This window comes from Streptomyces sp. Root1304, from assembly GCF_001426405.1.
Classification (GTDB): Bacteria; Actinomycetota; Actinomycetes; order Streptomycetales; family Streptomycetaceae; genus Streptomyces.
In genome coordinates this window covers 56382-168862 of sequence record NZ_LMEP01000022.1, presented here as the reverse complement: position 1 = coordinate 168862, position 112481 = coordinate 56382, and the positions used below count along the sequence as shown (strand labels likewise).

Annotated in this window: 108 protein-coding genes and 6 pseudogenes (2 of these 114 cut by a window edge); 67 read left to right on the top strand and 47 right to left on the bottom strand. The window is 72.2% G+C overall.

Features of this window, described 5'->3' with window-relative positions; translation table 11 throughout:
• On the top strand, positions 1-479 hold the 3' end of the coding sequence (gene xylB / locus ASD33_RS20260; protein WP_056562114.1) for a xylulokinase. It extends 1003 nt beyond the left edge of the window; only the last 479 of its 1482 coding nucleotides appear in the window; its start codon lies off the left edge, out of view; it ends in the stop codon at positions 477-479.
• Positions 480-606: 127 nt separating this feature from the next.
• Positions 607-1230 carry a hypothetical protein gene (locus ASD33_RS20255; RefSeq protein ID WP_056562111.1) on the top strand — a complete coding sequence of 208 codons (624 nt, stop codon included), beginning with the start codon at positions 607-609 and terminating at the stop codon, positions 1228-1230.
• A gap of 407 nt (positions 1231-1637) precedes the next feature.
• Here ASD33_RS20255 and ASD33_RS20250 read toward each other — a convergent pair whose 3' ends face one another.
• On the bottom strand, positions 1638-2438 hold the full coding sequence (locus ASD33_RS20250; protein WP_056562109.1) for a hypothetical protein: 801 nt from the start codon (positions 2436-2438) through the stop codon (positions 1638-1640).
• Between the two features lie 140 nt (positions 2439-2578).
• Here ASD33_RS20250 and ASD33_RS20245 point away from each other — a divergent pair, with 140 nt between their 5' ends.
• Positions 2579-3031 (top strand): DUF5959 family protein, encoded by a 453-nt coding sequence (locus ASD33_RS20245; RefSeq protein ID WP_056563091.1) that lies wholly within the window; start codon positions 2579-2581, stop codon positions 3029-3031.
• Positions 3032-3066: 35 nt separating this feature from the next.
• Here ASD33_RS20245 and ASD33_RS34355 read toward each other — a convergent pair.
• Positions 3067-3457 (bottom strand): annotated as a pseudogene (locus tag ASD33_RS34355) (transposase); the annotation flags it as partial.
• A gap of 358 nt (positions 3458-3815) precedes the next feature.
• Between ASD33_RS34355 and ASD33_RS20240 the strand changes: the two are divergent.
• Both ASD33_RS20240 and ASD33_RS20235 read left to right on the top strand, forming a co-directional pair.
• The gene (locus ASD33_RS20240) at positions 3816-4046 is read left to right on the top strand and encodes a hypothetical protein (RefSeq protein WP_056562106.1); all 231 of its coding nucleotides are present in this window, start codon (positions 3816-3818) and stop codon (positions 4044-4046) included.
• A 125-nt stretch (positions 4047-4171) separates the two neighbouring features.
• Complete coding sequence (locus ASD33_RS20235) at positions 4172-4759, top strand: GNAT family N-acetyltransferase (RefSeq protein ID WP_056562103.1); 588 nt, start codon at positions 4172-4174, stop codon at positions 4757-4759.
• A 60-nt stretch (positions 4760-4819) separates the two neighbouring features.
• Here ASD33_RS20235 and ASD33_RS20230 read toward each other — a convergent pair whose 3' ends face one another.
• Positions 4820-5077 (bottom strand): MarR family winged helix-turn-helix transcriptional regulator, encoded by a 258-nt coding sequence (locus ASD33_RS20230; RefSeq protein WP_242427134.1) that lies wholly within the window; start codon positions 5075-5077, stop codon positions 4820-4822.
• Positions 5078-5310: 233 nt separating this feature from the next.
• Here ASD33_RS20230 and ASD33_RS20225 point away from each other — a divergent pair, with 233 nt between their 5' ends.
• Together ASD33_RS20225 and ASD33_RS20220 are read left to right on the top strand one after the other, a co-directional pair.
• Positions 5311-5670 (top strand): hypothetical protein, encoded by a 360-nt coding sequence (locus ASD33_RS20225; RefSeq protein ID WP_056562098.1) that lies wholly within the window; start codon positions 5311-5313, stop codon positions 5668-5670.
• A 118-nt stretch (positions 5671-5788) separates the two neighbouring features.
• The gene (locus tag ASD33_RS20220) at positions 5789-6817 is read left to right on the top strand and encodes a hypothetical protein (protein ID WP_056562095.1); all 1029 of its coding nucleotides are present in this window, start codon (positions 5789-5791) and stop codon (positions 6815-6817) included.
• 107 nt (positions 6818-6924) lie between these two features.
• Here the strand turns inward: ASD33_RS20220 and ASD33_RS20215 are convergent, their stop codons facing one another.
• Together ASD33_RS20215 and ASD33_RS20210 are read right to left on the bottom strand one after the other, a co-directional pair.
• Positions 6925-7902, bottom strand: a complete 978-nt coding sequence (locus ASD33_RS20215; RefSeq protein WP_056562092.1) for a ketopantoate reductase family protein — start codon at positions 7900-7902, stop codon at positions 6925-6927.
• A complete protein-coding gene (locus tag ASD33_RS20210; RefSeq protein WP_056562089.1) occupies positions 7899-8471 on the bottom strand; it encodes a helix-turn-helix domain-containing protein in 573 nt (190 codons plus the stop codon). Before ASD33_RS20210 ends, ASD33_RS20215 begins: the two co-directional genes overlap by 4 nt.
• 257 nt (positions 8472-8728) lie before the next feature.
• Between ASD33_RS20210 and ASD33_RS20205 the strand changes: the two genes are divergently transcribed.
• Positions 8729-9940 carry an ROK family transcriptional regulator gene (locus ASD33_RS20205; protein ID WP_056562086.1) on the top strand — a complete coding sequence of 404 codons (1212 nt, stop codon included), beginning with the start codon at positions 8729-8731 and terminating at the stop codon, positions 9938-9940.
• Positions 9941-10038: 98 nt separating this feature from the next.
• Here the strand turns inward: ASD33_RS20205 and ASD33_RS20200 are convergent, their stop codons facing one another.
• The gene (locus ASD33_RS20200) at positions 10039-10515 is read right to left on the bottom strand and encodes a hypothetical protein (protein ID WP_056562083.1); all 477 of its coding nucleotides are present in this window, start codon (positions 10513-10515) and stop codon (positions 10039-10041) included.
• Between the two features lie 117 nt (positions 10516-10632).
• On the opposite strand from ASD33_RS20200, the gene ASD33_RS20195 reads away from it, so the two are divergent.
• Positions 10633-11400, top strand: coding sequence for a hypothetical protein (locus ASD33_RS20195; protein ID WP_056562080.1), 768 nt, complete (start codon positions 10633-10635; stop codon positions 11398-11400).
• A 292-nt stretch (positions 11401-11692) separates the two neighbouring features.
• On the opposite strand, the gene ASD33_RS36945 is transcribed toward ASD33_RS20195, so the two are convergent.
• Positions 11693-12613 carry a M23 family metallopeptidase gene (locus tag ASD33_RS36945; RefSeq protein ID WP_347232293.1) on the bottom strand — a complete coding sequence of 307 codons (921 nt, stop codon included), beginning with the start codon at positions 12611-12613 and terminating at the stop codon, positions 11693-11695.
• A gap of 8 nt (positions 12614-12621) precedes the next feature.
• The gene (locus tag ASD33_RS20185; protein WP_242427133.1) at positions 12622-13815 is read right to left on the bottom strand and encodes an SPFH domain-containing protein; all 1194 of its coding nucleotides are present in this window, start codon (positions 13813-13815) and stop codon (positions 12622-12624) included.
• 176 nt (positions 13816-13991) lie between these two features.
• Between ASD33_RS20185 and ASD33_RS20180 the strand changes: the two genes are divergently transcribed.
• Positions 13992-15428, top strand: coding sequence for a WGR domain-containing protein (locus tag ASD33_RS20180; RefSeq protein WP_056562070.1), 1437 nt, complete (start codon positions 13992-13994; stop codon positions 15426-15428).
• Positions 15425-15904 carry a hypothetical protein gene (locus ASD33_RS20175; protein ID WP_056562067.1) on the top strand — a complete coding sequence of 160 codons (480 nt, stop codon included), beginning with the start codon at positions 15425-15427 and terminating at the stop codon, positions 15902-15904. The genes ASD33_RS20180 and ASD33_RS20175 overlap by 4 nt, the downstream gene beginning before the upstream one ends.
• 62 nt (positions 15905-15966) lie before the next feature.
• Here the strand turns inward: ASD33_RS20175 and ASD33_RS20170 are convergent, their stop codons facing one another.
• The 3 genes from ASD33_RS20170 to ASD33_RS20160 all read right to left on the bottom strand — a co-directional run bounded on the left by ASD33_RS20170 (position 15967) and on the right by ASD33_RS20160 (position 18607).
• The gene (locus ASD33_RS20170) at positions 15967-16389 is read right to left on the bottom strand and encodes a DUF350 domain-containing protein (protein WP_056562064.1); all 423 of its coding nucleotides are present in this window, start codon (positions 16387-16389) and stop codon (positions 15967-15969) included.
• Positions 16390-16532: 143 nt separating this feature from the next.
• Positions 16533-17135, bottom strand: coding sequence for an HdeD family acid-resistance protein (locus ASD33_RS20165; protein WP_056562061.1), 603 nt, complete (start codon positions 17133-17135; stop codon positions 16533-16535).
• 95 nt (positions 17136-17230) lie between these two features.
• Entirely contained in the window at positions 17231-18607 is a 1377-nt protein-coding gene (locus ASD33_RS20160; RefSeq protein WP_056562057.1) for a dipeptidase, read from the bottom strand.
• 212 nt (positions 18608-18819) lie between these two features.
• On the opposite strand from ASD33_RS20160, the gene ASD33_RS20155 reads away from it, so the two are divergent.
• Both ASD33_RS20155 and opcA read left to right on the top strand, forming a co-directional pair.
• Positions 18820-19371, top strand: a complete 552-nt coding sequence (locus ASD33_RS20155) for a DoxX family membrane protein (protein WP_056563088.1) — start codon at positions 18820-18822, stop codon at positions 19369-19371.
• Between the two features lie 109 nt (positions 19372-19480).
• The gene (gene opcA, locus ASD33_RS20150; RefSeq protein WP_056562055.1) at positions 19481-20392 is read left to right on the top strand and encodes a glucose-6-phosphate dehydrogenase assembly protein OpcA; all 912 of its coding nucleotides are present in this window, start codon (positions 19481-19483) and stop codon (positions 20390-20392) included.
• Between the two features lie 299 nt (positions 20393-20691).
• Here opcA and ASD33_RS20145 read toward each other — a convergent pair whose 3' ends face one another.
• Together ASD33_RS20145 and ASD33_RS20140 are read right to left on the bottom strand one after the other, a co-directional pair.
• Positions 20692-21462, bottom strand: coding sequence for a class I SAM-dependent methyltransferase (locus tag ASD33_RS20145; protein WP_056562051.1), 771 nt, complete (start codon positions 21460-21462; stop codon positions 20692-20694).
• A gap of 32 nt (positions 21463-21494) precedes the next feature.
• The gene (locus ASD33_RS20140) at positions 21495-22634 is read right to left on the bottom strand and encodes a cytochrome P450 (protein WP_056562048.1); all 1140 of its coding nucleotides are present in this window, start codon (positions 22632-22634) and stop codon (positions 21495-21497) included.
• A 397-nt stretch (positions 22635-23031) separates the two neighbouring features.
• Between ASD33_RS20140 and ASD33_RS20135 the strand changes: the two genes are divergently transcribed.
• The 4 genes and pseudogenes from ASD33_RS20135 to ASD33_RS20125 all read left to right on the top strand — a co-directional run bounded on the left by ASD33_RS20135 (position 23032) and on the right by ASD33_RS20125 (position 26403).
• Positions 23032-24204 carry a cytochrome P450 gene (locus ASD33_RS20135; RefSeq protein WP_056562044.1) on the top strand — a complete coding sequence of 391 codons (1173 nt, stop codon included), beginning with the start codon at positions 23032-23034 and terminating at the stop codon, positions 24202-24204.
• Positions 24205-24486: 282 nt separating this feature from the next.
• Entirely contained in the window at positions 24487-24768 is a 282-nt protein-coding gene (locus ASD33_RS20130; RefSeq protein WP_056562041.1) for a hypothetical protein, read from the top strand.
• Positions 24769-24959: 191 nt separating this feature from the next.
• Positions 24960-25256 (top strand): annotated as a pseudogene (locus tag ASD33_RS36940) (SulP family inorganic anion transporter); the annotation flags it as partial.
• Positions 25257-25317: 61 nt separating this feature from the next.
• Complete coding sequence (locus ASD33_RS20125; protein ID WP_242427132.1) at positions 25318-26403, top strand: SulP family inorganic anion transporter; 1086 nt, start codon at positions 25318-25320, stop codon at positions 26401-26403.
• 1 nt (position 26404) lies between these two features.
• Here ASD33_RS20125 and ASD33_RS20120 read toward each other — a convergent pair whose 3' ends face one another.
• Positions 26405-28495, bottom strand: a complete 2091-nt coding sequence (locus ASD33_RS20120; protein ID WP_056562038.1) for a serine/threonine-protein kinase — start codon at positions 28493-28495, stop codon at positions 26405-26407.
• Positions 28496-28897: 402 nt separating this feature from the next.
• Here ASD33_RS20120 and ASD33_RS20115 point away from each other — a divergent pair, with 402 nt between their 5' ends.
• Positions 28898-30148: an MFS transporter gene (locus ASD33_RS20115; protein WP_079044890.1), complete on the top strand. Its 1251-nt coding sequence runs from the start codon at positions 28898-28900 to the stop codon at positions 30146-30148.
• Between the two features lie 730 nt (positions 30149-30878).
• Here ASD33_RS20115 and ASD33_RS20110 read toward each other — a convergent pair.
• Positions 30879-31190 carry a hypothetical protein gene (locus tag ASD33_RS20110; protein ID WP_056562033.1) on the bottom strand — a complete coding sequence of 104 codons (312 nt, stop codon included), beginning with the start codon at positions 31188-31190 and terminating at the stop codon, positions 30879-30881.
• Positions 31191-31451: 261 nt separating this feature from the next.
• Here ASD33_RS20110 and ASD33_RS20105 point away from each other — a divergent pair, with 261 nt between their 5' ends.
• Positions 31452-32939, top strand: a complete 1488-nt coding sequence (locus ASD33_RS20105; protein WP_056562032.1) for a serine/threonine-protein kinase — start codon at positions 31452-31454, stop codon at positions 32937-32939.
• Positions 32940-33210: 271 nt separating this feature from the next.
• The gene (gene gcvH / locus ASD33_RS20100) at positions 33211-33594 is read left to right on the top strand and encodes a glycine cleavage system protein GcvH (RefSeq protein WP_056562031.1); all 384 of its coding nucleotides are present in this window, start codon (positions 33211-33213) and stop codon (positions 33592-33594) included.
• Positions 33595-33954: 360 nt separating this feature from the next.
• Here the strand turns inward: gcvH and ASD33_RS20095 are convergent, their stop codons facing one another.
• A complete protein-coding gene (locus ASD33_RS20095; protein WP_056562027.1) occupies positions 33955-34662 on the bottom strand; it encodes a sigma-70 family RNA polymerase sigma factor in 708 nt (235 codons plus the stop codon).
• A gap of 146 nt (positions 34663-34808) precedes the next feature.
• On the bottom strand, positions 34809-35471 hold the full coding sequence (locus ASD33_RS20090; protein WP_056562023.1) for a hypothetical protein: 663 nt from the start codon (positions 35469-35471) through the stop codon (positions 34809-34811).
• Positions 35472-36296: 825 nt separating this feature from the next.
• On the opposite strand from ASD33_RS20090, the gene ASD33_RS20080 reads away from it, so the two are divergent.
• A complete protein-coding gene (locus ASD33_RS20080; protein ID WP_056562018.1) occupies positions 36297-37022 on the top strand; it encodes a DJ-1/PfpI family protein in 726 nt (241 codons plus the stop codon).
• 26 nt (positions 37023-37048) lie between these two features.
• Here the strand turns inward: ASD33_RS20080 and ASD33_RS20075 are convergent, their stop codons facing one another.
• The 3 genes and pseudogenes from ASD33_RS20075 to ASD33_RS20070 all read right to left on the bottom strand — a co-directional run bounded on the left by ASD33_RS20075 (position 37049) and on the right by ASD33_RS20070 (position 39523).
• Positions 37049-37861 (bottom strand): ABC transporter ATP-binding protein, encoded by an 813-nt coding sequence (locus ASD33_RS20075; RefSeq protein WP_056562015.1) that lies wholly within the window; start codon positions 37859-37861, stop codon positions 37049-37051.
• Positions 37858-37971, bottom strand: a pseudogene (locus ASD33_RS35090) (iron chelate uptake ABC transporter family permease subunit); the annotation flags it as partial. The gene ASD33_RS20075 and the pseudogene ASD33_RS35090, both read right to left, overlap by 4 nt.
• A 199-nt stretch (positions 37972-38170) precedes the next feature.
• Positions 38171-39523 carry a M64 family metallopeptidase gene (locus ASD33_RS20070; RefSeq protein WP_056562013.1) on the bottom strand — a complete coding sequence of 451 codons (1353 nt, stop codon included), beginning with the start codon at positions 39521-39523 and terminating at the stop codon, positions 38171-38173.
• Positions 39524-39660: 137 nt separating this feature from the next.
• On the opposite strand from ASD33_RS20070, the gene ASD33_RS20065 reads away from it, so the two are divergent.
• The 3 genes from ASD33_RS20065 (at position 39661) to ASD33_RS20055 (ending at position 43589) form a co-directional block, all read left to right on the top strand.
• Complete coding sequence (locus ASD33_RS20065) at positions 39661-41001, top strand: helix-turn-helix transcriptional regulator (RefSeq protein ID WP_056562010.1); 1341 nt, start codon at positions 39661-39663, stop codon at positions 40999-41001.
• 276 nt (positions 41002-41277) lie between these two features.
• Positions 41278-42429 (top strand): tetratricopeptide repeat protein, encoded by a 1152-nt coding sequence (locus tag ASD33_RS20060; protein WP_056562008.1) that lies wholly within the window; start codon positions 41278-41280, stop codon positions 42427-42429.
• Positions 42430-42578: 149 nt separating this feature from the next.
• A complete protein-coding gene (locus ASD33_RS20055) occupies positions 42579-43589 on the top strand; it encodes a polyprenyl synthetase family protein (protein WP_056563085.1) in 1011 nt (336 codons plus the stop codon).
• A gap of 161 nt (positions 43590-43750) precedes the next feature.
• On the opposite strand, the gene ASD33_RS20050 is transcribed toward ASD33_RS20055, so the two are convergent.
• The 3 genes from ASD33_RS20050 to ASD33_RS20040 all read right to left on the bottom strand — a co-directional run bounded on the left by ASD33_RS20050 (position 43751) and on the right by ASD33_RS20040 (position 46905).
• Complete coding sequence (locus ASD33_RS20050; protein ID WP_242427130.1) at positions 43751-44716, bottom strand: MASE1 domain-containing protein; 966 nt, start codon at positions 44714-44716, stop codon at positions 43751-43753.
• Positions 44717-45036: 320 nt separating this feature from the next.
• Positions 45037-45879: a PP2C family protein-serine/threonine phosphatase gene (locus ASD33_RS20045; protein ID WP_056562003.1), complete on the bottom strand. Its 843-nt coding sequence runs from the start codon at positions 45877-45879 to the stop codon at positions 45037-45039.
• 183 nt (positions 45880-46062) lie between these two features.
• Positions 46063-46905: a hypothetical protein gene (locus ASD33_RS20040; RefSeq protein ID WP_056562001.1), complete on the bottom strand. Its 843-nt coding sequence runs from the start codon at positions 46903-46905 to the stop codon at positions 46063-46065.
• A gap of 266 nt (positions 46906-47171) precedes the next feature.
• Here ASD33_RS20040 and ASD33_RS20035 point away from each other — a divergent pair, with 266 nt between their 5' ends.
• On the top strand, positions 47172-47417 hold the full coding sequence (locus tag ASD33_RS20035; RefSeq protein WP_056561999.1) for a tyrosine-type recombinase/integrase: 246 nt from the start codon (positions 47172-47174) through the stop codon (positions 47415-47417).
• 208 nt (positions 47418-47625) lie between these two features.
• Here the strand turns inward: ASD33_RS20035 and ASD33_RS20030 are convergent, their stop codons facing one another.
• From ASD33_RS20030 to ASD33_RS20020, 3 genes are read right to left on the bottom strand one after another with little or no spacing between them, the layout of a single operon-like run.
• Positions 47626-48360, bottom strand: a complete 735-nt coding sequence (locus tag ASD33_RS20030; RefSeq protein ID WP_056561996.1) for an ATP-binding cassette domain-containing protein — start codon at positions 48358-48360, stop codon at positions 47626-47628.
• Complete coding sequence (gene pstC, locus ASD33_RS20025; RefSeq protein ID WP_079044887.1) at positions 48348-50180, bottom strand: phosphate ABC transporter permease subunit PstC; 1833 nt, start codon at positions 50178-50180, stop codon at positions 48348-48350. Before pstC ends, ASD33_RS20030 begins: the two co-directional genes overlap by 13 nt.
• A gap of 2 nt (positions 50181-50182) precedes the next feature.
• Positions 50183-51094, bottom strand: a complete 912-nt coding sequence (locus ASD33_RS20020; RefSeq protein ID WP_056561995.1) for a phosphate ABC transporter substrate-binding protein — start codon at positions 51092-51094, stop codon at positions 50183-50185.
• 853 nt (positions 51095-51947) lie between these two features.
• On the opposite strand from ASD33_RS20020, the gene ASD33_RS20015 reads away from it, so the two are divergent.
• The 5 genes from ASD33_RS20015 to ASD33_RS19995 all read left to right on the top strand — a co-directional run bounded on the left by ASD33_RS20015 (position 51948) and on the right by ASD33_RS19995 (position 56957).
• Positions 51948-53198, top strand: coding sequence for an RCCLKC-tail radical SAM protein (locus ASD33_RS20015; protein WP_056561993.1), 1251 nt, complete (start codon positions 51948-51950; stop codon positions 53196-53198).
• Between the two features lie 30 nt (positions 53199-53228).
• Entirely contained in the window at positions 53229-54488 is a 1260-nt protein-coding gene (locus ASD33_RS20010) for a GNAT family N-acetyltransferase (RefSeq protein ID WP_056561990.1), read from the top strand.
• A 36-nt stretch (positions 54489-54524) separates the two neighbouring features.
• Positions 54525-55631 (top strand): GTP-binding protein, encoded by a 1107-nt coding sequence (locus ASD33_RS20005; RefSeq protein ID WP_056561988.1) that lies wholly within the window; start codon positions 54525-54527, stop codon positions 55629-55631.
• A 19-nt stretch (positions 55632-55650) separates the two neighbouring features.
• Positions 55651-56439, top strand: a complete 789-nt coding sequence (locus ASD33_RS20000) for a methyltransferase domain-containing protein (RefSeq protein WP_056561985.1) — start codon at positions 55651-55653, stop codon at positions 56437-56439.
• Positions 56440-56621: 182 nt separating this feature from the next.
• Positions 56622-56957 (top strand): metalloregulator ArsR/SmtB family transcription factor, encoded by a 336-nt coding sequence (locus ASD33_RS19995; protein WP_056561983.1) that lies wholly within the window; start codon positions 56622-56624, stop codon positions 56955-56957.
• Between the two features lie 259 nt (positions 56958-57216).
• Here the strand turns inward: ASD33_RS19995 and ASD33_RS19990 are convergent, their stop codons facing one another.
• Positions 57217-57705 (bottom strand): FAD-dependent oxidoreductase, encoded by a 489-nt coding sequence (locus tag ASD33_RS19990; RefSeq protein ID WP_079044932.1) that lies wholly within the window; start codon positions 57703-57705, stop codon positions 57217-57219.
• A 29-nt stretch (positions 57706-57734) separates the two neighbouring features.
• Complete coding sequence (locus ASD33_RS19985; RefSeq protein ID WP_056561980.1) at positions 57735-58154, bottom strand: arsenate reductase ArsC; 420 nt, start codon at positions 58152-58154, stop codon at positions 57735-57737.
• Positions 58155-58225: 71 nt separating this feature from the next.
• On the opposite strand from ASD33_RS19985, the gene ASD33_RS19980 reads away from it, so the two are divergent.
• The 4 genes from ASD33_RS19980 to ASD33_RS19965 all read left to right on the top strand — a co-directional run bounded on the left by ASD33_RS19980 (position 58226) and on the right by ASD33_RS19965 (position 61219).
• On the top strand, positions 58226-58534 hold the full coding sequence (locus ASD33_RS19980) for a metalloregulator ArsR/SmtB family transcription factor (RefSeq protein ID WP_030076694.1): 309 nt from the start codon (positions 58226-58228) through the stop codon (positions 58532-58534).
• Positions 58531-59616, top strand: coding sequence for an ACR3 family arsenite efflux transporter (gene arsB / locus ASD33_RS19975; protein ID WP_056561979.1), 1086 nt, complete (start codon positions 58531-58533; stop codon positions 59614-59616). Before ASD33_RS19980 ends, arsB begins: the two co-directional genes overlap by 4 nt.
• A 75-nt stretch (positions 59617-59691) precedes the next feature.
• Positions 59692-60783: an ArsO family NAD(P)H-dependent flavin-containing monooxygenase gene (locus ASD33_RS19970; RefSeq protein ID WP_056561977.1), complete on the top strand. Its 1092-nt coding sequence runs from the start codon at positions 59692-59694 to the stop codon at positions 60781-60783.
• Positions 60784-60838: 55 nt separating this feature from the next.
• Positions 60839-61219, top strand: a complete 381-nt coding sequence (locus tag ASD33_RS19965) for a metalloregulator ArsR/SmtB family transcription factor (protein WP_063991977.1) — start codon at positions 60839-60841, stop codon at positions 61217-61219.
• A gap of 10 nt (positions 61220-61229) precedes the next feature.
• Here the strand turns inward: ASD33_RS19965 and ASD33_RS19960 are convergent, their stop codons facing one another.
• A complete protein-coding gene (locus ASD33_RS19960; protein WP_107103762.1) occupies positions 61230-61643 on the bottom strand; it encodes an arsenate reductase ArsC in 414 nt (137 codons plus the stop codon).
• A gap of 88 nt (positions 61644-61731) precedes the next feature.
• On the opposite strand from ASD33_RS19960, the gene ASD33_RS19955 reads away from it, so the two are divergent.
• The 7 genes and pseudogenes from ASD33_RS19955 to ASD33_RS19925 all read left to right on the top strand — a co-directional run bounded on the left by ASD33_RS19955 (position 61732) and on the right by ASD33_RS19925 (position 67758).
• Positions 61732-62040: a metalloregulator ArsR/SmtB family transcription factor gene (locus ASD33_RS19955; RefSeq protein ID WP_056561973.1), complete on the top strand. Its 309-nt coding sequence runs from the start codon at positions 61732-61734 to the stop codon at positions 62038-62040.
• 534 nt (positions 62041-62574) lie between these two features.
• Positions 62575-63837: an ATP-grasp domain-containing protein gene (locus ASD33_RS19950; protein WP_056561971.1), complete on the top strand. Its 1263-nt coding sequence runs from the start codon at positions 62575-62577 to the stop codon at positions 63835-63837.
• Between the two features lie 43 nt (positions 63838-63880).
• The gene (gene mtnA / locus ASD33_RS36390) at positions 63881-64900 is read left to right on the top strand and encodes an S-methyl-5-thioribose-1-phosphate isomerase (RefSeq protein ID WP_056561969.1); all 1020 of its coding nucleotides are present in this window, start codon (positions 63881-63883) and stop codon (positions 64898-64900) included.
• Positions 64897-65559: a methylthioribulose 1-phosphate dehydratase gene (gene mtnB, locus ASD33_RS36385; RefSeq protein ID WP_056561967.1), complete on the top strand. Its 663-nt coding sequence runs from the start codon at positions 64897-64899 to the stop codon at positions 65557-65559. The genes mtnA and mtnB overlap by 4 nt, the downstream gene beginning before the upstream one ends.
• 24 nt (positions 65560-65583) lie before the next feature.
• On the top strand, positions 65584-66159 hold the full coding sequence (locus ASD33_RS19935; protein ID WP_056561966.1) for a cupin: 576 nt from the start codon (positions 65584-65586) through the stop codon (positions 66157-66159).
• Positions 66159-66944, top strand: a complete 786-nt coding sequence (gene mtnC / locus ASD33_RS19930; RefSeq protein ID WP_056561964.1) for an acireductone synthase — start codon at positions 66159-66161, stop codon at positions 66942-66944. The genes ASD33_RS19935 and mtnC overlap by 1 nt, the downstream gene beginning before the upstream one ends.
• Positions 66937-67758, top strand: a pseudogene (locus ASD33_RS19925) (S-methyl-5'-thioadenosine phosphorylase). Before mtnC ends, ASD33_RS19925 begins: the two are co-directional and overlap by 8 nt.
• A gap of 80 nt (positions 67759-67838) precedes the next feature.
• On the opposite strand, the gene ASD33_RS19920 reads toward ASD33_RS19925, so the two are convergent.
• Both ASD33_RS19920 and ASD33_RS19915 read right to left on the bottom strand, forming a co-directional pair.
• Positions 67839-68351 (bottom strand): GNAT family N-acetyltransferase, encoded by a 513-nt coding sequence (locus ASD33_RS19920; protein ID WP_056561962.1) that lies wholly within the window; start codon positions 68349-68351, stop codon positions 67839-67841.
• A 130-nt stretch (positions 68352-68481) separates the two neighbouring features.
• Complete coding sequence (locus ASD33_RS19915) at positions 68482-69603, bottom strand: permease (protein WP_056561960.1); 1122 nt, start codon at positions 69601-69603, stop codon at positions 68482-68484.
• Positions 69604-70001: 398 nt separating this feature from the next.
• On the opposite strand from ASD33_RS19915, the gene ASD33_RS19910 reads away from it, so the two are divergent.
• Both ASD33_RS19910 and ASD33_RS19905 read left to right on the top strand, forming a co-directional pair.
• Positions 70002-70331 (top strand): metalloregulator ArsR/SmtB family transcription factor, encoded by a 330-nt coding sequence (locus ASD33_RS19910; RefSeq protein WP_229832930.1) that lies wholly within the window; start codon positions 70002-70004, stop codon positions 70329-70331.
• Positions 70332-70342: 11 nt separating this feature from the next.
• A complete protein-coding gene (locus ASD33_RS19905; protein WP_056563076.1) occupies positions 70343-70738 on the top strand; it encodes a metalloregulator ArsR/SmtB family transcription factor in 396 nt (131 codons plus the stop codon).
• Between the two features lie 100 nt (positions 70739-70838).
• Here the strand turns inward: ASD33_RS19905 and ASD33_RS19900 are convergent, their stop codons facing one another.
• Positions 70839-71201, bottom strand: coding sequence for a metalloregulator ArsR/SmtB family transcription factor (locus tag ASD33_RS19900; RefSeq protein ID WP_056561958.1), 363 nt, complete (start codon positions 71199-71201; stop codon positions 70839-70841).
• Between the two features lie 67 nt (positions 71202-71268).
• Complete coding sequence (locus ASD33_RS19895; protein ID WP_157870058.1) at positions 71269-71670, bottom strand: hypothetical protein; 402 nt, start codon at positions 71668-71670, stop codon at positions 71269-71271.
• A 258-nt stretch (positions 71671-71928) separates the two neighbouring features.
• Here ASD33_RS19895 and ASD33_RS19890 point away from each other — a divergent pair, with 258 nt between their 5' ends.
• From ASD33_RS19890 to ASD33_RS19860, 7 genes and pseudogenes are all read left to right on the top strand, one after another.
• The gene (locus ASD33_RS19890; RefSeq protein ID WP_242427111.1) at positions 71929-73296 is read left to right on the top strand and encodes an NAD(P)-binding domain-containing protein; all 1368 of its coding nucleotides are present in this window, start codon (positions 71929-71931) and stop codon (positions 73294-73296) included.
• Between the two features lie 46 nt (positions 73297-73342).
• Positions 73343-73807, top strand: coding sequence for an ArsI/CadI family heavy metal resistance metalloenzyme (locus tag ASD33_RS19885; protein WP_056561954.1), 465 nt, complete (start codon positions 73343-73345; stop codon positions 73805-73807).
• Between the two features lie 7 nt (positions 73808-73814).
• Positions 73815-74483, top strand: a pseudogene (locus ASD33_RS19880) (MFS transporter); the annotation flags it as partial.
• A 401-nt stretch (positions 74484-74884) separates the two neighbouring features.
• Positions 74885-75349: an aspartate 1-decarboxylase gene (panD, locus tag ASD33_RS19875; RefSeq protein ID WP_056561952.1), complete on the top strand. Its 465-nt coding sequence runs from the start codon at positions 74885-74887 to the stop codon at positions 75347-75349.
• 36 nt (positions 75350-75385) lie between these two features.
• Positions 75386-75745: pseudogene (locus ASD33_RS19870) on the top strand (GNAT family N-acetyltransferase); the annotation flags it as partial.
• Complete coding sequence (locus ASD33_RS19865) at positions 75739-76425, top strand: arylsulfatase (protein ID WP_242427109.1); 687 nt, start codon at positions 75739-75741, stop codon at positions 76423-76425. The pseudogene ASD33_RS19870 and the gene ASD33_RS19865, both read left to right, overlap by 7 nt.
• Positions 76426-76891: 466 nt before the next feature.
• Positions 76892-78451 (top strand): transglycosylase family protein, encoded by a 1560-nt coding sequence (locus ASD33_RS19860; protein WP_056561947.1) that lies wholly within the window; start codon positions 76892-76894, stop codon positions 78449-78451.
• Here the strand turns inward: ASD33_RS19860 and ASD33_RS35085 are convergent.
• A complete protein-coding gene (locus ASD33_RS35085; protein WP_277922094.1) occupies positions 78332-79387 on the bottom strand; it encodes a DMT family transporter in 1056 nt (351 codons plus the stop codon). The two genes, ASD33_RS19860 and ASD33_RS35085, sit on opposite strands and share 120 nt — an antisense overlap.
• Positions 79388-79622: 235 nt before the next feature.
• Here ASD33_RS35085 and ASD33_RS19855 point away from each other — a divergent pair, with 235 nt between their 5' ends.
• The 3 genes from ASD33_RS19855 (at position 79623) to ASD33_RS35835 (ending at position 82445) form a co-directional block, all read left to right on the top strand.
• A complete protein-coding gene (locus tag ASD33_RS19855; RefSeq protein WP_056561945.1) occupies positions 79623-80402 on the top strand; it encodes a (2Fe-2S)-binding protein in 780 nt (259 codons plus the stop codon).
• Positions 80403-80477: 75 nt separating this feature from the next.
• On the top strand, positions 80478-81962 hold the full coding sequence (locus tag ASD33_RS19850; protein WP_056561944.1) for an SDR family NAD(P)-dependent oxidoreductase: 1485 nt from the start codon (positions 80478-80480) through the stop codon (positions 81960-81962).
• A gap of 312 nt (positions 81963-82274) precedes the next feature.
• Positions 82275-82445 (top strand): hypothetical protein, encoded by a 171-nt coding sequence (locus tag ASD33_RS35835; RefSeq protein ID WP_199863557.1) that lies wholly within the window; start codon positions 82275-82277, stop codon positions 82443-82445.
• Between the two features lie 58 nt (positions 82446-82503).
• On the opposite strand, the gene ASD33_RS19845 is transcribed toward ASD33_RS35835, so the two are convergent.
• Genes ASD33_RS19845 through ASD33_RS19835 form a run of 3 tightly spaced genes read right to left on the bottom strand, consistent with a single transcriptional unit; the run spans position 82504 to position 85392 of the window.
• A complete protein-coding gene (locus ASD33_RS19845) occupies positions 82504-83931 on the bottom strand; it encodes a lipase maturation factor family protein (RefSeq protein ID WP_056561943.1) in 1428 nt (475 codons plus the stop codon).
• Positions 83932-83953: 22 nt separating this feature from the next.
• Positions 83954-84505 carry a DUF1990 domain-containing protein gene (locus ASD33_RS19840; RefSeq protein WP_056561940.1) on the bottom strand — a complete coding sequence of 184 codons (552 nt, stop codon included), beginning with the start codon at positions 84503-84505 and terminating at the stop codon, positions 83954-83956.
• Positions 84502-85392 (bottom strand): YndJ family protein, encoded by an 891-nt coding sequence (locus ASD33_RS19835; protein WP_056563071.1) that lies wholly within the window; start codon positions 85390-85392, stop codon positions 84502-84504. Before ASD33_RS19835 ends, ASD33_RS19840 begins: the two co-directional genes overlap by 4 nt.
• 330 nt (positions 85393-85722) lie before the next feature.
• Here ASD33_RS19835 and ASD33_RS19830 point away from each other — a divergent pair, with 330 nt between their 5' ends.
• The 4 genes from ASD33_RS19830 (at position 85723) to ASD33_RS19815 (ending at position 91494) form a co-directional block, all read left to right on the top strand.
• Entirely contained in the window at positions 85723-86952 is a 1230-nt protein-coding gene (locus tag ASD33_RS19830) for a DUF6777 domain-containing protein (protein ID WP_056563068.1), read from the top strand.
• 175 nt (positions 86953-87127) lie between these two features.
• Positions 87128-89107, top strand: a complete 1980-nt coding sequence (locus ASD33_RS19825; protein WP_242427158.1) for a SpoIIE family protein phosphatase — start codon at positions 87128-87130, stop codon at positions 89105-89107.
• Positions 89108-89216: 109 nt separating this feature from the next.
• The gene (locus ASD33_RS19820) at positions 89217-90569 is read left to right on the top strand and encodes a wax ester/triacylglycerol synthase family O-acyltransferase (RefSeq protein ID WP_056561937.1); all 1353 of its coding nucleotides are present in this window, start codon (positions 89217-89219) and stop codon (positions 90567-90569) included.
• A gap of 52 nt (positions 90570-90621) precedes the next feature.
• The gene (locus ASD33_RS19815; RefSeq protein ID WP_056561935.1) at positions 90622-91494 is read left to right on the top strand and encodes a DNA-formamidopyrimidine glycosylase family protein; all 873 of its coding nucleotides are present in this window, start codon (positions 90622-90624) and stop codon (positions 91492-91494) included.
• Here ASD33_RS19815 and ASD33_RS19810 read toward each other — a convergent pair.
• Positions 91487-91984: a MarR family winged helix-turn-helix transcriptional regulator gene (locus tag ASD33_RS19810; protein WP_056561932.1), complete on the bottom strand. Its 498-nt coding sequence runs from the start codon at positions 91982-91984 to the stop codon at positions 91487-91489. The two genes, ASD33_RS19815 and ASD33_RS19810, sit on opposite strands and share 8 nt — an antisense overlap.
• A gap of 80 nt (positions 91985-92064) precedes the next feature.
• Between ASD33_RS19810 and ASD33_RS19805 the strand changes: the two genes are divergently transcribed.
• From ASD33_RS19805 to ASD33_RS19785, 5 genes are all read left to right on the top strand, one after another.
• Positions 92065-94203: an efflux RND transporter permease subunit gene (locus tag ASD33_RS19805; protein ID WP_056561930.1), complete on the top strand. Its 2139-nt coding sequence runs from the start codon at positions 92065-92067 to the stop codon at positions 94201-94203.
• Between the two features lie 56 nt (positions 94204-94259).
• A complete protein-coding gene (locus ASD33_RS19800; protein WP_056561929.1) occupies positions 94260-95012 on the top strand; it encodes a LytTR family DNA-binding domain-containing protein in 753 nt (250 codons plus the stop codon).
• Positions 95013-95143: 131 nt separating this feature from the next.
• Positions 95144-95551 carry a hypothetical protein gene (locus ASD33_RS35830; protein ID WP_056561927.1) on the top strand — a complete coding sequence of 136 codons (408 nt, stop codon included), beginning with the start codon at positions 95144-95146 and terminating at the stop codon, positions 95549-95551.
• Between the two features lie 10 nt (positions 95552-95561).
• Positions 95562-97349: a cation acetate symporter gene (locus ASD33_RS19790; protein ID WP_056561926.1), complete on the top strand. Its 1788-nt coding sequence runs from the start codon at positions 95562-95564 to the stop codon at positions 97347-97349.
• Positions 97346-98554 (top strand): histidine kinase, encoded by a 1209-nt coding sequence (locus ASD33_RS19785; protein ID WP_056561925.1) that lies wholly within the window; start codon positions 97346-97348, stop codon positions 98552-98554. The genes ASD33_RS19790 and ASD33_RS19785 overlap by 4 nt, the downstream gene beginning before the upstream one ends.
• A 28-nt stretch (positions 98555-98582) precedes the next feature.
• Here the strand turns inward: ASD33_RS19785 and ASD33_RS19780 are convergent, their stop codons facing one another.
• The 4 genes from ASD33_RS19780 to ASD33_RS19765 all read right to left on the bottom strand — a co-directional run bounded on the left by ASD33_RS19780 (position 98583) and on the right by ASD33_RS19765 (position 102444).
• Complete coding sequence (locus ASD33_RS19780; protein WP_056561923.1) at positions 98583-99080, bottom strand: hypothetical protein; 498 nt, start codon at positions 99078-99080, stop codon at positions 98583-98585.
• Between the two features lie 208 nt (positions 99081-99288).
• Complete coding sequence (locus ASD33_RS19775) at positions 99289-101367, bottom strand: hypothetical protein (protein WP_056561922.1); 2079 nt, start codon at positions 101365-101367, stop codon at positions 99289-99291.
• A 101-nt stretch (positions 101368-101468) separates the two neighbouring features.
• Positions 101469-101882 (bottom strand): PaaI family thioesterase, encoded by a 414-nt coding sequence (locus ASD33_RS19770; protein WP_056561919.1) that lies wholly within the window; start codon positions 101880-101882, stop codon positions 101469-101471.
• Positions 101883-101886: 4 nt separating this feature from the next.
• On the bottom strand, positions 101887-102444 hold the full coding sequence (locus ASD33_RS19765; protein WP_056561918.1) for a sigma-70 family RNA polymerase sigma factor: 558 nt from the start codon (positions 102442-102444) through the stop codon (positions 101887-101889).
• Positions 102445-102703: 259 nt separating this feature from the next.
• Here ASD33_RS19765 and ASD33_RS19760 point away from each other — a divergent pair, with 259 nt between their 5' ends.
• Complete coding sequence (locus ASD33_RS19760; RefSeq protein WP_056561917.1) at positions 102704-103906, top strand: CapA family protein; 1203 nt, start codon at positions 102704-102706, stop codon at positions 103904-103906.
• Between the two features lie 30 nt (positions 103907-103936).
• Here ASD33_RS19760 and ASD33_RS19755 read toward each other — a convergent pair whose 3' ends face one another.
• The gene (locus tag ASD33_RS19755) at positions 103937-104398 is read right to left on the bottom strand and encodes a universal stress protein (RefSeq protein WP_056561916.1); all 462 of its coding nucleotides are present in this window, start codon (positions 104396-104398) and stop codon (positions 103937-103939) included.
• Between the two features lie 105 nt (positions 104399-104503).
• Here ASD33_RS19755 and ASD33_RS19750 point away from each other — a divergent pair, with 105 nt between their 5' ends.
• Positions 104504-105361 carry a polysaccharide deacetylase family protein gene (locus tag ASD33_RS19750; protein WP_242427108.1) on the top strand — a complete coding sequence of 286 codons (858 nt, stop codon included), beginning with the start codon at positions 104504-104506 and terminating at the stop codon, positions 105359-105361.
• A gap of 144 nt (positions 105362-105505) precedes the next feature.
• Here ASD33_RS19750 and ASD33_RS19745 read toward each other — a convergent pair whose 3' ends face one another.
• On the bottom strand, positions 105506-106168 hold the full coding sequence (locus ASD33_RS19745) for a class F sortase (RefSeq protein WP_056561914.1): 663 nt from the start codon (positions 106166-106168) through the stop codon (positions 105506-105508).
• Positions 106169-106603: 435 nt separating this feature from the next.
• Between ASD33_RS19745 and ASD33_RS19740 the strand changes: the two genes are divergently transcribed.
• Positions 106604-107086, top strand: a complete 483-nt coding sequence (locus tag ASD33_RS19740; protein WP_056561913.1) for a hypothetical protein — start codon at positions 106604-106606, stop codon at positions 107084-107086.
• A 137-nt stretch (positions 107087-107223) separates the two neighbouring features.
• Here ASD33_RS19740 and ASD33_RS19735 read toward each other — a convergent pair whose 3' ends face one another.
• From ASD33_RS19735 to ASD33_RS35825, 3 genes are all read right to left on the bottom strand, one after another.
• Positions 107224-107784: a hypothetical protein gene (locus tag ASD33_RS19735; RefSeq protein ID WP_056561911.1), complete on the bottom strand. Its 561-nt coding sequence runs from the start codon at positions 107782-107784 to the stop codon at positions 107224-107226.
• A gap of 168 nt (positions 107785-107952) precedes the next feature.
• The gene (locus ASD33_RS19730; RefSeq protein ID WP_056561910.1) at positions 107953-108717 is read right to left on the bottom strand and encodes a DUF4239 domain-containing protein; all 765 of its coding nucleotides are present in this window, start codon (positions 108715-108717) and stop codon (positions 107953-107955) included.
• A 172-nt stretch (positions 108718-108889) separates the two neighbouring features.
• A complete protein-coding gene (locus ASD33_RS35825; protein WP_199863575.1) occupies positions 108890-109633 on the bottom strand; it encodes a hypothetical protein in 744 nt (247 codons plus the stop codon).
• Between the two features lie 541 nt (positions 109634-110174).
• On the opposite strand from ASD33_RS35825, the gene ASD33_RS19715 reads away from it, so the two are divergent.
• Positions 110175-110987 carry an SAM-dependent methyltransferase gene (locus ASD33_RS19715; protein WP_056561907.1) on the top strand — a complete coding sequence of 271 codons (813 nt, stop codon included), beginning with the start codon at positions 110175-110177 and terminating at the stop codon, positions 110985-110987.
• Positions 110984-112481, top strand: the 5' portion of a protein-coding gene (locus tag ASD33_RS19710; RefSeq protein WP_056561906.1) for an EAL domain-containing protein. Its footprint extends 668 nt past the window's final position; 1498 of the gene's 2166 nt are visible here — the first part of the coding sequence; it begins with the start codon at positions 110984-110986; the stop codon falls past the right edge of the window. The genes ASD33_RS19715 and ASD33_RS19710 overlap by 4 nt, the downstream gene beginning before the upstream one ends.

The window sequence follows — 112481 nt, the reverse complement described above, 5'->3', positions numbered from 1 at the left end:
CGTACCTCGATGGGGAACGCACCCCCGACCTCCCCCATGCCGCCGGGCTGGTCACCGGCCTCCGGCACGGCACGGACCCCCGGGCCGTCCTCGGCGCCGCCTACGAGGGAGCCGCCTTCACGGTGTTGCGGGCCCTCGACCAACTCCTCGCCGCCTGTGGACTCGACCCCGCCGAACCCTCCGTACGGGACCGGCCGCTGCGCCTGATCGGCGGCGGCGCGCGGGGCCGGACATGGACCGAGACCGTCCGGCGCCTGTCCGGCCGACCGCTGGTCGTCCCGGCCGCGGACGAACTGGTCGCCCTCGGCGCGGCGGCCCTCGCGGCCGGGGCGGCGACGGGCGCCGACCCGGTGGCGCTGGCGACGTCCTGGGGTACGGGAACGGGCCGGGACCTGCCCCCGGTCACCCGCGACTCCGCGACCTGGGACCGGATCGAGGCCGTCCTGTCGGCCGCCGCGCCGACGCTGCTGGGCGGGTGAGGTGCGTCAGTCGGGTCGGGGGCAGGCGGGGCAGCCGGGGCAGGTGGGTCAGGCAGGTCAGGCGGGTCAGGCGGGGCGTAGGGGCGTTCCCGGGCTGTCTGTCGGTGGCTGGTGACAGGATCGTGGGGTGCTGATCAAGGGATATGACGTCGGCCCGTTGGTGGCAGGCGAGTCACTGCTGGTCCAGCCGGGCTTCTGGTCGAACTACCTTCTGGCGATGTGCAGCGACGGGGGGTGTGCTGAGCGGCCGGTTCCGGAGTGGTTCGGTGAGGACGGCGCCGATGTCGATGCCCTGTCCGAGGTCCTCTTCGATCCCGAACGCTGGCCGGTGTTCAGAGTGCCGACGGGAGACGGCCCCGGAGCCGTGCTGGTCTACCGCAACCTGGATGGCGACTACGGCACCGACTACCTCCTCAGCCCTCCAGGCGGAAGCCGCGTCGAGCAGATCGCCTGCTGGGACGGAGACTTCTCCGGCACCGGGCTGACATGGCGCGAACTGATCCGGATGGCCGACAACCCGTCCTTTGCGGCCGAAGGAGTCCAGGACCCGACCATCCGCTTCCTGCTGCTGCTTCCCCTCCTCACCGACCCGGAGGTACCGGAATCAGCATCGGCACGGCTCATGGCGGCCCTGGCCGCAGTAGGTGCGCCGCAGGACACCGCCTCCCTCACGGCGGAGCACCTGCTGGCCCACCTCACGCGGAGATCCCGACACGACCCGACGTGGGCGTCGCCGCTGAGCGGCAGCTGAGAGGCGGGACGGTCGCAGGCCACCCCGTGGAACGATCTCGGTGTGGCTGGTGTGGCTGGTTCGGCATTGCCCGGATGCACAACCTCGCCCTCGCCGAAACCATGCTCGACCGGTGCACGTCCGACGGGGTGAGGACTCGGTTGGCGCAGCCAGCCGCGATCGACAAGTCTGACCAGCTTGGTGCGCAGTCGGTTCCAGCTTGGCCTTCACGCTGACGTCTACCCCGACCGTCTCGCCGACCTCACGGGGCCATGACCGGCCCGGGGGCCTGCCGCACGGCGGCAATGATGTGTGCTGGTAGTCCCACGGCAGCGCGCCCGCTCCACGCCCGGCTCGCGGTGCGGGATCAACATCACTGCCCGGCCACCGGCCTTCCCCGGCATCGGCCGGGCCGAGGCGGCTCGTGGTCAGTGTGCCCAGGGCAGGCGAACCGCCTCGATCTCAGAGTCGGCCAGCAAGGCGTTGATGAGGGCCGGGGAACCGACGATCTTGGTGGCCCACAGGTCGTAGTCGGTGCACAGGACCCAGGAGCGGTCATCGGCCCAGAGGTTGGACGGGCTGAAGTCGGCTTCGGACTGGTCGTAGAGGAGTTCGGCGGCGCCGAGTCGACCCGCACGCACGTGGAGGTTGTCGAAGTCGGTGGCTCCGAGCATCAGAGGGTTGTAGTAGGCCAGGCAGCGGGTGTTCAGGCCTGCGGGGCTGTACTGGATGAGGAGGCTGATGAGCCGGTTCCAGGTATCACGGTCCAGGCTCCCCTCGGTCGGCGGGATCATGCCCAGCGGCCAGCTGCCCTCCTTCTTCGCTGAGGGAAAGCAACGGTAGGAAGGCATCAGCCCGTCGGGCACGGCCGGGTCGCCGGTCCTCCGGGCGAGTTCGGCCCAGCGCAGCCGTCGCCAGCCGGGGCCTGGGTGCTGGGCGCGGCCCAGTCCTCCTCCTGTGGCGACGCCGACGGCGTCAAGGTCGATGCCCGCGACGATGTGGGGCAGGGTGCTCCCGTCGGCAAGACGTGCCTGGTGGTACTCGTGGTACGACACATCGGCCGATCCTTGATCGTGCTCGTACATGGCGTTGAGCACCCACACCGCGTCAGGCATCGCCGGAGGCATGAACCCGGTCAGGCCGTCACCGCACAGCTCCAGCAGCCAGTCGGTGGCCTCGGACGACGCGAGCGGCCACAGACTGGACATCGGGTCTGGTTCCTCGGACATGCGTCCATGGTCCCAGGCGCGAATCCGCCCTGTAGGAACTCCTGACGGAATGAGGCGGGGACAACCTGCTTGTGCCCGTTGATCTGGTTCGGAGACCCTGAGCTCTGACAGATGTGAGCGGGCAGGGCAGAGGGTGCAGGGTGGAACTGATCAGCCTCTCGGATGGCGACAACAGCTTTCGGGTGCGTGTGCTGGGGCGTAGGTCGCCGGGCGTGCTGCATCTTCACGACCAGCTCGACGCAGAGGTCATGGTGACCAGCAGCTTCGTCGATGGTCGGCTGGCCATGTCCCTGTTCCCTTCGGACCTGGAGGAGTGGTCCCGTGCTCTGGACCTGCTTGATGCCGGTCAGGACATCTGTTGGAGGGATGACGACCGCAGCCCCGAGATCAAGATCCAGCCGCACAACGAGGAGCATGGGACTGTCGCTGTCCGTGTAGAAGATCTGGGCAGTTCGTGCGTCTCCGTGTTCCTTCCCATGAGTCTTGAAGAGGGCTGGATAGACGAGCAGCGGAAGCTACTCAGGAAGGTGCTGCAGGAGTGGCCGAGCGAAGTGCTGGAGTCTTCACCGGGTGCCTATGAGTGGCGGCGCTGAACTGCGGCCAGGCGCCGCCGGCAGATGACTGCGAGACGACGGTACTTGTCGTGGTCGTAGCCGCGGTCACCGAGCACGACGTCGGGGAGGCGCCGGGGGCCGGCCACGCTTGCCCCGAACGGACGGCACTGCCTGAAGCAGTGGGATCAGCTGGGTGACGTCGTTGCGGTTGCCGCCGGTCAGGGTGACGGCGAGCGGGATGCCGGTGGCGTCGGTGATCAGGTGGTGCTTGCTGCCCGTCCTGCCCAGGTCGACAGGACTTCGTCCCGTCTTGGATCCCCCTTCAGCGCCCGGATGCGAGAGCCGTCGACCGCCGCCCGGGAGAAATCCAGAGCGTTTGCGCCGCAGAGCTCGGCGAGGAGAGCCTCGTGCAGTCGCGGCCATACCTCGGCCTCGGCCCACTCGGCGCCAGCAGGTCGTGCCCGAACCGAAGCCGTCCCGGAGCGATCCAACCATCTCGAAGATCATTTCGTTAGGAGTCCTGAGGGGCCGTCACGACGCCGCCCCGAACCCCGCCGCCCAAGCCCGCTTCCAGGTACCTGGCTGGGATGACGAGACGTACCGCAAGAACCGACAAGCCGAGCGCTGACTGACGATCTGCACCCCAGGCCATCGCCCACGACCAGCGTGAGCAACCCGAGATCGGGTCGCACCTGCCCTTTGACCTGCGAGTTCAAGTTGGCGGAGGTTCGCGGCGGCCCACTCTCGCGGCGGCTCGGAGAGCATCCACGGGACATCCCTCAGGGGACCGTCTACCCTGAGGGAAACGAGGGGGGAGTCCCAAATGGTCTCTGTAATGGTCCTGTTCGGGATCTTCGGTGCCTTGGGGGTGCTCATGATCGTCACGCTGCTGCGAAGGAACGGCGCGCGCACGGAATCGGCCGAGGGCCTCCTCCTGGAGCAGCAGGCCGCCCGCCAGGCCCAGCAGGACCGCGTGTCCTTCGGCGCCGCCGCCGTCCACAACTCGATGCCCACGGCGAGTGACACGTACAGCCGGAGGGAGACCCGGCCCTGAAGCCGTGACCGCATGGGTTCGCCGGGTCGGTGGCGGGGCGTCGCGGCCGGTGCGAGGCCACGAGCTCCGCGAGCGGCGGCCGTGGCCACGGCTTCGCGAGGCCGAAGCCGTGGCAGGATGCCGAGATGATCTCCAGCTCAGGCATACCAGCAGTTGTTCCTGCGGGCCGGATGGCCGCGATGGCTCAGCCGATTCTCGGCCTTCCGGGCGGTCTGGAACTGCGTCCCTGGCGTATCGCCGACGCTGACGTCCTGGTGACGGCCGGTCAGGATCCCGGGATTCGCCAGTGGAACCGCCTGTTCGTGGAGACACGGGACGACGCGCGGCGGAGGATCGAGCGCATGCATGAGCGTTGGCGGGCCGAGCTGAGCGCGATCTGGGCCATCGCGCGACCGGGCGGGGAGGCCGTGGGACTGATCGGGTGGGGCGACATCGACCTCGGCGCCGGCAGCGCCGAGGTCGTCTACTGGATCCTTCCCTCGGCTCGCGGCGGTGGCGTGGTGGCCGAGGCCACGCAACGCGTCAGCGGGTGGGCTCTGAACGACCTCGGCCTCCACCGCCTGCGCCTGTGTCACTCGGTGGCCAACCCGGCGTCCTGCCGTGTGGCGGAGAAGGCCGGATACTCCCTCGAAGGAACCATGCGCAGCGCGCTGCTGCACGCGGACGGATGGCACGACGAGCACCTGCACGCCCTCGTCCAGGGCGACATCTGACCCTGGGGCAGACGATCGGGGGTCCGGCGAGGCGGTTCCGCGGACACGGGAGGGATGGCGTTACGGGGTCTCACCCGCGCCGCCGCAGGGTTCCTTCGGGTGAGCGATGCGCGTGAGCAGGTCGATGAGCTGGTCACGCTCCAGGGGCGTGAGCGCCGCAGTCAGTTCGTCGTTGGCCTCATCGCCCAGGCGTTCTGTGCGTCGCAGACGCTCCTTGCCGCTCGCCGAGACGGTGATGGCGTTCTTGCGCCGGTCCGCGGGGTCGGGCGTACGGCTGACCAAGCCGCCGCTCTGGAGGTCATTGACGATCGCGACCATGTCCTCGGACGGTCCCGCGGCGTACTGACCACGAAGATCCACCTTGCCGCAGACACGGCACTCTCACACGGCCCCCTCACCACGGCCGCCATCAGCCCCTGGCTCCGGCAGGGGACCCCTCCCGACAGGACCCCGGACCGCAGACCAGGGCCGACACAACTGCCTCCACGTCGATCGAGCCCGGCTCTGATTCTGGTTTGACCTCCTGATCGGTCGGATGGTCGGGTCACGGCATGGAAACCCGCGCGTCTGGCGATCGGATACCTGCGGAAGCGGTCCGGCTTCTCGAAGCTCTCCTGAGCAGCGACGAGCCCAGCCATCGGGCCCTGCTCGCGCAGATCCCCTTCCTGCACGTCATCGGCCGCTGCAGTTGTTCCTGCGCCAGCCTCGTCTTCGACCTGGACAGGTCACTGGTGGCGGCCGCGCCGGTCAGCGGCACTCCGATGGCCGACGCAACGGTGGTCGACGCCGATGGAGAGCCGGTTGGCGGAGCGTTGGTCTTCGCCCATGACGGCTACCTGTCCAGCCTGGAGGTGTACGCGTGGGGCGATGACCAGATCCGTCGGCTTCCGGCGCCGGACCGACTCCGCTGACTCCCTGAACAGAGGCCCACCGCGACCAGGGAGGGCTTCCGTACGATCCGCCGGGCAGGTCCTTGGGAGCGGTTGAAGGCGTCGGACGGTTGTCAGTGCCCCTTCCTATGCTGACGTCATGAAGATCACCGAGGGGACACTTGCGGAGGGCTGGCGGCGGAAGGCCGCCGGTCATGTCCTGCTCCACGAGGTCGGGCTGCCGCCCGTGGCGTTCTCGCGCGCGGAGCTGGAGCGGTGGGCCGGGGACGGGGAGGAGGACGGTCTGCGGCTGCTGCTGGACGAGGACGGCACCGTGCACGGCCACCACGGACCGCACCTGGAGTCCTTCGCCACCCGCGATCTCGATCTGGTCCTGTACCTGATCGCCGAGGACGCGATGGGCCGGCGCGGCGGCAGCGTCGAAGAGGCGGCCCACGCGCTGGAGCGGATCGATCCGGTGTGGGGCAGAAGGTTCCGCAGTGGTGGCCTGGACGAGGCGGGGACGGTCGAGGCCTGTGGGCGCGACCCCCTGGACGGGCTCGCCTGGATAGCTGGTTCCTGGCGTGGTCAGGAGCCGTACACCACCCTGGCCTTCTTCCGCGCGGCGCCCGGAGAGTCCGTCGACGCCGAGCGGCTGGCCCTGCTGTACGGGGCCGATCCCGCACAGGTCGCGGCCGGCACGCGCCTGAAGGATCTGAAGGCCGTCGACAACGGCAGGGTCCACTGGGACCGCGAGTGGGAGAGCTGCTGTTTCGGCCGGGTGGGCGAGTGGACGTTCCTGCTGCATCACGACAGCCCACCGGGGTCCTTCGCCGACAAGGAGGCGTACGCGGCGCTCGGGATCCGGGAGAGCGTGTGGCTGACCGCCACCTCCGCGAAGGCCATCTACACCCTCGACTACCTGAGGGACGGCCGCCGCGTCGACGACGACTGGGGCATGCTGGAGCTGATCTGGTACGAGCGCGGGCGCGCCCCCTACCGGCGCGGCGGCGAGCTGGACTTCCTCAACAGAGCCGTACGCCGTGCCGAGCTGGACCACCCCGAACTGACCAGCACGTTCGAGCTGTACTTCCACGCCTTGGAGCAGTCCCTCGGCCTCGGTCTGCCGCGCCGCGACTTCGCGGAGGGGGAGGTGCGGGCGGCGTACTGGGCCGGGGGCGAGCGGTGAGCCCGGAGGGGCGGCGCGCCCGGGATCCGGTCCGGGCTGCTGCTGCCTCGGGTGCGCCTTGGAACCCGGCCGGCGACGGCGACGGCCGGCCGGGCTCCATGCGCCCCTCAGGCCTCGCCGGCCGTAGCCACTGCGGTCGCGGTCGCGGTCGCGGTCGACGTCGGGCTCGCCGTCACCCGCCTCTGGTGGACCCGCAGATGCAGGGTCGCCAGGTCGAGCAGCGGGGTCGCCACGCCCAGCGTGCGGGCCCGGGCCGTGAGGTCGCCGAAGAGGTGCTCGACCTCCGTGGGACGGCCGGCCGTCAGATCGCGGTAGAGGGACGGCACCATCGGCGACCCGGACGCGGACACCACGGCGAGCGTGGCCGCCCGCTCGGAATCCGGTACGGGATGTCCGGCCGCCGCCGCCACCGCCGCAGCCTCGTCGAGCAGCGCCGGGCCCAGGGCCGGACCGCCCGGCACGTCGTACACGTCGCCGACCGTGCCGCGCATCAGGCTCGTCACGGCGCCCAGGGTGGTGATGAACACCCACTTGTGCCACATCGCCGTCACGATGTGCCCCGGCACGGGGGACGCGATCCCCGCCGTGTCCAGCGCCGCGCGGACCGCCGCCGCGCGCGCGGACTCCGTACCGTCCTGCTCGCCGAGCGCCAGGTGGGCCAGCGGGGCGAACCGGCGGATGTCACCGTCCTCGTCGAGCGCGGTGACGACCTTGGCCACGCCCCCGAGGACGACCGAGTTACCGAACCGGGCGTTGAGGGCGTCGAGATGGGCGATGCCGTTGAGCAGGGGCACGACCGCCGTGTCCGGACCGACGGCCGGCGCCACGTCCTCGATCGCCCCGTCCAGACCGGTGGACTTCACCGACAGGAGGACGACGTCGTACGGCGCGTCGAGCGCGTCGGCCGTCACCAGGCGGGGTGTCAGGGCCCATTGCTCGTCGCGGGCGACGACCCGGAGCCCGCGCTCGCGCAGCACCGCCGCGCGCCCCGGACGGACCAGGAAGGTCACGTCCTGTCCGGAGCGGGCGAGCAGGGCACCGAAGTAGCCACCGGTGGCACCGGCGCCGACGACCAGGATCCTCATGACTGTGAACCTCTCGTGGAGCGCCCCGCGGGCGCGTGGGTGAGCAGGGGAAGGAGCAGCCGGTGCGGCCGGGCGAGCGCGGCCGTCACCGGGTCGTCGTCCGGGGCCGAGGGGGCGAGCCCGGGGCCGGGGGCGACCAGGACGTCGGCGACGGGCACGGCCGCGCCGCATCCCGTGCACCTGCCGTCCGGCCCGAGCGCCGCCTCGTCGCCGGCGTGCAGGAAGACCCGGCGCGGGCCGCCGCCGTCCGGCGCGTAGAACTCCTCGCCCCAGGCGGTGAGCGCGCGGACGGCCGGCCAGAGGGCGACGCCCTTCGGCGTGAGCACGTAGACCTCGCGGCGGCCGGTACCCGTCTCGGGGCGGCGCTCCAGGACCCCGGCCCCGGTGAGGGTGGAGAGCCGGTCGGTGAGCACGGCCCGGGGCACGTTCAGATGCGCGGCGAACTCGCCGAACCTGCGGACCCCGTAGAAGGCGTCACGCAGGATCAGCAGCGTCCACCGCTCGCCGACGATCTCCATCGAGCGGGCGAGGGCACAGGTCTGACCGCGGTAGTCGCGCGGAAGCGTCATGGAGGGAGGCTAGCGCAGAAGAGTTCGGTGACTGAACTATTTTAACGGGCGGGGCTGTTACCGGGGGGAGCGGCCTGGCGGTCAGCGGGCGACCACCCCGACCAGCCAGGGTTGACCATCCCGACCACCCAGGGTTGACCACCGCGACCACCCAGGGGGTGCCCCCCGACCATCCCGGGGCGACCGCCCCACCGTCTCCAGGCGACAGCCCCGCCGTTTCAGGGTGAGCGAAACGGCCGACTAGGCTCTCGCTCACCATGAACCAGCCCACGGAGCCCAAGGCCGACAAGTCGGGAGTGCGCAGGCACAACCTGAGCCTCGTCCTGCGGACCGTCCACGACGCGGGGGAGACGACGCGCGCGGCCGTCGCCGCCCGTGTCGGCCTCACCCGGCCCGCCGTCTCCTCCCTCGTCGAGCAGCTCCTCGACCTCGGGTTCCTCGTGGAGTCGGGCAAGACGTTCAGCGGGCAGGCCGGACGGCCCGGAACCGTTCTCAAGCCCGCCGACACCGGCCCCGCCGGTCTCGGCGTCGAGATCAACGTCGACTACGTCACCGTGTGCGTCGTCGACCTGACGGGGGCCGACCGCGTCCGCCGCACCGAGCGCCTCGACAACCGTGCGGCCGAAGCCCCCGAGGTCCTCGCCCGCGCCGCCCGCATCGCCGCCGAGGCCCTGGAGGTAGCCGCCGGTCGGGGCCTCGTACCGGCGGGAGCGGGACTCGCCCTCCCCGGCCTGGTCTCCGGCGGAACCGTCCGCCAGGCCCCCAACCTCGGCTGGCACGGGGTCGCCGCCGAGCGCCTCTTCGGTACGGCCCTCACCGCGCTGCGCCCCGCCACCGAAGGCCTCCCTCTGACCTCCGACAACGAGGCCAACATGGCGGCCCTCGCCGAGCTGTGGTTCGGCACGCTCGGCGACCTCCGCACCTTCCTGCACCTCACGGGCGAGATCGGCGTCGGCGGCGCGATCGTCGTCCACGGCGAGCTCCTGCGCGGCGCGCACGGCTTCGCCGGCGAGATCGGACACCTCGTCGTCGACGCCGAGGGACCGCGCTGCCGCTGCGGCTCGCGCGGCTGCCTGGAGCAGTACGCCGGCCAGGCGGCCCTCCTGGGAGCGGCCGGAACCACCGGGGTCCCCGAACTCGCGGAGCGGGCCGAGGCGGAGGACCCGCGCGCGCTCTCCGCCCTCGCGGAGGCGGGCCGCATGCTCGGCCGCGCCCTGTCCGGCGCGGTGAACCTCCTCGACCCCGAGGCGGTCGTCCTCGGCGGCATCTACCCGCGACTGATGCCGTGGCTGGCCCCGGCGCTGACGAAGGAGCTGTCCGCCCGCGTGGTCTCCGGCCTCTGGACCCCGACCACGGCCCGCCTACGCCCCGCCTCCACCACCACGGACGCCTCCCGAGGCGCGGCGGCACTCGTCCTCCACGACGTACTGGCGGACCCGCTGGCGTACGCGCCGGGCACGGGGGCCTGACGGAGACTCAATTTGCTTGTGAATTAACGTGAGTTGGTGCAAGCGCGCGACTCGGCAAGCGGCAGGTGCGTCGTCAAGGGCCAACGTCGTGGGAGGCGTTACCCCATGACTGCGCGGGCCGCGTCCAGGAACGCCAGCCGGTTGTCCTCCAGGTAGTCCCGGACGCTCTCGCCATCCGGCAAGCCCTCCCACACTGTGCGGTTGAGGTCGAGGAAGTACGCGCGTGCTGCGTCGTGCACGGGTAGGGGGAACTGGATACGGATGAGCCGTTCCGCGACCCACAGCCTGTTCATGACGTCTCGGGTCATCAGGAACCAGTCGTGAGTGTCGTCCCACTCCGCAGGTCGGCTGAAGGCGGAGCGTTCGGCCTCGGCACCCACCTCGATGAACCGCTCCAGCAATGTCAACCGTTCCGCTCGCCGGGCCTCGGACAAGGAGATCTGCTGCCGTTGTTGTTCCGCGCGTTCCGCCGAGCGTTGAGTCCTGTGCTGGACGAGGTAGGACAACGAGCCGCCGAGGACAACGCCGCCCAACGATATGAGTGACACCCAGACCTGACCTGACATGGCCGTCATCGTCCCACGCCGTGAATCGTCGCGGGCCGCAGTCCCCAGCACCGCCGGTGGCGTAGGCGATCCCGCTCACGACTCGCCGCCCCGGAGGTCGCTCCCGCAGCGTGCTTGAATCACCGGATGATCGACTGGTCCGCACTTCACGACGCCTACGGCCCGGCACGCGCGATACCCGGGCTGCTGGATCGTGCCGTCGGTCGAGACCAGGAGGCCATCGACCGGCTCTGGGGGCGCTTGTGCCATCAGGGGACGATCACCCCGGCGAGTATCGCCGCACTGCCGCAGCTGGCGGACATCGCGAAGACCGAGGGCGCCGGGGACTGGGCGCTCGATCTGGCCGGAGCCATAGCGGGTGGCCTCCTTCAACCTCACGGCGCCGACGAAGAAGTCGCCCGCTGTGCGGAGACCTTGGCCGAGCTTCGCGCCACGGCCGCCGCCCGGCTGCGGTCTGGCCTGGACGGGAAGATCTACCTGAGCCGGCTGCGGGCCATGCTCGCGTTCGACGGCCAGATCTTGTGGTTCGAGGCCCTGGACGACTTCACCGATTCCTTCATCACTGTCGCTTGTCCGCACTGCGACGCATCGGTGACGATCGCGGTCGGCGCATACGGTTGCTACTCCTCGATCCGGGACTGGAATCTGGGGGATGCCCACCAGGTCCCGCTCCGGCCGGCCGTCCCGCACGAGCTGACCGGCACCGGGAGGATGCTGCACGAGTCGGCCGTACGGGATGGCCGGCAACGGCTCGCCTGGGGCCTCACGCACCTGTTCGGCCAGGCGGAATGCCCAGGATGCGGGAGCGTGTTCGGCATCGCGGACGAGTACGCGGCCGCCCATGCACCCGCCCCGTGGGACTTCGCCCGAGGCCACACCGAGGACGCTCTCTGATGACCACGGGCAGGGCCCGCGAAATCGAACAGTTGGCTCGTGCCCGCTGTCCCGACTTGACGGCTTGGCGCCGTGAGGTGTCTGGACAGTGGCTTTGGCGCTCGCTGTGTCTACGCCTTGCCGGACAGGGGACGGTCTCGCGCAGCATCGTAGAGATGTGCTCGCCATCGACCTCGTACAGCTGTCTGGAGGCCTCCGCGCGCTCGACGGCGTACCGCGCGCGGGGGAAGCACGGCTGCCCGGAGCCGTGCCCGGCCGGCCGGGACCGTGCCCGACCCGCCCCCGCCCTGGCTCACACCGGCACGCCGTGCTCCCGTAGGTAGGTCAGCGGGTTGACGTCCGAGCCGAAGTACGGCGTGGTGCGGACCTCGAAGTGCAGATGCGGGCCCGTCACCCGCCCCGTCGCCCCCGAGCGGGCGATGCGTTGGCCGCCGGAGACGCTCTGGCCGGGGGACACCTCGATGCGGGACAGGTGGGCGTACTGGGTGTAGCGGCCGTCCGGGTGGCGGATCACCACCTCGTAGCCGTACGAGCGGCCGTACCCGGCGGTGACCACCCGGCCGGGGCCGACGGCGCGGACCGTCGTTCCCGTCGGCACCGCGAAGTCCTGGCCCGTGTGGTAGCCCTTCGACCAGGAGCCGGGCTGGCCGTAGTACCCGGTGTAGACGTGCGAGGAGACCGGCGAGGTCCAGCCCCGCGAGGAACCGGTCGATCCGGTCTGGCCGGCCGGTTTCGTGGGCTTCGCCGCGCCGGCGGGCAGGCCGGTGCGCTGCTCGTACTTCCAGGCGTGGCCGGTCCAGTACCAGTGGCCCCCGGACTTGTACCAGTAGACGCGATCCTTGGCGTCCCAGCCCTGCCGCCCCCGGAACACCGGCTCGCCGGACCCGCCGCTCCTGGCCGGTGCGGCGGCGGAGGCACCGGTGCGCCGCTCGTACGTGCTCGCGTGGCTGGTCCAGCGCCACTCGCCCGCCGCGTTCCGGAACCAGTACTTCGAGCCGTCCCAGCCGGCGTGCGCCGGGGCGGGCTCGGCGGCGGCCGTTCCCGCGCCCGCCCCGGCCAGGGCGACCGCCCCGACCGTCGCGACGACCGCGCGGCGCACCCCGTGCAGGGCCGTCCCGCGCGGCGCGCCCGACGACGCGTCACGGGCGGCGCCGGCGCAGCCCGCACAGCGGCAGTCCAGGGGTATCTCCTCGGTGAATACGGGGGTGTCCACGATCCTCTTCACTCCTGATTCGGGTCGGCCGGGCCGCCACTCCGGGTGTAGAAGGCCACGGTCAAGTCCTTGACCAGGGCCTGGCGTTCGAAGTCGTCGAGCTCGACGAGACCTCGTGTGGTCAGCCGCGTGACGGTGTCGTCCACGGCGTCGATCACCCCGGTGAGCACCGAGTCGCGGTGCTTGGCGTCCAGGGCGGCGATCTGCCGCCGTCGCATGGCGGCGGCGACCTCGGGGGCGTATTCGATCCGGGTCGGCTGGGCGGAGAAGACGGCGATGCCGACCGGCCGGCACTCGGCCGCGAGCATGCGGGTGAGCGCGTCACCGACGGCCTCGGCGTTCCGCAGCGTCGGCGCGTCGCCCCGGAACGCGTCGGCGGGCAGCTGCGAGAGGACCCGCGCGGTCGCGGCCTCCACCTGCTCGCGCAGATAGCCGAGATGGTCGTCCACGGAGAACAGCGCGCGGGCGGTGTCCCGTACCGACCACACCACCAGTACCACCACGCGCAGCGCCGAACCTTCCGCGTCCACGACGGAGATGGGCTCGCTGCGCCAGTGCCGCAGCCGCACGTCCATGCGGCGGCGCAGGACGAACGGGCTGATCCAGACGAGACCGGTGCGCCGCACGCTGCCCCGGTAGCGGCCGAACAGCGAAAGGACCCAGGCGGAGCCGGTACGCCCACGGGTGAGGCCGCCGAAGGAGACGACGGCGACGACCGCGCAGCCGGCGAGGGCGGCCCACTGCCACGGCAGCAGTTCGACGTGATGCAGCGGGCGGGCCCGCCAGAGGGCCGAGGCGGCGCCCGCGAGGGCGGTCAGGCCGGTGAGGACGGCGACCCAGCCGGGGAGGGCGGGGCCGGGCCGCTCGACGAGGTCGGGATCGCCGGGTGGCGGTCGCCGGAGGTGGGTCTCCGGGGTGGCGATGCGGGTGGAGGTGAAGGAGGGGGCGGGAGTGGGGGAGGGCCCTGAGCGGGTGGTGGGCCTTCCTGGTGTGGTTGTGACGGTCGTGGGGGTCGTGAGGGTGGGTCCGGGCGCGGTCGCGAGCGCGGATGCCGACACGGTCGCGGTGAGCGACGTGGTGAGGGGTTCGGTCGCGATGTCGGTCGGGGTGACGTTCTCGGACCGGAAGAGGTCGTTCATGGGTATGCCGTCCGCGTGCCGGCGGGTGCGGACGGGCAGGGGCCGCTTCTGTGGCTCGGTCATGAGGCCCTTCCGGCCGTACGGGAGGTGACGGCGCGTCGAATGATCTTCACGCACCATCGTTACAGGGGTGAATGTCCGGATTGCCGCGACAAAGGTCCTGAATGTCCAGGACTTTGGTCCCTTGGCCATGGCTTCACGGAAGGGCGTTGTCAGTGGGGGTCCGTACTGTTCTCACCATGACGACGACGACCTATCTGGAGCTGTCGCAGGACGGCGGCGGTGCCCACAAGTTCTACGAAGTGACCGTCGCGGACCTGACGGTGACGGTCCGGTACGGCCGCATCGGCACGGCCGGGCAGACCCAGTGCTCCGCGTTCCCCACGGCGGCGAAGGCCCAGGCGGCCGCCGCGAAGAAAATAGGGGAGAAGGTCCGCAAGGGGTACGCCCCGGCGGTCCGGGGGCAGCGGGCCGCGCGGTCCGTGACGCGCCGTGAGGTGACCTCCGCGCCCTCCACCGCGCGCGCCGTCGCCCCCGTCCTGTGGCGTTTCCGGACCGGTTCGTCCGCCTTCGGCATCCACATCGACGAGGAGCACTGCTGGGTGGGCAACCAGGCGGGAGACGTGTTCACCCTCGACCGCTCCGGCGAGGTGCGGGCCCGCTTCAGCCTCCCCGACGGCGTCAAGTGCCTGGTGGCCGACGACTTCTGGATCTACGCCGGCTGCGACGACGGCAAGGTCTACGACCTGTCGTCCAAGCTGCCCTTCGCCGCGTACGACATCGCCACCGACGTCGACATCTTCTGGCTCGACATCCACGAGGGCGTCCTGCACGTGGCCGACCGCTCGGGCCGGCTCACCGTCATCGACCACGAGGACGAGCACCAGTGGGCGCGTAGCGGCCAGGGCGAGCACGCCTGGATGGTCCGCGCCGACGGCGACGCCGTCTACTACGGGGACACGCGGGGCGTCGCGGCCCACGCGCCGGACGGCGGCGGCGAGCTGTGGCACACGGCCACCGAGGGCGGCGTCCTCTTCGGCTGGCAGGAGGACACCGCGGTCTACGCGGGCACGGCCCGCAAGAAGGTCCAGAGGATCGCGAAGAAGGACGGGCGGGTCGAGGCGGTGTACGCCTGCGACAGCCCGGTGTACTCCTGCGCCACCTCGCCCGGCGGTCGGTTCGTCTTCGCGGCCGACGGGGCCTCCTCCGTCTACTGCTTCGCGGAGGACGGCACCCGGCTCTGGAAGCTCGGTACGGGCGGTGGTTCGGCGCTCTCCATGCAGTACCGCGACGAGCGCCTCTATCTGGTGACCACGGACGGCTCGCTGGTCTGCGTGGACGCCGGCGAGGCGGCGATCGAGGCCGCCCAGGAGGGCACCGTCCCGGTCGCCAAGGACATCAAGCTCGCCGCCGCCCTGCCGGTGTACGAACCGGCGACGACCGCCACGGCCGTCAGCGCGGTCAGTGACGTGCCCAGCGGATCGGTCGTCGTGGAGTGCGTCACCGAGTCGGGCAGGACCCGGGTGCGGGTCCTCTCCGAGGGTTACGACTCCGCGTGGAACGTGCAGTTCCCCAGGGCGATCCGGGAGCCCGGCGCGCGATACGTGGTCGACGCGCTGCACGCCGCCGCGGGCGGCTTCTACCGCGTCCGCGGCGACATCCGGCGACTGCTGTGACCGGACCCGCCGAGGGCGCGGGCACCTTCGAGGCCGCCACCGGCGACGGGCCGCCGGTGCTCCCGGCGGACGTCGAGCAGCGGTCGAGGGAGCTGCGGACGGCCCTCGAAGGGCTGCTCCAGATCAGACGGCTGACCGGGTCACGGGAGGGCGATCCGAAGACCGCGCCCGCCGACTGGGAGCGCCGGCAACCGGTCCGTGCGGTGGCGCTCGCCCTGGAGTCCGGCGGGCTCACGCCCTCGGCCGTGGACGCCTCCGGGGCGCGGGCCGCCACGGGGTACCGGGTCAGGGCGGGGGACCGGCCGGGGACCGCCGTGGTGGAGTGGCTCGGGCCGCCGGGCTCGGGCGCCGCCCAGGAGGAGACGGCGGCGCTGGGCGAGGGCGTACGCGCCCTGGCACGGCTCGGCTGGGACGCCCTGCTCTACCGGGGCCCGCGCGGACGACGGTTCCTGGAGGTGGAGCCGACGGGGGGCTGAGTGCGCGCCGACAGGTATCTGCCGACGGGGCTCCCGCGTCCGGTGGCTGGCCTTCGGTCGCGTCAGGCGATCGAGGCGGAGACGATCGCCGAGACCGCGATGTTGCAGGAGGCGGTCACCCAGACCGCCGGGTGCGGCTCGGGGTCGACCAGCGTCGCGCCCAGCTTCCCGGGCGTGACCAGGTCCACGACCAGGAACGCCACCGCCATCATCACCAGGCCCAGCAGACCGAACGCGGCGGTCGAGACGAGGCCCTTGCCGAAGTTGTCGTACGTCGTCCAGATCGAGGTGAAGACGATGCCGCCGATGCCGAGGAGGGCCGAGCTGAGCAGGATCGCGGCGTTGCGGTTGCGGTCCTCCCAGATCTGGCGCCCGAGCTTCCCGGGGGTCAGCAGGTCCACGAGAACGATGCCGAGGATCAGCAGGACCACGCCGAGGGCGCCGTAGGCGCCGGCCCGGCCGAGACCGTTGACGATGTCGCTCATGGGGTGCCGGCTCCGGAAGGTCGCGATCACGGGGGATCGGTGGTCAAGGACCGGCAAAATGTAGCGCACGCGTCAACACCGCCCGTCGCCCACCCGGGAATCGGGCGGACGACGGGCGGTGCGGGGAGCGACGGACCGGGGCGTCAGACGCCCGGCGGCAGGGTCTTGGCGCGGGAGCGCACCTGGAACGCGGTGACGATCTCGATGACGCCCAGGACCACCAGCCAGATGCCGCCGAGAAGCATCAGCACCGCGGCCGACTCCAGCGGGGACACGATGAGGACGACACCGGCGAGCGCGTTGACGATGCCGAGGAAGATCTGCCAGCCGCGCGCCGGCATCCCGGCGTCGGAGACCGCGGCCACGGTCTGGGTGATGCCCCGGAACAGCCAGCCGATGCCGATCCAGAGGGCGAGCAGCAGGATCGACTGCATCGCACCCCGGAAGCACAGCAGGCCGAGCAGGATGGAGAGTGCGCCGCTGATGAACGCCATGACGCGCAGAGCCGTGCTGACATGCGTACCGAAGGCGGCGATCAGCTGCATCACGCCGCTGAACAGCAGGTACAGACCGAAGAGCACACCGGCCACCAGCAGCGAGGTGCCGGGCCACACCAGGACCAGGACGCCGAGGACCATCGCGGCGAGTCCGGCGACGAGCAGCGCCTGCCAGGCGGCACCCGCGAGCGCGCCCAGCGGGCCGAGCGGTATGTCCTGGCGCTGCGGGCGGTCATGAGTCTGTGTCATGAACGGTTCCCGTCCTTTCGTGGAGCGGTGGGAGCGGTGGGAGGGGTGAAGGGGCGGCGGGGAAGAGAGGCGGGGAGCGAGCGGTGGTGACCCGATCAGAGCGGCGTCGCGTAGGTGCTGAGGAACAGCGCCTCCGCGAGCGCCATGTGCTCGATCTCCGAGGGGTCCACGCTCTCGTTGGGCGCGTGGATGAGGCAGCCGGGTTCCTCGACGCCGATCAGGGCGATCTCCGCGTCGGGGAAGTGGGCGCCGAGGACGTTGCACAGGGGGATCGACCCGCCCTGCCCCGACTGGACCATGTCCTTGCCGTACGCCTCGCGGAGCGCCGTCGCGAGGGCCCGGTAGGCGGGGCCGTCGGTGCGGGCACTGAAGGGCTGGCCCGCGCTCTCCGCCTCGACCTCCACCCGGGCGCCCCACGGGGCGGCCGAGGTCAGGTGGTCGGTGAGGGCGCGCAGGGCCGTGTCGGCGTCGATGCCGGGCGGGATCCGCAGGCTGACCCGCGCCCGTACCTTCGCCTGCACGGCGGCCGAGGACCCCACCACCGGAGGGCAGTCGATGCCGAGGACGGTGACGGCCGGCCGCGCCCACAGCTCGTCGGCGACCGAACCCGTACCGACGAGGGCCACGCCGTCGAGCACCCCCGCGTCGGTACGGAACTGTTCGGCCGGATAGTCCACCCCGTCCCAGACGCCGTCGCCCTGCAGGCCCTTGACGGCCGTGTTGCCGTGCTCGTCGCGGAGGCTGTCGAGGATGCGGACGAGAGCGGCGAGCGCGTCCGGGGCCGGGCCGCCGAACATGCCCGAGTGCATGGCGCCCTTGAGGGTCGAGACGGTGACCACGACGTTGGTGAGCCCGCGCAGGGAGGTGGTCGTCGTGGGCAGGCCGCGCGCGAAGTTGCCGGTGTCGCAGATCAACAGGGTGTCGGCGGCGAAGAGTTCGGGCTGCAGGGGCACCAGCTGCTCCAGACCGCCCGTCCCCTGCTCCTCCGAGCCCTCCGCCACGAACTTGATGTGTACGGGGAAGCCGCGGCCGTCGGGACCGCCGAGCGCGCGCAGGGCCGTCAGATGCATGGCGATGTTGCCCTTGCAGTCGGCGGCGCCCCGCCCGTACCAGCGGCCGTCGCGTTCGGTGAGCGTGAACGGCGGGGTCTCCCAGGCGTCGTCGTCCAGCGGCGGCTGCACGTCGTAATGGCAGTACAGGAGGACGGTCGGCGCCCCCTCGGGCCCCGGTGCGTGGCCGACGACGGCGTCCGTGCCGTCGGGGGTGGTGACGCGTCGCATGTCGCGGAGCCCCGCCTCGGTGAAGGCCCGGACCAGGAAGTCGGCCGTCTTCGCACACTCCTCGGGCGGGAACTGGCGCGGGTCGGCGACCGAACGCATCGCGACGAGTTCGGTCAGGTCCTCCTTCGCCCGGGGCATCAGTGCCCGGACCTTCTCGCGCAGGGCTGCGGTCTCGGTGGACTCGGCGGTCATGCGTACCCACTTCCCTCGGGCCGCCGGCCGGGCGCGGCTCATGACGCCCCGGGACGGCTACGGCCCTCCCACCCAAGCACCGGCGGACAACTGCCGCAAAAGGTGACTCGAACGGCGTATCGGAAGGGTCTCCCGGACGGCGGGGGGTGCGGCGGGCGGCGACAGTGGACGGCGTACGCGTCCGCCCCCGCCTCCCGCACCTGGAGAACCCCATGGCACACCAGGCCCACCCCAACCGACGCGATCTCGGACTCCTCGTCCTGCGGGTCGGCACCGGCGCGGTGCTCGCCGCGCACGGCACGCAGAAGCTCTTCGGCTGGTTCGGCGGGGGCGGCATCGAGGGCACCAGCAAGGGGATGGAGGCCATGGGCTTCCGGCCGGGCCGCGAGAGCGCCATCGCCGCCGGACTCGGCGAGGCGGGCGGTGGCGCCCTGCTCGCCCTCGGTCTCGCCACGCCGGCCGCCGGCGCCGCGGCGGCCGGGGCGATGACGGGAGCCGTCGCCGTCCACGCCCCGGCCGGCTTCTTCGCCCAGGGCGGCGGCTACGAGTACCCCGCGTTCCTCGGGTTCGTCGCCGCCGCGATCGGCGTCACGGGCGCCGGACGCTACTCCCTCGACCACGCGACGGGGCACGTCCTCGACCGCCCCTGGGTCGTCGCCACCGCCTTCATCGGCACCGCGCTCGCGGCGGCGGCCGTGGTCGGACGCCGCGCCGAGGAACAGGCCGCGGCGCGGGACTCCGGGCCGGAAGCGGAATCCGCCTGACGGCGACGGACGGGCGTGAGGGTCCCGCCGCTCCGGCGACGGGGGCCCCGCACGCGTGGGCAGCCGGGGAGCGTTAGGCTCGCCGCAGAGGAAGGGACGGCCGCCGCGCATGAAGATCGATCTGACGGACACCGACTCCAGCAAGATCAACAAGGCGATCCTGCAAGGCCGCAGGGCCGTCGGCACCCCCGCCGTCGGGGCCGTGCTCACGCTCGTCGTCGTCACGGACGAGGAGAACGCCTACGACGCGGTCAAGGCCGCCAACGACGCCTCCCGGGAACACCCCTCCCGCACCCTCGTACTCATCAAGCGGCACGCCCGCACGCCCCGAGAGCGGCACGAGACCCGGCTCGACGCCGAGGTCCGCCTCGGCACCGACGCCGGATCGGGCGAGACGGTCCTGCTCCGGCTGCACGGCGAACTGAGCGCCCGCGCCGACTCCGTCGTCCTTCCGCTGCTCCTGCCCGACGCGCCCGTCGTGGTCTGGTGGCCTGTCGACGCCCCCGCGGTGCCGTCCCTCGACCCCCTCGGCTCGCTCGCCCAGCGACGGATCACCGACATGTACGCGGTCGAGGACCCGCTTGCCGCGCTGGAGAGCCGCGCCGCCTCGTACGCCCCCGGCGACACGGACCTCGCCTGGACCCGGCTCACCCCCTGGCGCTCGATGCTGGCCGCCGCGCTCGACCAGGCACCGCTGGCCGTGACCTCCGCCACCGTCGAGAGCGAGGCGGAGAACCCCAGCGCCGAACTCCTCGCCCGCTGGTTCGAGGTCCGGCTCGGCGTCCCCGTCGACCGGGTCGTCACGGACGGCCCCGTCGTCACGGCCGTCCGCATGGGCACCGCGGACGGCGAGATCCGCATCGACCGCCCCGAGGGCCCGGTGGCACGGCTGTCGATCCCCGGCCAGCCCAGCCGCGTGCTCGCCCTCAAGGTCCGCACCACCGCCGAACTGATCGCCGAGGAACTGCGCCGACTGGACCCGGACGAGGCCTACGCGGCGGCGCTGCGCGGGCGGGGCTGACGGTCCTCCGCCGAAGCGGAGCGACAGGACACCGGAGTTACGCGCCCGGGGCCGGGCCGGAGCCGAGTTACGCCGCGCAAGGGCGGGGGCCTGACAGGCTCCGCTGGGCCTGAGTTGCACGCCCGGTTCTGGGGTACGGAGTTGGGCCGAGGGCCTGACGGCGCACGGCCGCCTCGGGCGTACGCCATCGGGCCGGGTACTACGGCGTACGCAGGCCCCGGCTCTCACGGCCCGTCCCACGAGCCGCGCCGACGTACGCCCCCCGGCGCCGCCCCGCCCCCTGCCCCCGACGCTCCTCCTCAGGGCTTCGCGAACACCATGACGTAGTCCGCCATCTCCCGGACCCGCTCCCCGTCCGGGTCCGGGAGCGCGAGGAGGCGCTCCCGCGTCTCCTCCACGAGCCGGCCCGCCTCCGTGCCCCTGACCGCCCACGCCCCGGTGAACAGCCCGCGCGACAGCGAACGTGCCATGTCCCGGGGTGACAGCCGGAAGGTCGTGGGCCGTTCGGACGCCCGGCCCTCGTAGACCAGACCCCGGGCCTCGGCGATCGGGGCCAGTGCCCACGGGCCGTCCTGACGGGTCCGGCCGGGATCCAGCCGTTCCTCCAGCGCCCCGACGACGAGCCCGATGTCGTCCGTGGGGCGGGTGCCCCCGGCCGGGATCACCAGATAGCGGCCGCCGGGCCGCAGCACCCTGGCGACCTCGTCGAAGACCCGGCCGTGGTCGGGCCCGGCGTGCAGCAGCCAGGTGGACACCGCCTGGCTCACCGACCCCGTCCGCACCGGGAGGCGGCAGGCGTCGGCCACCGCCACCCGCGCCCCCAGCCGCTCCCGGGCCAGGGCGAGCATGCCGGGGGAAAAGTCGAGCCCGTGCACGGTGTGTCCGCGCGCCGCCAGTTCGGCCGCGACGATCCCGGTGCCCACACCGATGTCGAGCACCGGGCGGGCCGGGTCGAGCAGCGGCGCGAGCATCCCGGCGAAGCCGGCCGCGCGTTCCCTACCGCCGCGCGAGGCGTCGTACCCCGGGGCGATCTCGTCGAACTCCGCGACGACCTCGGAGGTCGATCCCATCCCTGTGTCCTTCCCTTCGTCCGCGCCGCCGCTCAGGCCTCGGGAGCGTCAGGGGAGGCGGACGCGCCAGGGGCACCGGGAGCGCCGGGCGCTTCAGGGGTGAAGACCACGGGCAGCGTCGCCATCCCGCGCAGGATGCCCTCGCGCCGGCTCAGGTCCGCGTCCGGGTCGGCCAGACGGAGATCGGGGAAGCGGCGCAGCAGGGTGCCGATGGCGATCCGGGCCTCGGCACGCGCGAGCGGAGCGCCCAGGCAGAAGTGCACACCGTGGCCGAAAGCGAGCTGTTGCGGAACCTCGCGGCGTGCGATGTCGAGGATGTCCGCACGGTCGTAGCGGGCCGGGTCGCGGTTGGCCGCGGCGAGCCCGATGATGATCATCTCGCCGGGCGGGACGGTGACCCCGCCGATCTCGTACGCGTCGACGGTGAAGCGGGCGACACCCCGGCTCACCGGGCCCTCGTAGCGCAGGAGTTCCTCGATCGCGCCGGGCAGCAGCGAGGGGTCGTCGCGGAGCGCGGCGAACTGGTCGGGGTGGCGCAGGAGGGCGTGGACGCCGTTGGCGATGAGGCTCGCCGTCGTCTCGTGGCCGGCGAGGGTGAGCAGGATGGTCATCGCCGTCAGCTCGCGGTCGCTGATCCGGGCCTCGGCCTGCGCCGCGCACAGCGCGCTCAGCAGGTCGTCCTTGGGGTCGGCCTTGCGCTGTGCGATCAACGGCTCGAAGAACTCGCTGAGTTCGGCGCGTGCCTGCGCACCCTTGGCAAGTCGTTCCGGTGTGTTGGGCGGCATGATGAGGCCGACGGCGAGCCGCGCGAAGTCGGGCTGCCCCTCCGCGGGGATGCCGATGAGTTCGCTGAGGACCGCCATCGGCAGCGGCAGGGCGAACTCGGAGACCAGATCGGCGGTTCCGCGCGCCGCGACCGCGTCGAGCAGGGCGTCGGTGTGGGCCTGGACGCGGGGTGCCATCTGCTCGACCCGGCGGGCGGTGAAGGCCTTCGAGGCGAGGGTGCGCAGCCGGGTGTGGTCCTCGCCGTTGGCGACGAGCATGCTGGCCATCAGGACGTTGGTGCGTTCCTGGTGGGCCATCTCCTCCTCAAGTCCGTTGACCCCGACGGGACTACTGCTGAGCCGGGGGTCGGTGAGTGCCGCGACCGCCTCGTCGTAGCCGGTGACCATCCAGACTTCAAGAGTGGGATTCAGTCGTACGCGCTGAACGACCCCGTGCTCGCGGATGCGCTCGAAGAGCGGGTAGGGGTTGGGCTGTTGGGCGACGTTTACCGGGACATCGTGAACGATTGTCTGGTCTTGACCGGTCATCTTCCGTAACTCCCCGACGCTTTGTGAAAGATCTCTGGCAGGTAGTCATACCAGCCACCCCAGTTGCGTGGTAGCGTCACCGGCGCTCGGCTCGGATGATGTACGGCGAAGGACCGGCGAACCGTCGGTGACGTACCGGCGAGACCCTCCACCCACCGGTGGTACGGCGTCTCGCCACCGCTCAACTTGGAAGCAGTCAAGGCCTCAATCAGGCCCTATGCGCAGGGGGAGACGTTTCGTGGAGCAAGCGGCAGCCGTGGACCCGATTCTGGATCTGGCCCGTCCGTCGATCCTGCGGAACCCCTACCCGGCGTACGCCCGGATGCGGGAGACCGCCCCGGTCTTCTGGCACGAACTGCTCGGTTCCTGGGTGCTGACCCGGCACGCCGACTGCCTCGCCGTGCTCACCGACAGCAACCGGTTCGCCTCCGACTGGCGCCGCGCCGGGGAGGACATCCCGGCTCCGCTGCTGAGCGTCCAGACCCTCGACCCGCCCGAGCACACGGCCATCCGGCACCTCCTGCTCGACGGCTTCCGCGCCCAGGACCGCCGGGCGCTCCACGAGGAGCTGGACCGGTGGATCGCGGAGCTCCTCGCCGAACTGGCCGAGCGCCCCTCCTTCGACCTCGTCGGGGAGCTGGCCGAGCCGGTCGCCCTCCGTTTCGTCACCGCCTTCCTCGGCGTGCCCGCACCCGACCTCGGCTGGTTCGTGCCCATGTCCCGTACCGTCGTGGACGGCATGGACGCCGGGCTCTGGCCGGAGAAGCACGAGCCGGCCGTCGTCGCGCGGGCCCGGCTCGCGGAGTACGCGGGCGGGTGGCTCGAGGATCCGCCCAAGGACGGCCTCATCGCCCACGTCGCGGAACACGCGGCGGACAGTGGCGTCGCAGAAACGGTTCTTCGGAACAGTCTGCGCGCCGTGCTCCACGCCGGCTACGAATCGGCCTCCCGCCTCCTCGGCAACGCCGCGGCCGCCCTCCTCACCACCCCCGGCGCGCTCGCCGCGTTCCGGGCGAGCCCGGCCACGGCCGTCGACGAACTCATCCGGTACGACGCACCCGTCCAGGCGGACGCCCGGGTCTGCGTCACCGACACCGAACTGGGTGGCGTCACGATGAAGGCGGGTGACCCGGTCACGCTCTTCCTCGGCGCGGCCAACCACGACCCGCTCCGTTTCGACCACCCCACAGAGCTGCGACTCGACCGCGCACCGAACCCGCACCTCGGGTTCGGCCGCGGGGCCCATGCCTGTCTGGGCGCGTCCATGGCGATCCGGCTCACCGGATCGGTCCTCGGGACCCTGGCCACGGACCACCCCCACGCACGGGCGGTCGCGGAACCCGAACACCGGCGCAATCTGACCCTTCGCGGTCTCGACCGCTTCGAGGTCACGCTGCGTCCAGACACGGGGGAGGAGGTCACACCATGAAGTACTGGCACTGAAAACACTGAGCGCGCGCCCGCCCGCGAGGCGGGGCGACGCGCCGGTGCACGGCACACGTGCACCCGCCGGAGCCCGAGTCGGCTGCACGACCGGGCTCCGGCCCCCTTTCACGGCCCTGCCGGCCCCACCGCCGAGGGCCGTTCATCCGACACTTCGCGTCGTCCGCGTCACGAGAGCGTCGCCGGGCCGGTCCCCGTGGCATCCTCGGACGAACCGCCCACGCCGTATCAAGTCGTGGGCCTTCGTCGTCCTGCGCGGAGGGGCACCATGCTCATCAGCCACACCCTGCGTCACCACGTCCTGCACGTGACCCTCCACCGCGACCTGGACGTCACCAACCGGGCCGCCGCGGCCCTCCAGATCCAGGCCCTCGTCCAGGCCCACCGCCCCACCCGGGTGGTCCTCGCCGTCCCCAGCGCGGACCCGACCCCCGCCACCCTCAGCGCCCTGGCCCGCGCCCACCGCATGTGCGCGAGCCTGAACATCCCCCTCGCCCTCACCGGCGCGAGCACCCGCACCCGCCGCCTCCTGGACGTCACGGGCGAGTGACCGGGATCAGGCCCACCGCCGCGCGGTGGCGGGGCTCGGCCGACGGGGCGAGGATGGCGCGGGCGGGCAGTCCCCACGAAGGCGGTGCGCGCATGGCGGAAGATCTCGGGCGGCCGGCGACCGAGGCGCGCGCTTCCCCGTCCTGAACCGGAGAGACGAGACGGGGAGAGTCTTCCCGAGGCGGGCTGACCATGCGTCGATGGGCGAGTGTCCGGGGCGTCCTGCCCCGATGGGGCGCGCCGAAGCCGTCCGACGCGGCTTCGGGGCTGGTCACGGGACTGTTCTCGATCCCGGAGGGCATGGCGTACGTGGCGATCGCCGGGTTCAATCCGGTCGCGGGCCTGTACGCGGGCGTCGTCCCCGCCGTCGTCGGCTCGCTGACCTCCCGTACGGTCCTCATGGTCACCACCCTGACCAGCGCCCTCGCGCTCACCTCGCAGAGTGTCCTGTCCGACGCGGGCCTCGACCCCAAGGACCCGGGGAACGTGGCGACGCTGACCCTCATGGTCGGCGTGGTCATGCTGCTGATGGCGGTGCTGCGGCTGGGCGGTGGCGAGCCTGGCCGTCGCCGTACTCGGCACGGACGTCGAACTCGTCCGGGACATCGCCCACATCCCGGCCTCACTGCCCGGCTTCTCGGCCCCCGACCTCTCCGCCGTGCCCCACCTCCTCGGTGGCGCGGTCGCCGTGGCCCTCGTCGGCCTCGCCCAGGCCGCCGGCATCGGACCCTCCGTACCCAACCCGGACGGCTCCCGCTCCTCCGTCAACGGCGACTTCGCCGCCCAGGGCCTGGCCAACGCCGCAGGCGGACTCTTCCAGTCCCTGCCCTCGGGTGGCTCGCTCTCCCGCACCGGCGTCGCCGTCGACGCGGGCGCCCGCACCCGCTGGGCAGGCGTCTTCTCCGGCGTCCTGCTCGCCCTCATCGTCCTGGTGTGCGGCTCGCTCGCCGAGCACATCCCCATGCCCGTCATCGGCGGCCTCATCCTCGTCGTCGGCGGCGAACTGATCTGGGGCAAGCGCCACGACATCCGCCTCGTCCTGCGCACCTCCCGGATGCCGGCCGGCGCGATGATCCTCACCTTCCTCGCCACGACCCAGCTCCCGCTCCAGCAGGCGATCGTCCTCGGCGCCGTCCTCTCCCTCCTCCTGTACTGCGCCCAGGCCGCCCGGCGCGCCCGGCTCCTCGCCCTCGTCCGGGACGCCGACGGCCGCTGGCGGACGAGCGACGTCCCGGAGCGGCTGCCGCCGGGCGAGGTCACCGTCCTGTACTACGAGGGCGTCAGCTTCTTCGCGGAACTCCCGGGCATCGAGGACGAGCTGCCCCGCCCCGACGGCGCGCGGGGCGCGGTCCTGGTCCTCGTGATGCGGGGAGTCCCGGACGTGCCGTCCTCCTCCATGGCCAAGGTCCTGCGACGGTACGTCCGTGCGGTGAACGAGGCCGACGGCCGGCTGATCCTCGCGGGCGTCGAGCCGGGCCTCGTACGACTCCTCCGGGCGACGGGCCTGGACCGTGACTTCGGCCCCGACGGCATCGTGCCCGCGGAGCGGACGATCCTGGCCCCGCTGGAACGCGCGATGGAGGTCGGCCGGCGGTGGTCGGCGGAACACGGCCCACCCGACCGCGACGAAGGGTGAGTCAGGACGCCGGGGTCTTCCACAGGTACACGACGCCGTCGGAGCTCGTCGTGGCGACCTGTGTGCCGTCGGGGTTGAACGCCAGCCTCTGGACGTTCCAGTTGTTGCCGACCAGCCGGTACCTCAGCTTGTTCGCGGCCACGTCCCAGAGCTTGACCACATCGCCGTTGAACACGGCGAGGGTGGAGCCGCGAGGGGAGTACTCGACGCTCTGGACGGGTACGACCATCGACTCGTTCACGGAGCCCGCGGCACGGCCGTCGGAGGCGTTCCACAGCTCGATGTTCCGGTCCTTGGCGGCGGTGGCGATGGTCGTGCCGTCGGCGCTGTAGGCGACGCCGAAGGCCTCCTCGGCACGCATGAGTTCCTTGCGCACCTTGTGCCGGGCCACGTCCCACAGCTGCACGGACCACTGGGAACCGGAGTCCTGGTCGTACGGGTATCCCACGGTGGCCAGAGTCGCGCCGTCCCGGCTGAACGCCACCTGCCGCGCCCACATGTTCTCGGAGAGAACGGCGACCCGCTTGCCCAGACCCGGGCCGGTCCTCGCGTTCCACAGCTGCGCGCCGCCCTCGCTCGCGGTGGCCAGCAGCCGCCCGTCGGGGCTGAACGCCACGCTGTCGAGGGAGTCCGAGTCTTCGTCGGTCGTGGTGATGGAGGCGATCTGCCGCCGCTGGGCCACGTCCCACAGGGCCACGACGCTGCTGCCCGTACCCGCGGCGAGCAGTCGCCCGTCGGGGCTGAAGGCGACGGCCGTCACCGACACCGTGGTGTTGCCGGGCGCGGGACGCAGGGCCAGGGTCGCGCGGATCTTGCGGCGGGCCACGTCCCAGATCCGCACCTTGCCGTCCCTGCTCCCCGTCGCGAGGGTCTTCCCGTCGGGGCTGAACACCACGCCCTCCGGCCCCTTGCCCTTGGGGTAACCCCCGAGCGTGGCCGCCGGCGTCAGCTCGACGGGGGCGTCGTCGGGGGAGTTGTCGGGCAGCAGTACGGCGACCAGGACGGCGACCACGGCCAGCAGCGCCACCCCGGCCACCAGCGCGGGACCGGACGTCGGCGGCGTGTCGACGGGCCGCGCGGGCTCGGGTTCGGTCACCGCGCCCGGCGCCGGATTCCGCCCCTGCGGAGCCGCGGGCGCGGTGGCGGCGGCGTGGAAGGCGGCCGCGGGGTCCACGACGGTCCGCTGCGAGGGCACGGCGGAAGCCGGGGCTCCGGCGTGTCCGGTACGGCAGAGCCGGATGACCTCGGCCAGACCCGGCCGGTCACGCGGGTCCTTCTCCAGACAGCGGGCGGCGATGGTCCGTACGGGTTCGGGGCAGCCGTCGAGGTCCGGGGTCTGTTCGAGGATGCGGTACAGCACGCTGTGCCCAGTGCCGCCGAACGCGGGCCGGGCCGTGGCGGCGAACGCGGCGATGGCACCGAGCGCGAAGACGTCGACGGCCTCGGTGAGGCTCTCGCCCCTGATGTACTCGGGCGCCATGTACCCGGGCGTCCCGGCCAGCATGCCCGTGCTCGTCACGGACGTGACGTCGGCGGCCCGGGCGATCCCGAAGTCGATGACCTTGGGGCCGTCGGCGGTGAGGAGGATGTTGGAGGGCTTCAGGTCGCGGTGGATCACGCCGACGGCGTGGATGGACTGCAGTGCCTCGGCCACCTGGGCCGTCAGCGCCACGACCGCTGCGGCGGACAGCGGGCCGCGCCCGGCGACCGCGTCGTGCAGGGCGGGCCCGGGGACGTACGCCGTGGCCAGCCACGGTTCGTCGGCGCCCAGATCCGCGTCGACGACCGGCACGGTGTAGAGCCCCTGCACCCGCCGGGCCGCGGACACCTCCTGCTCGAACCGCTTGCGGAACGACGCGTCGGCCGCGTACTCACGGTGCACGACCTTGACCGCCACCGCGCTGCCGGCCGGGGTGCGCGCCAGGTAGACCCGGCCCATGCCGCCCGAACCGAGCAGACCCTCCAGACGGTACGGGCCCGCGGTGACCGGATCACCGGATCCCAGCGGACGGACCGGCGGCGGCTCGGCCGGCCAATCCGGGGTGCCGACCGGACGCGGAACCGCGCGCGGACCATGGTCCGGTTGGGACATCCCGACTGTCACCCCTAGCTGATCGTGCCCGCGCCACGCGGGCAGCCACTCGGTACGAGGACCCGCCACCACGCGCCCCCACCGACGGACGGACCCCGGCACTCCGTCGAGGCCGACGCCGGTTCGAGCGCCAGAGTAGTGGAGCCGGGACCAGGGAGCCCGTCCCGGTCCTGTCACGGTCGGGAGCCCGACGGCGACGGAGGCCGGGCCGCCTGGAACCGTACCAACTTTCCTCCTGATAAGGGCAGTTGAATGTCCGTCAGGTGAGGCGACCGGTCGCGGTCGCTGACGCGGTTCGGGTACGCGCACGCGTCGGGGCCCGCGTCGGTCCCGCGTTGCCGTCAGGGCCCGCGATCTTCGTACGACTGCGGCGCCTTCTGCGGCGCTGTTAGCCTGCGGTCCATGATCAAGGGCGGTGTGGCGGGACGGATAGGCCGGATGGCGGGGGACAGCGGGCCGGAGCGCGTGCTGGTCGCCGCCAGTTTCGTCAACCGGGTCGGCAACGGTCTGTTCAACGCGGCGTCGGCGCTCTACTTCACCCTGGTCGTGGGCCTGCCCGCGGTGCAGGTCGGCGCCGCGCTCACCATCGCCGGAGTGGTCGGCTTGTGCGCGGGGATACCCGGAGGTCATCTCGCCGACCGGCGCGGCGCACGCGTGATCATGATGCTGGCCCTCGCGGTCCAGGCGGTGTCGATGGCGGCCCTCGTCCTCGTCGAGAGCTGGGCCGCGCTCACGATCATCGCGACGGTCGACCAGATCGCCGCGGCGGTCGGAGGGGCGGCGTGGGGGGCGCTGGTGGCCCGGGTCGGGGGTGAGCGACCGGCCAGATTCCGGGCGAAGCTGCGCACCTTCGTCAACCTGGGCGTCGTCCTGGGGACGCTGGGCGCCGGGCTGGCGCTGGCCGCGGGCACCCGCGGCGCCTATGTCACGCTGATTCTCGGCAACGCGGCGAGCTTCGCCCTGTGCGCGGTGCTTCTGCTTCTGCTGCCCCGCTATCCGGTGCTGCCGGCGCCGCCGCAGCAGCGGCGCTGGCTCGTCTTCGCGGACCGTCCGTTCCTGGCTTTCGCCGCCTTCTACGGGGCCATGGGACTGCAGTACCCGGTGGTCTCCCTGCTCCTGCCGATCTGGATCTCCGAGCACACGGAAGTGCCGCGTTGGACGGTGGCGGCGCTGTTCGCGGTCAATTCCGCCTTCTGCGTACTGATGCAGACCAGGATCGGCTCCCGTATCGAGACCCCGTACGACGGCGGCAGGGCGTTTCGCACGGCGGGGCTGCTCTTCCTCGTCAGCTGTCCGATGATGGCGCTGGCGGCGTACGCCCCCGTCTGGGCGGCAGTGGGACTGGTCCTGGTGGCGATCTTCGTCCACAGCCTGGGCGAGGTCTGGGAGTCCTCGGCGTGCTTCGCCCTGGGATTCGGTCTGGCCCCGAGCCATGCCCAGGGCCAGTACCAAGGTGTCCTAGGCCTCGGCTTCAACGGGGGTCAGGCTCTCGCCCCTGCGATCCTCACCACGGTGGTGCTGGGCCTCGGCATGACGGGCTGGCTGCTGCTGGCGTCGTTCTTCGCCGTGCTGGGTGCCACCGGTCCGGCTCTCGCCCGCTGGGGCATGCGGACCCGGCCGCAGCCGGGGGTTGCCGCGGAAGCGACGACATGACCAGGGGGACCGACCGCGAAGGGGCGACAGCCGCCGCCCGCGCCCAGCAGGTCCGGAACGCCTGACCTGCGACTTCATGATGCCAGGACCCTCGACCACCGGTTGCCTGCTGGGTGATGGCGAACTGCTGGTCCGACGAGCCGTCGCACGTCCAGATGCCCAGCGCCCTGTAGTCCTCGTCGAACGAGAGGCAGTCGTCGCCGGAGATCCGGATCTGGAACGCTACCGAGCTGTTGGGGGCGATCTGCCACTGCTGGGTCGAACTCACCTTCCACGGCCGGAGGTTGGCTAGCCAGGTCGTCGTGTTCTCCGCCAGTGCCAGGCCCAGACCGTTGTCGATCCGGTAGCGGCCGTTGGACAGCGGCGTCACCGACCACAGCGCACCCGGCGTGCCGCACTTGCCGGCCACCACCTGGACGGAGTGCCCGCGCGTCGCCTTGGCCGGCGCCTCGTCCGGCAGGACCGCGAGCGCGGCGACCAGCGCTGCGCGGGCGGTTCTTCCGGGCATGACGCGCGCGTACGCGCCCACTCCCCAGGCCCTGTCTCCGTCCGGAGGTGCCCATCGCTCCGACGCGGGGAGCGGACGCCGCGCGGCCCCGCTCCCGCCCTCGGGGAACGGGGCCGCCCTCCTCGGCGATCCGTCCCAGGAGGGTGTGCAGATACGTTCCTGCTCGTCCGTCGTCACGTGCTCCAGTCGTGGCGGACCGTCACGCCGCCACCTGGAGGGACATTAGAAGCGGAACGTTTCTGCATGACGTGGACGCTCAGAGCGGGAGGTGTGGTGAGCCGAGGCGAACGATGACTGCTCGGAGGTCTCGGAGGTTCCGTGTACGGTTCCCCGGGCATCGGTCCAGATGGCTTCAAGGCCGAGCTGGCGCCGGATCTTCTCGAACTCGCCCGACTCCGAGGCGAAGCCGCCTCGAGAGCGAGTGCCCTTCGCAGTCGGCGGCACCTGATCCTCGATGTGGCTCAGTTTCCGGCGAAAGTCCGCCTGCAGGTCATCCATCGCACCGAGAAAGTCCTCCAACAGGACGTCACGCATTCATTCCTCCTGCGCTGCCGTTGTCGTCGCAGCGGTCGATCGTGATCAGAATCGGAAATCCACACTCCTCAACGAGACTCCCGCCCAAGCGGAACGAGTCATTCGGGTGATCTCCCTCGGCCGGGAAGCCCGCGCCGACCGGTGCGGCTGGTGCCTTCATAAGTGCGGGGAAGGTACAGCAATTTGCCTGACCGTACGTCAAAATGGTTGCCCCCGAGGCAGATTGGCCTTGGGGTCTTCAAGGGCATTACGGGGGTGGCCATGCACGAGCCGGAAAAAGGTCTGGGGCCCGACGATCCGCGTACGGTCGGCGGGTACGAGATCACCGGAAGGCTCGGCGAGGGCGGCATGGGCCGGGTCTACCAGGGCCGCTCGCCCGGCGGCCGGCTGGTCGCCGTCAAGGTGGCCCGCGCCGAACTCGCGGCAGACGAGGGCTTCCGCGCCCGCTTCCGCAGCGAGATCGCCGCCGCCCGGCAGGTCGGCGGCTTCCACACCGCGCAGATCGTGGACGCCGACCCGGACGCCACCCCGCCCTGGATGGTGGCCGCCTTCGTGTCGGGCCGTGACCTCGGCCGCACGATCGCCGAGGACGGGCCGTTCGGCGAGGGTGCGCTGTACGCCCTGGGTGCGGGGCTCGCCGAGGCGCTGATGGCGATCCACGCCTGCGGGGTGGTGCACCGCGACCTGAAGCCGGGCAACGTCATCATGTCCGACGACGGGCCCCGGGTCCTCGACTTCGGCATCGCCCGCGCCCTCCACGACACCCGTCTCACCCACACCGGCAGCGTCATCGGCACGGCCGGCTTCCTCGCGCCCGAACAGATCGAGCAGGCCGCCGTGGGACCCGCCTGCGACGTGTTCGCCCTCGGCGCGCTGCTGGTGCACGCGGCGGGTGGCAGCGCCTTCGGCGAAGGGCCGGCCATGAGCCTGCTCTACCGGGCCGTGCACAGCGAGCCGGACCTGTCTGCGGTGCCGGAAGCGCTGCGTACGCTGGTCGGATCCTGCCTCGCCAAGAACCCGGCGGACCGACCCACCGCGCCCGGCCTCCTCGCCGAACTGGGCGCCCGCGCACCCGCACCCGTACCCGCACCGGTCCCGGTGCCACCCCCAGGCCCCGCCCCCGATCCCGCTGTGATCGCGTCGCCGAAGGCCCTCGCACCACCGGCCACCGACCCGAGGCCGTCACCGGTGCCGTCCACCGCCGTGGCCCCGCCCGAGGCCACGGTCTTCGCCGCCGACTTCGGGCGCAAACTCACCAGGCTCTTCCGGCCGTTGACCGGCGCACTGTTCGCGGCCCTGGTCACCCTGGTGGCCTGGCAGCCCGACTCCGATGTGTACAACAGCGTCCAGCTCTTCCGGCTCGGGGCACCGATGGCGCTGGCGGCGTGCGTGGTCCGTGTCGTGACAACCCTGGCCCGCCCCCATACCGTCACCGTCGAGATGTCCGGCCTCACCGTCCGCAGCCGGCGCGCCGCCCACAAGGACGACGCTTTCGTCACCATCCCGTGGGCGGACGTCATCACCGCCGGCCGCCCACCGGTCCCCAAGGGACCGAACGTGCAACTGCTCCTCCGGATGCGCTGGGGCGCCCCGCTCCCGCTTCCCCGCGAGGGCGTCGAGCCCCGGTACCCGGACTGGGTCACCGTCACCGTGCCCCGCCCGATCGGCACCACGACCACCACGCTACGGGGACAGCTGCGCCAAGCCATCGTCCGCTGCGCCCCGCACGTCCACGTCGGCTACCTCTGACACGGGGGACCCGAAGGCACGGCACCACGAAGGACGCCTCCCCACGCCGGGCCGGCAGGGCCCCCGCCGAGCGCCGTGCCGCGCTGCTGACACCAGCCGCGTGGGAGTCGCCGCCGGCAGCCCGATCCTGGTCCGTTCACGGGAACCCCGTTCGGATGAAGACGCCGCGTTCGTGGCACGGCGCCTCGATCGCTGCTGATCATGGCGATGGACTGCAACCGCACGAGGTCGCCGACCCGTGCGGTGAATCCACCGTCGAGAGGGGAAAAGCATGTCGATGATTCCGGACAACCTGCGATTCGCGGAGTCCCACGAGTGGGCCCGTCTGGAGGGCGACGGCAGTGTGACCGTCGGGATCAGCGATCACGCCCAGCAAGCGCTGGGCGACGTGGTGTTCGTGGAGTTCCCCGAGGTGGGCCGGGTCTTCGGCGCCGGCGACGCCGCAGGCGTGGTCGAGTCGGTCAAGGCCGCGTCCGACATCTACTCCCCGGTGAGCGGGGAAGTCCTAGAGGTCAACGAGGAGCTCTCGGCCAGCCCCGAACTGATCAACGAAGATCCCTACGGGTCGTGGATCCTCAGGCTGAAGCCCGCCGACAGGAGAGACCTCGACAGGCTCCAGGACGCTGCCGGCTACAAGGCCCTGATCGGCGAATGACCGGACTTTCCGGGGACGCCGTGGGCCACCCCCGAAGGGCGCGTTCCATCCCCCGGACTCCTCCGCCCGGGGACGGCTCCTGGCGGGGTTTCGGCTGGGGAGATGACAGCGGTCGGCACCCGTTCCCCACGTACCCCCAGCCGGCCGTCCCCACCGTGACCGATGCGCTCGAGCACCACCCCTGACGGTGCGCGGCAGCGTCGTCGCCCTGCGGCGGGTGGCTCTCGTACGGCTGCGTCCGGCGCCCGGATCGGGCGCGTCGCCGCAGGAGTCGGACCGCCGGGCGGTTCGGTTCCGGCGGACGGAGGTGGGAGCCCGGCAGCGCCGGGATCCCACCCCTTCGTCCGCTCGACTCGGGGATCAGGCGAGGGCGAGTGCCCTCGTGAAGCGCCCAGGTGCCGGCGCCGTCCCCCCTGGGACCGACGTGTTGGCCGCTGCCGTGCCGGATTCTCCGTCACCTCGCAGGAGACAGATCAGGGACATCCGGGCGCGGGCGACCCGTGAGCGGACCGTACCGACCGGGCAGCCGATGGCCTCGGCCGCCTCGGCGTAGGGCAGACCGAGGAGTTGGGTCAGGACGAAGGCGTCGCGCCGTTCGGCCGGGATCGAGGCAAGGAGTTCGGCGAGGGCGATGCCGTCCTCGAAGCCGGGCAGGCCCAGTGGCTGGGTGTGCTCGGCCTCCGCCTGCCAGTCGTCGCTGTCGGACAGCCGGGGGCGTGCGGCGGCGTGCCGCAGGCTGTCGGCCACGGTCCGCCGGGCGATCGAGAGGAGCCAGGTGCGGGCCGAGGACCGCCCCTGGAAGCGGGGCAACGCGGCGATCGCCCGGAGGAAGACCTCCTGCGTGAGGTCGTCGGCCGCCTGGTGGTCGGCACTCAGGTACGCCACGTAGCGCCGCACGTCGCGGTGCAGAGCCCGGACGAAGAGGTCGGCCTTGGCGGGGTCGCCGTCGCGCGCGGAAAGCGCGAGCAGGGTCGTCGCCGCGTCGGTTTCGACATCCGGTGTGGACGGGGAACGAGAGGGTTTTCTCGGTCCCCGGTGGAAGGTGTCATGGGCAGGAGTCATCGCCACAAGTCCTTACGAGGCAAGAGGATCCGACGGCGTGCGCGGGCGCACGGCGGTGCCGGTGAAAGGGTCGCGGCCTGCCGTGGCGGCATGGCCGATGCCCGAGCGACGGCGGTGGGAGTCGTGTGCCGTGGGGCTCGGGGAGCCGGCTGTCAGAAGACAGCGAGTGCTCGTGGAGGACCCCGGGAGATGACGGAATAGGAGAAGGGAGGCTGCCGGGGAGCACGCGCGTCACCGGCGCGAACGGACCGGATCCGAGGACGCCGCGGAGGTAGGGGGACGACGGCGACGAGCAGGAGCCGCAACGGCCGCAGCAGGGAACGGAAGCGCCACAAGGGCAGGGACCGTACGAGACGGAAGGCGGCCCGCTCGCCGTACGCCATCCACAGGCCGCTCAGGAGCGCGGCGAGGAGGTGCGCGGACAGCATCCCGAGGGACGAGGACATGTCCGTCATGTCGTGGGGGAAGCTCGCGGAACCCGGGAGCGCGTGTCCCATGGCTTCGTGCGCCATGTCCGCGTGGCCCATGCCCATGTGGCCCATGGCCGCGTGAGCCGTCGCCGTCTGATCCGACGCGGGCTGACCCGGCGGGAGGGCCTCCTGTCGCTGCGACCACGAGAACACTGCGTGCAGCGCGCTCTGGACGGCCACGGTCGCCGCCGTCACTGCGAGCAGGCCGCGCTCGCGTCGTGCGAGGATCCAGGCGACGGCGAGGGTTCCCGCGAGCGCGAGTCCGAGCGCGGGCACGGACAGGTCCCGTCCCGACATCAGGACATGGCCGGTGGCCGCGAGCAGCACGCAGACGGCCGCGAACATCGCGGTCCTCACTCCTCGCGAACATCGGCCCGGTGTCATGGCGCGCCCATCCTCGCACTCCTCTCCGGAGGCATGGGGGCGGGTACGGCGATCACAGCCACCCCCTCGGCCTGCCGTGTCATGAGTACGCGCCTGTCGCGCGCCCCACAAGTACGCCCCGGAACTCCCCGCCCATGCGCGACGACTTCCCGATGGCGACGACGGGCGTCCCGGCCGTCGCGCGGCAGGGGGACCACGTGAAGTCGGCGCGTACGACAGCGGTCACAGGCGCGGCGGTCGCGGAATCCGAGCACGTCGTGCCGCGCGGGCCGACCGCGTTGCCGACGACGGCCATGGCCTTCTCGATGATGCGGCTCCTCCTCCTCGGGGCCCTCGGGCCGCGCCTCGTGGACGGTCTCGGCGTGTCCCAGACGCTGCTCGGACTGACGACCACGGTCGGATGCGGTACGGCCGCCGCGCTCTCGCCGACCGGGGGCCGGATCGTGGACCGGGTGGGCCCCATGGGGCACCGTTGCGGTGGGTGTCTTCGCCGTGTCCGGCCTCCCGGTCGGCGCCGCGCGCTCGCCTGCCGCGATCTCCGGGTCGACATCGGCGACCGCCTTGTCGCGGCCGTGTCGGCAGACGACTCCCCGCATCCGTATGTCCAGCCCGCCCCTTGCGTGTTCCTCGCTGCCGCTGCGCCCGTGTGGTGGAGGAGCGGACGGGCGGGGCGTCGGGTTCCCGGGAGTCGTCGGGAACCGGAGGATGCCGCGGCCCGACCTCTGTCATGTCGTCACTCGAGGAACCTCCGGCCACTCACGGCCGGTCCGACAACAGGAGCACCGCATGAACCGCAGGCAGTTACTCCGCGCCACCACGGCCTTCGGCGCCACGGGCGCGATGTCCGCCACGTCCGCCGCTCCCGCGTCCTCGGCCACTCCCGGTCCGAGCCGCCCCCTCCGCGCCCATGTCGTCATGTTCGACGGCGTCGAGGAACTCGACTTCGCCGCCCCGTACGAGGTCCTCTCCGCCTCCGGGTTCTTCACCACGCGCCCGGTCGACGTCCGCTACGTCTCCGCCACCGGCGCCCGCACAGTCACCGCGGCCTATGGCACGGCCGTCCGAGGCATCCGCCCCTGGGCCCCCGACGAGGCCGACCTCCTCGTCGTCCCGGGCGGCGGCTATGCCCGTCGCGACAGCCCCGGAGTCTGGGCGGAGATCGACCGCGGCACCCTGCCCCGCGCCTTGGCGGCCGTGCCCCGCCCCGGCCTGACCGTCGCAGCCCTCTGCACGGGCGTCATGCTCCTCTCGGCCGCCGATCTCACCAAGGGCCGCCCGTGCACCACCCACCACAAGGCCAAGCCCGACCTCGCGCAGCAGGGCGGCCTGGTGAAGGACGCCCGTGTCGTCGACGACGGTGACCTCGTCACCGCCGGCGGCGTCACCTCCGGCCTCGACCTCGCGCTCTGGCTGGTCCGCCGAGAACTCGGCGCGGAACAGGCGACGAACCTGGAGGCGATGCTGGAGTACGAGGCACGCGGCACCGTCTGGACGTCCCGCTCGCCCCGCTGAAGCCGTTGTGCCGAGGCATGCCTCGCTCAGTCGCGAGGGAACGCCGTGCCGAGGAAGCGGATGTGGGGGCGGCCGGCGGGTCCGGGGCGGGACACGGAGGCGCGGACGCCGTAGACGTCCGCGACGAGCTGCTCCGTGAGGACATCCGCGACCGGACCGGTGGTCACCACCTGTCCCTCGTGCAGGACCACCACGTGATCGCAGTACATCGCCGCGAGGTTGAGGTCGTGCAGCGCCATGACGCACGTGAGGCGCAGGCTCGATATCAGGGTCAGGAGGTCCAGTTGATGCTGGATGTCGAGGTGGTTCGTCGGTTCGTCGAGGAGGAGCTCGCGCGGTTCCTGGGCGAGGGCGCGGGCGATCTGGACCCGCTGGCGTTCGCCGCCGGAGAGCGTGCGCCAGGTGCGGTGGGCGCGGTCGGTCAGTCCGGTGCGGGCGAGCGCGGACCGGACGGCCTCCTCGTCGGCGGCCGTTGCCGGTGACCAGGCTCGGCGGTGCGGGACGCGGCCGAGCCGGACGGCGTGGGCCACGGTGAGGTCGACCTGGGTGTCGGCGTGCTGTTCGACGACCGCGAGTCGCCGGGCGAGGGCGCGGCGCGGGACGGTGCTCAGGAGGTCGCCGTCCAGGGTCACGACCCCGGCGTCCGGGGCGAGAACCCCGGCCGGCACCCTCAGGAGAGTGGACTTTCCCGAACCGTTCGGGCCCAGAAGGCCGGTGAGCGTGCCGGGGCGCGGCGCGATGGTCACGCCGTCCAGGACGAGGGCGCCGCCGGCGGTGTGGGAGACGCGCTCCGCGTGCAGCCCCGTACGGCAGCCGGGGTGTCCCGCCGAGTCGGTCATCGGGTGCTCCTGGTGCGGTACAGGACGAGGACGAACGCGGGGACGCCGACGAGCGACGTCACCACGCCCACCGGCACTTCCTGCGGGTCGAGCACGGTTCGGGCGAGGGTCCAGCTCGTGGAGATCGGCGCGCTCGTGCGTCTCGACGTGAAGTGACAGGCAGGAGGCCGGCCTGATTCCTCAACCGGGCGTTCTCAACGAGGCCACTGATCGGGGGAGGTCGGCGAGAACGGGGTGAGGACCGCACCACGCTCCTGGACGGCGCCCTCGAGCCGCCCGCGAACCGCGTCGCATGCCCGGCCGGAGCCGTCAGAGCCGGACCGTCCAGCTGACCGTGGACCTCATCGTCCGGGCGATGGCGCGGTCCCGCACCGAGGGCGTGCGGTCCTCGGCGGTGAGGGAGAGTGTGTGGGGCCGACGGTCGAGCAGCCGCCGCAGGGCCGGGTCGGACACGCGTACGTCGGTGCGGCCCGCGAGGGACTTCATCTCCCGACCGTCCAGGTACCAGCGGATCGTGAGCTGACGCCCGTCCGCCCCCGTCAGCCGGGGCACGAGGGCTTGGGCGGTGTCGCCCCCGCGGAGGGTGCGATCGGTGGGCGTGACGGGGGAGGCGATGCGCGCCTCGCGGTAGAAGCCGGCGATCATCGCCTCCACTCCGGGCAGATTGAAGGGCTTGCCGAGGGAACGCATCATGGAGTTCTCGGTGGGACGCCGCAGTCCGGTGACGTAGTAGCCGCCGCCCTCGTACGCGCCGACGGCGCCACCGTCGGGAGACTGCTCGCCGAGCCAGCGGTGCCACTTGGTGTCCCGGTCGGCCAGTTCGTCGGCGGTGAACGTCGTGATGTTGGAGTCGGCGGGCTCGGGGCCCACATAGCGCTCGTAGCCGGGGTAGTCGGGGTAGAAGTACTCGTCGGCGAGCTTGCCGAGGGAGTGGCCGGTCTCGTGGATCGCGACCTGGCCGGATTTCTCGTTGCCCGCCGAGGCCGTCGATATGCCCGCGTAGCCGAGGGTCTCGCTGGGCTCGTTGTAACCCGCGCCGCCGTACTTGGTGCTGTTGGCGAGGACGAGCACCAGGTCGGCCTCGGGGGCCTTCGCCACGTATCCGTCGACCTTGTCCTGGTCGACGCAGAGCAGCCGCTCGATGCCGTCGCACCAGAAGTACGAGCCGAGAGCCGTGTCCCGGAGGGTGTCGGGAGAGGGGTCGCCGGAGACGCCGGACTGGTTCGAGACGGCGTCGACGGTCCAGACGTTGAAGAGGTTGCGGTAGGTGGTGTACGGCTCGACCGCCGTCAACTCGGCCCATTTCTGCTGCGCGTCGGCGTGGAAGCGGGGCAGTTCGGCGGCGGTGTAGCCGTCTCCGACGACGACGATGTCGAGCCGGTCGGCGAGGGGGCCGTTGTCGACGACCTCGGCCACCCCGCCGTCGGCGGCCGCCTCGGTCGCCGTCAGGTGGGAGGCCGGCCGGTTCCGGCCCTCCGACGGCACCTGCGTGTGGCCGGATCCGGCGAGCGTCCCGTGTTCCGGCCCGGGTATCTCGACCTCGACTCCGGCCGCGGGAGGTGCCGTCGGGTCCGCGGCGGCGCTGCCGGGTGCGGCGGCGAGGACCGCCGCGAGGGCGACGGCCACTCCGGCCGCCACGGCTCCGCGTCGTGCTGAACGCATGAAATCAGCCCCTTGTCAGGCGAGTTAACCGTCTCAGTAAATGCGCTGAACAAGTTGCTTAACCTAGGGGCAGTGCGAGGGGTGCGCAATGCCTGCCGCGGCTGGATACTGGGGAGTTCACGAACCAGGGGGTCCGCATGGACGATCCGGCCACGATCGGTCACCGAGTACAGCGCCTGCGCACTCAACGCGGTCTGACGCAGCGGCAGTTGGCCGAGCCTTCGTACACCCCCGCGTACGTCTCGACGCTGGAGTCGGGCAAGGTCAGGCCTTCGGAGACCGCGCTGCGCTTCCTTGCGGAACGGCTCGGTACGTCGTACGAAGAACTGGCCACCGGCCGCCCCGCGCACCTCGCCACCGAGCTGCGGCTCGCTCTCTCCGACGCCCACCAGCAGCTGGCCACCGGGACGGCGGACGAGGCCGCCGTGCGCTACCGCCGGCTCCTCACCGACGCGGAGCACCTCGGACTCGTTCCCGAGCAGACCGAGGCGCTGCTCGGGCTCGGCGACTGCGCCCTGGAGACCGGTGAACTGGTCGACGCGGGCCATCACTTCCAGGCCGCCGAGCGGCTCCTCGCCGAGGAGCCGCTGCCCCGCCGCGCACGCGCGATCCGGGGCCGTGCCGTCGCGCACCTCCTGGCGGGGGAACTGCGTTACGCCTGCTACCTGCTCGAATCCACCATCGACGAGCTCGGTGCGAGCGGCCTGGCCGACCCCGAGGCGCTGGTCATCCTGTACGCAGCCGTGATCGGCCCGTACATCGACATGGGTGCGCACGCCCGTGCCGCGCATGCCGCCGAGCTCGCCCTGGCGCTGGCTCCGCAGGTCGACGATCCGGCGCTGGTGGCGGGCATGCACCGGCAGGTGGCTCGCACCTTCCTCGCCGAGGGACGCACGGCCGACGCCGACGCCTCACTGGCCAAGGCGCAGGCGATCTACCAGCAGCTGAGCCTGTGTACCGATCTCGCGCACTGCCATTGGATGCGCGGCTACGTTCAGGCTCAGAAGGGCGAACTCGCCTCGGCCGAGAAGGAGTTGCGAGCCGCCCGGGACATGCTGAATGCCAAGCGTGCGGCTCTGTTCGCCGCGCAGGTGGAGGTGGAGTTGGCCGATGTCCTCCGGCGGCTCGGACGGCACGACGAGGCGTCGGGTCTGCTCTCTGCGTTTCTCGAGCTGGGTGACCGGCACGGCGCGGTGCACGCCGGGGGTGCGCACAGGCTGCTCGGACTGATCGCCGAGGAGCGGGGGGACAGCGAGACCGCCGAGGAGCACTACGTCATGGCGCTCGGACTGCTGGAGCGCAGCGGAGCGAGCGGCGACCTCGCCGATCTGTGCCGTCTGCTGGGCGACCTCCTGCGCCGCGGCGGCCGCACCGAGGCCGCACTGGACGCGTACCGTACGGGGCTGGGCCATCGCTCGCCCCCCGGCACGACGACGCTGGGGCCGGCTCCGACGGCACCGGCGTTCCCGAGGCGCTGAACGAGCAGCCGACAGGTTCCTTCCCCCGTGGTCCGGATCTCGGTTTCGCGGCGCCGCCCATGGTGCCGGTCGAACCTCACCCCGCGCGACCGGACCTGTCGGCCCGGGACCCGGCGTACATCTCGCTGGGGAGTCGTCGACAGCCGCGTAGCACTTGAGGACGACGCCGCGTCCGTAGGGAGGCGGACTTCTCGGCCGAGAGGGAACCCCGGCCCGCGGTCGCCGTCTTGGTCCTCGTGTCGACTTGATCGTCGAGTCGACACGAGGAGGGGTGTGATGGCAGGTCAGGTGCGTGGGACGAGGCGGGCGAAGGCATCGGCGCCGGAGTACCAGGGTGCTCTCGAATCGTTGTCGGTGAACGCCTCACTGCCCGAGGTGCTGGCGCGGGGCATGGAGGAGCTGCGGTCGGCGGAACGGGCCGGGGACCGGCGGGAGGAGGCGCGCTGCGGGCTGGCCGTGGCGGAGGCCTGCCGCAGGCTCGGGCGCGTCGAGGAGGCCGACCGGGCGTGGAAGGCGAGCTACCGGGCGGCGCGTTCGGCCGGTCACGAGGGGGCCATGGCGTGGGCTCTGTGGAGCGGCGGCACGCTGGCCCGACAGCGCGGTGCGTTCAGGCTGGCGTACCGGTTGCTGAGGCTGGCCGCCGAGACGGGCGAGCGGGGCGGTGACGTCGTCGTGCGCGGCTACTCGCTGGCGGGGCTCGCCGAGACTGGGCGCATCCAGGGCGACTACGCGGCGGTGCGGAGGCTGCACGAGCAGCTGCTTGCCGAGGCCCGCCGCCGAGGCGAGGCCCGGCACACGGTGTGGGCGCTGGAGGGCATCGCGCAGATGCACCGCAACACCGGCGAATACGACGAGGCCCTGGCCCTGTTCGAGGAGGCGGCCGAGACGGCGTCCCGAGCCGAGGACCGGCGCGGGTGGGCCTGGGCGCTGCGCGGCATCGCGGACGTGGTGTCCGTGCGCGACGCCGACGTGGAGCGCGCGCTGTCGCTGCTGTCCCGGGCGGAGGAGGCCTGCCGGGAGATGCGGCTGTCCAGTGCGCTCGCCTACAACCACAAGATGCGCGGCAACGTGCTGTACCGGGCGGGCCGCTACGAGCAGGCCCGTGAGATGTACGCGCTGGCCCTTGAGGAGTTCCACGAGATGGACGAGCCGCGCGGGACGGCGCTGTCGCGACTGGGGCTGGTCAAGGCCTCCGCCCACCTGGGCCGCGACGCCGCGCACACTGCCGTGGACCTGGCCGAACTGCGTTCCGCGCTGGACCGTATCGGGCTGCGGCATGCCCGGGACATGGTGGACAAGGCAGCGGCCGAACTGGGGGTGGGGCCGCTGCCGGACCACGACGGCCGAGAGCGGGGCGCCGTGAGGCCCGTGCTGCCGGCGGTCGGGGCCGAGGCGCTTCAGGCCGCCGATGCGGAGGGCCTGCGGTGAGCGCCGTCCCGACACCGTTCTCGCCGGTGTGCTCGCCGGGCGCCGCACTCGTGGCCGCGGTGCGTTCCTCGCGTGTCCACGACGTCGATCACGATGTCGAGCGCGAGACCGAGCGCGATACGGGTCACGACGCAGCGCCGGCCCGTGTCCTGGAGCGTTGTCGTGAACTCGTCCGACCCGCGCTGGTGGAGGCGGTGGGCGGCCTGCATCCGTGGACCGGTGAGATGGCGGCGTACGCGCTGGGCTGGTCCGACCTGTCCGGTACTCCGGATTCCGGCGGGTCCGAGGGCAAGGGAGTGCGCCAGGCGCTCGCCGTGCTCGGGGCGGAGGCGGTCGGGGCTGATGGCGCGGAGGCCGTTCCCGGCGCCGTGGCCGTCGAACTCGTGCACACGTTCTCGCTCCTCCACGACGACATCATGGACGGCGACGCCCTGCGCCGGCAGCGGCCGGCGGTGTGGAAGGCGTACGGGACCGGCCCGGCCGTTCTCGCCGGCGACGCGCTTCTCGCCCAGGCCGTGACCACCCTGGCCGAGACCCCGGGCCGGCACGCGGCGGCCGCGGTCCGCTGCCTCTGCCGGACCCTGAACGCGCTGGTGTCCGGCCAGGCACAGGACCTGCGCTTCGAACACCGTCCGTGGTACGGCCCCGGCGCGGTCGGACCTGAGCAGTACCGGTCGATGGCCGAACACAAGACGGGCGCCCTGCTGGGGTGCGCCGTCGCGCTCGGCGCGGTCCTCGGCGGAGCCCCCGACCGGACCGTGACCACGCTCGAACGGGCGGGCCGCCATCTCGGCCTCGCCTTCCAGGCGGTGGACGACATCCTCGGCATCTGGGGCGACCCCGCCGTGACCGGCAAACCCGTTCACGCCGACCTGCGCAGGGGCAAGAAGACCTACCCGATGCTCGCCGCACTGGCAGGCGGGGGCAGGGCCGCGCGTGAACTGGCGGCGCTGCTCGACCCTGCCCAGCCGCTCGACCACGAGGCCGCCGCACACATCGCGGCACTCGTGGAGGAGCTGGGCGGGCGGACCGCGGCCCGCGACGAAGCGCGCCGGCACCTGGACACCGCCCGCCGCGCGCTGCGCGACGCGCCCCTCACGCACATGGCCGCACAGCACCTGGACAGGTTGTTCACGTACGTGCTCGACCGGACCAGGTGATCACCGTTCCGCCTCGGTGACCACCCCGTCGGTGACGGCTCGACGACGGGGACCCGCCGCGGAGCACGCGATCACGCACCAGCTCGGTGACGACGGACGGTTCCCATGCCTTCCGGTCGTTGTACGGCTCCTGATCCCCGCGTCGGCTCCGGCGCGGGGGGTCACGGATCCCGGTGGCCGCCGGGTGGGGCTGCCCGGCTCTCGGTGGTGCCGGGTGGACCCGGCTTGGGCTCGCCCGCCGCGAGGTGCTCCAGGACCTCCGCCAGTTCCTGGCAGGCGCGGCGCACCGACCGGCGGGTCGCACGCTGCTCGGTGATGACGGAGCCGAGAAGCAGGGCGGTCAGGGCGGCGGAACCGTTGAACGCCTGGAGCTTGGCCATGATCTCGACGTCCGTCAGGTGGAGGAACGCGCCCTGCCCGGAGGTCGCCTGGATGGTGGTGAGCACGGAGGCGAAGAGCGCGCACAGCATGCTTCCGGCGAGCTGGAAGCGGAGCGCCGCCCAGATCAGCAGGGGGAAGACGAGGAAGAGCATGCTCATCGGGCTGAGCACGGCCATGGGCATGAGAACCAGGGTCGTCAGCCCCAGAAAGGCCGCCTCCTTCCAGCGCCGTACCCGGAACCGTCCGGCAGGCCCCGCGAGGACGAGCAGGAGCGGGGCGACGAGCAGCACCCCCATCGTGTCGCCCACCCACCAGGCCAGCCAGACGGGCCAGAACTCGCCCCTTTCCAGGGAACCCTTCGCCACCTGCAGCCCGACCCCCGCGGTCGCACTGATCAGCATGGCGCCGAACCCGCCGAGGAAGACCAGGGAGAGTCCGTCCCGCAGCCGCGCCATGTCGCGCCGGAAGCCGGCCCGTCTCAGCAGCAGGAAGGCACAGAGCGGCGCGACGGTGTTGCTCACCACGGTGACCACGGTGGTGGGCCCCGGAGTGGTGAGGGAGGCGATGACGAGGAAGGAGCCGAGGGCGATCCCGGGCCAGACCCGCGCGCCGAGCAGCAGCAGGGCGGCGACGGCGACGCCGGTGGGCGGCCAGATGGGGGTGACCACCGCGCCTTCGACGACGAGGCGGCCCATCAGGCCGAGTCGTGCGGCCGCGTAGTAGCAAACCGCCACGGCCAGCGACATCAGAGCCGCCTCCGTAGCGGGCCGGAACTGCCGAATATCCAACACGTCAGCCATCAGACACCGGCCGGGCCGCCACGACGGGGCAAGGACCCCTGCGTGTCGGACGCCGCCGTACGGCACGGGGCCGGCCCGAGGCCCGACCCGGCCGGAGGCCCGACCCGGCCGGAGGCCCGACCCGGCCGGAGGACCGACCCGGCCCGAGGAGCGACCCGGCCCGGCCCGGCCCCGCCCGAGGCCCGGCCCGGCCCCGCCCGAGGCCCGGCCCGGCCCCGCCCGAGGCCCGACCCGACCCGGCCCGGCCCGAGGCGAGCCTCCTCCCCTCACTCCTCGGCCGCCGCCCGGACCGGAGCGCCGTCATGGCCGACGACCAGGACGGCCGCGTCGTCCTCGTGCCCCACCGTGGCCGCCAGCTTCATGACGGCGGTGGCGAGCGCCTCGACGTCCAGCCCGGCGACGGCGGTGATCCCGGCGAGCCGCGTCACCCGGTCCAGACCCTCGTCGACGTGGAGCGAGGGCCCCTCCACCACCCCGTCGGTCAGGAGGACGAAGACACCGTCGGCGGTGAGCCGGTGGCACGTGGACGGGTAGTCGACGCCCCGGAGCACACCGAGCGGAGGCCCGCCCTCGCTGTCGTCGATGCCGGAGCGGCCGTCGGTGGTGGCCCAGATGTGGGGGATGTGACCGGCCCGGGCGCACTCCAGGGTGCCGGCCGTGGGGTCGAGCCGCAGGAAGGTGCAGGTGGCGAAGAGGTCGGCGTCCAGAGAGATGAGCAGGTCGTTGGTACGACCGAGCAGCTCGCCCGGGTCTGCGGTGACGGAGGCCAGCGCGCGCAGTGCCACGCGGACCTGTCCCATGAAGGCGGCGGCCTCGATGTTGTGCCCCTGCACGTCACCGATGGACATCCCGATCTGCCCGCCGGGCAGGGAGAAGGCGTCGTACCAGTCACCGCCGACGTTGAGCCCGTGGTTGGCGGGCTCATAGCGGACGGCCAGCCGGGCGCCCGGAAGACTGGGCAGGTCCGAGGGCAGCATGTCGCGCTGCAGGGCCACGGCGAGCTCGACACGGGAACGCTGCGTCTCGGCCAACTGCCGCGCCCGGGCGGTCAGCGATCCGAGCCGGACCAGAAGGTCCTCGCTGTTGTCGGCCGGCCGTCTGCGGAACATCGATCACTCCGACGTCACGACAATCCTCGCATCGGTCCGTCCCGTCTCCAGTACGCGGGACCACAGGGACCACCTCGGTACGAACAGGTCCTTCCCCACTCTGCCCGGAGGGGACGGCGTCCGCATCTCATCGGCGGAGAACGCGGCGCACCGGTGACCTTCCCTTCGCCGCCCCAGGTCGGGTCAGGGGCGTTCGTAGTGCTGGAGGATCCCGCCGGCGGAGAAGCAGAGGGCACCGGTGAGGGTGCCCCAGTTGGCAATGTCGGCGTTGATCAGGCTGCCGGTGGCGGGTCGGGTGTAGGCGGCGAGTGCCGAGACCATGAAGAGGACGGAGCCCAGCTGGTTCACGGCGACGATCCACCAGCCGAGGTCGCGCTGTCGGATGCGCGGTCGGCCGTGGCAGATCTCGACGAACGCGAGGTGGCCGGAGATCAGGAAGAGCACGCAGCCGATCACGTCGGGTGCCCAGATGAGTCGGTTGACCTGCTGTGCGGTCAGGCCCTGGAGGAAGGAATCGAGCAGGTCGACGGCGAACACCAGGGTGCCGGCGAACAGGACGAAGGCGCTCAGCCAGTCGACCCGCATCGGTTCGTAGCTCCACCACCGCCACCGTCGGGCGATCAGGGTGCCTTCCGCTCCGGGCACGTGGCGCGGGGCGTTGATGACCTGGAGCAGGGACACGTAACCGCCGGTGTTGAAGAACAGACCGCCGGCGAAGTAGATCGAGGCGCAGGTGGTGGCGTCGCCGGAGCCGAACTGGGCGACGGCGGCGCCGGCCGCGAAGAGCGCTCCGCCGATGACGAAGGCGGTGGCGGCCATGGCGTTGAGCCTGCGAAGCCGGGCGAGGACGGTGTCGTCGGCGCCGGCATGACGGGCGTCGGCCGCGCCGGGCGGACGGACCGTGATGAGGCCTCGGCGCCGGGCGGGTCGGGATTCCCAGACGGCCGTGCCGCCGCCGGGCGGCTGCCAGGTCAGACGGGTCGTGAACGGTCCCGCGCCTTCGGCGCGCTGATCGGGCTGTCCCACGCGCCGAGACTAGACGTCCCGCCGGCCGTCGGCAGGGCGCAACGCCGTCGGCGGAACGGGTTGGGCTTCGGTCCGGCGTGCCCGGTCGGCGCCCAAGGCGACGCCGACCGGGTACGTCGCGGTCACCGTGATCGGCTCGATTCCGGTCTCGGACTGCAGGACGACGCGATCGAACGGCTCACCCAGCTGTATGCGGAGAAGAAGACCACGGCACCACGCGGGACGGCTACCTGCTGCGCGGCCCGGGCGGCTACTTCACTGAGGGCATGGAGCGGCGCCGGGTGAGGAAGCTCTTCGCGGATCTCCCGCCGGAGGAGGGGGTGGGGATGTACGGCTTCCGGCACTACTTCGCCTCGAACGCCCTCGGGAACGGGATCCCGATCACCGACGTGGCGGAGTGGATGGGGCACAAGTCCATCGAGGAGACGTACCGCACCTACCGGCACCTGATGCCGGGCAGCATCACCAAGGCCGCCCGGATCCTGGACGCCCGCCTCTGGGAAGCCGCCTGATTCGTCACAGGAGCGCCATCGGTTGGCACTCTGGCTGGGTACTCGACGGAGGCACCGTCCGTGTGCGGGATCTGGGCGGACCCTCCGCGACCAACACGGCCCGGCCGGTGGAGCCGCCGACATCCCGATCATGCGCCTGGGCCCGCCGTCGCGCTTTCGTCGCGAGGGCGGGCCCAGGTTCCACCGGTCCGGCGGGGTGGACGAGCGTTCAGACCGCCGCTGCGGAAGGTTCGCAGGTGTTCGGCAGGTCGATGCGGACCGTCCGGTCGCAGAGTCGCTCCACCTGTGCGGGATCGTGGGAGACGAGCAGGACCGTCCGGTTGCCCCGCAGGGCTGCCACGGACTCCTCGACGGTGTCGCGGCTCCGCTCGTCCAGGGCGCTGGTCGGCTCGTCGAGCAGGAGAGCCGCCGGTTCGAGGGCCAGGGCGCGGGCCAGGCACAGTCGTTGGCGCTGGCCGTTGGACAGGGTCTGGGCCGGCGTGTCCAGCCGGTCGGCGACCTCGCTCCACAGGCCCGCCTCGCGCAGTGCCTGCTCGACGCGGTCGCGCAGCTCCGTACGGGACGCCCGCACCAGGTGCCGGAGGCCGAACAGGGCGTTGTCCAGGATGCTGCCGCCGAAGACCACGGGGGTCTGCGGCACCAGGACGACCGTGCTGCGCAGGCCGGCGTCGCCCTTGCCGTACCGGACGGGACGGCCGAGGACCTGCACCTCGCCCTGGCGGCGGAGTCCGTGGGGCAGCAGGTCGACCAGGGCGCGCAGCACCGTGGACTTGCCCGCGCCCGACGGGCCGCACAGGCCGGTGGTGGATCCGGTGGCCAGCTCGAAGGTGACCGGACCGACCAGGCGCTTCGTGCCGTCGGAGATCTGCAGGTCGCGGACCGCGATGACAGTCTTGTCGACCGTGTCGTCCAGCGGCGCGAGACCGGTTGTCACGTCGTCCATCGTCGGGCTCCTTCGAAGCGGTTGCGCAGGAAGACCGCGAGGCTGAGCAGGCCCGCGGTGATCAGGACCAGGACGAGGGCGCTGCCCCATGCCTGGGCGATCGCCTCGGGAGCGCCCGAGTCCTGCGACAGGGTGAAGATGTGCGTGGGCAGGGCCTGGATCGGAGCGTTGACGATGCCGGTCGGGAGAGCGGGTGCCCCGAAGAACACCGTGGCGGTGAAGATCAGGGGAGCCGTCTCTCCTGCCGCGCGGGCCAGGCCGAGCAGCAGGCCGGTGAGCGTGGCCGGCCAGGTGTACGGAATGACCACGGAGCGGACGTACTGGGAGCTGGTGAGGCCCAGTGCGAGCGCGGCCTCGGTGATTTCCGTCGGCATGCTCCGGATCCGGCCTGCGGTGGTGAGGGCGACCACCGGGATCACCACGGGCACCAGGACCACGGCGCCGGCCAGCCAGGAGCGGCCCCAGCCCATGGTCGTGCAGAAGAGGACGTATCCGGCGAGTCCCAGAAGGATGGTGGGCGTTCCGCCGACCGCCACGGTCAGGGTCTCGAGCACGCGGGCGGCTTTCGCGGAGGCGCGCGTGCCGATCACGATGCCCGCTCCGTAGCCGAGCGGCAGCGCGATCAGCGCCGTGGTCGCGAGGAGCAGGAGGGTGCCGAGGATCTGGTCGCGTATGCCGCCCCCCGCCGCTCCTTCGGAGGGCGTGAACCAGAAGACCGGGTTGAGCGCCTCGCCGCCGCGGACCAGCAGGATGCCGAGCATGCCGACGAGGAGAGCCCCCGGAAGCAGCAGGGCCCCGAGCCGAACGAAGGTGGTGAGCCGGTCCTTCGGAGTGCGCAGCCACGCGGATGACCGCCGGGCACGTGGAGCGCGTGTGACCCTTCCCGTGGAGCCGCGGGTGCCCCAGACGGTGGCGACGGCGACCAGGGCCAGCAGGATGATGCCCAGCCCGCACAGGGCCGCGAAGTACGGGCCCGAGGTGCCCGCGAGCATCGGCTCGGGACCGGCCAGTTTGGTGGTGAGCGTCTGGCCCGGGCGCACGAGGAAGGAGAACACGTCCCCGAGTGACTCGGGGAGCCGGTCGTCGGCGCGGCCGATGACCATGAAGACCGCGATGGCCTCACCCAGTGCCCGGGCCAGGCCGAGGAGGACGCCGGCCCGCATGCCAGGGCGGGCCTGGGGGAGGACGGCCGACCGGACGACCTCGCGGCGGGTGAGGCCGAGGGAATACGCGGCCTCCCGATACCGGCCGGGTACGGCGGCCAGCGCGTCCACGCTGACCGCCACGATCGTCGGCATGATCATCACGGCGAGGACGATGCCGGCGGCGAGCAGGCTGTCTCCGCCCGGCACGTCACCGAGATTCGCCACGAACGGCCGGATCACCATGATGCCGATCAGGCCGTAGACGATGGAGGGGACCGCTGCCAGGAGTTCGATGCTCAGGCGCAGTGGCTTGGCGAGGCGAGGCGGAAGGTACTCGGACAGGGCGACGGCCGCCGCCCAGCCCACGGGGACGGCGAGAACCAGTGCCAGGACGCAGACGACCGCCGATCCGTAGATCATGGCCAGGCCGCCGAACGCGAGGTTCCCCGGACTCCAGGTGGACGAGGTGAGCAGTGCCGTCCAGTCGATGGTTCCACTCGCGATGCCCGTGACCAGGTAGCCGAGCAGGACCGTGAGGGTGAGCAGCACGGACAGGATGCCGCTGTAGGCCCAGCCCCAGACCCATCTCGCCCGGCTGCCGCGGCCGCTCCCGGGGGAGGGCCGCGGCACGGCGGGTCCGGGCGCCTGGGTGGGGCGCTCCAGAGTGAGACCCATGGTCAGAGGCCCATCTGCTCGCGCGTGAGGTAGCCGTGCTTGGGCAGCAGCTTCTGGCCCTCGGGCGAGAGGATGTAGTCGATGTACTGCTTGACGGTGCCCTTCGGCTTGCCGTTGGTGATCATGTACAGGGGGCGGGTCATCGGGTACTTGCCGGAGGCCACGTTCGCCAGGGTGGGGGCGACGCCTTCCAGAGGCACGGCGACCAGCTCGGGGTGACCGTCGATGAAGCCGGTGGACAGCGGGGCGACGGAACCGCGGGTGGACTTGAGCTTGTTGCGGGTCTCCAGGTTGCCGCCGACGATGGCGTAGTTCGCCGACTTGGGCGGGGCCGGCGGCTCGCCCTTGCCGTAGATGAACTTGTCGAGCACCTCACGGGTGCCACGGCCGGGCTCCTTGTCGTACACGAAGACCTGGAGGTCGGGGCCGCCGACCTCCTTCCAGTTCGTGATCCTGCCCTCGAACAGGCCCGCGACCTGGTCCTTGGTCAGGCCCTTGACACCGCCGTCGGCCACTTCCTTCGTGATGATCACGCCGACGGCGTCCGCGCCGATCTGCGTGGTCACGAAGTCCGTGTCGGGGTAGGCCTTCTGGTCCTTCTCCGACAGAGGCTTGGAGCTCAGCGCGATGTTGATCTGGCCGGTGCCGAGCTGGGAGATGCCGCCGGCGGAGCCGCCCTGGGTGGCGACGGTGATGTTCAGGCCCTTGGCCTTCAGCGCCTCGGCCGCATCGGATGCCACCGGGGCGACAGTGGTGGAGCCGCTGGCCTGGATGGCGTCCGATCCGGCCATCGCGGAGCCGGCGCAGCCGGTCAGGGCGGCGGAGAGGAGGAGGGCGGCGGAGGTGACGGAGGCGCCCTGGCGGACACGTCGTCCGGTGAGGCGCGCTGCTCTGTTGCGGGTTTCGGTGGGCATGAAAGACATGGCGGTGCCTTTGCGGTGATGGAAGGGACGGGAATCGGGGACACCGGTGGTGGATCGTCACCCGTATGGCCTGCAGGTCTGGGGGCGGGTCGCGGAAGTGCTGTGGTCGTGACCGCCGTTCGCGCCCCTGCCGCGTGGACGAGGCGGGACGCCGGGTGAGCCTGCAGGTGCTCCGGGAGGGCGGCGCGGTGGATACCGGGGGTGCGGATGATGGCTGCTCAGGGCCTGCAACCGGATGTCCCGGAGATCCTCCCGCGTGCCCGTTGAACTCGCTCAGGCCCGTAGGGGCTGCCGTGGGGCGCTCCCGCGCCCGGACGATCGGTGTTCAGCCCACTCCCCTTTGAAGGGCCTGAAGCGTCAAGGCGTCGGTAGCCGTTCACCCGCTGACCCCGGGTGCGGACCGCGATGCCGTGGCCGAACGCTACCGCCTCAGAGCCATCCTGGCGAGATCTGGTGGGGCGAAACCATCGATGATCGGCGATTGAATTTGAGTCATGCGCCGAGGCGGTGGGTGCGCTGCCTGTGGGTGGCCACGAATTCCGAAGCCCCAGTGGTCGCCGGTCGACGCGCCCGCCCGGACGGCTTCAAGCTGTGTGAACTAAAGAATTCAAGCAAGTAGCCTCTCTTCGCAACCAGCCACAGAGGAGGGCGAATCAGGGCATCGGTGCCCCGTGGCGACGGGGGTCACGAGGGTGGGCTTTCAGTCATTCATCGATCTATTGACATACATCGCTCAACGCTGGCAGGGTTCCGGCCGTCGGTCGACAGCGTCGTTACCGACCTCGGCTCTGACCCGGCCCCATCTCGATCCGTCACGCTCCTTGATCACTCCCTGGGGGGAAGTGTGAGTAGTCCCCGTGTTCTGGTCGCCTCCGCGTTCGAAGCGGAGCTCCAGCCCCTGACGTCCGCGTGTGCGGCTGCCGCTCTGCAGCACCACGGCGCCGACGTCGTCGGCTGGGACGCGCACCTGCTTCCCGACGCCATTCCGGAAGGCCCCTTCGACCTCACGCTCGTCTCGGTCCAGCAGTTCGAGGGCCTCGAGCGCGGAATCGCCCTGGCGCGCAGGGTCTCGGAGGCGTACGGCACCACGGTCGTGACCTTCGGTCAGTACGCGCAGATGAACCACCGGGAGTTCCTGGAGGTCGCCGACGGCATCATCATGGAGGAGCCCGAGCTCATCAGCGAGGAGCTGGCCCAGCTCGCCGCCGGCACCCTCGCGCTCGACGAGGTGCCCGCCCTGATGACCCGCGCGGGCATGCGGCCCAAGCCCCCGCGCCGGCGCATCTCGGTCACCAAGCCCGCGCGGGATCTGTTCCCCTCGCTCGTGCACTACCCGGCGCACCACTCGCCGTTCGGCCTGATGGGCAACATCGAGGCCTCCCGCGGCTGCCACCACAAGTGCACCTACTGCTCCGTGTACGGTGCGTACGACGGTGGCGTCGCCGCCTACGACGCCGACAGCGTCCTGGCCGACGCACTGCAGCTGGCGGAGGAGGGCGTCCGGCACTTCTGCTTCATCGACGCCGAGTTCTTCAACTCCCGCACCATCGGCATCGGTGTCGTCGAGCGGCTCGTCGAGGCCATCGGCCCGATCACGTTCGAGTTCACGACGCGTGTCGACCACGTCCTGGACTACACGAAGGAGCTGGAGAAGCTCGTCTCGCTCGGACTGCGCCGCGTCACCTGCGCCCTGGAGTTCCCCTCCAACCGCATCCTGCGCATCTTCGACAAGCACATCGACGTCGACCACATGCGCGAGGCGGTCGACGAGGCCGAGCGGATCGGCTTCGAGCTCTACCCGACGTTCATCCCCTTCACCCCGTGGATCGAGTACGAGGAGCTCCTCGGTTTCGAGGACTGGCTGGTCGAGACGGGACTCGCCCGCGTCACCGACCCCACCGCCCTGCAGACCCGACTGCTGCTGTTCAAGGGCTCCCCGCTGCTCTCCTCACCGTGGATGGAGGACATCGCCACCGTCGACCGCGGCTTCTGGGTCGAGTGGACCCACCCCGACAAGCGCGTCGAGGAGCTCTGGCAGGAGCGTCGGACCGACGCCGAGGACGCGGGCAAGATCCGCTGCTGCGTGAAGTGCTGACCCACCCGCTCACACGAAAAGGACACTGACATGGGTGGATCACCCCGCGTCGTCATCTCCACCGGCCAGGCCCTCCCGGACATGGACTGGACCGGCGAGCTCGCCGGCCTCACCGACTCGTGGCCGTACCTCGGCCCCAGCTGGCTGCGGGCCACGGAGAAGGTGCTCCCCGACGTCCAGCCCTGGCACACCCTCGCCCACCGCGCCCGCGGCGAACTGGCCCTCCTCCCCGGCTACATCCTCACCACCCCGCCGGTCGTCGACCACGAGCCGCGCACCTACCTGGGATGGCAGGCGCCCTCCGGTGAAGAGGTGTGCTGCGGCGCCGAGACCGACGCCACGCGCAGCGCCGAGGTCGACGCCCTGGGAACCGAGCCCTTCTTCCCGACGCTCCTCCTCGGCTCCCCGCTGGGCTACCGCACCGAGGTCGCCTACAACTTCTGGACTCCCACGCTGATGGGGTCCATCGTCGACAAGCTCGTGCCCGCCGCCTTCGAGGCCGGCATCCGCTGCATCGTCGCCCCCTGGATCCCCAGCAGGCGCGGCAACGACGCCCTCGTCGACGCGCTCAACGCGGCCGGTGCGTCCAGCACCTTCTGGGGCTACGAGGACTTCATGAGCCTCGACGCGCCGAACTGGGAAGGGCACCTCGCCGCCCTGCCGCTGAAGAAGCGCCAGCGCATCAAGGGCGACGTCCGCCGCGCTGAGGCGGCCGGTGTGACGATCGAGCGCGTCGACGGAACCGACATCCGCCCCTACGTCGCGCGCATCGCCGAACTCACCTGTCTCAACAGGGAGAAGAACGGCGCCGGCGAGGAGCCCGAGCACATCGTGGGCATCCTCTCCGCCCTGATCGACGAGGGCGCGGACGTGCGTGCGTACCTCGGTTACAAGGACGGCGCGCTGGTCGCCACCTGCGTCACCATCCGCAAGAACCACCGCCTCTTCCCGAAGTGGGCAGGCTTCGACTACGCCGCGATCGGCGAGCGCAGCGGCATCTACTTCGCCCTCGTCCTCGACGCGCCCGTCCGCGATGCCTACGCCGAGGGGCTGCGCACCGTCGAGTTCGGCGCCGGCGCCCACCAGGCGAAGGCCCTGCGCGGCTGCACCCCGCGCGAAGTCACCACCTCGATGCTGCTCTCCGACCCGGCGCTGCGGCCGCAGGCGAACGCCTGGCTCGACGCCTTCGGAAACAGCAGGCGCGTCGCGTTCGGCGCTGCGTCCCCCGCCCCGGCCCAGCCCGCGAACCTGCCCCTCCTGGGCGGCTCCGGCGACAGCTGCTGCGGCTGACCCGCCCGACTCCACGACAAGGACGAGAAGGACCACATGATCACCTTCATCCCCCTGACCGGATTCCTCGGGGCGGGCAAAACCACGACCATGACCGCCGCCGCGCTCGCGCTCCAGGAGCAGGGCCGCAAGGTCGCCGTCATCACCAACGACCAGGGCGTCGAGCTGGTCGACACCAAGCTCGTACGGAGCAAGCTCGACAGCGTCGCCGAGGTCACCGGCGGTTGTTTCTGCTGCAAGTTCGAGGACCTCGTCGAGGCGATCGTCGCACTCGTCGCCTCCGACAGCGTCGACACCGTGATAGCCGAGGCCGTCGGCAGCTGCACGGACCTCCAGGCCACCGTCGTGCGACCGCTGCGCCAGTACTACGGCGACGACATGGTCGTCGCACCGCTGACCACCGTGGTCGACCCGCTGCGTCACCTGGCCTTCGCCCGCGCCGCCGAGCGGGGCGAGCCGGAGTCGGACCTTTCGTACCTCTTCCGCCAGCAGGTCACCGAGGCCGACGTCATCGCCGTGAACAAGCTGGACACCATCGAGCCGGACCGGGCCGAGGAACTCCTCGCCTCGCTCCGTACGAGCAACCCGAAGGCGACCGTCGTCGGCTATTCGGCCACCACGGGTGCCCACCTGGAGACGCTCCTCGACGCCTGGCAGGCACCGGCGACGAACGAGGACGTCGTCCTCGACATCGACTACGACCGCTACGCGGCCGCCGAGGCCCAGCTCGCCTGGATGAACCAGGAGCTCGACCTCACCGCCGCCGGGGACGGTTTCGACGCGACCGCGTGGGCCCGCACCGTCCTCCAGGAGCTGTCCGTCTGGGCCGCGGAGCACGACGCCGTGATCGGCCACGCCAAGATCACCGTGGAGACGGCCGACGGCGACTTCGCGAAGCTCAGCCTCACCGAGTCCGGCGCGCAGCCCACCCTCGACCGCGCCGCCGAAGCGGACGCGCCGGTCGGCCGGGCCGTCGTCAACGCCCGGGTCGCCTGCGAGCCCGACGCCCTGGACGCGGCCGTCACCGAAGCCGTCAAGGCCGCCGACCTGGCCACCGCCGTCACCTCCTCGGCGACCACCCCGGTGTCGTTCAAGCCCTCCTACCCGCGCCCCGTGCACCGCCTCGCCCCCGTCGGCGCCTGACCGAGAAGGACCACCCGTCATGAGCGACATCACCACTGCCGGCAGCCTGCAGGAAGAGGTCCGGGAGTACTACCGGGCCAAGGCCGCCGAAGCCGAGACGAGCGGCGCCTGCTGCTCGCCCGACCCGCAGACCTTCGGTCCCGCCGCGTACGACGAGATCGGCCCCGGCACCGCCCCGGACGCCGCCCTCCTCGCCAGTCTCGGCTGCGGCAACCCGAGCGCCGTCGCCGAACTCCGCGAGGGCGAGACGGTCCTGGACCTCGGCTCCGGCGGCGGACTGGACGTCATCCTCAGCGCCCGGCGCGTCGGCCCCGACGGCCGCGTCTTCGGCCTGGACTTCCTGGAGGAGATGCTCGCCCTCGCCGCCCGCAACGTCGCCGACGCCGAGATCGACAACGTCGTCCTCCTCAAGGGAACGATCGAGTCCATCCCGCTGCCCGCCGACACCGTCGACGTGATCATCTCCAACTGCGTGATCAACCTGTCGCTGAACAAGCCCGCCGTCTTCGCCGAGATGGCGCGCGTCCTCACCCCCGGCGGCCGCCTCGGCATCAGCGACGTCGTCGCCGAGGACCGGCTCAGCCCCGAGGAGCGAGCGGAGCGCGGCGGGCACAGCCAGTGCATCGCGGGTGCCCTGTCGGTCGCCGAGTACAAGGAACTCCTCGACGCGGTCGGCCTGAAGGACGCGGAGGTCGTGTTCACCCAGGAGGCCGCCGACGGCCTCCACGCCGCCCTCATCCGCGCCCGCAAGCCGGCCGACAGCACCGCCGACGCGCAGGAGTGCGAGCCGGGCGGCACCTGCTGCTGAGCACGTCATCGCACGCGAACCGTGGCCGGAGCTCAGAGCTCCGGCCACGGTTCGCACCGTTGTACTCGCCGGCGTCCCCTCGTGACCGTGGGCGGACGACCACGCTCCCGATGGCTCGACCGGTCCGCACTTCGCTGCTGCCGACGGCGCGGAGGCGATCCCCGTGGCCGCTAAGGATTCCCATGTCCGAAACGTCACTCGACCGGGAGACCGTCGAGGAGTACGCCCGCTGGTTCCGAGCCCTGGCAGACCCCACACGTATCCGCATCATGCGGTTCCTGAGCGGTCGACCGGAGCCCGTGCCGGTGGGTGAGATCGTCGACCACCTTCGACTCAACCAGTCGACCGTTTCGCACCACCTGAAGATCCTCCACACCGCCCGCTTCCTGACCAGGCGCCGGGCCGGTGCCAGCATCCGGTACGCCGTCAACCCCCGCTGCGTCACCGAGTTCCCCAGCGCCGCCGACATCCTCGTCGGCGCACCGGTCCACTCGTGCGGGGAGCCGGAATCCAGCTGAAGGCCCTTCGCCCGTAGCCGTGCCGCAGGGGTCTACCGAGCAGGTCCGAACCGTGAGCGGAGCAGATGAGCCGGCAGCGAGTTTCGTTGCCGGCTTCTTGTGCTCACGTGCGGCCGCACGAAGACCGAAGACCGGCTGCGGTACGACTCGTCGTGCCGACCTGGGGAATGTGCCAGCTCCTGCCCGGCAGGTCCGCCAACGCGACGGGCAGGAGCTGGTGTTCATGGGGAGGGCCGACAGCGTGGGCTTCGATGGTGCCTCAGGCTGTGACGGTGACGCTCGCGGCGGTCTTGCGCTTGTCGGCGAGGGCGGCGAGGTACCGCTCCGCGTCGAGTGCGGCCTGGCAGCCGGAGCCCGCGGCCGTGATGGCCTGGCGGTAGGTGTGGTCGACGACGTCGCCGGCGGCGAAGACTCCCGGCAGGTTCGTGCGGGTGGAGGGCGCCTCCACCTTGATGTAGCCCTCGTCGTCGAGGTCGACCTGGCCGGTGAAGAGTTCGGTGCGCGGGTCGTGGCCGATGGCGATGAACAGGCCGGCGGAAGCGAGATCGCGGGTCCTGCCCGTGAAGGTGTCGCGCAGGACGACGTCGGCGAGCGTGTTCTCGACCTCGGTCGTCGTGGTCAGGGACCCTCCGACGAAGATCGAGCTGCCGAAGAGCAGGGGCCTGAGCTGGGCGCGGGCCGTGTAGAGGGCTGCGGTGTATCCGGCGGGTCCGGAGCCTATGACGATGACCTCACGGACGTCGCCCACGGTCTCTGTGCTCGAGTCGGTCAAGGGAGTCACGTTTCCTGCTGCACGTCGATCTCGGAGATGAGGCCCTCGATCAGGACCTTGATCTCGTCACGGATCGGGCGGACGGCCTCGACACCCTGGCCGGCCGGATCCTCCAGGGCCCAGTCGAGGTACTTCTTGCCGGGGAAGACCGGGCAGGCGTCGCCGCAGCCCATGGTGATGACGTAGTCGGACGCCTGGACGGCCACGGTGGTCAGCACCTTGGGCTGCTGGTCGGAGATGTCGACGCCGACCTCGGCCATGGCCTCGACGGCGGCCGGGTTGATCTGGTCGCCGGGAATCGAACCGGCGGAGCGGACCTCGACGCGGTCGCCGGCCAGGTGGCGCAGGAATCCGGCGGCCATCTGGGAGCGGCCCGCGTTGTGGACGCAGACGAAGAGCACGGAGGCGAGCGGAGCGGTGGTCATCGGGTCTTCCTTGGCGGCAAGAGGTCAGCCCCGGCTGGTATCAGCAGCGAGTGATGTGACAGTATCAGTCCATGATGACGTCAGTCGATACTGATCTGATCCGGGTTCTGGCCGATCCGCTCAGGCTCCAGATCGTGACTCTGCTCGCCCGCGAGACCCTCTGCACCACCCATCTCGTGGAGGAGACGGGCGCCAAGCAGACCAACCTCTCCAACCACCTGCGCGTGCTGCGCGAGGCCGGTGTGGTGGAGACGGAGCCCTGCGGTCGCTTCACGTACTACCGCCTGAAGCCGGACGTCATCGCCCAGCTGGCCGGCCAGTTCGCCGACCTGGCCGCATCCGCCCGTACCGCTGCCGAGAACAAGAGGGCCTGTCCGTGACCCCCACCCAAGCCCCTTCTCGGGCTGTGGATTCCTCAGTCGTCGCGAAGCTGTCGACGCTGGACCGCTTCCTCGCCGTCTGGATCCTCCTCGCCATGGGCCTCGGCCTCGGGCTCGGGCGGCTGATCCCCGGCCTGAACGACGCTTTGGCCAAGGTCGAGATCGGCGGCATCTCGCTGCCCATCGCCGTGGGCCTGCTGATCATGATGTACCCGGTCCTCGCCAAGGTCCGGTACGACAGGCTCGACGCCGTCACCGGCGACAAGAAGCTCATGGTCTCGTCGCTCGTCATCAACTGGATCCTCGGCCCGGCACTCATGTTCGCCCTCGCCTGGATCTTCCTGCCGGACCTGCCGGAGTACCGCACCGGCCTGATCATCGTCGGCCTTGCCCGCTGCATCGCCATGGTGATCATCTGGAACGACCTGGCCTGCGGTGACCGCGAGGCCGCCGCGGTCCTCGTCGCGCTGAACTCGGTCTTCCAGGTCGTAGCCTTCGGTGCCCTTGGCTGGTTCTACCTCGACCTGCTGCCCGGCTGGCTCGGCCTCGGCGAGGGCGAGACGCTCGACATCTCGATGGGGAAGATCGCCCTGAACGTCGTCATCTTCCTCGGCGTTCCGTTGGTAGCCGGATTCCTCACCCGCCGGATCGGTGAGAGGAGGATGGGCCGCGAGCAGTACGAGACGAAGTTCCTGCCGAAGATCGGGCCGTGGGCGCTCTACGGGTTGCTTTTCACGATCGTCATCCTCTTCGCCCTTCAGGGGAAGACGATCACCTCGCAGCCGCTGGACGTGGCGAGGATCGCCCTCCCGCTCCTCGTCTACTTCGCGGTGATGTGGTTCGGCACCTTCGCCCTCGGCAAGGCCATCGGCCTCACCTACGACCGCACCGCGACGCTCGCCTTCACCGCCGCCGGCAACAACTTCGAACTCGCCATCGCCGTCGCCATCGCCACCTTCGGCGTCACCTCCGGTCAGGCCCTCTCCGGAGTCGTCGGCCCCCTCATCGAGGTCCCGGTCCTGGTCGCGCTCGTGTACGTGTCGCTGGCCTGGCGCGAGAGGTTCGCCCCCGCCCGGCCGTAGCCCCGCAGTGTCGCTACTCTGCGCCTCGCCCCTCCACCGGGGCGAGGCGCAGCCGGATGAAGGGAAGCCGAGGGGATGAGCAAGGCGCTCGACGTCGTCGTGATCGGTGGTGGCCAGGCGGGACTCGCCGCCGGATATCACCTGCGCCGCCTCGGCGGCCTCGACTTCACTGTCCTCGACGCTCAGACCGCGCCGGGCGGGGCCTGGCAGCACACGTGGGACTCGTTGCACCTCTTCTCGCCGGCGGCGTACTCGTCCCTGCCCGGTCGCCTCATGCCGCCGCAGCAGGGGGAGACGTACCCCGGGGCCGCCCACGTCGTCGACTACCTGACCGACTACGAGCAGCGGTACGAACTCCCCGTACAACGGCCCGTTCGCGTCGAGGCGGTCCGCCGTGACGGCGAGCACCTGCGCGTCGAGACCGACTCCGGTGTCTGGCGCGCCCGCGCCGTCGTCAGCGCCACGGGAACGTGGTCACGGCCCTTCCTTCCCTCCGTCCCGGGCCGCGGTTCCTTTCAGGGGCGGCAGCTCCACACCGTCGAGTACCGCACTCCCGGTGAGTTCGCCGGAATGCGGGTCATCGTCGTCGGCGGCGGGAACTCCGGAGCACAGATCGCCGCCGATCTCGCGTACGACACCGATCTCACCTGGGCCACCCAGCGGCCCGCGCGGTTCCTCGCCGACGACATCGACGGCCGCGCCCTCTTCGACCACGCCACCGCCCGCCGGCGTGCCCTCGATGAAGGCCGTGCCGACGGCGGGGGAGTCGCTTCGCTCGGTGACATCGTCGCCGCCCCACCCGTACGCGAAGCCCGCGATGCGGGCCTCCTCAAGGCGCAACCGATGTTCACGCGTGTGACGGAGACCGGTGTCGAGTGGGCCGACGGTACGCGGGCCGAGGCCGACGCGATCATCTGGTGCACCGGCTTCCGTCCCGCTCTCGCCCACCTCGCCCCGCTCGGGCTCCGCGGTCATCGGGGACACACCCCCACCCGGGGAACGGAGGCTCTCGGAGAGCCACGACTCCATCTGCTCGGGTACGGCGACTGGACCGGGCCCGCCTCGGCCACCCTTGTCGGCGTCGGCCGCCCCGCGCGCGAAGCCGCGCGGGCGATCACCGCCCTTCTGCGCCGAGACGGTGCGAGTGAACGGATGGTGAACTCCTGACGGATATCGATCATCGGATTGGTCGTGGGATCTTGTCGACTCGTATGGTGTCAGGATGGCAATTCCTGCGGTGGGTATACCGATCGAGGACGTGAGTGCGGAGCGCTGTGTTCCGTGCTCCCCGAGACCGCTGATCGACCGCGGCGAAGTCGAGCTGCTGACAGCCCAGTTGAAGGCGATGGCCGACCAGACCCGCCTCCAGATCGTCCACCTCATCGACCAGTCGCCGACCGGAGAGCTCTGCGTCTGCGACCTGACCGAGTCGCTCGACCTGGCGCAGCCCACGGTGAGCCGTCACCTGAAGATCCTCACCACGGCAGGGTTGCTGCGCCGTGAACAGCGAGGAACCTGGGCCTGGTTCTCGATCCGCTGGGATGCTCTTCGGGAGCTCAGGAAGCGTGCCTTCCCCCAGAGCGTCGACTGCGCGTCGTTCTGACCGTTCTGGTTCAACGCGCCCGCGCCGCGTCCATCTCCGCGATGAGATTCTCGACGAGGCCCCTGATGGCGTCGCGGATGGGGCGCACCGCCTCCACCCCTTGCCCGGCCGGGTCGTCGAGCTTCCAGTCGAGGTAGCGCTTGCCGGGGAAGACCTCGCAGGTGTCCCCACAGCCCATCGTGACGCACACGTCCGACTCGCTGACGGCTTCCGTGGTGAGGATCCTGGGGACCTCCGCGGACATGTCGATACCGACTTCGCGCATCGCTTCGACCGCTGCCGGGTTCACCGCCGAGGCCGGTGCGGAGCCCGCCGAACGGACTTCGATCCGGTCGCCGGCCAGGTGGCGAAGCCACGCGGCGGCCATCTGGGACCGGCCGGCGTTGTGAATGCAGACGAACAGAACAGAGGGCATCCGGGGCACCCATGTCTCCTCAAACGGGTTGCAGTGCAACGGTGTTGGAAAATCCTGCGGTTGGCACCGGTTGTGCTCGGTGTGTCACGATCAGGCCATGCTGACGTCGGTGAACGCGGAACTGCTGAGGGCCCTGGCGGACCCTCTGCGGCTTCGCATCGTGTGCCTGCTCGACCGTGAGTCGCTGTGTACGACTCACCTCGTCGAGGAGACGGGCGCGCGGCAGACGAACCTGTCGAACCATCTCCGGGTTCTCCGGGAAGCGGGCGTCGTGGAGACCGAGCCCTGCGGGCGTTTCACCTACTACCGGCTGCGCCCCGAGGCGCTGACCGATCTGGCCTCGTTCTTCGGCGGTCTGGCCGACGGAGGGCGTGAAGCTCCTGTGGCCCGACGGCCTTGCGGATGAGGCCCGGCCGCTTCTCCTTCGGAGCGCCCGCGCCGTCCCGGCGTCCACCGGCTCGTGGCCCCGCGCGTTGCGGGGCACGATCCGTGCGGGAACGCTACTCCTTCCCAGCCTTTCTGGCGACCCGGTGTGGGTGGTTCGGCCGTGTCGGACAGGTTGCCCCGGAGCCATCCGCCGCGTCTGAATCATCGATGGCCGCCGATCGAATTTCGCCGCCCGTCGCACGTCGCAGGAGTCGCAAGGCGTGCGGACGCTCTTCCCTCCTATCGATCTCATCTGCGTGAACGCCCACACTGGGTAACCTGAACAGCCTCCGCAGGCACCCGCAGAGGCGGGCGAACCGGGGCAGGGGTGCCATGTGGCCGTGACGCCTGGAGAGGGGTGCCCCTTCGGCCATTCATCGATCTATTGACATACATCGCTTGATCCTGGCATGGTTCCGGCCGTCGGCCGACAGTGCCGTTGCCGATCTGGCCCCTGCCCCGTTCCGTCGGCCGGCCCCGGCCCCGACCACACGTCGACGCAAAGGTTCCCGCCATGGCCGCCACGCCCCACCCGCACTCGCCCACCACCGAGGCACCGGTCCTGCTCCTCATAGGCAGCGGTGACCGCCGCTACCGGGAGTACATCGTGGCGGCCGTGTCGCGCCACTTCCGCCTGTGGCTCCTCGACGCCTACGAGCCGAGCTGGCAACTGCCGTACGTGCAGGGGACCTCGCTCCTCGACACCAAGGACCTCGACGCACTCCTCACCGAGGCGAAGAAGGTCATGCAACAGCTTCCCGTCGCTGGAGTCTTCACCTACGACGAGTCCCTCGTGCACGCCGCCGCCCGCCTTGCCGAAGCCCTCGGCCTGCCCGGAAGCGCGCCCGACGCGGTGCTCTCCTGCCGGGACAAGGCGACCACGCGGGCGCGGCTGACGGCCGCCGGCGTCCCGCAGCCGGCCTGCACCCCGGTCTCCACGGCGGCCGAGGCGCGCCGCGCGGCCGACGCGACCGGCTACCCCGTGGTGGTCAAGGCCCGTGGACTCGCCGGCAGCCTCGGTGTCGTCCGGGCCGACCACGGCGACGCCGTCGAAGCGGCCTTCGAGGCGGCCAGCTCCGCCAACTGGCCCGGAGTGCCCCGTTACGAGGCCGACGTCCTGGTCGAGGAGTACCTCACCGGTCCCGAGATCAGCATCGACGCGGTCGTCGTCGACGGCGTATGCACCCCGATGATCGTGGCGCGCAAGCAGACCGGCATGGACCCGTACTTCGAAGAGACCGGGCACACCGTCGACGCCGCCGACCCCCTCCTCCAGGACGCCGAACTCCTGGACCAGCTGGACCGCATCCACAAGGCGCTCGGCTTCGAACACGGTGCCACGCACACCGAGTTCAAGCTCACCCCCAAGGGGCCGCGCCTCGTCGAGATCAACGCGCGCCTCGGCGGCGACTTCATCCCCCTCATCGGGATGCTCGCCACCGGCACCGACCCGGCGGTCGCGGCCGCCCACGTGGCGGCGGGGCTCACCCCCGACACCGCGCCGAAGGCACAGAGGACCGCGGCCATCAGGTTCCTCTACCCGGAGGCCGACTGCGAGGCGGTCGAGGTGACCGTCCGCACCGACCTCTTCGGGACCACGGTGCACAGCGCGGTCGCGACGGCAGGCCCCGGCACCCGGCTGGCACTCCCGCCCCGGGCGTACATGAACCGGTACGGCTACGTCATCGCCGTCGGCGAGGACCCCGAGCAGGTGACCGCCGACCTGGAGGCCGCGCCCGCCCTGGTCGAACTGCGGTCGCGCCCCCTGACCGACTGACCGGTTCCACCTTTCAGGCCCCAAGGAGCCGCCGCCCGTGAGCATGCCCTCCGGCCAGCCGTCATTGCGCTGGGAAGACAACGCGATCGTCACCCTCGACCAGCGCGCGCTGCCCCACGAGAGGCGGCTTCTGCGCCTGGACACCGTGGACGACGTCGTCACCGCCATCACGACGCTCGCGGTACGGGGCGCCCCCTCCATCGGACTCGCGGGCGCCCTGGGCGTCGCGCTCTCGGCGTACGCCCACTGCTCGCCGGGCATCAGCGGCGGTGGGCAGCAGGCCGTGCGCGCCGACGCCCGGCGGCTCGCCGCCGCCCGCCCGACGGCCGTCAACCTGGCATGGGCCGTCGACCGGGCTCTCGGAAGGCTCGCCGACGGCCCGGACGCGGTCCTGGTCGAGGCCACCGCCATGATCGCCGAGGACCGGGCGGTCAACCGGCAGATGGTCGCCCATGCGGTCCAGGCCGTACTGGACCGCTGCCCGCAGCGATCCCTGCGACTCCTGACCCACTGCAACACCGGCCGACTCGCCACCGCGGCCGTGGGCACCGCCCTCGGCACGATCCTCGCCCTCGCCGACGCCGGAAAGGTCACCGAGGTCCTCGTCGACGAGACCCGGCCACTCCTGCAGGGAGCCCGGCTGACGGCCTGGGAACTGGCTGAGGCCGGCGTGCCGCACCGCGTGTGCGTCGACAGCGCGGCCGCCGCTGCCATGAGCCAGGGGCTCGTCGACTGCGTCCTCGTCGGAGCCGACCGGATCACCGCGCGCGGGGACGTGGCCAACAAGATCGGCACCTACGGACTGGCGATCGCCGCCGCCCACCACGGCATCCCCTTCGTCGTCGTCGCCCCCGAGTCGTCGTGGGACAGGTCTCTTGTCGACGGCCGGGACATCGTCATCGAGGAACGTGCCGCGGACGAGGTGACCTCCTACGGCGAGGTCCGCACCGCGCCACGCGGCACACGCGCGTACAACCCCGCCTTCGACGTCACCCCGGCTTCCCTGATCACCGCGATCGTCTCCGAGCACGGTGTCCACCACGCATCCGAGGTAAGGGCATGAGCTACGCGCCGTCCACCGCCGCCGGCAAGCAGACCGCCCAGCAGTTGGCCGACATCTCCCGCATCCTGTACGAGCGCGGGTGGATGCCGGGCACGTCCGGCAACATCTCCCTGCGTCTGCCCGACGATCCCGGCCGGGCTCTGATCACGGCGAGCGGCCGGGACAAGGGCGAACTGACCGCCCGGGACGTGGTGGAGGTCGACGCCCTCACCGGCCGGGCGTCCCCTCCCGGCCAGGACCGCCCCTCGGCGGAGACCTCCATCCACGCGGCGGTCTACCGAGTCACCGGAGCCCGCGCCGTCATCCATGTCCACTCCCCGTACGCCACCGTCGTCGCCCACCGTGCCGCTGCTCCGGACGCCGTCTCCTCGGTACGAGTGGATCGCTTCGAGCTGCTCAAGGGGCTGGGGCTGAAGGACCCGACCTCCACGGACCTGCCGGTGTTCCCCAACTGGCCCCAGGTCGACCGGATCGCCGACGACGTCGCCGCCCATCTCGCGGTCGACCGGGAAGGTCCGCCCGGCCTGCTTCTGGCCGATCACGGCATCACCACGTGGGGCGACTCGCTGGGCCAGGCGAAGAACCGGCTCGAATGCCTCGAGTCGCTCTGCCAGCTGCTCGTGCTGTCCCGGTCCGAGCTGCGCGTCTTCCGTGCCTGAAGAACCCGACGACAGGACCACACCATGACCTTGCTGCAGATCATGCCGGACGACGCACCGGACACCGTGCTGCTCCGCACACGGGACGAGGAGACCATCGCGCAAGCCCTGCGCGAGAGGTCGGTCTCCTTCACCCGCTGGCCGCTGCGTGCACAGGTGACCCCGCAGACGTCGTCCGAGGAACTGCTCGACGCCTACCGGGCCGAGGTCGACGAACTGTGCGCCGGCCAAGGACTGCGCCTCGTCGACGTCGCCCGTCTGCACCCCGAGGAGGGAGCGGAGTGGCAGGAGCGCGCGGCCAAGGCCCGGTCGACCTTCCTCGACGAACACCGGCACGCCGAGGACGAGGTCCGGTTCTTCGCCCAGGGCACCGGCTGCTTCTACCTGCACCTGGACGACCGCGTGTACGCCGTGGTGTGCGAGGCCGGTGACCTGCTGTCGGTCCCGGCCGGCACCCGGCACTGGTTCGACATGGGACCCGTACCGGACTTCTGCGCCATCCGGTTCTTCGAGAAGGAGGACGGCTGGGTGGGCGACTTCACCCAGGAGCCCATCGCCGAAGGCTTCCCCCGCCTCGACGTGCTGCTGCGGGAAGGCTGATGCCGGGCAGCCGACAGGCCCGAGTTCCCGACAACGGGCCGCCGCGGGCCGTCGTCCTCGACATCGAGGGAACCACCGGCTCCCTCAGCCACGTACGTGACGTCCTCTTCCCCTACGCGCGTGAGCGGTTCGCCCCCTGGTTCGCCGCACACCGCGGCACCGCACCCTGGCGGCAGATCCTCGACGCGGTCACCGCCCACACCGGGACGGCCCACGACGAGGCGAGCGCTCTGGTGCTCCTGGAGCAGTGGGCCGACGCCGATGTGAAGGCGGCGCCGCTGAAGACGCTGCAGGGCCTGATCTGGGCCGGCGGCTACGCGGCGGGCGAGCTGCACGGTCACGTGTACCCGGACGTGCCGCCCGCACTGGAGCACTGGAAGGCGCAGGGCGCAGGCCGCTTCATCTACTCCTCCGGCTCCGTGGCCGCCCAGCGGGACTGGTTCGGCCACACTGCCCACGGCGACCTGCGCCCGCTGCTCGACGGCTACTTCGACCTGACGACAGCCGGCCCCAAGGCGGACGCCGACTCCTACCGTGCGATCGCGGTGGACCTGGGGCACGCCCCCGCCGACCTGCTGTTCGTCAGCGACGTCGGAGCCGAGCTCGACGCCGCGGCCGAGGCCGGCTGGCAGACGGTCGCCGTGCGCCGCCCCGACGACGAACGCGCGGCGGTGACCGGCCATGAGGCCGTCGCCTCTCTCACCCCACTCGTTTCCCGGCCCGGCCCGGGTGGGCCGGCGGCGCCGGTCGACACGCACACGCAGGAGGACCCGAGCGATGAGTGATCCGTCCGACACGGCGCCGAAGGCCGACATCGCGGTCATCGGCGGCAGCGGCTTCTACGAACTCCTGGAGTCGGTACAGCGCGTCGAGGTCACCACCCCCTACGGCTCACCCTCCGACGCGGTGTCCATCGGCACCGTCGGCGACCGCAGAGTGGCCTTCCTGCCCCGGCACGGCAGCCACCACGAACTCCCGCCGCACCGCATCAACTACCGCGCCAACATGTGGGCACTGCGCTCGCTGGGGGTGAGGCAGGTCCTCGCACCCTGCGCCGTGGGTTCGCTGCGCGGGTCTCTCGGCCCCGGAAGCGTCGTCCTCCCCGACCAGCTCGTCGACCGGACCGCCGTCCGCGTCCAGACGTACTACGAGCACGGTGCCACCCACGTGTCGTTCGCCGACCCGTACTGCGCGTCGGGACGGGCGGCCGTGCTCAAGGCCGCGGGAGAAGCGGGCGCGGACGTCCATGACCGGGGAGTGATGGTGGTCGTCGAAGGGCCACGGTTCTCCACCCGGGCCGAGTCCCAGTGGTACGCCGCGGCAGGCTGGTCCCTGATCAACATGACCGGGCACCCCGAAGCCGTACTCGCCCGTGAACTCGCCCTCTGCTAGACCTCCATAGCTCTGGTCACGGACTACGACGCCGGTGTGGAGCGCGGAGAGGGCGTCTCGCAGGACGAGGTGTTCCGGGTGTTCGCGGCGAACGTGGAACGCCTGAAGAGCCTGGTCCTGAAGACCGTCCACGTCCTGGACCGCGAGCGGGACTGCGCGTGCGCCACGGCGCTGGACGGAATGGACCTGCCGTTCGAGCTCCCCTGACACGGCGGTCGGTACGGGCCGGAGCCGTACCGGCCAGGAACACCCGGGCTGATGCCGGTCACCGTGGTGACCGGCATCGGTCAATCGACCACCTGGCTGCGGCGCTCCACGAGCAGGACGTCGCGCCAGACGCCGTGGTGTCGGGCCACGCGCTCCCGTCGGCCCAGTACGCGGAACCCGACGGACTCGTGCAGAGCCAGGCTCGCCGTGTTCTCGGGGAAGATGCCCGCCTGGATCGTCCAGATCCCCGCCTTCTCCGTGGAGACGATCAACGCTTCGAGAAGCGTGCGGCCGACGCCGGCTCCGCGTGCCGTGGGACCGACGTACACGGAATGCTCGACGACCCCCGCGTAGGCGGGACGAGCCGAGACGCGGGACACGGCCGTCCAGCCGACTACCCGCCGTTGCCGGTCGAGCGCCACGAACCGGTGCGCCGCCAGCTTGGCGGTGTCGAACGCACTCCACGGCGGCGCGGTGGTCTCGAACGTGGCGTTGCCCTCGTCGATGCCCTGCTGGTAGATCGCCATCACGGCGGGCGCGTGGTCGTCGGTCATCGGGGCCAGGGTGATGTCCGGGCGCGGTGATGCGGTCATACGTGTTCCTTGCCTCGGTGCGCTCCCGTAGGCGGGGTCCGCACGGTATTCGTCAGCGGGTACGGCGACGCTCCTGCGGCGTCGGGGGTCGCCGCAGGAGCGTGGGTGGGGGGTGAGGAGGAGTACCGGGTCAGAGCAGGGGCAGCGTGACGAGACCGATGCCCACGCTGCCGAGGAGGCCCACGCCGAGGTAGAAGACGAAGACCTTCGTCTTGACGACGCTCTTGACGGCCACCATGGCCGGGATCGTCGTGAGGGCACCGCCGAGGAGGAAGGTGACGCCCGCCGCCGCGACCATGCCCTGGTCCAGGAGGCCCTCGACGACCGGGATGGCGCCGACGCCGTTGAGGTAGAGCGGGACGCTGATGAGCCCGGCGACCAGGACGGAGAGGACGCCGTCCGTGCCGAGGATGCCCGAGACGACATCGGTGGGCACGTAGCGGACGATCAGGGCCTCGAGGACGATGGCCAGGAGCAGCCACTTGCCCAGGATCAGCGAGTCGCTGACGATCTCCTTCAGGATCTCGCCGGCGCGGAGGTTCTTGATGTCCCGCCGCACGAGTACGCGCCACGGGGTGCCGTCGTCCTCCACGTCGTTCCGTGCTGCGGTGGAGCAGCCACCGGCCGCGGGCTCGGTCTCCCGCGCGGCGCTTCCGCAGCCGCCCTCGGACGTCCCGCCGCCCGCGCTGCCACCGCCGACGGTCACGGGCTCGGGGACGGTCGCCTTCGCCGTCGAGCACGCGGATTCGGGAACGGTCACCGTCTCCTGCGAACAGGTCTGGGCGGGCGTCTTCTCCTCGGTGGAGTCGAGCAGCGGGTCGGCGAACCGCCCGCGCCGTTCGAGCGCCAGGACGATGAGACCCGCGCCGAAGCTGAGTACCAGGGCGCCGACGAGGCGGGCGGTGGCGATGGGGATCCCGAGCTGGGCGGCGGAGAGCGCGTAGATCTCCGGGTCCATGGAGGGGGAGGCGATCCAGAACGACATGACCGCCGAGAGCGGAACGCCGGCTATCAGGAAGCGGCGGATCAGCGGGATCACGGTGAAGGAGCAGAAGGGGCTGAACGCTCCGATGGCCGTGACGATGGCGATGCCGAGGACGCCCCTGCGCCCGTGGGCGAAGCTGCGGCGCGCGACCACGTCGATCGACAGACGCTGTACGGCGATCCCCAGGACGATGGCGACCAGGAACCACGGGAGATAGTGCAGCACCTCGAACAGGATGAACCGGCCAAGGGCCAGCAATTCGTCCACAGGTGAACCTCTCTGAGACGGTGACACATGAGGGAAGCGGCGCCGTGAAGGTACGTACGGGGGACGTGCCGAGACGCATGGGGAGGCTCGATCGGCACCCCCTTTATCGAATATCGATGATAGACGATTAAAGGGAGGTCCGGCAATGGGGATCCTGCGTCCCTCGTCGCACCGAAGGGGCCCCTCCTGTGGTTTCGGTGACCGCTGGCGGAAGGCGGGGCTTGTTCCCAGGTCGCGCTGGCGCAGCTGCCTTCCATGCGAGGCTTACGCGGTCGCTGGCGCTAGCGGATTCGGGCGCAAGCGAGATCCCGGTGGCCCTCCGTGAGTCCTCTATGAGGCCTCTCTGTACGGAGTGAACCTTGCCGTCGCGGGTGGTCATCGAATAACATCGATGGATCATGAGCGGTACGATGAATGCCCAGCTGATCGACCGGACCACGGCCGAGTCCTACGCGACCTGGTTCAAGGCCCTCTCCGATCCCACCCGCGTACAGATCCTCAATCTCCTCGCCCTGGCGACGGGGCCGATGAGTGTCGGAGAGATCGTCGACCGGATGGGCGTCGGACAGTCGACGGTGTCCCACCACCTGAAGCTGCTCGCCGACGTGCGGTTCGTCCTGCGCGAGCGCCAGGGGACCTCCATGCTCTACTCCATCAACGTCGCCTGCGTGGCCTGCTTCCCCAGTGCCGCCGACGCCGTCATGGGCCGCCCCGCGGCCTCGGCGTGAGGACCGGCCCCTTGGCCGAGTCGACCCCGCGCATATCCGGTCCGACCGCTCCTGCCTGCTGCCCGCCCATCGTGACCGCCGCGCTGTCCGAAGGGGACGCCGAGATCATGGCGGCGATGTTCAAGGCACTGTCCGACCCCGTCCGGCTCCGCCTCCTGTCCAGAGTGGCATCGCACCCCAACGGCGAGGCGTGCGTCTGCGACATAGCCGACGTGGGCGTCTCCCAGCCCACGGTCAGCCACCATCTGAAGAAGCTCCGGGAAGCGGGCCTCCTCACTTCGGAGCGGCGCGGCACCTGGGTGTACTACCGCCCTGCATCGGGCGTCCTGGCTGCGCTCGGCGAGTTTCTCGCCGACACCGAGAAGGCCGGCAAGGAAGAGATCGCTCCGGCCGTCCAGGTCTCCTGACGTCCGGCGTCGCTGTCCCTGAGCCTGGGGAGGGGCGCCGGTTCCGTCGTGGCGCGGCTGTCTGTGCGTCGGCGCGCTTCGCGCCGCGCTCCGGAACCTCTCATGCCGAGGCGGCCTTGGTGAGGAGGGCTCCCATGGCCGCGAGGACGGCGGGCTCGACGCGGTAGTACACCCAGGTGCCCCGCCGTTCCGAGGTGAGGAGCCCGGCTTCCTTCAGCTTCTTCAGGTGGTGGGAGACCGTGGGCTGGGAGACGCCGACATCGGAGATGTCGCAGACGCAGGCCTCTCCGCCTTCGTGTGAGGCGACGGAGGAGAAGAGTCGCAGCCGGACCGGGTCGCCCAGCGCCTTGAACATGACGGCGGTTCGCTCGGCCTCTTCGGCGGTCAGCGGCCGCTCGTGCAGAGGCGGGCAGCAGGGCTCTGTATCGGGCTCCAGCACCGGCAGCATCTTCACGTTCGACATATGTCTATGTTGACACACGTCGAACCAACAGTCCGAGGATCCAGGGGGGCGGGACGGCTCGGGGTCGCTATGACGCGTAGCGCCACGGACCGTCTTCGCAGTCGACGCGAACCCCGTTCTCGTAGAAGCAGAACTTGACCCGCAGTACGTCCTCGGTGTGCGTCACGGCCTTGCCGGAGTTGCCGGATCCGTTGTCGTCGATCTGGTCGGAGTAGGTCAGGCTGCTCTTCCACTGGATGTACGCCCCGATCGCGGAGCCGTCGGCGTTTCCGTCGTACACCCATACCCATGACTGGTTGCCGGCCTGGTTGGGGCCGTTGTCGACTTCGATCCGGTTGTTGTAGAAGGTCCACTCGCACCGCCACCCGCTACAGCCGTCCGCGGCGGCGGGGCCGGCAGACAGCGCTACCAGCCCGGTGGCGGCCATCGCGATTCCGAGGAGGCGCGAGCGCCTCGATGTCCGAGTCATGGCAAGCGAGCGTACTTCTGCAACCTGGGCCGCACCCAGTCTCGTTCCAGCCGTACTGACGTGGTCGTCGCAGGCTTCGGCCGGAGCTCGCGCGGCTGTGCCACCCGGCGCCCGCCCTGTGCGGTCGGGAGGTCTTGCTCGGCCGGCGGGTGGCCCGGAGCGGTGAATTCGATGAGTGTCTATGTTGACGCTTGTCGAATCAAGTGCCAAGCTGAAGGTGCAAGAGATCGACGAATGTCGAATCAAAGGGGAAGAGTCGTGAACGTCACCGCCACCGACCGGCTGCCTGTCGTGGTCATCGGAGCCGGACCCGCCGGCCTGGCCGCTGCCGTGCACCTCGTCGACCGGGGGCTGGAAGCCTTGGTGCTCGAGGCCGGCGCCCAAGCGGGAGCGGCGGTTCGGGAGTGGTCCCACGTGCGGCTCTTCTCAGCATGGGGCGAGGTCATCGATCCGGTCGCCGAGAAGCTCCTGGCCCCGACCGGCTGGGTGAAGCCCGACGCGGACACCTACCCGACCGGCGGAGAATGGGCCGCCGCCTATCTCCAGCCGCTCGCGGACGTCCTCGGCGACAGGGTCCGGCTCGACGCGCGGGTCACCGGAGTATCCCGCACGGGCCGCGACCGTGTGGTCGACGTCGACCGTGACAAGCAGCCCTTCACCGTGCACATCCAACACGGCGACGGCCGCGAAGAGCGCGTCCTCGCCCGGGCCGTGATCGACGCCTCCGGTACATGGTCCACTCCGAGCCCGGCAGGCGGCGACGGACTCCCGGCCCTCGGCGAACGTGCAGCGGCGGAGCGGATCTCCTACCGGGTTCCCGACCTCAAGGACCCCGCTGTGCACGCCCGTTACGCGGGCAGGCGCACCGCCGTCATCGGCTCCGGAGCCTCGGCCTTCACGGCGCTCGCCTCGCTCGCCGCCCTCGCGAAGTCCCGGGACGGCGCGGACACCCGTGCGACCTGGATCCTGCGGCGCAGTATCTCGGGCAGCACTTTCGGCGGAGGGAGCGCCGACCAGCTCCCGGCCCGTGGCGCCCTCGGCCTCGCGGCGAAGGCCGCGGTCGACGAGGGGTACGCGGACGCCGTCACCGGCTTCCGTACGGACGCGATCGAGCGCGACGGCGAGCGCCTGGTGCTGGTCGCCGAGGACGGCCGTCGGCTCGACCCCGTCGACGAGGTCATCGTCCTGACCGGCTTCCGCCCCGACCTGACGTTCCTCGACGAACTGCGTCTGGGACTCGACGAGCGGCTCCAGGCCCCCGTCGGGCTCGCCCCGCTCATCGACCCGAACCAGCACTCCTGCGGCACCGTCTACCCGCACGGCGTGAAGGAGCTGGCGCATCCGGAGGAGGGTGTGTACCTCGTGGGGATGAAGTCCTACGGCCGTGCTCCGTCCTTCCTGGCTCTCACCGGCTACGAGCAGGTCCGCTCTGTCGTCGCCGCCATCGCCGGCGACCGGCAGTCCGCCGAGCGCGTCGAACTCGTACTTCCCGAGACCGGCGTCTGCGGCGGCGCCGGCCTCTTCGACCAGCCCACCGACACCTCGACCGACGGCGGTGGCTGCTGCGCGAGCCCGGCGGCGCTCCAGATCGGTGTCGGATCCCCGGCTGCCTCCGGCGGCTGCTGACCCTGCCTGTCCAACCCATTTGCCCGCCCACAACTGGAGGATCACGATGTCCCGCGTACAGCTCGCCCTGCGCGTTCCCGACCTGGCGGCATCCGTCGCCTTCTACACGAAGCTCTTCGGTACGGAACCGGCCAAGCTCCGTGAGGGCTACGCCAACTTCGCCATCGCGGAACCGCCGCTCAAGCTCGTCCTCGTCGAAGGTGAAGAGAACGAGGACACCCGTCTGGACCACCTCGGCGTGGAAGTCGGCACCACCGAGGCGGTTCACGCGGCCACCGCCCGGCTGGGCGAGGAGGGTCTGGCGACGACGGAGGAGAACGACACCACCTGTTGCTACGCCGTCCAGGACAAGGTGTGGGTCCACGGCCCCGGCCGTGAACCGTGGGAGGTGTACGTCGTCAAGGCCGACGCCGACACCCTGCCCAAGCAGCAGGGCAGCACGTGCTGCGCCGGCACCGCCACCACCGACAGCGATGCGAGTGAACCGGTCGCCGCCGGCGGATGCTGCTGATCCCTCGATGGCCGACCTTCATGCCCGCGGGGCCGCGACCGGAGCAGGGGACCGATCGCGGCCCCGCGCCGTCCTGCCCGCGCTCTGCGCCACCCAGATCACCAGTTGGGGCATCCTCTATTACGCCTTCCCGGTCCTGAACCCGCAGATCACCGCCGACAGCGGCTGGTCCACCGGCGCCACCATGGCCGCGTTCTCACTTGCCCTGGTCGTCTCCGGCCTCACGGGAATCCGGGTCGGCCGGATCATCGATCGCCGCGGCCCACGCACAGTCATGACGGCAGGCTCCACGGCCGGGGCCCTGAGTCTGGTGATCGTGGCCCTGGCCCCGAACCTGCCGGTGTTCTTCGCCGGGTGGCTGCTGGGCGGGTTCGCCATGGCGGCCACCTTCTACCAGCCCGCGTTCGCCGCACTCACCCGCTGGTGGGCCCCGGATCACGTCCGAGCCCTCACGGTCGTCACCCTCGCCGGCGGCCTCGCCTCCACCGTCTTCGCCCCGCTCACCGCGGCGCTGTCCGACCACCTGTCGTGGCGCGAGACCTACCTCGTGCTGGCGGCGATCCTCGCCACCGTCACGATCCCGGCCCATGCGATCGCCCTCAAGGGTCCCTGGCCCCCGGCAGCACCGTCACCCGTCGATACCGCCGAGAGCCCGAGCGCCGTAGCCCGAAGCCGACCGTTGCTGCCGAGGCTCTCGGGCGCGGCAGGCAGCGAGCCGACTTCTGGAGCGGTCGAGCGTCGACTGGCTGATGGGCAGAGGGGCCGTGTTCCGTAAACCGGGTCGAGGACAGTCCCCGGCAGGTCGGTGGTGCATGGGCGCACGAGGTCCGGATGCACGGCCTGCGCATGCCTGATGGGTCATCAGGCAAGTCGGCGTTCGGTCAGCCTGAGTCCCCGCGCGTTCCGGGGTGGTCGTCCCAACAGGCGCCGCTGCTAAGGGAAACCCAAGACAGGAAGCTGTCCAGCTCGACCGGAGCGATGTTCCTCACAAACATCGCTCGGCGCGTCCCGGTGTAGGGTCGAGACCGCCCTTGACCTGCAGAAAGCAGGCAGGGAGCCGTCTTCGAGGAGTCCACAGTGCTGCGCACTCTGTTCAAGTCCAAGATCCACCGTGCGACCGTGACCCAGGCGGATCTGCACTACGTCGGATCCGTCACCGTCGACGCCGCGCTCATGGAGGCCGCCGACCTGCTGCCCGGTGAGCTCGTGCACATCGTCGACATCGACAACGGGGCCCGGCTGGAGACCTACGTCATCGAGGGCGAGCGTGGGTCCGGTGTCATCGGGATCAACGGCGCCGCCGCGCATCTCGTGCACCCCGGTGACCTCGTGATCCTCATCAGTTACGCGCAGGTCGAGGACGCCGAGGCCCGGACGTTCGTCCCGCGCGTCGTGCACGTCGACGGCGACAACCGCATCGTGGAACTCGGGGCCGACGCGTCCGCGCCCGTCCCCGGGAGCGACACCGTGCGGGCTCCGCACGCCGTGCCCGCGCCCGCCGCGGAGCCCGGCACCCCGGAATCCGTACCCGTACGGGTCTGAGGGCGGGCCACGTACCGGTCCCGTCCGACCGAACCCAGGGAGCAGCCTCACATGGCCGAGCTGAAGATCCGCGACGACCGCCCCGCCGGGCGCCTGGAAGCCTTCGACGGCGACACCTTCGTCGGTGTCGTCATCTACTCCGTCCTCGACGACGAACCCCACGCGCTCGTCGCGGTGCACACCATCGTCGAGGAGGCACACGAGGGGAAGGGGATCGCCGCCGCGCTCGTACGCGAGTTCTACGCGATCGCCGCGGGCGAGGACGTCCCCGTCGTACCGCTCTGCCCGTACGCCGCCGCCTGGGCCGAGCGCCACCCGGACGAGGCCCCGGTCGCCCCGGCCGACGTGGTCCGTGCGGCGAAGCGCCGGCTGAAGGCAACCCCGGACCTGTGGTGACTCCGATCGGCACCCTCGCCCTGCTCCACACCTCACCGGTCCACGTCCCCGTCTTCGACGGGCTGCGCGACCGGCACCACCCCGGGCTCGTCCTGCGTCACCTCGTCGACGAGGAACTGCTGGAACGAGCCCGGTCGGCGGGGCCCGACGCGGTCGCCGAGCCGGTGGCCGCCGCGCTCGCGGCGGCCGTCGCGGACGGCGCCGACGCCGTGCTCTGCACCTGCTCCACGATCGGCGGGACCGCCGAACGCCAGGCGGCCCCGCTCGGCGTACCCGTGCTGCGCGTCGACCGCCCGATGGCCGCCGAGGCCGCCCGGTACCGCCGGATCATCGTCGTGGCCGCCCTGCGCTCCACCCTGGAGCCCACCATCGACCTCATCGCCGAGGAGTCGGGACGGTCCGGACCCGAGACCTCGTTCATCAGCACCGTCGTGGTCGAGGGCGCGTGGGAGCTGTTCGAGGCGGGGGACAGGGACGGCTACCTCGACGCCGTGGCGGCCTCCGTGGACCGCGCGCCCCTGACGGAAGGCAGCGTCGTCGTCCTCGCCCAGGCCTCCATGGCCGACGCCGTCGAGCGGATGTCCACCCGGCGGCCCGTTCTGGCGAGTCCACGCCTCGGGCTCGCGGCGGCCGCCGACGCCGCCGCCGCGTCGGCCGCGGCCCGCGCACGACGCGACTGACCCCGTTCCGACACGGCGATGCGACGCGACCGCCTCCGGTCCGACACGGCGACCGCCGCGGAACCGACCCCCCTTCCGACCCGAAGGGCGCGGCCCGGCGGGCGCCGTTCGGTCCGGCGGGCCACCCTGGAGGAAGACGGAACCCGTCGACCGAGAGGTCCCGCCATGACGCACCCCTACCCCGACCCGCTGCCGCCCTCGCCCATCCCCCCGCCGGTGCCCACCCCGCCGCCGGTACCCCCGCCGAACCCCGTCCCGGTCCCTCCCGACCCCGATCCCTCCCCGGCTCCCCAGCCCGGCGGACCCGTACCGGAGCCCGAGCCTCAGCCCCAGCCGGGTCCGGCCGGCGACGGCCCCGCGTCAACGCCGAGATGACGTACGACGCTTGACGTTTTCGCGTATCGCTTGTCACGGAGCGTGCGCCACCCCTAACTTGGACGGCTGTCGCTGTGTTCAAGGGGGGCCCATGGCCGTACGCGGACGTCACCGCCGCCACCAGCCGAGCCGGATCAACCGTGCCTCGCTCACCGTCACCGCGGGAGGCGCCGGCATGGCGCTGCCGCTGATCGGCGCGGGCACCGTCCACGCCGCCTCGCTCGACGTCTGGGAGAAGGTCGCGGCCTGCGAGTCGACCTCCCAGTGGCAGATCAACACGGGCAACGGCTACTTCGGCGGCCTCCAGTTCAGCCAGTCCACCTGGGAGCGGTACGGCGGCACCCATTACGCCCCGCGCGCCGATCTCGCCTCCAAGGACCAGCAGATCGTGATCGCCGAGCGCGTCCTGAAGGGCCAGGGGCCCGGCGCCTGGCCCGCGTGCGGCCCCCGCGCGGGGCTCGCCCGGGGCGGGCAGGCACCCGAGGTCACCCCCGACGGGAGGACGGCGACGAAGCCGTCCGGCGGTGGTGGGAACACGATGAAGACCGCCTCCCTTCCGGGGCAGCGGGTCTTATCGACCGAATCCGCACACCAGGCCAGGAACGTCGGCCCCACCGCCGTGCCCACCGTCCGTGAGATGTACACGGTGACGCCCGGGGACTCGCTGTCGAAGATCGCCCTCGAAGAACGGGTCCAGGGCGGCTGGCAGGGGCTCTACGACACCAACCGGCCCGTCGTCGGCGACGACCCCGACCTGATCCTCCCCGGCCAGCGCCTGACCCTGCGCATCGCCGCACCGAAGAAGCCCGCGCAGGCAGGGAAGTCCGCGCAGGCAGGGAAGTCCGCGCAGGCGGAGAAGCCGGGGGAGGCGAGGGAGGCAGGCAAGGCGCCCGAGGCGAAGACCGTCGCCGCCCCGAGGACCGGTTCACCCGAGGCGCCCTCCGCCACGGCCCCGGCCGTACGGCCCACCGCTCAGCAGCCCGCCGTGCCCCGCACCCGCCCCGCCGCCGCGCACCCGGCGACGAAGCCCGCCGTGCGGCCCGTGACCAAGCCCGCCGCGAAGCCGGTGACCCGGCCCACGAGGCCGGCCGCGGGCCCCGCCGCCGAACCGGCGGTCAAGCCGCCCGTCGAACCCGCCGCCGGGCCCCGGACCAAGCCGCCCGCCAAACCGGCCGCCAAGCCCACCACGAAGCCCGCCCCCCGCCCCGCCGCCAAGCCCAGGCCCAAGCCCGCCACCACCGACGAGGACCGCTACTCCGCCCCCGTCTCCGCGGGCATCGGCACCCGGTACGGCAAGCCCGGCTCCTCCTGGTCCAGCGGCTACCACACCGGCGTCGACTTCCCCGTGCCCACCGGCACCTCCGTCAAGGCGGTGTCCGGCGGCCGGATCGTCTCCGCAGGCTGGGGCGGCGCGTACGGCTACCAGATCGTCCTCCGCCACGACGACGGCCGCTACAGCCAGTACGCGCACCTCTCCGCGCTCGCCGTCCGCGAGGGCCAGCGGGTCCAGGCGGGCCAGCGGATCGGTCGCTCAGGGTCGACCGGCAACAGCTCGGGACCGCACCTCCACTTCGAGGTGCGCACGGGTCCCGGGTACGGGTCCGACATCGACCCCCTGGCCTACCTCAGGGCCCGCGGAGTCACCTTCTGACGCCGTGGGGGGTGTCCCGTCGATCCGGCTCGGACCCGTCCCCGGGCTCCGTGCCGGATCCGACGCCGAGGGCGACGCGGCCGGGTCCGACGCCGAGGGCGACGCGGCCGGGTCCGTCATCCGGTCGAGCGTCAGCTGCACCAGGCCGCCGGCGGCCACGGCGCCGCAGATCAGCGCCGCGACCGTGCCCGCCGTGCCGTAGCGGAAGCTCTCGCCGAACAGGGTCAGGCCCACGGCGGCGGCGACGACCGGGTTGACCACGGTGACGGTGGCCAGCGGGGCGGCGAGACCGGCGCCCCGGTACGAGGCCTGGGAGAGGAACAGGCCCGTGACGGCCAGGGCCGAGAGCACCAGAAGTCCGGTCCACTCGGCGAACGGCGCCTCGGGCGTCCACTCCTCGGCCACCGCCTTCGTGAAGACCGACGCGATGCCGAAGGAGACGCCCGCCGCGGCCGCGAGGACGATGCTCCGGAGCACCGACCTGCCCACCAGGTGCGCCGCCGTGAACAGTCCGGCCACCACGCCGAAGGTGCAGGCGGTGAGCAGCCACCGGTCCCCGTCGGCCAGGGACCGCCCCTCGGCGCCGCTCGTGAGGCTCAGGAGTCCGGCCAGTCCCGCCGTGGCCATGACGGCCCCGCGCCAGGCCCGCCGCCCGGCCCTGCGGCCGACCAACAGGGCCGCCATGGGCAGCGCGAACACGATCGTGAGGGCGCCCAGCGGCTGCACCAGGCTCAGGGGGCCGTACGCGAGGGCCGCGACGTGCAGGGTCGCGCCGACGCCGTTGAGCAGGACGGACCCCCACCAGGCCGGATTGCGCAGCGGTGCGTAGCGGGGGCCGCCTACGGAGGCGGCGACCCGCTCCTGCACGATCGCCGCGCCCGCGTAGGCGACCGCCGAGACCAGGGCCAGGAGGACGGACAGCACGAGGGGACTCATACCTTCCACGATCTCTCTTCCCGGCCGATCGCGTCGTCGTCCCAGGGGACGTCTTCGCGGATACCACCGACGGAGTACGCGGCCTCCGCGTACGCCCGGAGATGTACACCCGCGCAGGTCAGAACGGGTGCAAAGGGTCATTTTCGAGCCGTTTCGGGAGCGGGGGAGGGCGAGCTACGGTGGCGGAAATTCCGGCACGGCCGGAGACGGACGGCAGCGACAGGAGGGACCGCCGATGGATCTCGTCGAGAGCGGATCGGTGGGCGGGTTCTTCGTCCTCAGGACCACACCGCCGGGGCCGGGGCCGGAGCGGGAGTGGGAGCGGGGGCGGGGGCCGGAGCGAGGGCCAGGGCCGGAGCCGGGGCAGGCCGGGGCGCACCGCCCCCTCGCCCTCCTCTACGCGGGGGAGGGCGGCCCCCTCCACGCGCGTGTGGACCGGGTCGCCGCCCGCCTCGGCGCCCCCGAGCGGCGCGTGGGCGCCTCGGTGGCCCACCTCGGGCTCGCGGCCCGCCTCTGGTCGACGGCGCTCGGCCCGGCCGCCCTGCACGGCCGCTTCCCCGACCTCGACCCCGCCGAGCTGCACTGGGACGGGGCGCTGTCCTCGCCCGACGATCTGTGGTGGTCCGGCTCCGCGACCCGCCCGGCGACCGTGGACGCGCTCCGCGCGGCCGTCCAGGAGGCCCATCTCGTGCCGCTCCACGCGGCCCTCGGCCGCGACGGCCGGATCTCCCCCCGCCTGCTCTGGGGGAACGCGGGCTCCGCCCTCGCCGGCGCCCTGCGCGAACTGACCCGCTGGTCGCGCGCCCACGGGCGCCCGGAGGTGGCCGAACGGGCCGCCGCCCTGGTGACCGGACTGCTGGACCATCCCGACCTCGCCGGCACCGTACGAGGGCCCCGGCTGCGCCGTGCCAGCTGCTGCCTCTACTACCGCTGCCCCGGTGCCGGACTCTGCGGCGACTGTGTCTTCGACCACGCCCCCCGAACGGGTTTGGAGGCGCGGCCCCCCGCTCCGTAAAGTTGCACTTTCGAAAGCCCGCGAACGGCGACCCGCCCACGAACGGCGTACGAGCGAACGAGGAACCCGAAGGCCATGACGGTGACCGAAGAAAACCAGGACTACGGGCCGGGCGTCGACCCCGAACGCCTGGCCGTCTGTCTCGGCGTCCTCGACGAGCTCGACAAGCTGGACGTCGACCACCCGGACGCGATCCGCGTCCGGCGCGCCACCGCCGGCATCTACCGGACGGTGAAGCAGCGCCGCCGCCAGGAGCGCCGGGCCGCGAAGACCGCCAACGACAAGGCGGTCACCGAGGCCACGGCCACCGGCTCCGCGCAGCGCATCGACGACGAGACCGAGGGCATCCTGCCCAGCTCCGTCACCGAGGAGGGCCGGATCGCGGGGATACTCCAGCGCCCCCGGTCCTGCTACGTCTGCAAGACGCGGTTCGTCGAGGTCGACTACTTCTACCACCAGCTCTGCCAGAACTGCGCGGCCGTGAACCGCTCCAAGCGCGAGGCCCGCACCGACCTCACCGGCAAGCGCGCCCTGCTCACCGGTGGCCGGGCGAAGATCGGCATGTACATCGCGCTGCGGCTGCTGCGCGACGGCGCCCACACCACCATCACCACCCGCTTCCCCAAGGACGCCATCCGCCGCTTCAAGGCGATGGAGGACTCCGGGGACTGGATGCACCGCCTGGAGGTCGTCGGCATCGACCTGCGCGACCCCGCCCAGGCCGTGGCGCTCGCCGACCAGATGACCGAGGCGGGCCCGCTCGACATCCTCATCAACAACGCGACGCAGACCGTGCGCCGGCTGCCCTCGGCGTACGCCGCCCTCGTCGACGGCGAGAGCGCGCCGCTGCCCGCCGGGGAGCTGCCCGCCCACCACGTCATCGGCGCGTTCAACTCGGGCGCGGTCGGCGAGCTCGTCGGCTCGTCCGAGCTGCCCGCGGGCGTGCGCGACCTGGAGGCGCAGCAGGTCGCCGACCTGGCCCTGGTCGCGGGCAACGCCAGCATCGCCCGGCACCTCGACGGCACCGCCATCGACGCGGGCGGCCTCGTGCCGGACGTCGTCGAGTCCAACACCTGGGTGCAGAGCATCGAGCAGATCTCCCCGGTGGAGCTGCTGGAGACCCAGCTGTGCAACTACACGGCGCCGTTCATCCTGATCAGCAAGCTGCGTCCGGCGATGGCCGAGGCGGCGCGCAGGGCGTCCAGCGGGCGTTCGTACGTCGTGAACGTCTCCGCGATGGAAGGCGTCTTCAGCCGCGGCTACAAGGGCGCCGGGCACCCGAACACCAACGCCGCCAAGGCCGCCATGAACATGGTGACGCGGACCAGCGGTGAGGAGATGTTCACGACCGACGGCATCCTCATGACCTCGGTCGACACCGGCTGGATCACCGACGAGCGTCCGCACTTCGACAAGCTGCGGCTGGCCGAGGCCGGTTTCCACGCCCCGCTCGACCTGGTCGACGGCGCGGCCCGCGTCTACGACCCGATCGTGCGCGGCGAGGACGGCGAGGACCTGTACGGCTGCTTCCTGAAGGACTACGCCCCCGCCAACTGGTAGCCCCCGTGCAGGGGCCCTGGACGGGCCCCTGCACGCGACGGCTCCCGGAGCCGTCACCAGAGCGCCCCACCGGTCCGGTGGGGCGCTCTTTCGGTTCGCTTCACCCGATCGCGTCACACTTTTGAGCCCGGTAGAGCGCGGACGCGCTCATTTGGTTACTCTGATGTTCACGGTCGGCCACCGAGGAGACACACCGTCCTCACGGCCTTCCAGGGACAGGCCTTTCACCGAGGCCGCGGTCCCGCCCGACGAACGGCGCCACCGCGACCGACCGGCAATGTCCTACAGGTACGCGACACGAAGGAGTGCGCGGTGACACCCGAACTGACGAAGCAGGAACCGAGACCGGCCGAACGCAAGGAACGGCCGCGACGGAACGGCGAGCTGGGGAGCCTCGAAGTGTGGGCCCACGCGGCCCCGATCCGGCTCGCGGGCTACGAGGAGGACCTCGCAGAGCCCCACATCCTGCCCGGCATCGACTGAGTCCTCTCACGTCACCCCGGTGCCCCCGGCCGCTCGCGGCGCGGGGGCACCGGCGCGTTCAGCGGGGCCCGCGCGCTACCTGCCGCAGCCGGGTCGGCGGCAGGTACTCCCGTACGGGCGTCCGGTGCCACCAGGCCCCGGTCGCGCGGAGCTCGCGCCAGGTCGTGTAGCGGTACCGGTACAGCCGGGCGCGGACGAAGACCGGCGGAGCCTCCGGGAACGGGTTGTGGGCCAGGAGCCGCAGGGTGTCCCGGTCGCCGTCGAGCAGCCGCTCGACGAACGGCCCGAACCACGCGCGCGCGTACCCGGGGCTGAGCGCCGCGAACCACATCAGCCAGTCGAGCCGCAGATGGTACGGGGCGAACTGCCGGGGCAGCCGGCGCGGATCCCCGGGCTTGCCCTTGAAGCCGTACTCCCGCCACACCGTGCCCGCGTGCGGCACCGGGTCGTCGGTGCCCTCGATCACGATCTCGTCCCTGATCCGGCCGACCGTGCCGAACGCCCCGTACGTGTTGACCAGGTGGTACGGGTCGTACGAGCGGTTCATCGCCTGGTTGCGGGAGAGCAGATTGCGCACCGGGCGGTAGCTCCGTACCAGCACGAACACGGTCAGCGCGACGACCACGACCACGTACCGGAGCGGCGGGTCCGGCCGTGGATGCGCGCCGGTGAGGGACGAGGCGTCCACGACGGACAGCGCGAGCACGATGGTGATCCAGTTCAGCCAGGCGAAGTTGCCCGAGAGCACCAGCCACAGCTGTGTCGCGACCATCAGCCCGGCCGCGACCGTCGCCACCGGCTGCGGGGTGAACAGCAGGAACGGCACGAACAGCTGGACGACGTGGTTGGCGGCCGCCTCCACCCGGTGCAGCGGGCGCGGGAGGTGGTGGAAGAACCAGCTCAGCGGGCCGGGCATCGGCTGCGTCTCGTGGTGGTGGTAGAGGCAGGTCAGGTCGCGCCAGCACCGGTCGCCGCGGATCTTGATGAGCCCGGCGCCGAACTCGACCCGGAAGAGCAGCCAGCGCAGCAGGAAGAGCACCAGGACGGGCGGGCCCGTGTCGTCGTTGCCGAGGAAGACAGCCAGGAACCCGGTCTCCAGGAGCAGCGACTCCCAGCCGAAGGAGTACCAGGTCTGGCCCACGTTCACGATCGACAGGTACAGCCCCCACAGCACCAGCCACAGCAGCATCGAGACCGGCAGCGGCACCGCGTCCCCGGCGCCCGCCACCAGCGCGAGCGCCCCCGCCGCACCCGACCAGGAGACCGTGGCGAACAGCCGGTCGGAGTAGCGCCAGTGGAACAGCGAGGGCGTGTGCCGCGCCCGGGTCCCCCGGACGTACTCCGGTACGGGAAGCATCCCGCGCTCGCCGATCAGCGCCCGGAACTGGAGGGCGGCCGACAGGAACGCCACGCAGTACAGCGCGGCGAGGCCCCGCTGGAAGACGATCCGGGCCAGCCACAGGTCCGGCGCCGTGAACCACTCCATCGCTTCCAGTATCGGTCCGGGATCAGCTCCTGACGAGACGCCGGAGAGTGCGGCCGAGATGGCGGGCGTAGGCGCGCTGGAGCACCGGGATCACGGGCCCGCCGAGCCGGGTGTACCAGGCGGCGGGGCGGCTGAACGCGGTGACCGTGAACCGGACCGTGCCGTCGGCTTCGAGGTCGATGACGAAGGACTCCTCGCCGCACTCAGGGTGGCCCGTGAGGGTGCCGTAGGCGAAGCCGGTGCGCCGCTCCTCGTACGCCGTCCAGATCACCGAGCAGGGCACGCCGAGCCGGAGCCGGCCGAGGCCCGCCGAGACCTCCAGGGTCACGCCGGGGGCGGCGCGGTCGGCCTCGGCGCTGACGGCCGCCCCGGAGGTGCGGTGCATCCGCCAGGTGGTGACGGCCGCGCCGGCGGCCTCGAAGGCGGCCCGGCCGTGGCCGACGACCGCGCTGTGCCGGAGGTGGTGATAGCCCTCGGGGAGCTCGGCGGGGGTCCGGGTGGCGCCGACCTCGCGGTAGCTGAGGGACGGGCGGGGACGGGCGGGGCGGGACAGGCTGCTGAGGAAGCGGGTCATGCCGGGAGCTCCGTTCGGGGGTGGGCCGTGGGGGAGGGGGCAGGGGCGGAGGTGGCGGGGGCTTCGCGTGCCGCGGCGAGGCGGCGGTGGGCGAGGAGGGCGCAGACGGTGAAGCCGAGGGCGTTGCCCAGGCCGTGGGTAGCCGCCGTCCAGGTCAGGCTGAGGTGCGGAAGGCCGGTCGCCTCGCCGAGGGCCCAGCTCAGCGCGAGGAGCATCGTGACGAAGAGGACCGTCGCCGAGACGGCGAGCAGTGCGCGGGTGATCCGGTCGGTGGCCCGGTCCCGGCGTTCGCGCAGGGTGAGGACGGCGACGGTGGTCATGCCGGCGGTGAGGACGACCGCCCCGGCGAGTTCGGCCCAGTCGTCGACGAAGTAGCCGAGCAGGACGAGCAGGGTCCCCGCGGGGACGCTCAGCGCCGCGAAGCGGGCGGCGCGGCCGTCGGTGAGGCGGCAGAGCAGCCCGGCGACCAGGGCGGCCGAGAACCCGGCGAAGTGGAAGTGCGGGACGGTCAGCGCGAGGATGTCCAGGTCGAAGCCGAACAGCGGGTACGAGGCCCGTTCGGCGACGAGGGCGAGTCCGGCCACCGAGGGCGCGACCAGGGCGGTGAGCACGGCCGCCTCCGCAGGGCGCAGCGAGCGGGTGAGGAAGAGCCTGGCCGGGGCCTGGACGGCGAGCGCCAGGGTGGCGAGGGCGTAGACCGCGGCGAGTGCGGTCGAGAGTCCGGAGCGCGGCAGCCACAGGGCCGCCGCGCCGGGGACGGCGAACAGCGGCCAGGCGCGCCGCAGCAGGTCGGCGCCCGGCGGCCGGGGGCCGTCCAGGAGCGCGAGCCCCGTCGGGACCACCCAGAACATGCCGATCGTGACCACCGAGGCGACGAGGACCGACAGTGCGGTCATGGTGCCCCTCCCCCTACTTGAACGCGTTCAACTTGGCGGCTCCGAGCCTAGGGGGTTTGTTGAACACGTTCAAGTCCTTGTTTCCGGTCGCTTACCCGGTCGGCCGCCCTCCGCTTGCGGTGCCCCGCGTGCTGCGACAGATATGAGGGACCGGCCGGAAGGACTGGCCGGAGGACCGGCCGGGACCCGGGCCCGGGAAGAGAAAGCGGGAGACATCAGGTGCGCTCAGCCCTCCGCCGGACGCGGCGAAACCCCACCGACGCCCGGGCACAGACGGGCGCCGGGGCACCGGCGCGCGCCTCCGCCCCGAGCCTCGCCGGCGTGTCCACCCGTACCGCCGCACGCTCCGCCGCCGCTCTGGCCGCCGCCCTGCTGCTGGCCGGCTGCTCCTCCGTCTGGGAGGGCTCGCGCGGCGGGGCCCAGCCCGCCGCGGCGGGTGGCGGTGGCGAGGACGTGTTCCTCCAGCCGCTCGCGGCGCAGGGGCCCGACCCGTTCACCGCCTCCACCGTCCGCAACGCCGTGCGGCCGCCCGCACCCGAACGCGATCCGAGAGAAACCGCCGAGCAGGTCCGCGAGGTCACCGGCTCCACCCCGGGGCTCTACGGAGGCACCCGGTCGGTCGGCAGCTGCGACGTCGAACGTCAGGCCGCGTTCCTCGGGGCCGACCAGGGCAAGACCCGCGCCTTCGCGGAGGCCGCGGGCATCCCCGAGAGCAACGTCGCCGGCTGGCTGCGCGGGCTGACCCCGGTGGTCCTGCGCGCGGACGTCAGGGTCACCAACCACGGCTACCGCGAGGGCCGGGCCAACGCCTTCCAGTCCGTCCTGCAGTCCGGTACGGCCGTCCTCGTCGACCAGTACGGCTCGCCACGTGTCCGCTGCGCCTGCGGCAACCCCCTGCGCACCCCGGCGGCGACCCCGTCCGGGGTCCACCGGGGCGACCCCTGGGACGATTTCGACCCCGACCGCGTGATCGTCGTCCGGCCCACGACCACCGTCGTCACGAGCCTGGTCATCGTGAACGCCACCGACCGCAGCTGGATCGAACGGCGGACCGGCAGCGATGGCCGCGAGGACCGCGAGCCCGCCGTGAAACCGGCCTGCGACCCCGACAGCTGCGCCCTCGCCGGGACCGGTACGCCCGACCCCGCCACGCCGGACACCGGCACCCCCGACACCACCGCCCCGGACCGCCGTACGTCCCCGGACCCCGCCTCCCCGATCTCGCCCGCGCCCGTGCCGTCCGCCCCCCTCCCGGTGAGCCCCGACGCCTCCGGGACCGGTGGCACCGGCACCGAACCGGCCCCCACGAACCCGGACCCGTACCCCGTCCCCGACACCCCGCCGACCCCGGACGGCAACCCGGACCGGAACCCCGACGGGAACCACGATCCCTCGGCGGACCCCTCTGCCGACCCTTACGCCGACCCCCGTACGGAACCCTTCCCCGACCCCTTCTCCATGCCGCCCACCGTCCCCGACGGCGAGCTGCCGCCGGACCAGCTCTTCCCGGCCGGACCGGTGCCGGACCGGCCGGAGACCTTCGAGGGGTGAAACGGATCTTCATGGTGCGCGCGGGCGGGGCTCCGCCTAGCGTGGCCCCATGAACGTGGGCAGTGGGGGCGGGGAGCCGGGCGAGCGGCCGGACGGTGCGGGGCCGGACGGCGCACGGCCGGGGCCGGTGACCGGCGCGGCCGGAATCCTGGCCGCCCACGGCTCCGTCTTCCGCATGGGCGGCTTCGACTGGGACCTGGTCGCCGGCACGATGATCATGGACGAGGCCTCGCTCGACGTCTTCGACATGGACCGGGCCGACTACGACGACCGGCCCGAGTCCCTCGGCTCGCGGGTGCTGCCCGACGAGGGCCGCCGCCTCGACACCCTGGTCGCCCAGGCGCTCAAGGACGGCAGCGAGGAGTACGGCGCCTACTTCCGCATCCGGCGCAGAGACGGCAGCCACCAGTGGACCCACACCCAGGGGCTCGTCCACCGCGACGGCACCGGCCGCCCGGTGCGCATCGTCGGCGTCGTCCGCGACGCCACGCACGAACTCACCGAGTCCGCCGCCCGGCTCGGCCTCGACGAGGGGCGCCGCAAGCGCGCCGGGGTCGTCGAGGGCACCACCGCGGCCCTCGCATACGCCCGGACCGTGCAGGACGTCATCGACCTGCTCAACGACTCGCACGCCCTCGAACACTTCGGCGCCGCGAGCCTCGTCATGGGTCTCCTCGACGCCGGCCGGATCCATCTGGTCGCCGAGGGCCCCGCCGGCGCCTTCGTGCCGGGCACCCGGTTCACCCGGGTGGACGAGCCGTACCCGATGAGCGAGGTGATCCGTACCCTGCGCCCCCGGTTCATCGACTCGGCGCGGGACTTCTCCGACTCCTTCCCCGTGCTCTGGCCGCACATCAGCGGACTCGGCATCACCGCCGCCGCCTATCTGCCGCTCATCGCCCAGGCCCGGCCCATCGGCGCGCTCGGGCTGCTCTACAGCGACAAGACGGGGTTCAGCGAGGACGAGCGGACGCTGCTCGTCGCCCTCGGCAGCAGCATCGCCCAGAGCCTCCAGCGCGCCATGCTGTACGAGCAGGAGCACGACCTGGCCGAGGGGCTCCAGCAGGCGATGCTGCCGCGCCGCATCCCCGAGGTGCCCGGCGCGCAGACCGCCGTCCGCTACCGCTCGGCCCGCCTCGGCAGGGACATCGGCGGCGACTGGTACGACATCATCCCGCTGCCCGGCGGGCGGGTCGGCGCCGTCATCGGGGACGTCCAGGGGCACGACACCCACGCCGCGGCCGTCATGGGACAGCTGCGGATCGTGCTGCGGGCCTACGCCGCCGAGGGGCACACCCCCGCCACCGTGATGGCACGCGCCTCCGTCTTCCTCCACGAACTCGACACCGAACGCTTCGCCACCTGCACCTACGCGGAGGCCGACCTCGGCACCGGCGTCGTCCAGGTGGTCCGCGCCGGCCATGTCGACCCCCTGATCAGGGAGCCGGACGGCTCGTGCCGGCGCGTTCCGGTGGAGGGCGGGCTGCCGCTCGGGCTCTCTGCCGAGTTCGGCCGGCTGGACTACCCGGTGACGACCCTGGAACTCGACCCCGGCCAGACCCTGATGCTCTACACCGACGGACTGGTGGAGAAGCCGGGCTCCGACCTCGACGAGGGCCTCCAGTGGCTCTCCGCCCTCGTCAGGCGAGGACCGGCCGACCTCCAGGAGCTCGCCGACCACCTGTGCGACGTGGTCGCCGACCGGGGCGGGGAGGACGACGTCGCGATCCTCCTCCTGCGCCGCCAGGGCGCGCCCGGGAGCCAGGGGGCGGGCCGGTTCCAGCAGCACGTGGCGCAGAGCGACCCCGAGGCGCTCAGCTCGGCCCGGCACATGATCAGGGCGGCGGTACGCGCCTGGGGCGCGGGGGAGCGCGCCGACGAGATCGAACTCGTCGCCGACGAGCTGATGACCAACGCCCTGATGCACACCGACGGCGGGGCGATCGTGACCCTGCGCGTGCTGGGCGGGCCCCGACGCCGGCTCCGGGTGGAGGTGGAGGACCGTTCCAGCGCCCTGCCCCGGCGGCGGGAGGCTGGGGAGGCCGGAGTGTCGGGCCGGGGGCTGCTGCTCGTCGACCAGCTCTCCGACGCGTGGGGCGTGGAGTCGCGGGGCGGTGGCAAGTGCGTGTGGTGCGAATTCACCGTGGAGCACTGAAGCTGTTAACCGAGTGTGAACTGATCGTACTTGACCGTAACTGACGGTACGCGATTGACTTCGCTCACCCGGCTCTCCGCGCAGGACAAGCGCAGGACAAGAGGACACCGTGAGCAGTGAGCTACTGGCACCCCTGGACCTGGCCTTCTGGCACCTGGAATCCCCCGCCCACCCCCTGCACCTCGGGGCCCTGGCCCACTTCGGCCCGCTGCCCGCGACCGCCGGGCAGGAGCCGGCGGACGTCCTGGGCCTGCTCGCCCGCCGCGCCGCCGCCGTCCCCCGGCTCCGCATGCGTGTCCGCGACGTCCTGCTCCCCGTCGGCGGCTCCGCCTGGGCCGCCGACCCGGACTTCGACGTACGCCGCCACGTCCACGAGGTCGCCCTCCCCGGCGCCGACTTCCCGGCCGAGGCCGCCCGGCTCGCCGCCGAACTCATGGAACGCCCCGTCGCCCGAGGCCTGCCGCCCTGGGAGATGTACCTGCTGAGCGGCGCCCCCGACGGCTCCTTCGCCGTCCTCGTCAAGCTCCACCACGCCCTCGCCGACGGCATGCGGGCGGTCGCCATCGGCGCCGGGATCTTCGACGAGATCGCCGCGGGACGCCGCCCCGCGAGCCGCCAGCGGCCGGTCCCGCCGCGCTCCTGGCTCCCCGGCCCCGGACGGCTCCTCGGCATGGCCCGCGACCGGATCGGCGACCTCGGCCGGGCCGTCGAGGTCGGTGCCTCCGTGGTCGGCGCCTCCGTCGTCCGCGCCGGACGCCTCGACGGGCGCCCCGCCCTCGCCGCCGAGTCGAGCGGCACCCGCAGGATCGCCACCGTCACGCTGCCCCTCGACCGCGTCCACCGCATCCGCCGCGCCACCGGCGGAACCGCCAACGACGTCCTTCTCGCCCTCGTCGCCGGAGCGCTCCGCCGCTGGTTCGACGGGCGCGGGCTGCCCTTCCCCGGCGCCGACCCGCGCGCCCTCGTCCCCGTCTCACGGCGCCGCCCGGGCACCCCGCCCGGCCCCGGCAACAGCCTCTCCGGCTACCTCCTCGACCTGCCCGTCACCGAGCCCGAACCGGCCGCCCGGCTCGCCGCCGTCCGTGCCGCCATGGACCGCAACAAGGCCGCGGGACCCTTCCGGGGCGCCGGAGCCGTCGCCCTCCTCGCCGACCGGCTGCCCCCGCTCGCCCACCGCTTCGGCGCGCCCCTCGCCTCCGGCGCCGCCCGGCTCCTCTTCGACCTGCTCGTCACCCAGGTCCCGCTGCCCCGCTCCGCGCTCTCCCTGGGTGGGGCCCCGCTCCGCGCGCTGTTCCCCATGGCCCCGCTCGCCCGGGGCCAGTCCCTGGCCGTCGCGATGTCCCCGTACGGCGGCCAGGTCCACATCGGCCTCGTCGCCGACGGCGAGGCCGTCCCCGACCTCGACGCCCTGGCCACCGCCCTCACGGCCGAACTCGACCTGCTCGACCCGCCGACGAGCTAGGTCGTGACGCGCTGCGCGCGCGGCCCCGCCGCCGGTGCGGCAGGGTGGAGGCATGCCCGAACTCCCCGAGGTGGAAGCGCTGCGCGCGTTCCTCGACACCCACCTGGTGGGCAAGGAGATCGCCCGTGTGCTGCCCGTCGCGATCAGCGTCCTCAAGACGTACGACCCGCCCCTGAGCGCCGTCGAGGGCGCCCAGGTCACCGCCGTCGGGCGGCACGGGAAGTTCCTCGACCTCGTCACCGCGGGACCCGCCGGCGAACTCCACCTCCTCGTCCACCTCGCCCGCGCGGGCTGGCTCCGCTGGCAGGACCCGCTGCCCTCGGGGCCGCCCAAGCCCGGCAAGGGCCCGCTGGCCCTGCGCACCGCGCTCACCGGCGGCGACGGCTTCGACCTCACCGAGGCGGGGACCACCAAACGCCTCGCCGTGTACGTGGTCCGTGACCCGCGGGAGGTGCCGGGTGTCGCCCGCCTCGGCCCCGACCCGCTCGCCGAGGACTTCGGGCCCGAGGACTTCGCCGCCCTGCTCGCCGGTGAACGCCGCCGGATCAAGGGCGCCCTGCGCGACCAGAGCCTCATCGCCGGGATCGGCAACGCGTACAGCGACGAGATCCTGCACGCCGCGAAGACCTCCCCCTTCAAACCGACCGCGAACCTCACCCCGGAGGAGACGGCCGCCCTCTACACGGCGATGCGCACGACCCTCCACGAGGCCGTCGAACGCTCCCACGGCCTCGCCGCGGGCAGGCTCAAGGCGGAGAAGAAGAGCGGCCTCCGCGTCCACGGCCGCACCGGCGAACCCTGCCCGGTCTGCGGGGACACCATCCGCGAGGTCTCCTTCAGCGACTCCTCGCTCCAGTACTGCCCCACCTGCCAGACCGACGGGAAGATCCTCGCCGACAGAAGGCTTTCCCGGCTTCTCAAGTAGCCGGGGCCCACCCCTCGTGCGCGGCGGCCAGTTCGGTGTTGAGCGTGCGAAGGAAGGAGGCGATCGTCGCGAGCTCCGCGGGCGTGAAGCCGCTGCGCGCGCTCTCGGTGGCGCGCGCCAGGGGGCTGAAGTAGTCGCGGGCCAGTTCGCGGGCCTCGGCGTTGTAGACGAGGTGGACGACTCTGCGGTCCGCGCTGTCGCGTACACGGCTGATGTGCCCTGAGCGTTCCAGCCGGTCGAGGCATGCCGTGACGGCCCCGGACGTCAGGCGCAGCTCTTCCTTGAGTCGCGTGGGAGTCGCGGGCTCGTCCGAGTCGGCGGCGGAATCCATGATCACGGACAGCGCGTGGATGTCCGTCGCGTGGAGGCCGCTCCGGTGGGCGAAGTCCAGCGTGCTCCGGTTCAGCTCACGGTTGAGCGTGCGGAGCAGGACGGCGTACGCGAACAGGTCGCTGGGCCCGTCGGTGGCGTCCGGTGAGGGTGACTGCATACGTCAATCATAATATTGCTCGATCATTGAGATACTCTCTCCTTGAGATACCTCTATTGGCCTGCCCCGTTAGGGAGTCGATGAACAGCGCGCGCGGACCCGTCCGATGGCTGGTCCCCCTCGTACTCGTGGTTGTCTGGCTCGGCCTGGGAGGAGCCTTCGGCTCCTACGCGGGCAAGCTCGGCGAGGTCTCCACGAACGACCAGGCGGCCTTCCTGCCGCAGAACGCCGAATCCACCCGGGTGATCGCCCAGCAGAAGGCCTTCCACCAACAGGAGACCCTCCCCGTCGTCGTCGTATGGACCGCCGACGGGGACGCCGACGTCTCGGAAGCCCAGCAGAAGGCGGCCACCGCCGCGCTGCGTGCGCTGGCGAACACCGAAGGGGTCGACGGGGCGCCGTCGCCCGCATTCCGCTCCGAGGACGGAAAGGCCCTGCAGGGCGTCGTACCCCTCTCACCCGGCCTCGGGGACCGGCTCGGCGAGGTGCTGGACGAGGTCGAGCGCGCGGCGGCCGGCGTGCCGGGCACGCGGGCCCAGCTCGCCGGGCCCGCGGCGACCCAAGGGGATCTGGGCGAGGCGTTCGCGGGAATCGACGGACTTCTGCTCGGCGTGGCGCTGGCCGCCGTCCTGCTCATCCTGCTGCTCGTCTACCGCAGCGTCCTGCTCCCCTTCCTGATCATCATCAGCGCGGTCTTCGCCCTCGGGGTCGCCGGCGCGATCGTGTACGTCCTCGCCGACCACGACATCGTCCGCGTCGACGGCCAGGTCCAGGGCATTCTGTCCATCCTGGTGATCGGCGCGGCCACCGACTACGCGCTCCTCCTCACCGCCCGCTTCCGCGAGGAGACCGCCGCCGGCCATGACCGCTTCACCGCCGCCCGGGCCGCCACCCGAGGATCCTTCGGTGCCATCACCGCCAGCGCCGCGACCGTCGCGCTCGGCCTCCTGGCCCTCCTCCTCAGCGACCTCACGAACAACAGGGCCCTCGGGCCGGTCGGCGCGATCGGCATCGTCTGCGCCGTGCTCACGACGCTCACGTTCCTCCCCGCCGTCCTCGCCCTGACGGGCAGGGCCGCCTTCTGGCCGGCGAAGCCGAAGTCGGCCGACGCCGAGACGGGCGGCCACGGCATCTGGCGGCGCGTCGCCCACCGGGTCGACGCCCGCCCCCGACAGCTGTGGATCATCACCACGGGCTTCCTGCTCGCCGGTGCGGCGTTCTTCCCCGCCCTCCAGTCCAAGGGCGTTCCCCTGGACGAACTGTTCGTCAACGACGCCCCGTCCGTCGCCGCTCAGCAGACACTGGGCCGGCACTTCCCCGGCGGCTCCGGCCAGCCCGCGGTCATCATCACCGAAGCCGGATCGCAGGCCGCGGTGCGCGAAGCGGCGGCCGCCACACCCGGAGTCGCCGACGTGCGGGTGACCACCGGCACCCCCGGCGGGCAGCCCCTGGTCGTCGACGGCAGGGTCCGCCTCGACGCCACGCTGGCCGACGCCCCCGACAGCGACGCCGCCAAGCGGACCGTCCAGAACCTGCGCGAACGCGTGCACGCCGCCGAAGCGAACACCCTGGTGGGCGGCTACACGGCGCAGCAGTTCGACACACAGCGCACCGCGGAACACGACAAGAACCTGATCATTCCCGTCGTCCTGGCCATCATCCTCGTCATCCTGATCGTCCTCCTCCGGTCCCTGCTCCTGCCCGTCCTCCTGGTCGCCACCGTCGGCCTGAACTACCTGGCGACGCTCGGCATCGCGGGACTGGTCTTCGAGCACGGCTTCGGATTCTCCGGAACGGACGCCTCCGTCCCCCTGTACGGATTCGTCTTCCTCGTGGCCCTCGGAGTCGACTACAACATCTTCCTCATGTCCCGCGTCCGCGAGGAGACCCTGCGGCTGGGCACCCGGCAGGGCATGCTGCGCGGGCTCATCGCCACCGGCGGGGTGATCACGTCGGCGGGAGTGGTCCTCGCCGCGACCTTCGCGGCCCTCATCGTCATCCCGCTCGCCTTCCTGGCCCAGATCGCCTTCATCGTCGCCTTCGGCGTCCTCCTCGACACGATCGTGGTGCGGTCGCTCCTGGTACCCGCTCTGGTCCGCGACATCGGCCCGACGGTCTGGTGGCCCGGCCGACTCGTCCACGAAGGCCCCGACAAGGACCCGGACCCGGCCACGACCGGTACGAGGACCGCCGGCCAGGAGGGGAACCTCGCCCGCTAGGAACACCCCAATCCGCGACGGCACCCGGCCCGTCGGGCTCAAATAGACTGCGGCGCATGCTGCGCGTACTGGCCGTCGACGACGAGGAACCCGCCCTCGGGGAGCTGCTCTACCTGCTGCGCGCCGACCCCCGCGTCCGTACCGCCGAAGGCGCGGGCGACGCCACCGCCGCCCTCCGCAGGATCGGACGCGCGCTGGAGACCGGCCCCGAGGGCGAGGAGGCGATCGACGTCGTCTTCCTCGACATCCACATGCCCGGCCTCACCGGACTCGATGTCGCCCGGCTGCTCGCCGGCTTCGCCAGGCCGCCGCTCGTCGTCTTCGTCACCGCCCACGAGGGCTTCGCCCTCCAGGCCTTCGACCTGAAGGCGGTCGACTACGTCCTCAAGCCCGTCCGCCGCGAACGCCTCGCCGAAGCCGTCCGCCGCGTCCACGACCTCGTCCACGCCACCGCGCTCCCCGCCCCCGCCGCCGCGTCCGAGCAGATCCCCGTCGAACTCGGCGGGATCACCCGCTTCGTCGCCGTCGACGACATCGCCTACGTGGAGGCCCACGGCGACTACGCCCGCCTCCACACCGACCACGGCAGCCATCTCGTCCGCATCCCCCTCTCCACCCTCGAAGAACGCTGGGCCACCCGCGGCTTCGTCCGCATCCACCGCAGCCACCTCGTGGCCCTCGCCCGGATCGACGAGCTCCGGCTCGACGGCGGCGCCACCTCCGTACGGGTCGGCGACACCGATCTGGCGGTCAGCCGCCGGCACGCCCGCCCGCTGCGGGACCTCCTGATGCGCCGGGCCGGCGGCTGACCGCGCCCCCGCTCCACCCCCTACCGCGGGTGCTCCCACCTGCGTAGACTCCACGCGTCCCGGGCCCCCGGGCCAGGAGGGACACTCCGGAAACTGCCCAGGGCCGCCACCGCCGACGGAAGCGGACGCCGATGCCCGAGCAGCACCCGCCCCCGTCCTCCGGCCGGGGAGAACCCCCGCGCAGACCCCGCCGCGAGACCGTCACCTACGCCTCCGCCCACGGCGGCGGCCCCGGCCCCGCGCGGCGACGTCCGGTCCACCCGCCCGCCCGCTCCGAGATCGACGAGCAGACCACCCTCGGCCACACCTACGTCCGCTCCCTGATGCGCAGCCAGCTGCGGGCCGCCCTCACCGCCCTCGGCGCGCTCGCCCTGCTCGTCGGCTCCCTGCCGCTGGTCCTCGCCGTCCCCGCCCCCGAGGCGTTCGTCTGGATCGTCCTCGGCGTCGGGGTGTACCCGGTCGTCTGGGCCATCGCCCACTGGTACGTGCGCCGCGCCGAACGCAACGAGCGCGACTTCACCCGCCTCGTCGAACGCTGAACCGCCACCCGTGAACCAGACCTACGCCGTCGCGGCCGTCACCGCCGTCGTCCTCGCCACCGTCCTCATCGGCGCCCTCGGCCTGCGCGTCTCCCGCACCACCTCCGACTTCTACGTCGCCTCCCGCACCGTCCGGCCCGCGCTCAACGCCGCCGCGATCAGCGGCGAGTACCTGTCCGCCGCCTCCTTCCTCGGCATCGCCGGACTCGTCCTCGTCCAGGGCCCCGCCATGCTCTGGTACCCGGTCGGCTACACCGCCGGATACCTCGTCCTCCTCGTCCTCGTCGCCGCCCCGCTGCGCCGCTCGGGGGCGTACACCCTCTCCGACTTCGCCGAGGCCCGCCTCGAGTCCCCGCAGGCCCGCAGGCTCGCCAGCCTCTTCGTCGTCGGCATCGGCTGGCTGTACCTGCTGCCGCAACTCCAGGGCGCGGGCCTCACCCTGGAGATCCTCACCGGAGCCCCCGACTGGGTCGGCGGGCTGCTCGTGGCGCTCGTCGTCACGGGCACGGTCGCCGCCGGAGGGATGCGGAGCATCACCTTCGTCCAGGCCTTCCAGTACTGGCTGAAACTCACCGCCCTGCTCGTCCCCGCGCTCTTCCTGCTCGCCGCCTGGTACGGCGACGGGGCGCCCAGGGCCCGCTTCGACGCCCCGGCCGTGCTGCGCGGCCACACCGTCGTCACGGTCGCCGACACCGTACGCATCGGGCTGGACGAACCGCTCACCCTCACCGTCACCGGCAGCGTCGACTCCGTCCCCTACGCACACCGGACCCTGACGCTCGCCCCCGGCACCCACCACGTCCTCGCCGGCACCTCGCTCGCCTTCGCCCCCGGTACGCCGCTCCCCGAGCGGGCCGTGAGCGGCACGGATCCGCTCGGCTGGTCCCAGCCGCTGGCCGGCGGACGCGACGGCCACCAGCTGTACGCCACCTACGGGCTGATCCTGGCGACCTTCCTCGGCACCATGGGCCTCCCGCACGTCGCCGTCCGCTTCTACACCAGCCCGCACGGCCGCGCCGCCCGCCGCACCACCCTCGTCGTCCTCGGCCTGGTCGGCGCCTTCTACCTGCTGCCCCCGCTCTACGGCGCCCTCGGCCGGATCTACGCCCCCGAACTCGCCCTCACCGGCTCCGCCGACGCGGCCGTGCTCGTCCTGCCCGACCGCATCCTCGGCGGCCTCCTCGGCGACCTGCTCGGCGCGCTCCTCGCGGGGGGCGCCTTCGCGGCCTTCCTCTCCACCGCCTCCGGGCTCACCATGTCCGTCGCCGGCGTCCTCACCCAGGACGTGCTGCCCTCCCGGGGCGTACGGCACTTCCGCCTCGCGACCCTCCTCGCCACCGCCGTCCCGCTCGCGGTGGGCGTGGCCGCCTCGAAGGTGCCGGTCGCCGACGCCGTGGGCCTCGCCTTCGCCGTGTCCGCCTCCTCCTTCTGCCCGTTGCTCGTCCTCGGCATCTGGTGGCGGCGGCTGACCCCGCCCGGTGCCATGGCCGGACTGCTGCTCGGCGGCGGCTCCGCCCTCGCGGCCGTGATGGCGACCAGGGCCGGGCTCGCGCCCGAAGGGTGGCCGCACACCCTGATGGCCTGGCCGGCCGTCTGGTCGGTGCCGCTCGGATTCCTCACCATGGTCCTCGTCTCGCTCGCCACCCCCCGCCGGATCCCACCCGGCACACCGGCCCTCCTCGCCCGCCTCCACCTGCCGGAGGAGATCACCGGACGGGCGGGCGAGGCCGCCGGCCTCCTTCCCGCCCAGGACCCACGGGCCCCCGCCCCGGGCGGTCCTCCGGAGGTGCGCCGGTGAACGGCATCGTCCTCGCCGCCGCGACCGCCGCCGGGGCGGTGCTGCTCGCCGTCGGCTTCGTCCTCGGCCGGTACGCCGCCCGGCGCGGCGGACGCGCCGCCGACCCCGACCTCGGCACTCCCGTCGAGCGGGCCACCTTCCACACCCTGCACACCGCCTCGCTCGCCGCCCCGCCGCTCCGGGCCGGACTCACCGAGGAGACCGCCCGCAAGGCCGCGGGGACCCTTCGCTCGCTGCTCGGCACGGAGGCGCTCTGCCTCACCGACCGGGGCGCGGTCCTCGCCTGGGACGGGCCCGGCGAGGAACACCACCGGGCGCACGTCCCTCAACAGGCGGCCGACACCCTGGAGTCGGGACGCAGCCGGTCCGCGCCCACCGGCTGCGCCGACCCGGCCTGCCCGCTGCGCTGGGCGGTGATCGCCCCGCTCACCGGGGAGGACGGGGTGCTCGGCGCGCTCGTCGCCTACGGCTCGCGGGAGTCGGCCGTCCTGGTGCGGGCCGCCACCGAAGTCGCCCGCTGGGCCTCCGTGCAGCTGGAACTGGCCGAGCTGGACCGCTCGCGGACCCGGATCGTCGAGGCCGAGATCCGTGCACTGCGCGCCCAGATCTCCCCGCACTTCATCTTCAACTCCCTCGCGGCCATCGCCTCGTTCGTCCGCACCGACCCCGAGCAGGCCCGGGAACTCCTCCTGGAGTTCGCCGACTTCACCCGCTACTCCTTCCGCAGGCACGGCGAGTTCGCCCAGCTGGCCGACGAACTGCGCTCGGTTGAGCAGTACTTGGCGCTGGCGGGGGCGCGCTTCGGCGACCGGCTCAAGGTGACGCTCCAGATCGCCCCCGAGGTGCTTCCGGTGGCGCTGCCCTTCCTCTGCCTCCAGCCCCTGGTGGAGAACGCGGTGAAGCACGGCCTCCAGGACCGGGAGCGGGGCTGCCGGGTCACCATCGCCGCCCGGGACGCGGGCGCGGAGGCCGTGGTGACCGTCGAGGACGACGGCATCGGCATGGACCCGGAACTGCTGCGGGCGGTCCTGCGCGGGGAGCATCCGGCGGGCTCGGGCATCGGCCTCTCCAACGTGGACGAGAGGCTGCGCCAGGTGTACGGGGCGGAGTACGGGCTCGTCATCGAGACGGGTGTCGGGGCGGGCATGAAGGTGACCGTGCGCGTCCCCAAGTACCGTCCGGGCGTGCACCGTTCGGTACCCTGACCGGCCCGGGCCCTGCTCCGGAGGCCGCTCAGCGCAGATGCAGCGAGAGATGCGCGAGCGGCAGGCCGAGCTTCCAGGCGGGAAGCCAGATCTGCTCGTCCTCGTCGACGGGGGACTCGGGGTCGGCCCTGCCGTCGAGGTCGGCGGCGCGCACCCAGGTGTCCCGCAGGCTCCGCCAGGCGGTCTCGGCGAGCGCCAGGTCGGGGGTGCCGCCACCGGCCGTACGCCGGGCGGCGAGCCGCTCCTCGACCCAGGGCGGCCAGGGCCGGTCGTACGCCGTGTGGCGCAGCCACTCGTCGGTCCGCCCGTCGGCCCGGCCGCCCCTCGGCCCATCGGGCTCCTCCACGAGGTGGACGGTGAGGGCGAGCGCCTGGAGTCCCGCCCGGTACTCCAGCGAGCCGGGCGCCACGAGCGCGGCGGCCCGCAGCACCTCGTCGGCCAGGTACTCGGCGCACAGCCAGGCCATCGGTACGGCGAGACCGCCACCGCTCGTGCCGCCGGCGCCGTTCGTACTCTCGGGCAGCAACGCTCCCACCTTCTCCCGGAGATCGGGGACCCGGATGTGCGGGACCCGGGGAGAGCTTCCTCCGAGAAGGGCGCCCGCGTGTCCCGCTTTGCTCAACTCGCCCGTGTGGTTTCGGATACGTTTCCCGGCCGGATCGGTACCGGTGGTGCGGATGAGGTGTACGGGTCCCGGAGCGGCGTCCGAGGTCCGGCCGGGCCGGTCGGCGCCGCTACGAAGGGACCTCGGCGGTGTGCCGCTCGATCCAGGCCAGGGCCGCCGCCCGCTCGGCCCCGGTCGGCGCGGGGGCCAGCGCTTCCGGGCTGCGGACCAACTGGTGTGCGCGGGCGGCCCGCAGGCCGATCGCACGGGCCTCGGGGGAGAGGTCCGGGTGCTCGGCGACCTCCACGGCGCGCTGCCACCAGCCGCGGGTGCGGGAGCAGACGCTGTAGTGCCAGAGCGGCTGGCGCGGGTCGGCCACCCCGATCAGCACCCGGTGCAGGACGTGGTCGGGCGCGTGGCCGGTGCCGAGCAGCCGGTCGGCCACGAGCAGCGGATGCTCGCCGTCGAGGCGGGCCCGGACCAGTACCCAGGTCATCAGCTGGCCCACGTCGTGCGCCTGCGCGGTGACGAGCTTCCACAGCTCGGCGGCCTTGGCCTCGTCCGGGGCGCCGAGGTGGGTGAGGGGGCGCAGCTCGTCCTTCCAGAGCGGCCGGGCCCTGTTCCACCAGGAGACCAGCTTCGCCGCCGCCGGATGGTCCAGGTCGAGGGCGAGACAGGTGAGGGTGACGAGGGGGTGGCGCCAGTCGGTGTACGTGGTCCGGTACTTCTTGGTGAGGTCCTTCATCCGGCGGGGCACCAGGGCCTCGACCTCGGCCGGCCCGGCTTCGCCGTGGGAGACCAGGAGTTCGAGGCAGAAACCGAGCCCCTGCAGGTCGGTCGCCGGGTCGGCCACGCGCTCCCGCAGCCAGCGGATGTCGGCGTCGGTGAGCGTCCGGTACCGCGGCAACGCGTCCCTCAACCTGCCCTCGTAGGCGGTGAGATCGGGGCCGGTGCCGGCGAGGAGTTCCTCCCGGGCGGCGTCGTGGCGGTCCAGGAGGGCCAGCGCCTCGGCGACGGCGACGCCGGCGAGCTCGGAGCGGTCCGGCCGGAGCGCCTCCTCCCGCAGGACCCCCACCTGGTCGCGGGCCGCGTCGGCGGCGAGCACGCGCAGGGCGCGCGGAAGCCGTTCGTCGGTGCTGAAGCGGACCGAGGCGAGGGCGGAGTGGGTCCGGCCCTCGCGGTACTTCGCGCCTGTCTCCCGTCGCCAGTCGGCCGTGACGTTCGAGACCAGCGCCTGGTGCAGCGCGCGCAGGGAGTCCTCCGGCGCGTCGTGCGCGGCCAGTTCGGCGGCGAGGGCGACCGCGGCCCGTACCGCGTCGGGCTCGTGGAGCGACCGGTGCAGCACCAGCCAGGCGCGGACCGCGCCCCGGTCGCCGCCGAGCGCGGTGTCCCGTACGAAGGCGAGACCGCGCGCGGACGGCACCCGGGACAGCACATCCGACGTCCGGGACCCGAGGGCGGCGGCCAGCTCCCACGCCTGCTCGTCGCCGTGGCGCAGCAGTGCGTGGAGCACCTCCTTCCAGCCCTCCCACTCGCGGAGCCGCCCGTCGCACTCCTCCCGCCAGGCGTGCAGCAGCCGTGCGGTCTCGTCGGGCGTCAGCGCGTCCCGACGCTCCAGGGAGACCGCGAACCGGGTCGCGGCGGAGAGGTCCAGGGGGTCGCGCAGCCGCTCGTGGAGCCACTCGGCCTCGGCCGGGGACAGCGGCCGGTACCGGAAGTCGGGGGTGCTGCGGTCCACCGGCTCGTCGAGCGCTCCGAGGAACTGGCGGACGCCGTCGTGGTCCAGGGGGTCGGGCAGGCCCGCCTCGTCCCGGTGGGTGATCCGGTCGAGCGAGAACGCGCCCTGCGGCCCGCGGTCGACGACCCGGAACCCGGCCGGTCCCTCGCCCAGCCCGGCGGCGACCGTGGCGTGGTCGCCGCCCCAGTGCAGCAGCAGCTCGCCGGTGAGCGCGCCGGTGCGGTCGAAGGCCCGCCCGTGGGACTGCCAGTGCCAGTACGCGAAGGAGGTGGGGTCGGTGAGCCCCCGGGTCGCCCGCAGTTCGGCGGCGTCCTCGTGCCCGTCGGACTGGGTGTAGCGGCTCCGGCCCGGCGGCGGCAGCACGAGGAAGCCCTCGCCGCCGAGCCCCCGCCACCAGGCCGTGACGGCGGCGAGGTCCGAGTGCGCCGTCGGCGTACGGCCACCGGCCGGGGCGGTGTCGGGGCTGTTCACGTGCTGCTCCCTGGGAGTTCCGGGGCTTCGTCGCGGACGGGATCTCCCGTCCGCGGTTCACCCTGCCACAGGGGTACGACAGCCCGGCGGCCGTCGGTTCGTCAGCCGAGCAGCGCGTACACGGCGGTCGCGTGGGCGGCCGTCTCCTCGGTTCCCTCGGCGGTCATGGTGATGTCGGCGAAGGCCATCCGCTTCCCCGTCTTGGTGAGCCGGGCCCGCACCAGCACATCGGCGCCGACGACCGCCCGCTGGAAGCTGATGGACTGCTGGACGGTGGTCATCGGTACGAAACCGCCCCGGGACGCGGCGACCGCGACGACCGTGGCGGTGTCGGCGGCGGCCATCAGCGCCTGTCCCGAGAGCCCGCCGCCCTCCCGGGCGAGCCGGTCCGACCAGGGGAGCCGCAGCACGGCCTCCTGGCCGTCGACGGCGGCGACCGTGAGGCCGAGATCGAGCACCCAGGGGGCGAAGTTGTCGGCGAGCAGCTGTTCCGCGGCGGCGATCGTCAGAGTCACGCGGTCATTGTGCGGCCCCGGCGTGGGGCCGGGCAACGGGTGCGCGGCGCGGCCGGTAGCCCGGCAGCGACCGGCCGAGCTGGCGCAGCGCGTAGTGGGACCGGGACTTCACCGTGCCCGCGGGGATGCCGAGTTCGACGGCGGCCTCGTTGACGGTGAGGCCGTGGAAGTAGAGCCGGACGAGGACCGCGCGGTGCTCGGGGCTCAGCTCGCGGACCGCCGCCCGCACGTCGAGGGCCGCCTCGGCGGAGGCGGTGGCGTCGGCGGGGTCGGGGGTGACGGCGAGGACGCCGTCGCCGATCTCGGCGGGCCGGGCGAGGCGTGAGCGCCGGGCGTCGATGGCGAGGCGCCGGGCCACGGTGAAGAGCCAGGGGCGCATCGACCCGTAGGGGCCGTCGAAGGCCTCGGGGTGGAGCCAGGCCCGTACCAGGGTCTCCTGGGCGAGGTCCTCGGCCCGCTGGCGGTCCCCGTAGGTGAGCCCGAGCAGGAAGGAGAGCAGTGCGGGGCCGTGGTCCCGCTGGAGCTCCTCGAGGGTCCGTTCGTCGGTGGTCGCCGTCGTCATGCTTCCCGCCTCTCCCGCGCTCGTCGTCCGGGGCGTATACGAGCGCATCCGGAAGAGCCGGCGACAGAGAACGGACACCGGTCTGCGACGAACGGTCGCACCGAGCGGCGAACGGCACGGCGAGCGGTCAGCCGGAGTCACTGCGTCCGTTTCAGCGGGGTTCGTGGGCTTGTGCGGCCTTGACCCTTGACTGGGGCTTTCCCGAGAGATCAATTCGTGTGAACACATGTTCATCCCACGAATCGGGGGAGTGCCGCACATGACCTCACGTTCGAGACCCGCGGCGGTGGCGGCCCTCGCCGCCGTCCTGCTCGCGGCGGCGACCGGCTGCGCCGGGGGGCCCGCTCCGACCGGCGGCGCCCCCACCTCCCAAGCCGCGCGGACGGGCCCCGCCGCCCCGACCGCGGCCCCCGGCGGCGCCTCCGCGCCCACCGGGTTCACCCTCGTCGCCTCCGGAGACGTCCTCCCGCACGACTCGATCATCCGCCGGGCCGCGGAGGACTCCGAGGGCGACGGCTACGACTTCGCCCCCATGTTCGCCGGGGTGAAGTCCGTCGTCTCCGGCGCCGACCTGGCCATCTGCCACATGGAGACCGTGTACGGGAAGGACGGCGGGCCCTACACCGGATACCCCGCGTTCAAGTCGCCCCCCGAGGTCGCCGCCGCGCTCAAGGCCACCGGCTACGACTCCTGCTCCACCGCCTCCAACCACACCCTGGACGACGGCGCGGACGGCCTCGGCCGCACCCTGGACGCCCTCGACCGGGCCGGCGTACGGCACGCCGGATCGGCCCGTACGGCGGCGGAGGCGGCGAAGCCCACCCTGCTCAAGGCCGGCGGTGCCACCGTGGCCCAGCTCGCCTACACGTACGACACCAACGGCTATCCGCTGCCCGAGGGGCAGCCCTGGGCGGTCCAGCTGCTCGACGAGCGGAAGGTGATCGCCGACGCGCGCGCCGCCCGCGCGGCCGGCGCCGACGTGGTCGTGGTCAGCGTCCACTGGGGCACCGAGTGGCAGACCGAACCCGACGAGCGGCAGCTCTCCCTGGGCCGCGCGCTCACCGCCTCGCAGAGCGGTGGACGCCCCGACATCGACCTGATCATCGGCACCCACGCCCATGTCCCGCAGGCGTACGAGAAGGTCAACGGGACCTGGGTCGTCTACGGGATGGGGGACCAGATCGCCGGGGACATGATCAACCACGAGGGCGCGTTCGACCCGCGCGGCAACCAGGGCAGCATCGGCCGCTTCACCTTCGCCCCGCCCCGGACCCCCGGCGCGCGCTGGGAGGTCACCCGGGCCGAGTTCGTGCCCCAGTGGTTCGACACCGGCCGCGGCCGGGTGGTGAACCTCGGCGCCGACGACGGGACCTCGCAGAACCGGTCGGACATCCGCGACACGATCCGGCAGGTGGTGCTCAGCAGGGGCGCGGCCGGGGACGGGCTGGTGATGGGCAAGTAGCCCTGCCACGCCCCGCGGCAGGGCGGCCGGTCACGGTACGACGGTGACCGGCCAGCGGCCCGCCTTCACCAGCCGGACCGCCACCGAGCCCATGAACCGGTGTCCCGCCGACTCGGAGGCGCCCACCACCACGGCGTCCGCCTTCAGCTCCCCGGCCGCCTGGACCAGGCCCGCGTAGGCGTCGCCCCGGAAGGTGTGGAACTCCCACCGGATCCGCCAGAGGTCCTTCACCCGCTCGGCGGAGGTCCGGATCTCCGCCACGAGCCCTTCCGCGATCTCCTCCGTGGTCCCGCTCAGGGCCACGCCCATCGCCGCCCCCGCCGCGATCACCGGCTGGACGTACACGAGCGCGAGCAGCGCGTTCTGGCGCCGGGCGAGCCCCGCCGCGTACGCCGTCGCGCGCAGGGAGGAGGCGGAGCCGTCGACCCCCGCCATGATCACTTTCGGGCCGTCGGTACCGCGTTCGAACCGGCCGGGCTGCTGTTCGGTCACCCCGGGAGGCTATCGGCTCATCGAGTGCTTTCGGACGGGTGGCCGGTGTCGGTGAGCTGCGCGGACCCCCATCCGTACGAACCATTGGTCATGAAAAACGATCAGATGCCTCAGGGGCGTCGGGCGGTGCTGCGGCTCGCCGCCGCCCTCGGGGCCACCGTCACCGTCGGAGCCCTCGCGGTGGACCGGCTCTCCGGCCCCGAACCCGCGGCCCCCGGCGCCGCGCCCCCGTCCCGCGGCGGAGGCTCCGGAGCGGGTCCGGCCGCCGGACCCCAGGCGCAGGCCGCGCGGCTGCGCCCCAGCTCGTACCGGCTCCAGCCGATGACCGCGTACGCGCCCCCGGCCTTCCGGCGCGCGGTCCCGCCGGTGCGGCAGCGGCCCTTCCTCAGCATGTCCGGCGTCGGCCGGTCCATGGTGCTGACCTTCGACGACGGGCCGGACCCGCGCTACACCCCGGCCATCCTGGAGACCCTGCGCCGGCACGACTGCCGGGCGATGTTCTTCGTCTGCGGGGAGATGGCCGTCGACAACCAGGACCTGCTGCGGGAGATGGCCGCGGACGGGCACGTCGTCGGCAACCACTCCTGGTCCCACCCCCTGATCCCCAAGCTGCGGCCCTCCCGCATCCGCGACGAACTCGGCTCCACCAGCGAGGTCGTCGAACGGGCCCTGGGGGCGGCGCCGCTCTGGTACCGCGCCCCCTACGGGGCGTGGAACCGGCACTCCTTCGAGATCGGCGCCGAACTCGGCATGGAGCCGCTGGCCTGGACCGTCGACACCCTGGACTGGACGGAGCCCGGCACCGACACCATCGTCCGCCGCGCCGTCGACGGCGCCGCCCCCGGCGCGGTCGTCCTCTCCCACGACGCCGGCGGCAACCGCTCGCAGAGCGTCGCGGCCCTCCGCCGCTATCTGCCCGAACTCCTCGACGCGGGCTACCAGATCACCGTTCCCCGACGCTGAGGAAGGGGCGCGTACGGGAGGCCCCGCGCGTACGGGAGGCCCCGCGCTCACGGGAGGCCCTGCGCGTACGGAAGGCCCGGCGACGCGGGTACGGCAAGGGCCCCGGCACCCTGAGGTGGCGGGGCCCTTGCCGTCGTGGCCGGACTAGCGGGAGGCCACCATGCGGGCGTACACGACGACGTTGCCGTCGTAGCCACGCGCGCGCGTGTAGCCGCCGCCGCAGGTGATGACGCGCAGCTCGGGCTGGCCGGTGTCGGCGTAGACCTGTACGCCGGGGAAGTCGTTCTTCGAGTAGACCTCGACCCCGTAGATCTCGAAGACGGCGATCCGGCCGTCGTACCGTTCGACCTCGATGTGCTGGCCCTTCTCCACGGAACCCAGGCCGTAGAAGACCGCCGGACCCTTGGCGTTGTCGACATGGCCGACGATTACCGAAGTGCCGCGCTGGCCGGGGGAGATGCCGTTCTGGTACCAGCCGGCGAGGTTGGTGTCCTCGGGCGGCGGGGCGGCCACCCAGCCGTCCGCGTCCAGGCCCACGTCCATGATCGGCGCGGCGACCTGGATCGCCGGGATCCTGATCCGGGAGGCCGGCGCGAAGGTCAGCGGCTCCAGGCCGTCGCTCGCGCCGGGCGGGGGCGGGGTGACGGGCCGGGCCACCGGGCGGGCGGCCGCGGCGGGCTGCGGGGGGCCGAGCGCGACATCCACGCCGTTGCGCATCATCGCGAGCCCGGACAGCATGGCGAGGGCCAGGACGCCCCAGGGTTGGCGTCTCCTGCGCTCGAAGACGCGGAAGTCCTTCGCGGGCATGGTTCTCCCTTCATGGCGTCGTCAGAACGGTAGATCCGGGCTGACGGACCGTCACCCCGGGCGGTCCGAACGGGTGGGGGAGGCCACCGGACGGGTGCGGGAGGCCGCCGGGCGGGACCCGGGGACCCCGCGTGGCGGCCCTGTCGGCGGAGGCCTTCCGGGTGCGGGCCGGACCGGCCCGCCGACTCACTGGCCGTGACAGGTGGGTGACAGGGCGCTGACCCATCCGAGTAATCGTCAGATAAGCAGCCCAGATGGCCCTGACCTGCGGTTCCGTCCACTTCAGGGGGGCGATTCCGGGCGTGTCGCCTCACCGGGGTGGACCAGTGCCGACATGCACAGCTCGCCCCGGCTTGTGATGGTTCGTCATGGAAGGCGTACTCGTCGAAACTCCCGGAGCACCGCTTTGGGGCGTCTTCCACTGGAGGTTCAACCATGCGTGCTGCACGCACTCTGGCGGTGACCGCCACCGCAATCGCGGCGGTCGGGCTCGCGGCCCCCCTCGCCGTCGCCACCAACGGTCCGAGCAACGTCACCGTCAACCCCTTCGACGTCCACGCGGGGTCGACGATCACGATCACCGCCAAGGGGTGCGGTCACGGTGGCACGGTGACGTCCAACGCCTTCCCCGAGACCAGCCTCTCGGTCAACTCCAACGGGCTCTCCAGCGCCATCGCCCGTGTCCACAACAACGCCACGCCGGGCAGCTACAACCTCGCCGTGAAGTGCAGTGACAACTCCGCGGTGGTCACCCACCCGTTCCGCGTCCTCCCGGGCCGCGGTGCACAGGGCGGTCTCGGCGGTTCGCTCGCCCCCAGCTCCACCGAGATGGCCGTCGGCGGCAGCCTGGTCGCCGCCGCCGCGCTCGGCGGGGGGCTCTTCATCGCCCGTCGTCGTCGTATGACCGGTGTGGTCTGACCGGCCGAACCTCCCGGTCGGCCCGCAACGCCCGTCGCCCCCGAGTCCCCGCAGGGACCCGGGGGCGACGGGCGTCCGGGTTCCCTGGGGGACCCGGACGGGACACCCGTCGCTCCGGTCCGGCGCACGCCGTCGCCTCAGTGGCGGCGGGTGCGGGCGGAGCGGCGGCGCAGCACGTACGCGCCACCGGTGGCCGCGGCCAGGACGAGCGCCGCACCGGCGGCCAGCTCGACCGGGTCGAGCCCGTCGCCCATCGAGCCGCCGAGACCGCCCCGCACCCCGCGCGGGGGAGTGAGCACGGTGGAGCTGATCGTCGGCGTGGCCGTGGGGATGCCGCTGACCGTCAGGGCGACGGTGTCCTGCTCGCCGCCCGTGCAGTTGAAGGACACCGTGTACACGGCCCCGCGCCGGGCGTCCTGGTCCACGGTGGCGGTCACCGCAGAGCCGGGGGCGATGGTGACGGTGTCGAAGATGCCGGCCGACGCCGTGGCCGTACTGGCGCAGCCGGGCGCGCTCAGCGTCACCCGGCCGCCCGGGGCCACCAGCGAGGGCGACACGACGAAATCGCCCGGTGCCTTGGCCCGTGCCATCCGCGGGTTCGGTGCGGGGGCACCGTCCGCCGCGAAGGCGGCGGGGGCGGCCAGGGCGAGGGCGGCCGCCCCCAGCAGGGCAGTGGACGCGGCACGTATCGCGCGCATGGTGAATCCTCCGGGTCCCGAGGGGCAGCCGCGGAAGGGGGTTTCCGCCAAAGACCGTGCGTACACCTCGATGCCCGAAACGCTAGGAGCGCACTACCACAGCCGCGATCCCAGACGTGCGAATGGGGCACCGTTGTCCCCCGTGCGGCCCACTCCGTGCGGCTCGCGTCACCCGGTGACCTGCGGGAACAGGTCGACGAACGGCGCGGCGGTGGCCGAGATGCCCCGGCCGAACGGCGCGTCGAAGTCCCAGATGAGGAACAGCAGGAACGCGATCAGCACACTGAAGAGCCCGGCGAGCAGCAACTCCCGCCCGGTCCTGCGGATCTGCAGGGTGAAGATCAGGCCGACCGTCACCAGGGCGCCGACGATCAGGCCGAACCACACCACCCCCGGCATGGTCTCCCCGGCGTTCTGTCCGCGGGCCCCCCGGGCGTCGTCGGCCAGCGTGACCTGGTCGACCAGCGGCTGGTAGGCCTGCCCCTCGAAGTCATTGGCCGGCTGGTAGTCGGTGACGCTGCGCCGCACCCGTTCGAGCAGCGCGGTGCCCTCGTCGCTCAGCTCGCCGTGCTCGCTCATGTAGGTCCACTCGTCGTTGACCACGTACGAGACGTACGCGTCGACGTCGGCGCGGATGCGGGCGCGGACGTCCTGCGGGTAGACCTCCACGCGGGCGGAGATCTCGTGCATCGCCTGGGCCTCCTGCCGCACGGTCTCCTGGGCGGCCCCGCGGGCCTCCCAGACGCCGGCGATGGCCAGACCGAGGACGATCGCGTAGATCACGCCGATCATCATCGTCATGTACTCGATGACGTCGGGGGTCTCGCTGGGGTCGTCGTCCTCGGGGATGCGGCGGTTGTTGATGACGACGATGGCGAGGACGACGGCGCACGCGGCGGCCATCGCAAGGGTGAGAACGAGCCATTCAGACATGGAGATCCTTCAGCGGGATACGGCGGGACGAGGGGACGTCGGGACGGCGCATCGGTGGGGCGGCGAACCGGTGTGCGGAGGAGCGGTCGGGCGGCGGGTCGGTGGGGCGGCCGGCCGGTGAAGGAGAGGGTCCCGGAGGGCGGCGGGACGGTGTGGGGGCCGTGCGGTCGGGTCACTTGGACCGGGGGCGCAGGATCGCCGTCGCGAGCACGGCCGGGGCGGTGATCATCAGCGTCGCGGTGACGACGGACGTGCCGCCCTTGGGCTTGCTGTGCGTGGCCGGGCGGTAGTGGGGGAGCGCCACGGGGGCCGGGGGCCGGGGCCGTACGGTCGGCGGCGGCGTGGGGGACGGCGGTGCGGGCGGCGCGGGCGCGGGCTCCGGCGGCCTCGTGGTCGGAGGCGCGGGGGACGGCGGCACCGGTCGGGGCGCGGGCCTGATGACCGGCGGCTTCGGTGTCGGCCGGGGCGGGCGCGGCGGGGGAGTGGGGGACGGCGGCTCCGGTTTAGGGGTGGGCTTCGGGGTCGGGGTCGGGGAGGGGGTCGGCGGCTCGGGCGTCGGCGTCGGGGAAGGCGTGGGGGTGGGGGTGGGCGACGGGCACGGCGGGGGCGGTTCGGGGTGGCAGGGGTTCGGGTGGTGGTGATGCCCGTGCCCCTTGCCCTTGCCGTTCCCGTGGTGGTCGTGGCCCTTGCCGTTTCCGTGGCCGTCGTTCCCCCGGCCCTCGTTCCCTTGGCCGTCGTCGTTCCCGTCGCCGCCGTCGTGGCGGTCGCCGGCGACCGCCACCGCGACGTGGGAACCGCCCTGGTCGGTCTGGGCATAGGCGCAGGCGTCGGCGGCGGCCGGCACGGGGGTGGCGATGAGCCACACCAGTGCGAGGGCCGCCAGCGGCCGCGCGAGGAGTGATCCGTACAGAGACACGCCGACGAGCTTGATCAGTGCCGTGGCGCGCCGGGGCGGAAACGGCCCGGATTCGCCGGATGGAGGGGTTCTCCGGATGCACCGGTTTGACGTTTCGCCACTCCGGAGGCGGATTCGCCGCAATGCCCGGGTATCGGCGGACGGCATGATTTCCGACAGCTGTCGAGTCGGCCCGTTCCGGCCCCCGGAACGATATCTGTCCGGTTGTCGCCCTGTCGGACAGGGCGGTCAACGGGGCATCCTGCACCGGCGACCGGGCCCCGTCGGCGGCAACAACCGAGGTACGGGCGGGAGCTGGGCGTCCATCGGGCCGGCCGGAGGTCCGCCGAAGAGCCGACGCACGATCAGATGCACGTGAATGTGCACAGCCTGAAGGCGTGAACCGTTCGTTCCGAGAGCACGTGCCAATGGCGTGTGACCAAGAACGGACCGCGAATTTCCGTTTCTACTCGCTCTCTCGGCGGGCGATCAGTAGCCTCACCTCGAACACCGGCCGTGAACACAGGGCCGCGTCCCCCATGGCGACTTGTTGGAGACATTGATGGAGCGTCCCGCCTGGGCTCCGCCTGGTATCGACATTTCGGTGCCGAGCGTGTCCCGTATGTACGACTTCTATCTGGGCGGCTCGCACAATTTCGAAGTGGACCGGGAAGCGGCCCGCAAGGCCATGGAGTTCATGCCTGGTCTGCCCAAGATCATGCAGGCCAACCGCGCCTTCATGCGACGGGCCGTCCGGCACGCCGTTGACAACGACGTCACCCAGTTCCTGGACATCGGCTCCGGCATACCGACCTTCGGCAACGTGCACGAGGTCGCCCGGGCCGCCGACCCGGCGGCCCGCGTCGTCTACGTCGACCACGACCCGGTCGCCGTCGCCCACAGCCGCGCCGTCCTGGACGGCGACGAGGGCGCCGCCGTCGTCGCCGCCGACCTGCGCAAGCCGGCCGAGGTCCTGCGCAGCCCCGAGGTCACCCGGCTCCTCGACCTGGACCGGCCGGTGGCGCTGCTCCTCGTCGCCGTCCTGCACTTCCTGGAGGACGAGGACCGGCCGTACGAGGCGGTCGCCGAACTGGTCGACGCGCTCGCGCCCGGCAGCCTCCTCGTGCTCACCCACGCCTCGTACGAGGGCATCCCGCTCAGCGAGGAGCAGGCGGGCGGCACCGTCGGGGTCTACCGGAACATCCGCAACCCGCTCGTCATGCGGTCGGGCGAGGAGATCAGCCGCTTCTTCGCGGGCACCGAACTGGTCGAGCCCGGTCTCGTCACGATGCCCGCCTGGCGACCGGAGAGCCCGGTCGAGGAGGAGGACCCGTACGCCTTCTCCGGTTTCGCAGGGGTGGGGCGCAAGGCGTGAAGGTCCCGTCGCAGCCGTCCGGCGCCGCCGCCGAAGCGGACGGTCCGGAGGACAGACTCAGGCGGTTCGTCACCATCTGGAGCCGCGCGATCTTCCCGGTGACCGCCACCTCGCTGACCCGCGCAGAGTTCGAGGGGCATCTGCTGCCGCTGGCCCGCACCCTGTGCGACGCCCTGCACGCGCGGCCCTTCGACACCGCCCCGGCCCAGCGCACCGGCGCGGCGCTCATCGCCGCCCACTGCACCGACCCGGACGCCCTCGGCCGCAGCCTCGGCGTCGTCGACTCGTACCTGGTGCTCTACTGCGGTGCGGAGTCGGACCTGCCCGCCGAGGAGCTCAGGGCCCGCTGCGCCCGCCTCCAGCACGCCATGGCCACCGGCTACGCGCAGGCCCTCCGCGAGCGGACCCGCGCCGAGCAGGAGGCCATCGCGCGCTCAGCGCTCAGCGCCCGCAGCGCCGCCGAGATCGCCCTGCACGCCACCGAGAGCCGCTTCCGCGCGGTCTTCGACGGGGCCGCCATAGGGATCGGCATCGCCGACCTCGACGGCAACGTCCTGGAGGTCAACGAGACCCTCACCCGGATGTTCGGCGGCATGGAGAGCCCCCTCCGCAGCCGCAAGGTGAGCGAGTGGGTCCACCCCGAGGACGGCCCGCACGTCTGGAAGCTGTACGAGGAACTCGTCCGCGGCGAGCGCGAGCACTACCGGGTCGAGAAGCCCTACTACCGGGGCGACGGAACGGTTCTGTGGACCAACCTCACCGTCTCGCTGCTCCGCGACGCCGAGGGCACGCCCCAGTACCAGCTGGCGCTCATGGAGGACACCACCGAGCGGCGTCTGCTCCATCTGCGCCTGCGGTACGAGGCCACCCACGACGCGCTCACCGGGCTGCCCAACCGGACCCTGTTCTTCGAGCGCCTGGAGAAGGCCCTCGCGCCCGGCGACAACGCCCGGTTCGGCCTCTGCTACCTGGACCTCGACGGGTTCAAGGTCATCAACGACAGCCTCGGCCATTCCACCGGCGACCGGCTTCTCGTGGAGGTCGCCGACCGGCTGCAGACCTGTGTCACCGGCTCGGGCGAGATGGTGGCCCGGCTCGGCGGCGACGAGTTCGTCGCCCTCACCACCGCCCCCGGCGGCGAGCAGGACGTCACGGAACTCGCCGACCGCATCCTCGCCGCGCTCGCCACCCCCCTCCGCATCGACGGCCGCGAACTCACCGTGCGCGGCAGCCTCGGCGTGGTCGAGGGCCCTGCGGGGGAGCGGACCCCGGCCGAGGTGCTGCGGAGCGCCGACATCACCATGTACCGGGCCAAGTCCGCGGGCGGCAACCGCTTCGAACTCGCCGACCCGGAGGCCGACGCCCGCGCCATCACCCGGCACGGGCTCACCACGGCCCTGCCGACCGCCCTGGAACGCGGTGAGTTCTTCATCGAGTACCAGCCGCTCGTCCACCTCGACGACGGCAGCGTGCACGGCGCGGAGGCGCTCGTCC

Coding starts and splice junctions, on each gene's coding strand:
- ASD33_RS19750 (WP_242427108.1), top strand. CDS start 104,504: ATGCCTCAGGGGCGTCGGGCGGTGCTGCGGCTCGCCGCCGCCCTCGGG.
- ASD33_RS20235 (WP_056562103.1), top strand. CDS start 4,172: ATGATCTCCAGCTCAGGCATACCAGCAGTTGTTCCTGCGGGCCGGATG.
- ASD33_RS20140 (WP_056562048.1), bottom strand. CDS start 22,634: ATGGTCACCGGCTACGACGAGGCGGTCGCGGCACTCACCGACCCCCGG.
- ASD33_RS20155 (WP_056563088.1), top strand. CDS start 18,820: ATGGCACACCAGGCCCACCCCAACCGACGCGATCTCGGACTCCTCGTC.
- ASD33_RS19845 (WP_056561943.1), bottom strand. CDS start 83,931: ATGGAGTGGTTCACGGCGCCGGACCTGTGGCTGGCCCGGATCGTCTTC.
- ASD33_RS20080 (WP_056562018.1), top strand. CDS start 36,297: ATGAACCGCAGGCAGTTACTCCGCGCCACCACGGCCTTCGGCGCCACG.
- ASD33_RS19800 (WP_056561929.1), top strand. CDS start 94,260: ATGCTGCGCGTACTGGCCGTCGACGACGAGGAACCCGCCCTCGGGGAG.
- ASD33_RS20170 (WP_056562064.1), bottom strand. CDS start 16,389: ATGAGCGACATCGTCAACGGTCTCGGCCGGGCCGGCGCCTACGGCGCC.
- ASD33_RS19950 (WP_056561971.1), top strand. CDS start 62,575: ATGGCCGCCACGCCCCACCCGCACTCGCCCACCACCGAGGCACCGGTC.
- ASD33_RS19745 (WP_056561914.1), bottom strand. CDS start 106,168: ATGCCCGCGAAGGACTTCCGCGTCTTCGAGCGCAGGAGACGCCAACCC.
- ASD33_RS19855 (WP_056561945.1), top strand. CDS start 79,623: ATGGATCTCGTCGAGAGCGGATCGGTGGGCGGGTTCTTCGTCCTCAGG.
- ASD33_RS20060 (WP_056562008.1), top strand. CDS start 41,278: ATGGCAGGTCAGGTGCGTGGGACGAGGCGGGCGAAGGCATCGGCGCCG.
- ASD33_RS19895 (WP_157870058.1), bottom strand. CDS start 71,670: ATGACTCGGACATCGAGGCGCTCGCGCCTCCTCGGAATCGCGATGGCC.
- ASD33_RS19995 (WP_056561983.1), top strand. CDS start 56,622: ATGTCCGAAACGTCACTCGACCGGGAGACCGTCGAGGAGTACGCCCGC.
- ASD33_RS20075 (WP_056562015.1), bottom strand. CDS start 37,861: ATGACCGACTCGGCGGGACACCCCGGCTGCCGTACGGGGCTGCACGCG.
- ASD33_RS19885 (WP_056561954.1), top strand. CDS start 73,343: ATGTCCCGCGTACAGCTCGCCCTGCGCGTTCCCGACCTGGCGGCATCC.
- ASD33_RS20065 (WP_056562010.1), top strand. CDS start 39,661: ATGGACGATCCGGCCACGATCGGTCACCGAGTACAGCGCCTGCGCACT.
- pstC (WP_079044887.1), bottom strand. CDS start 50,180: ATGGGTCTCACTCTGGAGCGCCCCACCCAGGCGCCCGGACCCGCCGTG.
- ASD33_RS20110 (WP_056562033.1), bottom strand. CDS start 31,190: ATGCGTGACGTCCTGTTGGAGGACTTTCTCGGTGCGATGGATGACCTG.
- ASD33_RS19965 (WP_063991977.1), top strand. CDS start 60,839: ATGGCAATTCCTGCGGTGGGTATACCGATCGAGGACGTGAGTGCGGAG.
- ASD33_RS20070 (WP_056562013.1), bottom strand. CDS start 39,523: ATGCGTTCAGCACGACGCGGAGCCGTGGCGGCCGGAGTGGCCGTCGCC.
- ASD33_RS20160 (WP_056562057.1), bottom strand. CDS start 18,607: ATGACCGCCGAGTCCACCGAGACCGCAGCCCTGCGCGAGAAGGTCCGG.
- ASD33_RS20165 (WP_056562061.1), bottom strand. CDS start 17,135: ATGACACAGACTCATGACCGCCCGCAGCGCCAGGACATACCGCTCGGC.
- ASD33_RS20130 (WP_056562041.1), top strand. CDS start 24,487: ATGCTCATCAGCCACACCCTGCGTCACCACGTCCTGCACGTGACCCTC.
- ASD33_RS20145 (WP_056562051.1), bottom strand. CDS start 21,462: ATGGGATCGACCTCCGAGGTCGTCGCGGAGTTCGACGAGATCGCCCCG.
- ASD33_RS20215 (WP_056562092.1), bottom strand. CDS start 7,902: ATGAGGATCCTGGTCGTCGGCGCCGGTGCCACCGGTGGCTACTTCGGT.
- ASD33_RS20210 (WP_056562089.1), bottom strand. CDS start 8,471: ATGACGCTTCCGCGCGACTACCGCGGTCAGACCTGTGCCCTCGCCCGC.
- ASD33_RS19935 (WP_056561966.1), top strand. CDS start 65,584: ATGACCTTGCTGCAGATCATGCCGGACGACGCACCGGACACCGTGCTG.
- ASD33_RS19970 (WP_056561977.1), top strand. CDS start 59,692: ATGAGCAAGGCGCTCGACGTCGTCGTGATCGGTGGTGGCCAGGCGGGA.
- ASD33_RS19825 (WP_242427158.1), top strand. CDS start 87,128: ATGGGCGGCTTCGACTGGGACCTGGTCGCCGGCACGATGATCATGGAC.
- mtnB (WP_056561967.1), top strand. CDS start 64,897: ATGAGCTACGCGCCGTCCACCGCCGCCGGCAAGCAGACCGCCCAGCAG.
- ASD33_RS19910 (WP_229832930.1), top strand. CDS start 70,002: ATGAGCGGTACGATGAATGCCCAGCTGATCGACCGGACCACGGCCGAG.
- ASD33_RS19985 (WP_056561980.1), bottom strand. CDS start 58,154: ATGACCACCGCTCCGCTCGCCTCCGTGCTCTTCGTCTGCGTCCACAAC.
- ASD33_RS19815 (WP_056561935.1), top strand. CDS start 90,622: ATGCCCGAACTCCCCGAGGTGGAAGCGCTGCGCGCGTTCCTCGACACC.
- mtnC (WP_056561964.1), top strand. CDS start 66,159: ATGCCGGGCAGCCGACAGGCCCGAGTTCCCGACAACGGGCCGCCGCGG.
- ASD33_RS20050 (WP_242427130.1), bottom strand. CDS start 44,716: ATGTCGCTGGCCGTGGCGGTTTGCTACTACGCGGCCGCACGACTCGGC.
- ASD33_RS19765 (WP_056561918.1), bottom strand. CDS start 102,444: ATGACGACGGCGACCACCGACGAACGGACCCTCGAGGAGCTCCAGCGG.
- ASD33_RS20180 (WP_056562070.1), top strand. CDS start 13,992: ATGACGACGACGACCTATCTGGAGCTGTCGCAGGACGGCGGCGGTGCC.
- ASD33_RS20120 (WP_056562038.1), bottom strand. CDS start 28,495: ATGTCCCAACCGGACCATGGTCCGCGCGCGGTTCCGCGTCCGGTCGGC.
- ASD33_RS20005 (WP_056561988.1), top strand. CDS start 54,525: ATGATCACCTTCATCCCCCTGACCGGATTCCTCGGGGCGGGCAAAACC.
- ASD33_RS19840 (WP_056561940.1), bottom strand. CDS start 84,505: ATGACCCGCTTCCTCAGCAGCCTGTCCCGCCCCGCCCGTCCCCGCCCG.
- ASD33_RS19760 (WP_056561917.1), top strand. CDS start 102,704: ATGACCTCACGTTCGAGACCCGCGGCGGTGGCGGCCCTCGCCGCCGTC.
- ASD33_RS20000 (WP_056561985.1), top strand. CDS start 55,651: ATGAGCGACATCACCACTGCCGGCAGCCTGCAGGAAGAGGTCCGGGAG.
- ASD33_RS19980 (WP_030076694.1), top strand. CDS start 58,226: ATGATGACGTCAGTCGATACTGATCTGATCCGGGTTCTGGCCGATCCG.
- ASD33_RS20035 (WP_056561999.1), top strand. CDS start 47,172: ATGGAGCGGCGCCGGGTGAGGAAGCTCTTCGCGGATCTCCCGCCGGAG.
- ASD33_RS35085 (WP_277922094.1), bottom strand. CDS start 79,387: ATGAGTCCCCTCGTGCTGTCCGTCCTCCTGGCCCTGGTCTCGGCGGTC.
- ASD33_RS20195 (WP_056562080.1), top strand. CDS start 10,633: ATGATCGACTGGTCCGCACTTCACGACGCCTACGGCCCGGCACGCGCG.
- ASD33_RS19920 (WP_056561962.1), bottom strand. CDS start 68,351: ATGACCGCATCACCGCGCCCGGACATCACCCTGGCCCCGATGACCGAC.
- ASD33_RS20205 (WP_056562086.1), top strand. CDS start 8,729: ATGAACCAGCCCACGGAGCCCAAGGCCGACAAGTCGGGAGTGCGCAGG.
- ASD33_RS20220 (WP_056562095.1), top strand. CDS start 5,789: ATGAAGATCACCGAGGGGACACTTGCGGAGGGCTGGCGGCGGAAGGCC.
- ASD33_RS20185 (WP_242427133.1), bottom strand. CDS start 13,815: ATGACCGAGCCACAGAAGCGGCCCCTGCCCGTCCGCACCCGCCGGCAC.
- ASD33_RS20200 (WP_056562083.1), bottom strand. CDS start 10,515: ATGACGGCCATGTCAGGTCAGGTCTGGGTGTCACTCATATCGTTGGGC.
- opcA (WP_056562055.1), top strand. CDS start 19,481: ATGAAGATCGATCTGACGGACACCGACTCCAGCAAGATCAACAAGGCG.
- ASD33_RS19730 (WP_056561910.1), bottom strand. CDS start 108,717: ATGTCTGAATGGCTCGTTCTCACCCTTGCGATGGCCGCCGCGTGCGCC.
- ASD33_RS20250 (WP_056562109.1), bottom strand. CDS start 2,438: ATGTCCGAGGAACCAGACCCGATGTCCAGTCTGTGGCCGCTCGCGTCG.
- ASD33_RS19740 (WP_056561913.1), top strand. CDS start 106,604: ATGCGTGCTGCACGCACTCTGGCGGTGACCGCCACCGCAATCGCGGCG.
- ASD33_RS20115 (WP_079044890.1), top strand. CDS start 28,898: ATGATCAAGGGCGGTGTGGCGGGACGGATAGGCCGGATGGCGGGGGAC.
- ASD33_RS19810 (WP_056561932.1), bottom strand. CDS start 91,984: ATGCAGTCACCCTCACCGGACGCCACCGACGGGCCCAGCGACCTGTTC.
- ASD33_RS20045 (WP_056562003.1), bottom strand. CDS start 45,879: ATGTTCCGCAGACGGCCGGCCGACAACAGCGAGGACCTTCTGGTCCGG.
- ASD33_RS20105 (WP_056562032.1), top strand. CDS start 31,452: ATGCACGAGCCGGAAAAAGGTCTGGGGCCCGACGATCCGCGTACGGTC.
- ASD33_RS20030 (WP_056561996.1), bottom strand. CDS start 48,360: ATGGACGACGTGACAACCGGTCTCGCGCCGCTGGACGACACGGTCGAC.
- ASD33_RS20020 (WP_056561995.1), bottom strand. CDS start 51,094: ATGCCCACCGAAACCCGCAACAGAGCAGCGCGCCTCACCGGACGACGT.
- ASD33_RS19900 (WP_056561958.1), bottom strand. CDS start 71,201: ATGTCGAACGTGAAGATGCTGCCGGTGCTGGAGCCCGATACAGAGCCC.
- ASD33_RS19805 (WP_056561930.1), top strand. CDS start 92,065: ATGAACAGCGCGCGCGGACCCGTCCGATGGCTGGTCCCCCTCGTACTC.
- ASD33_RS19715 (WP_056561907.1), top strand. CDS start 110,175: ATGGAGCGTCCCGCCTGGGCTCCGCCTGGTATCGACATTTCGGTGCCG.
- ASD33_RS20010 (WP_056561990.1), top strand. CDS start 53,229: ATGGGTGGATCACCCCGCGTCGTCATCTCCACCGGCCAGGCCCTCCCG.
- ASD33_RS20240 (WP_056562106.1), top strand. CDS start 3,816: ATGGTCTCTGTAATGGTCCTGTTCGGGATCTTCGGTGCCTTGGGGGTG.
- ASD33_RS19860 (WP_056561947.1), top strand. CDS start 76,892: ATGGCCGTACGCGGACGTCACCGCCGCCACCAGCCGAGCCGGATCAAC.
- ASD33_RS20090 (WP_056562023.1), bottom strand. CDS start 35,471: ATGTTCGCGGCCGTCTGCGTGCTGCTCGCGGCCACCGGCCATGTCCTG.
- ASD33_RS19850 (WP_056561944.1), top strand. CDS start 80,478: ATGACGGTGACCGAAGAAAACCAGGACTACGGGCCGGGCGTCGACCCC.
- ASD33_RS20225 (WP_056562098.1), top strand. CDS start 5,311: ATGGAAACCCGCGCGTCTGGCGATCGGATACCTGCGGAAGCGGTCCGG.
- mtnA (WP_056561969.1), top strand. CDS start 63,881: ATGCCCTCCGGCCAGCCGTCATTGCGCTGGGAAGACAACGCGATCGTC.
- ASD33_RS20230 (WP_242427134.1), bottom strand. CDS start 5,077: ATGGTCGCGATCGTCAATGACCTCCAGAGCGGCGGCTTGGTCAGCCGT.
- ASD33_RS19955 (WP_056561973.1), top strand. CDS start 61,732: ATGCTGACGTCGGTGAACGCGGAACTGCTGAGGGCCCTGGCGGACCCT.
- ASD33_RS35830 (WP_056561927.1), top strand. CDS start 95,144: ATGCCCGAGCAGCACCCGCCCCCGTCCTCCGGCCGGGGAGAACCCCCG.
- ASD33_RS19735 (WP_056561911.1), bottom strand. CDS start 107,784: ATGCGCGCGATACGTGCCGCGTCCACTGCCCTGCTGGGGGCGGCCGCC.
- gcvH (WP_056562031.1), top strand. CDS start 33,211: ATGTCGATGATTCCGGACAACCTGCGATTCGCGGAGTCCCACGAGTGG.